Annotated in this window: 62 protein-coding genes; 24 read left to right on the plus strand and 38 right to left on the minus strand. The window is 45.5% G+C overall.

Features of this window, described 5'->3' with window-relative positions; all coding sequences use genetic code 11:
* Positions 1–179 precede the first annotated feature (179 nt).
* The 13 genes from E5S67_RS02995 to E5S67_RS03055 form a co-directional block, all read right to left on the minus strand.
* A complete protein-coding gene (locus E5S67_RS02995) occupies positions 180–5,600 on the minus strand; it encodes a trifunctional serine/threonine-protein kinase/ATP-binding protein/sensor histidine kinase (protein ID WP_216670163.1) in 5,421 nt (1,806 codons plus the stop codon).
* Between the two features lie 59 nt (positions 5,601–5,659).
* Entirely contained in the window at positions 5,660–6,949 is a 1,290-nt protein-coding gene (locus E5S67_RS03000; RefSeq protein ID WP_172185447.1) for a hybrid sensor histidine kinase/response regulator, read from the minus strand.
* Positions 6,950–6,968: 19 nt separating this feature from the next.
* Positions 6,969–9,686, minus strand: coding sequence for a hybrid sensor histidine kinase/response regulator (locus E5S67_RS03005; protein ID WP_172185347.1), 2,718 nt, complete (start codon positions 9,684–9,686; stop codon positions 6,969–6,971).
* Between the two features lie 133 nt (positions 9,687–9,819).
* Positions 9,820–16,113 (minus strand): ATP-binding sensor histidine kinase, encoded by a 6,294-nt coding sequence (locus E5S67_RS03010; protein ID WP_172185349.1) that lies wholly within the window; start codon positions 16,111–16,113, stop codon positions 9,820–9,822.
* Between the two features lie 195 nt (positions 16,114–16,308).
* Positions 16,309–21,699: a trifunctional serine/threonine-protein kinase/ATP-binding protein/sensor histidine kinase gene (locus E5S67_RS03015; RefSeq protein WP_172185351.1), complete on the minus strand. Its 5,391-nt coding sequence runs from the start codon at positions 21,697–21,699 to the stop codon at positions 16,309–16,311.
* A 195-nt stretch (positions 21,700–21,894) separates the two neighbouring features.
* Positions 21,895–27,294 (minus strand): trifunctional serine/threonine-protein kinase/ATP-binding protein/sensor histidine kinase, encoded by a 5,400-nt coding sequence (locus E5S67_RS03020; RefSeq protein ID WP_172185353.1) that lies wholly within the window; start codon positions 27,292–27,294, stop codon positions 21,895–21,897.
* 481 nt (positions 27,295–27,775) lie between these two features.
* Entirely contained in the window at positions 27,776–28,789 is a 1,014-nt protein-coding gene (cydB, locus tag E5S67_RS03025) for a cytochrome d ubiquinol oxidase subunit II (protein WP_172185355.1), read from the minus strand.
* An 8-nt stretch (positions 28,790–28,797) separates the two neighbouring features.
* Positions 28,798–30,240, minus strand: a complete 1,443-nt coding sequence (locus tag E5S67_RS03030) for a cytochrome ubiquinol oxidase subunit I (RefSeq protein WP_172185357.1) — start codon at positions 30,238–30,240, stop codon at positions 28,798–28,800.
* Positions 30,241–30,637: 397 nt separating this feature from the next.
* Positions 30,638–31,111, minus strand: a complete 474-nt coding sequence (locus E5S67_RS03035; RefSeq protein WP_172185359.1) for a hypothetical protein — start codon at positions 31,109–31,111, stop codon at positions 30,638–30,640.
* Positions 31,086–32,291: an urease accessory protein UreH domain-containing protein gene (locus E5S67_RS03040; RefSeq protein ID WP_172185361.1), complete on the minus strand. Its 1,206-nt coding sequence runs from the start codon at positions 32,289–32,291 to the stop codon at positions 31,086–31,088. Before E5S67_RS03040 ends, E5S67_RS03035 begins: the two co-directional genes overlap by 26 nt.
* Positions 32,292–32,472: 181 nt before the next feature.
* Complete coding sequence (locus tag E5S67_RS03045) at positions 32,473–33,540, minus strand: LOG family protein (RefSeq protein ID WP_172185363.1); 1,068 nt, start codon at positions 33,538–33,540, stop codon at positions 32,473–32,475.
* 192 nt (positions 33,541–33,732) lie between these two features.
* Entirely contained in the window at positions 33,733–34,056 is a 324-nt protein-coding gene (gene trxA, locus E5S67_RS03050; RefSeq protein ID WP_006631199.1) for a thioredoxin, read from the minus strand.
* 481 nt (positions 34,057–34,537) lie between these two features.
* The gene (locus E5S67_RS03055; protein ID WP_172185365.1) at positions 34,538–35,701 is read right to left on the minus strand and encodes a GuaB3 family IMP dehydrogenase-related protein; all 1,164 of its coding nucleotides are present in this window, start codon (positions 35,699–35,701) and stop codon (positions 34,538–34,540) included.
* A gap of 122 nt (positions 35,702–35,823) precedes the next feature.
* Between E5S67_RS03055 and E5S67_RS33095 the strand changes: the two genes are divergently transcribed.
* Both E5S67_RS33095 and E5S67_RS33100 read left to right on the plus strand, forming a co-directional pair.
* A complete protein-coding gene (locus tag E5S67_RS33095; RefSeq protein WP_246276603.1) occupies positions 35,824–36,033 on the plus strand; it encodes a hypothetical protein in 210 nt (69 codons plus the stop codon).
* On the plus strand, positions 36,030–36,560 hold the full coding sequence (locus E5S67_RS33100; protein WP_246276604.1) for a hypothetical protein: 531 nt from the start codon (positions 36,030–36,032) through the stop codon (positions 36,558–36,560). The genes E5S67_RS33095 and E5S67_RS33100 overlap by 4 nt, the downstream gene beginning before the upstream one ends.
* Before the next feature lie 92 nt (positions 36,561–36,652).
* On the opposite strand, the gene E5S67_RS03065 is transcribed toward E5S67_RS33100, so the two are convergent.
* From E5S67_RS03065 to E5S67_RS03075, 3 genes are all read right to left on the minus strand, one after another.
* Positions 36,653–36,838: an NfeD family protein gene (locus E5S67_RS03065; protein WP_246276605.1), complete on the minus strand. Its 186-nt coding sequence runs from the start codon at positions 36,836–36,838 to the stop codon at positions 36,653–36,655.
* A gap of 76 nt (positions 36,839–36,914) precedes the next feature.
* Positions 36,915–37,133: an NfeD family protein gene (locus tag E5S67_RS03070; protein WP_246276606.1), complete on the minus strand. Its 219-nt coding sequence runs from the start codon at positions 37,131–37,133 to the stop codon at positions 36,915–36,917.
* Complete coding sequence (locus tag E5S67_RS03075; protein WP_172185369.1) at positions 37,133–37,339, minus strand: NfeD family protein; 207 nt, start codon at positions 37,337–37,339, stop codon at positions 37,133–37,135. The genes E5S67_RS03070 and E5S67_RS03075 overlap by 1 nt, the downstream gene beginning before the upstream one ends.
* 214 nt (positions 37,340–37,553) lie before the next feature.
* On the opposite strand from E5S67_RS03075, the gene E5S67_RS03080 reads away from it, so the two are divergent.
* From E5S67_RS03080 to rodA, 3 genes are all read left to right on the plus strand, one after another.
* Positions 37,554–39,950 carry a tetratricopeptide repeat protein gene (locus tag E5S67_RS03080; protein WP_172185371.1) on the plus strand — a complete coding sequence of 799 codons (2,397 nt, stop codon included), beginning with the start codon at positions 37,554–37,556 and terminating at the stop codon, positions 39,948–39,950.
* Positions 39,951–40,026: 76 nt separating this feature from the next.
* Positions 40,027–40,374, plus strand: a complete 348-nt coding sequence (locus E5S67_RS03085; RefSeq protein WP_172185373.1) for a VOC family protein — start codon at positions 40,027–40,029, stop codon at positions 40,372–40,374.
* 340 nt (positions 40,375–40,714) lie between these two features.
* Positions 40,715–41,974 carry a rod shape-determining protein RodA gene (gene rodA, locus E5S67_RS03090; RefSeq protein WP_172185375.1) on the plus strand — a complete coding sequence of 420 codons (1,260 nt, stop codon included), beginning with the start codon at positions 40,715–40,717 and terminating at the stop codon, positions 41,972–41,974.
* A gap of 426 nt (positions 41,975–42,400) precedes the next feature.
* Here rodA and E5S67_RS03095 read toward each other — a convergent pair whose 3' ends face one another.
* Positions 42,401–43,762 carry a proton extrusion protein PcxA gene (locus E5S67_RS03095; RefSeq protein WP_172185377.1) on the minus strand — a complete coding sequence of 454 codons (1,362 nt, stop codon included), beginning with the start codon at positions 43,760–43,762 and terminating at the stop codon, positions 42,401–42,403.
* Positions 43,763–43,814: 52 nt separating this feature from the next.
* On the opposite strand from E5S67_RS03095, the gene E5S67_RS03100 reads away from it, so the two are divergent.
* From E5S67_RS03100 to E5S67_RS03110, 3 genes are all read left to right on the plus strand, one after another.
* The gene (locus tag E5S67_RS03100) at positions 43,815–46,025 is read left to right on the plus strand and encodes a recombinase family protein (protein WP_172185379.1); all 2,211 of its coding nucleotides are present in this window, start codon (positions 43,815–43,817) and stop codon (positions 46,023–46,025) included.
* A 402-nt stretch (positions 46,026–46,427) separates the two neighbouring features.
* Positions 46,428–49,754: an Ig-like domain-containing protein gene (locus E5S67_RS03105; RefSeq protein WP_172185381.1), complete on the plus strand. Its 3,327-nt coding sequence runs from the start codon at positions 46,428–46,430 to the stop codon at positions 49,752–49,754.
* 34 nt (positions 49,755–49,788) lie between these two features.
* Complete coding sequence (locus tag E5S67_RS03110; protein WP_172185383.1) at positions 49,789–52,689, plus strand: calcium-binding protein; 2,901 nt, start codon at positions 49,789–49,791, stop codon at positions 52,687–52,689.
* An 86-nt stretch (positions 52,690–52,775) separates the two neighbouring features.
* Here the strand turns inward: E5S67_RS03110 and E5S67_RS03115 are convergent, their stop codons facing one another.
* The 8 genes from E5S67_RS03115 to kaiC all read right to left on the minus strand — a co-directional run bounded on the left by E5S67_RS03115 (position 52,776) and on the right by kaiC (position 66,311).
* A complete protein-coding gene (locus tag E5S67_RS03115) occupies positions 52,776–53,480 on the minus strand; it encodes a rhomboid family intramembrane serine protease (RefSeq protein ID WP_172185385.1) in 705 nt (234 codons plus the stop codon).
* Between the two features lie 559 nt (positions 53,481–54,039).
* Positions 54,040–55,137, minus strand: a complete 1,098-nt coding sequence (locus tag E5S67_RS03120; protein ID WP_172185387.1) for a DJ-1/PfpI/YhbO family deglycase/protease — start codon at positions 55,135–55,137, stop codon at positions 54,040–54,042.
* A gap of 182 nt (positions 55,138–55,319) precedes the next feature.
* Entirely contained in the window at positions 55,320–56,078 is a 759-nt protein-coding gene (locus E5S67_RS03125; protein WP_172185389.1) for an SDR family NAD(P)-dependent oxidoreductase, read from the minus strand.
* Between the two features lie 259 nt (positions 56,079–56,337).
* On the minus strand, positions 56,338–61,023 hold the full coding sequence (locus E5S67_RS03130; RefSeq protein WP_172185391.1) for a PAS domain S-box protein: 4,686 nt from the start codon (positions 61,021–61,023) through the stop codon (positions 56,338–56,340).
* Between the two features lie 141 nt (positions 61,024–61,164).
* Positions 61,165–63,867 (minus strand): PAS domain S-box protein, encoded by a 2,703-nt coding sequence (locus E5S67_RS03135; RefSeq protein WP_172185393.1) that lies wholly within the window; start codon positions 63,865–63,867, stop codon positions 61,165–61,167.
* Positions 63,842–64,231 carry a circadian clock KaiB family protein gene (locus tag E5S67_RS03140; RefSeq protein WP_172185395.1) on the minus strand — a complete coding sequence of 130 codons (390 nt, stop codon included), beginning with the start codon at positions 64,229–64,231 and terminating at the stop codon, positions 63,842–63,844. The genes E5S67_RS03135 and E5S67_RS03140 overlap by 26 nt, the downstream gene beginning before the upstream one ends.
* Before the next feature lie 30 nt (positions 64,232–64,261).
* The gene (locus tag E5S67_RS03145) at positions 64,262–64,588 is read right to left on the minus strand and encodes a circadian clock KaiB family protein (protein WP_172185397.1); all 327 of its coding nucleotides are present in this window, start codon (positions 64,586–64,588) and stop codon (positions 64,262–64,264) included.
* A 25-nt stretch (positions 64,589–64,613) separates the two neighbouring features.
* Positions 64,614–66,311, minus strand: coding sequence for a circadian clock protein KaiC (gene kaiC, locus E5S67_RS03150; protein ID WP_216670165.1), 1,698 nt, complete (start codon positions 66,309–66,311; stop codon positions 64,614–64,616).
* A gap of 420 nt (positions 66,312–66,731) precedes the next feature.
* Between kaiC and E5S67_RS03155 the strand changes: the two genes are divergently transcribed.
* The gene (locus E5S67_RS03155) at positions 66,732–68,882 is read left to right on the plus strand and encodes an EAL domain-containing protein (protein ID WP_172185399.1); all 2,151 of its coding nucleotides are present in this window, start codon (positions 66,732–66,734) and stop codon (positions 68,880–68,882) included.
* A 164-nt stretch (positions 68,883–69,046) separates the two neighbouring features.
* Here E5S67_RS03155 and E5S67_RS32210 read toward each other — a convergent pair whose 3' ends face one another.
* Positions 69,047–69,190, minus strand: coding sequence for a hypothetical protein (locus E5S67_RS32210; RefSeq protein ID WP_216670166.1), 144 nt, complete (start codon positions 69,188–69,190; stop codon positions 69,047–69,049).
* 93 nt (positions 69,191–69,283) lie between these two features.
* On the opposite strand from E5S67_RS32210, the gene E5S67_RS03160 reads away from it, so the two are divergent.
* From E5S67_RS03160 to pip, 4 genes are all read left to right on the plus strand, one after another.
* Positions 69,284–70,231, plus strand: coding sequence for an NAD(P)-dependent alcohol dehydrogenase (locus E5S67_RS03160; RefSeq protein ID WP_172185401.1), 948 nt, complete (start codon positions 69,284–69,286; stop codon positions 70,229–70,231).
* Between the two features lie 454 nt (positions 70,232–70,685).
* Complete coding sequence (locus tag E5S67_RS33105) at positions 70,686–70,835, plus strand: hypothetical protein (RefSeq protein WP_246276607.1); 150 nt, start codon at positions 70,686–70,688, stop codon at positions 70,833–70,835.
* Positions 70,836–70,972: 137 nt separating this feature from the next.
* A complete protein-coding gene (tatC, locus tag E5S67_RS03170) occupies positions 70,973–71,818 on the plus strand; it encodes a twin-arginine translocase subunit TatC (RefSeq protein ID WP_172185403.1) in 846 nt (281 codons plus the stop codon).
* Positions 71,819–71,868: 50 nt separating this feature from the next.
* A complete protein-coding gene (gene pip, locus E5S67_RS03175; protein ID WP_172185405.1) occupies positions 71,869–72,816 on the plus strand; it encodes a prolyl aminopeptidase in 948 nt (315 codons plus the stop codon).
* Positions 72,817–73,170: 354 nt separating this feature from the next.
* Here pip and E5S67_RS03180 read toward each other — a convergent pair whose 3' ends face one another.
* Positions 73,171–73,479, minus strand: coding sequence for a carbon dioxide-concentrating mechanism protein CcmK (locus E5S67_RS03180; protein WP_006631236.1), 309 nt, complete (start codon positions 73,477–73,479; stop codon positions 73,171–73,173).
* Between the two features lie 411 nt (positions 73,480–73,890).
* On the minus strand, positions 73,891–74,208 hold the full coding sequence (locus tag E5S67_RS03185) for a DUF3067 family protein (protein ID WP_172185407.1): 318 nt from the start codon (positions 74,206–74,208) through the stop codon (positions 73,891–73,893).
* Between the two features lie 214 nt (positions 74,209–74,422).
* Between E5S67_RS03185 and petC the strand changes: the two genes are divergently transcribed.
* The 6 genes from petC (at position 74,423) to E5S67_RS03215 (ending at position 79,480) form a co-directional block, all read left to right on the plus strand.
* Positions 74,423–74,965, plus strand: coding sequence for a cytochrome b6-f complex iron-sulfur subunit (petC, locus tag E5S67_RS03190; protein ID WP_172185409.1), 543 nt, complete (start codon positions 74,423–74,425; stop codon positions 74,963–74,965).
* A 159-nt stretch (positions 74,966–75,124) separates the two neighbouring features.
* Positions 75,125–76,114, plus strand: coding sequence for a cytochrome f (petA, locus tag E5S67_RS03195; RefSeq protein ID WP_172185411.1), 990 nt, complete (start codon positions 75,125–75,127; stop codon positions 76,112–76,114).
* A gap of 105 nt (positions 76,115–76,219) precedes the next feature.
* Complete coding sequence (locus E5S67_RS03200; RefSeq protein ID WP_172185413.1) at positions 76,220–77,071, plus strand: alpha/beta fold hydrolase; 852 nt, start codon at positions 76,220–76,222, stop codon at positions 77,069–77,071.
* A gap of 111 nt (positions 77,072–77,182) precedes the next feature.
* Positions 77,183–77,626, plus strand: coding sequence for a photosystem II protein PsbQ (gene psbQ / locus E5S67_RS03205; protein WP_172185415.1), 444 nt, complete (start codon positions 77,183–77,185; stop codon positions 77,624–77,626).
* Positions 77,627–77,818: 192 nt separating this feature from the next.
* The gene (locus E5S67_RS03210; RefSeq protein ID WP_172185417.1) at positions 77,819–78,946 is read left to right on the plus strand and encodes an NAD(P)/FAD-dependent oxidoreductase; all 1,128 of its coding nucleotides are present in this window, start codon (positions 77,819–77,821) and stop codon (positions 78,944–78,946) included.
* A 51-nt stretch (positions 78,947–78,997) separates the two neighbouring features.
* Entirely contained in the window at positions 78,998–79,480 is a 483-nt protein-coding gene (locus tag E5S67_RS03215; protein ID WP_172185419.1) for a hypothetical protein, read from the plus strand.
* Between the two features lie 194 nt (positions 79,481–79,674).
* Here E5S67_RS03215 and E5S67_RS03220 read toward each other — a convergent pair whose 3' ends face one another.
* The gene (locus E5S67_RS03220; protein WP_172185421.1) at positions 79,675–80,091 is read right to left on the minus strand and encodes an NUDIX hydrolase; all 417 of its coding nucleotides are present in this window, start codon (positions 80,089–80,091) and stop codon (positions 79,675–79,677) included.
* Between the two features lie 285 nt (positions 80,092–80,376).
* Entirely contained in the window at positions 80,377–83,013 is a 2,637-nt protein-coding gene (locus tag E5S67_RS03225) for a M1 family metallopeptidase (RefSeq protein ID WP_172185423.1), read from the minus strand.
* A gap of 224 nt (positions 83,014–83,237) precedes the next feature.
* On the opposite strand from E5S67_RS03225, the gene E5S67_RS03230 reads away from it, so the two are divergent.
* Positions 83,238–84,320 carry a class I fructose-bisphosphate aldolase gene (locus E5S67_RS03230; protein WP_172185425.1) on the plus strand — a complete coding sequence of 361 codons (1,083 nt, stop codon included), beginning with the start codon at positions 83,238–83,240 and terminating at the stop codon, positions 84,318–84,320.
* Between the two features lie 157 nt (positions 84,321–84,477).
* Positions 84,478–85,359, plus strand: a complete 882-nt coding sequence (gene cas6 / locus E5S67_RS03235) for a CRISPR-associated endoribonuclease Cas6 (RefSeq protein ID WP_172185427.1) — start codon at positions 84,478–84,480, stop codon at positions 85,357–85,359.
* Here cas6 and E5S67_RS03240 read toward each other — a convergent pair whose 3' ends face one another.
* A complete protein-coding gene (locus E5S67_RS03240; protein ID WP_172185429.1) occupies positions 85,360–85,686 on the minus strand; it encodes an antibiotic biosynthesis monooxygenase in 327 nt (108 codons plus the stop codon). It abuts the gene before it with no gap.
* A 429-nt stretch (positions 85,687–86,115) separates the two neighbouring features.
* Between E5S67_RS03240 and E5S67_RS03245 the strand changes: the two genes are divergently transcribed.
* Complete coding sequence (locus E5S67_RS03245) at positions 86,116–86,583, plus strand: response regulator (RefSeq protein ID WP_172185431.1); 468 nt, start codon at positions 86,116–86,118, stop codon at positions 86,581–86,583.
* Between the two features lie 100 nt (positions 86,584–86,683).
* Positions 86,684–86,977 carry a DUF2103 domain-containing protein gene (locus E5S67_RS03250; protein WP_015175787.1) on the plus strand — a complete coding sequence of 98 codons (294 nt, stop codon included), beginning with the start codon at positions 86,684–86,686 and terminating at the stop codon, positions 86,975–86,977.
* On the opposite strand, the gene cpcF is transcribed toward E5S67_RS03250, so the two are convergent.
* Positions 86,966–87,592, minus strand: a complete 627-nt coding sequence (cpcF, locus tag E5S67_RS03255; RefSeq protein ID WP_172185433.1) for a C-phycocyanin alpha-cysteine-84 phycocyanobilin lyase subunit CpcF — start codon at positions 87,590–87,592, stop codon at positions 86,966–86,968. The two genes, E5S67_RS03250 and cpcF, sit on opposite strands and share 12 nt — an antisense overlap.
* 18 nt (positions 87,593–87,610) lie before the next feature.
* Here cpcF and E5S67_RS03260 point away from each other — a divergent pair, with 18 nt between their 5' ends.
* Complete coding sequence (locus E5S67_RS03260) at positions 87,611–87,781, plus strand: hypothetical protein (protein ID WP_172185435.1); 171 nt, start codon at positions 87,611–87,613, stop codon at positions 87,779–87,781.
* A gap of 19 nt (positions 87,782–87,800) precedes the next feature.
* Here E5S67_RS03260 and cpcE read toward each other — a convergent pair whose 3' ends face one another.
* From cpcE to cpcB, 6 genes are all read right to left on the minus strand, one after another.
* Entirely contained in the window at positions 87,801–88,640 is an 840-nt protein-coding gene (cpcE, locus tag E5S67_RS03265; RefSeq protein ID WP_172185437.1) for a C-phycocyanin alpha-cysteine-84 phycocyanobilin lyase subunit CpcE, read from the minus strand.
* 268 nt (positions 88,641–88,908) lie between these two features.
* Positions 88,909–89,193: a rod-capping linker protein CpcD gene (gene cpcD, locus E5S67_RS03270; RefSeq protein ID WP_172185439.1), complete on the minus strand. Its 285-nt coding sequence runs from the start codon at positions 89,191–89,193 to the stop codon at positions 88,909–88,911.
* A 115-nt stretch (positions 89,194–89,308) separates the two neighbouring features.
* Positions 89,309–90,178, minus strand: a complete 870-nt coding sequence (locus E5S67_RS03275; protein WP_172185441.1) for a phycobilisome rod-core linker polypeptide — start codon at positions 90,176–90,178, stop codon at positions 89,309–89,311.
* Positions 90,179–90,398: 220 nt separating this feature from the next.
* Positions 90,399–91,214, minus strand: coding sequence for a phycobilisome linker polypeptide (locus tag E5S67_RS03280; protein WP_172185443.1), 816 nt, complete (start codon positions 91,212–91,214; stop codon positions 90,399–90,401).
* Between the two features lie 148 nt (positions 91,215–91,362).
* Positions 91,363–91,851 (minus strand): C-phycocyanin subunit alpha, encoded by a 489-nt coding sequence (gene cpcA / locus E5S67_RS03285; RefSeq protein ID WP_172185445.1) that lies wholly within the window; start codon positions 91,849–91,851, stop codon positions 91,363–91,365.
* A 102-nt stretch (positions 91,852–91,953) separates the two neighbouring features.
* A complete protein-coding gene (gene cpcB / locus E5S67_RS03290) occupies positions 91,954–92,472 on the minus strand; it encodes a C-phycocyanin subunit beta (RefSeq protein ID WP_015175794.1) in 519 nt (172 codons plus the stop codon).
* Positions 92,473–93,753: the final 1,281 nt, after the last annotated feature.

The raw sequence follows: 93,753 nt of genomic DNA on the forward strand, positions 1-93,753 counted from the left end.
GATATACCAAGGTGCGACTTCCTGAATAAACTGTGGAGATAATTTGATAGTTGGGAATTTGAACATTTGTAGGAGTGTCGCTATTTTTGTCGAATTTATTCATGGTTATTGTTGTTTGATAATTGATGGGTAAGTGGTTGTTAAATGAGTCTGAGGAATAGAGAATCTTAACTTTTTTGTTAGGTGTGAGTGGGTAAGGTGACGATCAATTCAGTTTCTGTTCCCATTATAGAGTTGACGTGAAGGGAACCGCTATGTTTTTCGACGACGATTTGACGAGCGATCGCCAATCCCAAACCCGTCCCTTTCCCGACTGCTTTTGTCGTAAATAAATGGTCAAATATTTTGGCTTTAACTTTTTCATTCATCCCCTGACCATTATCAGCAATACTAATTTTGACCTGGTTATCTACTAAGGAAGTTTGAATGGTAATGCGGTTGGGATTAGCCTTGATTTCGGCAAAGCTGCGATTTGTATTTGATTCTTCCACTGCATCTATCGCATTGGCTATAATGTTCATAAACACCTGGTTAAGCTGTCCGGGGAAGCATTCGAGATCGGGAATATTGCCGTAGTTTTTCACTACTTCAATGGCGGGTCGCAGATCGTTGGCTTTCAATCGATATTTGAGAATTAAGATTGTGCTGTCGAGTCCAGAGTGGATGTTGAAGGGCGCTTTGTAGTCTTTGTCAGCTCTAGAAAACGTGCGGAGTGAAGTGCTGATACCTTTGATGCGATCGCAGCCCAATTGCATCGAGTCAATCATTTTGGGCAAATCTTCGATGATATAGTCTAAATCAATATCTTCGGCATGGTCGGCAATGTTGGCAGCAGATGCTTGGGTGCGATACAAAGCTAGATGTTCTGTTAAGTCTTGAACTGTGCGTTTGGCTTCATTCAAATTGCCAGTTAGGAAGCCGACGGGGTTATTAATTTCATGAGCAACGCCAGCAACTAAGTTTCCCAATGCCGACATCTTTTCGCTTTGAATCATTTGCAATTGGGTTTGCTGCAAGTCATGTAAGGCTTGCTCTAGCTGTTGGGCATAGGTTTGCGATCGCTCATAAAGTCGGGCATTTTCTATAGAAATAGCCGCTTGAGCGCAGAGTAAATTGAGCAGTTCGATGCGATCGCTCGTGAACGCCCCCGTTACTAAATTATTTTCTAGATATAAAATGCCCCGCAACTTCCCTTGATGCAAAATCGGGCTGCACAAAATACTCTTCGGCTGCTGACGCATGATATACGGGTCATTTATTAAGGTCGGCTCGGCTGTCGCATCCAGCAGCACAACAGTCTGCAGATTGTGCTTGACTTTGTAAATTAGTCTGTGGGGAATTTCCTGACTCTCTTCAACCAGAAGGCGCTGCAAGACGACCGGCTCTGACCCCAGGGTAATTGACCCTTTAATTAGTAGGTGTTCGTCTCGCAAGAGCATGAACACGCATTTATCAGCCCCCGCATTTTCGATGACGATCGAAAGCAACGATGAAAGTAGTTTGGACAGTTCGATTTCACCTGAAATAGCATGAGAAGCTTTGAGGATGGCACAGAGGTCGAGGGAATTGGAGACAGTGGAGGAGGAAGTGGTGGAGGTGACGGTTCCTACAGCAAAGACGGTTTCGTTGACCGAGAGGGCAGAGTGAGCTTGCCCGAGGATAGGAGCCAGCAGTTGCGGGTAGCGACGTTCTAGGTCTGCAACTTTGGCTTTGGCTCCCCAGCGAGCATAGCCGTAGTAGGCTTCAATCAGGTATTCCTGAGCGATGCGCTGTTTGCCCCAGTCGAGGTAGAATTTGGCGGCGAGTTCATTGGCTAAGGCTTCGTCTTGGAGGTATGCGTTTTCTTTGGCGAGGGCGATCGCTAGGTCATAGAATTCTATGGCTGCTGTTTTTTGACTGAGAACGCGATTTTTTTCCGCTTCAACTAAATAAAATTTGTGCAGTTGATTCGCTGGTGCAGCATCAGCCCAGCGTTCGATCTTTTCCTGATTCGCAGTCACTCGTTGCAGAATGCTTTGTTGTTCTACCTGAGAAACTTGGGAATAGTTAGCCAGATGTGTCAGAGAATCATAAGTATGGAAGACAGGAATCAGGGACATCCCTGTAGCTCCACCTAAATAACTTTCAAGGGCGCTAGCAGCAGCGATCGCCTGTTCAATCTGACCAAATAGATAACATAGCACCAACTTGCTGACATAGAAATAGCAGGGAGCCGTTTGATTCCCCGATCGCGCAAACATCGGTAGATCTTCTGTTTCACTAAAACTATCCCCATTAAACTGCCACGCTTCTGTCGAATTCCCTAACAAATTCAAGATGGCTTGTTGAAAAATAGCTCCCTGCTTAGCCATTGTTTCTTGCTTAAGTTGAGCAAATTGAGCGCAGAAAGCAGCACCCTCTCGACTCAAATCGCTCAATTCCTTGCCAGCAAACCAAGCGTGCATCAAATACAGGACGGCACAAATTCCACCCCATTCTAAATCCCCAGTTTCTAATCCGATCTGATAGCCCTCTCGAAACAACGGTAAAGTGTTACCAAGAGGCTCTTCCCAATGGGAAATACAGCAGTTAACTTGTCCGTAGGTTTTGGCTTTTAGTTTTCTGGTATCGAGTTGTTCGAGCAACAAGAGTGCCAGTTGACCGAATTGATAGCCATACTCAATATCTCCCACTACCCCGCATAATATGACCCCAAAACCGCAATAGCCATTAGTAGAAAACGAACTATTGCCATATTGCAGCGATACATTCACTTGTTCGAGCAGAACCAACGGCAACAGTGTGGGAGCCGCTACATAAGCAGATGCCGTCACACCTGCGAGAATTTCCATAATGGCTAACTGAGTGCGATCGGTCATCTCCGGCAGCCCGATCAAATCCAGTGGCTGTCTGCCACCCACAAGGGAAAAAGTTTCTTGCAGTGCCTTTCCAATATCCTCTCCGTTAGGTTCCTCTGGAAAACTAACTCCCAACTGCTTGAGAATTTGCAAAGCAATTTGTATAGCCTTTGAAGGTTGAGCTTGTGCTTGAGCAGCTTGAATTTCAACTTGATAAACATTAACCCGATCTAATAGAGTTCTGGTGTGTTCCAAAACGATCGTTGTCAATTGGTTCATCTGCGGAAAATTGCCATTTAGATAAGCAGCTTCAGTGGCGGTTTCGTAAAGTGCTAAGGTCAGTTCATACTGCGTTGTCCATCGCTTTTCAGCCAGCAAGTCGATGCCTGTAATAGCATACTCAAATGCGGCTGTGTATGCTGTGGCAGCTCTGGCTTTCTGTCCTGCCTGGAGATTGAGTTGAGCGAGTTGCGTTTGCTCCGATGGCTCAATAATGAGGCTTTTCCCCATATTCAGTTGGTTGACTATTTCAAATAGTTTTTCCTCCTGTTCGGCGACTGAGGTATGACTGAGCAATAGCTGCCCAATTTTGAGGTGAGTCACCTGTTTTTGCTCGTCGGGAATTAAAGAATAGGCGGCTTGCTGGACGCGATCGTGCAAAAATCGATAGGTCGGATTAACTGTATCTTCTGCCTCAGACTGTCCCGAACCCTGAAAAAACTTGTAAATCTGACTCGTGGGTAAAATCAAGCCTTCCTGCAAGGCTTTCCACAATGCTGTTGCGGCATCGGTTGGCGATTTTTCTGAAACGATCGCCAATGTTTCGAGATCGAACTGTGCCCCTACACAAGCAGCTAGCTTCAGTATCTCTTGAGTGGCTTCTGGCAACTTTTGTAATTGCAGTGCCATGAACTCCACCACATTATCGGTGAGGGAGAGCGATCGCACTGCTACCATATCGCACTGCCAGTGTCCGACTTGCAGATTGTAGGCAATGTAGCCCTCCTGATGCAGGGTTTTGAGAAACTGCGTGGCAAAAAAAGGGTTGCCTTTGGTTTTTTGATAGATTAACTCTGTCAGCGGTTGCGCTAGAACTGTAGAACAACTGAGGGTGTCGGCAACCAAACGATTGATGTGAGATTGACTTAACGCGGTGAGGGTTAGGGTGCTGATGGTTGCTGAGTCTTTCTTCATCTCTTCCAATGTCAGCATTAGTGGATGAGCGGGGAAGACTTCATTATCTCGGTATGCCCCAATAGTCAGCAGATAGCCCACTTCGCTTTGACTCATCAGCACTTGCATCAAGCTCAATGAGGCTGAATCTGCCCACTGCAAGTCATCGAGGAACATCACTAAAGGATGTTCTGCTTTAGCGAATACGGCAATGAATTTCTGGAATAGCAAGTTGAAGCGGTTCTGGGCAGCAGTACCTGAGAGTTCTGGAGCAGCAGGTTGTTTGCCGATAATCTGTTCGAGTTCGGGAATGACTTGAATTAGGACTTGCCCGTTCTCACCCAAAGCTGAGAGGATTTTGTCTTTCCACTGCGCCACCTGAGTATCGCTTTCACTCAATAGTTGTTCCATCAAGTCCTGTAAGGTTTGCACAAAGGCACTCAACGGGATGTTGCGGTTGAACTGGTCGTATTTACCTTTGATGAAGTAGCCCCGTTGTCTGACAATTGGCTTGTGGACTTCATTCACCACTGCGGTTTTGCCAATTCCAGAAAAACCTGCCACTAGCATCATTTCTGTTGCGCCTAAGCTGACTCTTTCAAAGGCTTGGAGCAGGGTTGCTGCGTCGGTTTCTCGTCCGTAGAGTTTGTCGGGGATGAGGAAGCGATCGCACAGATCCCGTCGCCCAATCTCAAAGCCCTCAATCTTACCAGTTTCTTGAAGTTGATGTAAACAATTTTCTAAATCAGCTTTCAGTCCCAAGGCACTTTGATATCTATCTTCCGCATTTTTCGCTATTAACTTTATGACAATATCACAGAAAACTTGCGGGATATCTTTTCCATTTTTCTCCCTTAAGTCCGGTGGATTTTTGGCAATATGAGAATGTACTAACTCCATCGGTTCTTTTGATTCAAAAGGCAATTTTCCTGTCAGTAATTGGTAGAAAGTCACACCTAAAGAATAAAAATCAGTCCGGTAGTCAATCCCCCGATTCATTCGTCCTGTTTGTTCTGGAGAAATATAAGCAAGTGTTCCTTCTAATACATTGGGATTGATGAGGGCTTGGGTTTCTCGCGGTAACAAGGATGCAATACTAAAGTCAATTAATTTAATTTGTTTAGTTTCGGGATTAATTAAGATATTACTGGGTTTGATGTCTTTATGAATAATGCGATGACCGTACAATATATCTAAGGTATTGCAGAGGGCGATTGCAATTTCCAAAAACTCTCTCAAAGAGAGGAGTTTTTTCCTTTTCACCCCCCATTCGTGAAGAGAAATTCCCCCGAAATCTTCCATCACTAACGCATAGCCATTTTGATAGGGTGACAAGCTATAGGTTTGGACGATTAGCGGTGAGTTGAGATTTTTGGCAATAGTATATTGATTGCGAAACTGTACCAATTCGCTAAAGGTGGGATAGTCATTTTTCAGCAGTTTGATGACCACAGGTAATTGGTCATTGGTACGGATAGCCCGATATACCAAGGTTCGACTTCCTGAATAAACTGTGGAGATAATTTGATAGTTGGGAATTTGAATGATTGTGGGAGGATTACTGTTTTGGTCGGAGGGATTCATGTTCATTGTTGTTTGAGATTTTATGAGTTAGTAATTGATTGAATTAGTTGAAATGTCAGGGAAAATTAACTTTTGTGTTCGGCTTGAGTTGGTAAGGTAATGATAAACTCTGTTCCTTTTCCCAGTATAGAAGTACAGTTCAATTTTCCACCGTGAGTTTCTTCCACAATTTGACGCGCGATCGCTAATCCCAAACCCGTTCCTTGACCCACACTCTTAGTCGTAAATAAATTATCAAAAACTTTCTCCCGCACCGCTTCACTCATGCCAATACCATTGTCTTTAATCCGAATTACTACCTGTTGTCTATCGCCCGATAATTCTGTAGTGACGATAATTTGATTGGGATTGGCTTTGATCTCTGCATAAGTACGTCCAATATTTGATTCATTCACAGCATCGATTGCATTCCCCAAGATATTCATAAATACCTGATTTAATTGTCCGGCATAGCATTCAATTTTTGGTAAATCACCACAGTCATTAATAACTTGAATTTCTGGGCGGGAGTCATTGGCTTTGAGGCGATGCTTGAGGATCATAATTGTACTATCAATGCCTTCGTGAATATTACAGGCCACGGGGCGATCGCTATCCGCACGAGAAAATGTCCGCAAGCTGATGCTAATGTCTTTAATCCGGTTTACTCCTTCTTGCATCGAGCCAACTAACTTAGGTAAGTCTTCACGGATGTAGTCGAGGTCAATCGCTTCAATTTCCTCTTGAATTGCCACACTGAAATTAGCAGATTCTTGCTGAACTAAATCCAGCAATCCAAACAAATCTTTGATGTAGTCTAAAGCGGGCTGAATATTGCCAGAAATAAAGCCAACTGGGTTATTAATTTCGTGGGCAACACCAGCCACCAAATTGCCCAGAGCTGACAATTTTTCGCGTTGAATGATTTGGAGCTGAGCTGCTTGTAATTCAGCAGTTTTTTGCGCCACTTGCTGTTCTAAATTTTGAGTCAATAGACGTAACTGTAAATGAGTTTTCACCCGGGCTAACACTTCTTGTTCTTGAAAGGGCTTGGTAACGTAGTCTACTGCACCAAGTTTAAGCCCTTTAACTTTGTTGTCTACATCAGCCAGAGCAGTCATAAATATAATCGGAATATCACAAGTTTTGACATTAGCTTTAAGGCGTTTGCAGGTTTCAAATCCATCAATTCCCGGCATCATCACATCCAGTAAAATCAGATCGGGAGGTCGTCGCTCAACTTGTTGCAGGGCGCGTTCGCCGCTGGTAGCGATCGCCACCTTATACCCCGCATTACTCAACGCTTCCGAGATGACATCCAAATTGGTGGGAATATCATCAACAATTAAAATTAAGCCAGTTAAACCTGTGGTCATAGTCATAGCCATCCAACTTTTAAATATTATTAGTGAGATGTTGTTGAATTAATTCCTCGATTTTCTCAGTTTGGAATTGCTTAGCTAATTGTATTACTTGCTGAATAAAGGGCTGATAGCACTCATCCTTTTGCCCAATTTGAGCGGCGGTTTCTGCCAATTCTCTGACAAAGCCATCCTGTGCCAGTTCTAGTAAAATTTGCAAGTCCGCCGCCGATGGGGGAATTAGTTCTTTGGTAGATACTTCATTATTGCTTGTTGTTAACTCAGTTACATCATATTTCCAGATGAGTTGTAAATGTTGGGCAAGCAAAGTCAACAACTTCTCTGCATCAACGGGTTTGGCCAGAAAGTCCTCTCCACCCATCTCTAAGCTTTTCTGCTGGTCTATTTCTGCCACCGATGCCGAAGATACTATCACCCGTAAATGATTGAGAACCTCCGATTTTCGTAACTGTTTGAGCATTTCAAAGCCATCCATTACTGGCATCGCTAAGTCAGTTATAACTAAATCTGGCAGTTTTTCTATAGCTTTTTCTAAGCCTTTTTGACCATTCTCTGCTTCAGTAAATGTGAACCCTAGAGGCTCTAGCAGGTTCGCCAATACTGACCGATTTTCCCAACGGTCATCCACGATCAATATGTGGCGTGGTGGCCCTTCATAGCCGATAATTGTGCGCCCGTCTCTGACTGAACTTTTTTGTGCCCAGTCGGTGGCGATCGGCAGTGCTACTTCAAAGTAGAAGTTACTGCCAATTCCCAGATGGCTTTCAACTTGAATTTTTCCGCCCATCAATTCCACAATTCTTTGACTGATGACTAAACCTAAGCCTGTGCCTTCCGCCTGGCGTTTGCGATCGCCTACTTGTTCAAATGCTTGGAATAGTTTATGTACTTGGTCAGATGCGATGCCAACTCCTGTATCTATAACTTGAAATTTAAGTTGAGGCAAGGGAATATTGGCATTTGGCTCTAACACTTCTACTTTAAGGGTGACGCTACCTTTATCGGTGAATTTAATCGCATTTCCTAAGAGATTGAGTAGCACTTGGCGGAGTCGTTTTTCGTCAGTTACAATTCCTGTGGGTAAGTTTGTATCTGGTTGATAAATGAACTCGATACCTTTTTGGTCTGAACGCACTCGACAGATTTCTACTACTCCTTGCAGGAAAAATGGCAAGTGAATGGCTTTGGAGGTAAGTTCTAGTTTGCGGGCTTCGATTTTGGAAAGGTCTAAAATATCGTTGATTAATGTTAGTAGATGAGAGCCGCATTGGTGGATGATTTTTACACCATGACGTTCTTTTTCGGGTATAGTTTTGGTACGTTCGAGAATTTGGGCATAGCCGAGAATCCCGTTGAGAGGTGTGCGAAGTTCGTGGCTCATGTTGGCGAGGAAATCGCTCTTGGCTTGGTTGGCATTATCGGCAGCTTCTTTGGCAATAGTGAGTTCGGCGGTGCGTTCTTCTACACGAGTTTCTAGTTCTGTAAAGGAAGTTCGTAATTGTCCTGCCATTTGGTTAAAGGAACCAGCCAGGGCTTCTAATTCATCAATGCCTTTAACTGCCACTGTTTGGTCAAGAGCGCCAGATGCGATTGCCTCACTTGCCTTTTGTAATTTCAGAATCGGACTGGTAATCCAGCCAGAAGTATAGATGCCTAGAATAGTTGCCAAACCTAACGCACCCAAACAGAGCATAATAGTGGTGCGGGTGTTGGCATCAATTTGTGCCATAAAGTCTGATTCAGGTACGACAACCACGCTCAACCAGTCGATTCCTCGTCCATCTCGAATGGCTGAAACTTGTACAAACTGTCGCCGATTTGCCAGCATAAAATCAAGCTGTTGACTCTGTGTAATGGCGTTAAAGTTACCAAATCGATCGAGGATTGCTTGCGCGGTGGCACTAATTACAGAACTTTCAGAGTTGACGGCGGGAATTTGTTGCAAATCCTTTTTTTTAGGATCAATAATGTAAGGATTTTCGATTGTTGAACTGGCAATCAAGTTGCCCGAGCGATCGATGATAAACGTTTGTCCTGTTTGACCCACCTTTAGCTGACTGAGAAAGGTATGAATCTTGCTAATCCGAAAGTTACTGTTTTGAATTCCCAACAATACTCGATTCTTGTCGTAGATTGGCTGAGATAGAGAAATTGTCACCAATTTAAGCGAGTAACTTAAGTAGGGCTGAGATGTCCAGATTGGTTTTCTAGCTTTCTGTGCAGTTTTATACCAGGGTCGAGTTCGGGGGTCAAAATTTGCTTGAGTTTCTATCAGGGCGCTCCGTTGACCTCGATCGTCCAGCCTGTAGATTTCGCGCTGCGGAAAAATCTCTTTGCTCCCGACACGAGAATTGATGCCCTCATCGGGTGTATAGTCAACGGTGATACCCGTACCGTCAGCCACGCCAATTTGCATATATTCGATCGTACCTTGGCTAACTAACCGCCAGAAAGTCCCTTCTAGTTTGGTGACATCTGTTAAATCTAACTGCCCCTCTTGAGCAGCCGCGACGAGCGCTTGTCCAGCAATATAAGGTCTTTCCAAATAGTTCAGGACTTGCTGGTTAATGCGATCGCCGATCTCTTCACGCAACTGACTAGAAACATCATTGACGGCTATCTGTCCATTTCGCAGGGACAGATAGCCAGTCAGTCCGACGGCAGCAAAGACTTGCAATACAAACGGAACTACGAGCACAAGTCTTAAAGGTATGGTTTTATTTGGATTCATATTAGACCTAGATAATGGTTCACTTGGAGATTTACCGAAATAAGGTGAGCAAGCCTGATGTTTTGCAATAATGATCGTTAATTTGGTAGTGTTTCAAATGTGTTGATATAATCTTCAACGCTATTCTATTCCCTTAGATGACAGGGATAGTGATCGAAAACACAGTCCCCTCGCTAGGGACAGAATCAACTTTAATTTGTCCGTGATGTTTTTCTACTACAATTTGACGCGCGATCGCTAATCCCAATCCTGTTCCTTTTCCTACACTTTTGGTAGTAAATAAATTATCAAAAACTTTCTCACGCACCGCTTCACTCATGCCAATACCATTGTCTTTAATCCGAATTACTACCTTTTGTCTATCGTCCGATAATTCTGTAGTGACGATAATTTGATTGGGATTGGCTTTAATCTCTGCATAAGTACGTCCAATATTTAATTCATTCAAAGCATCGATTGCATTCCCCAAAATATTCATAAATACCTGATTTAATTGTCCGGCATAGCATTCGATCTTTGGGATATTGCCATAGTCCTTAATGACTTGGATTTCGGGGCGGGAGTCATTGGCTTTCAGACGATGTTTAAGGATCATAATTGTGCTATCAATGCCATCGTGAATATTACAGGCCACGGGGCGATCGCTATCCGCACGCGAGAATGTCCGCAGACTAATACTAATGTCTTGAATTCGCTTCACGCCTTCTTGCATCGAACCTATTAACTTGGGTAAGTCTTCCCGGATGTAGTCAAGCTCAATGGTTTCGATTTCTTCTTCAATCTCTGGCTCTAGTTGGGGATATTTTTGTTGCACTAGATCGATCAACCCAAACAAATCGTTAATGTAATCTAAGGCTGGGGTAATATTGCCAGTCAGGAAGCCGACAGGGTTGTTGATTTCGTGAGCGACACCAGCGACTAAGTTACCCAAAGCTGACATTTTTTCACCTTGGATAAGTTGGATTTGAGCTTGTTGAAGTTCTCGTAAAGTCTTTTCTAAAGCTTCTGACTTTTGTTGACGTTCATTTTCGGCGCGTTTGCGATCGCTAATATCCAGCACATTACCAAGAATTACTGCTTTGCTATCGAGGATGATGCGGTTGAGGGTGACATCAACCTCAAAGACTGTATTAGAATCAATTTTTCTGACATTCCACTCAAATTGAATCGTTTCCCCAGCTAATACCCTTCTCCACCAGTCTTCTACCAGATGGAACGGATTATCCGGTGTAGAGTAGTCATCCAAGATCGAGCATTGCAGTGCTTGCTCTCGCTCCACACCAAACATTTCTAGCACTCGGTTATTAACATCCAGCACATTGCCATGCAGATCGTGAATTATGATGGCACTACTGACGTTGTTGAAGATAGTGCGGAGGTTCTGCTCGGAAATTTGCAGGGCAGTTTCCGTAGCTTTGTATTCAGCTTCGCTGCGTTTACGATCGCTCACATCAAAGACAACACCATCCCATACAGTTGACTCATCGGCTCGTCGTTCTGGTTGAGATATTGCTTGCACCCATTTTATCGTGCCGGACGAGGTGACACTGCGCCATTCATGATTAAATGGGGTCAGGGTTTGGGCAGATTTGGTAATTGCTTGTTCAAGATCAGCAAGATCGCCGGCATAAACTGCATCAAAGACATTAATGATTCCTGCCATCACCATTTCTGGCTCAGCTTCATACAGATCGATGCAACCAGAACTTGCGTAGGGCATTGACTTAGCACCATCAGCAGCCAACTGGAATTGAAAGACCATCCCTGGAATATTGTCAGCCATTTTATGGAAGCGCGCTTCGCTGGCACGGAGTTCTGTCAAAGCTTGTTGTGACTGTTGATAGAGGCGGGCATTTTCAAGGGAAATTGCTGCTTGGGAGCAGAGCAGATTGAGCAGTTCGACGCGATCGCTTGTAAAGGCTCCTATTGTCAGATTATTTTCCAAATATAAAATCCCAATCAACTTACCTTGATTGAGAATTGGACTGCAAAGCACACTTTTAGGTTGGTGTTTTTCAATGTAACTATCTCCAGAAAACTCAGTATATAACCTAGCATCTACCAGTACCAGAGGCTTCAAACTCCGCTTAACAGTATTCACCAAAGCGATCGCCACATTCTGACTTGATTCTAGTGGCATGGGCGGTAATAGCTGCGGTTCTTGTCCCTCTTCCACAAAGGCTGCTACCTGTAACTCAATATCTTGTTTTAGCAGTAAGACACACTTACTTGCCCCAGCATTTGTCATCACTATTTGTAACAGAGCAGTCAAGAGTTGATCGAGTTCAATTTCCCCTGAAATCGCTTGAGATACCTTGAGCAGAGTTGCCAAATCTAGAACTTCCGAGGCTGTGCTAGAAGAGCGGTTATAAGCCATCGTTTCCAGGGTAAGAGTTTCCTTGAAAGAGGTAGACGATTGGGGTGGCTGAAGGACAGGATCGAGGAGTTGAGGATAACGTTGTTCTAAATCTGCAACTTTGGCTTGGGCTCCCCATCGGGCATAACAGTAATAGGCCTCAATCATGTAGGCTTGAGCGACTTTTTCTTTGTTCCATTCCCAGTAAAATTTAGCTGCTAGTTCGTTGGCGAGAGCTTCTTCTTGTATCAAGGCGTTTTGACTGGCGGCTGCTATCGCGCGATCGTACAGTTCAATTGCCGATAGTTTATCTCCAGAAATACGCGCCATTTCTGCTGAAACTAGCTCGGAGGCAGCGCTAAAATTCTCCGAACAGTTTTGCGCCCAAACAGCTAATTGCTGTTTATACTCTATCAATTTTTGCCACAGATCGGATTGTTTTGCCTGTGGTATTCGATCGTAACGTTGGCATAACAATAGAGCATAGATAAAGCGATGTCTGGCATAGGGAAGTAAGCCTTGGGGAGCAACATTAACAATCTCAGCTTCAGCTTTCTCGGCAGATTCTAAAGCTGACTCTGGGCAATCGCAGAGGTAGAGTATTTGGCTTTTAAGAATAGTATAAATACAGATAACTTGCCAGTTTTTATGTTTTCGGCAGCGTTCTAGATACTCATTTTCTATAGTTTCCGACCAAGTTTGTGTTCCTCTCAACTTGGCTGCAAGCATTTGACCACCAGTTAGTAAATCGATAGACCATTGATTTTTTTGCTGTTGCGCAAAAGCCAGCGATTGATTAATTTCTGCCTCTAATTCCTTCAGTTCTAGTCCCTGGTAAAAACGACAGTACATATTGTGTCCAAAAGCATAAGCAGCATATTGTAAATTGCTTGATTCCCAACCAATTTGATAGGAGTTTTGGTAATCTTGGCTGGCTACCTTAAGAGGGTGAGACCAATGACGGAGAGAACTACCAATCATTAAATAGGCTACACTTTCAGCCGAACTATTATTAAAATTGGGCATTAATTGCAGCGTTAAATCGATTAACTCACTTGTATTTTGATAGTTATTTAAAGCATAACCACGTAAGCCACCGTAGGCTGGGTAAATATAGCCTATTTCAGGCGTATTACCATACTGCAAACACAAATTAACAGCCTTGGCACAAATGACTGACCACAGACGCTGATGCGATCGATAGGTGGGCGGGCCCATAGCAATAGCTAACTTTGTAGCCATTTTTTTCTCAGGATCGGTCATCATGGGTAAATCACTGAGAGAAGCAATCCCTCGGCTTTCTAAGATGGCTTGAGCAGTCGCAATTTCGCGATCGCGTACCACCTCAAAATCCTCATCGGTAATATCAATACCAAACAAGGATAAAGCTTTAATCCCCGCAGCAATAGCTTCTGGATACTCAGCTCGTAGGGTATATTGAATAATTGCTAAGTTGTAAATTTCTGCCTTTTCTATGGCAGTTTTTGCCCGTTTGAGAGTGCGATCGATCCAGATTTGTGATGCTTCAATATTGCCATTCAAATATTCAACTTCAACCCGTTCTTTGTGGAGCGCAAAGCATAATTCATATTGAATATCCCAGCAGTCTTTTCTCAATAATTCCATGCCAGTAGTTATATACTCACAGGCAACAGTATATGCCGTAGAAGTTTTAGATTTTCGTCCTGCCAATAAGTTTAATTGGCTCAATCTTTCCTTTTCTTCTGGATCGTTTAATAAGTAGCGACCGCGATTTAGTTGATTGGCTATATCGAATAAGATTTCCTCACGCTCTGCCAAAACAGTATTTCTTAAAAGTAGTTGACCGATCTGTAGATGTGTTGCTTGCTTGCGCTCGTTCGGAATCAGAGAATAGGCAGCTTGCTGGACGCGATCGTGCAAAAACCGATAAGTTGGATTAGCCGCGGCACTAGAAACCGACTCATTATCAGATTGAGTAAAGAACTTATAAGCTTCCGTAGTCGGAATAATCAAACCTTCTTGCAAAGATTTCCATAAAGCACTAGCAGCAACTTCCGCCGACTTTTCACTGACGATTGCCAAAGTAGCTAAATCAAACTGCGACCCAATACAAGCGGCTAATTTAAGCATTTCCTGAGTAGGAAACGGCATTTTCTGCAATTGCAGTGCCATAAACTCTACCACATCATCAGTAATTGCCAAGGCTTTCACTTGAGCAATATCGCACTGCCACCCCCCTTGTACCCCCGTCTGTCCCGCCTTGGTAAGGGGGGATGAAAGGGGGGTGGAGGACACAGGGGGGTCAAAAGTAATCAGCCCATCGTCATGTAAAGCCTTCAGGAATTGCGTAGCAAAAAAGGGATTACCTTGAGTTTTTTGATACACCAGTTTTTTCAGAGGTTTGGCAATCTCTGATCCGCAACTAAGAGTATCTGAAATCAATTGATTAATGTCATCTTTTTGCAACGGAGCCAAAGTAATTGTATTCACCGTTGCCCCGGATTTAATAATCTCATCCACCGTCAAAATAAATGGATGAGTAGGAGACACTTCATTATCTCGATAAGCACCTAACACCAATAAATGTCCCGTATCTTCCATCAACAGTTGCAACAATTTCAAGGATGCCGAATCTGCCCACTGTAAATCATCTAAAAACATTACTAAAGGATGTTCGGCTTGCGTAAATACTTGCACAAATTTTTGTATCAGCAGATTAAAGCGATTTTGGGCGGCACTTCCCGATAGTTCAGGTGTTCTTTGCTGTTTACCAATGATGCGTTCTAGCTCAGGAATTACATCAATCAAGACTTGTCCGTTGTCGCCAACTGCTGTCAAAAGTTTGCTTTTCCATATTTGTAACTGAGCATCTGATTCTGATATTAATTGCCCCATTAAATCCCTGAAGGCTAGCACAAATGCGCTGAATGGAATATTGCGCTGGAACTGGTCATATTTGCCTTTAATAAAATAGCCCCGTTGTCTGACAATTGGCTTGTGAACTTCATTCACGACTGCGGTTTTGCCAATTCCAGAAAAACCTGCTACTAGCATCATTTCTACCCCCCTTAGTCCCCCCTTACCAAGGGGGGATTTAGGGGGGTTAGCTACTCTTTCAAAAGCAGCTAATAGACGATCGACTTCTTTTTCTCTACCGTACAGTTTTTCTGGTATCAGAAATCGGTCTGTAATATCTTCCTGTCCTAAATCAAAAACCTCAATCTTACCAGTTTTTTCTAATTGAGCTAAACAAATTTCTAAATCATGTTTTAATCCTAATGCACTTTGATAGCGGTTTTCAGCATTTTTTGCCATCAATTTACTGACAATATGCGATAAAACTATGGGGATTTTTGGATGGATTTGATGTATCGGTATTGACTGTTTGGCGAGATGACAATGCACCAGTTCCATCGAGTCATCAGAGATAAATGGTAAATGTCCTGTCAATAATTCATAAAAAGTGACACCGAGGGCATAAAAGTCGCTACGATAGTCAATACCGCGATTCATTCGTCCGGTTTGTTCGGGAGAGAGATAGGCTAATGTCCCTTCAAGGATGTGGGGATTCTGAATTTCTTGAGTTTCTCGTGGTAGCAGAGATGCAATACTGAAATCAATTAGTTTTATTTGTTTGGTGTCGGGATTAATCAGAATATTAGCGGGTTTAATATCTTTGTGAATGACTCGGTTCTGGTAGAGATAGTGGAGAATGTCTGTTAGTTGCAGTGCCAGATTGAGAAATTCTGTTAAAGATAAAGATTTAGCAGGTTGGTTTTTATCAGTTGCTATATGGAGGTAATTAGATAGGGAAATCCCTCCAAAGTCCTCCATCACTAAGGCATAGCTATTTTGGTAAACTTCTAGAGTCAGAGGTTTAACAATACTGGGGAAGTTAAGATTTTTAGCAATGGTGTACTGATTGCGAAACCCGACGAGTTCGTTGAAATTAGGGTATTCGTTTCGTAGTAGTTTGATGATGACAGGAGTGCGATCGCTATCTCGAATACCCCGATAAACGAGGGTGCGAGAGCCTGCATAGATTTGTTCTGTGAGCCGATACCCAGCTAGGGGAATGATGACATTCATTTTTTAGTCCTCAAAAAAATTGATAAGCTATAACTCTAGGGTATAGTTTACCAACCAGATCGGAAAACGTCCCCAATTAATACTAATGTTTTTAACTTTATTGGCTAATGGTCTATATTGTTTTAATATCAACCTTTCCCAGCACGATATCTGCGGACGAACCACAGGAGGATGTCATTCATTGCTGCATCACAACTATCTTGATTCTATTGTCTTGACGGGAATTGTAATCAAAAACTCTGCACCTTGACCTAACGCTGAATTTACTTCTAAAATACCAGAGTGTTTCTCAACAACAATCTGCCGTGCGATCGCCAATCCTAATCCCGTTCCTTTCCCAACCGCTTTTGTTGTAAATAACTCATCAAAAATATTCTCTCGCACTGCCTCACTCATTCCCACACCGTTATCTTTAATGCGAATAATCGCTTGGTTTTTGTTTTCATCAATTTCGGTTTTAATAGTAATTTGATTGGCGATTCCTGCATAAGATCTTCCTTGATTTGATTCATCTAAAGCATCGATCGCATTAGCTAATAAATTCATAAATACTTGATTCAACTGTCCGGCATAACACTCCACTTGTGGTAAGTTACCGTATTCCCTAATCACTTTGATTTCTGGACGAGTTTCGTTAGCCTTGAGGCGATGTTTCAGGATCATAATGGTGCTATCGATGCCATCGTGAATATTGCAAGCTACGGGATAGTTAGTATCGGCACGGGAGAATGTCCGTAGACTCGTACTAATATTCCGAATCCGCTTCACGCCTTCCCGCATCGAACCTACTAATTTCGGTAAATCTTCCCGGATGTAGTCCAGATCGATGTCCTCGATTTCCTCTTGAATCTCTGGATCGAGTTGGGGATATTTTTGTTGATACAAATCGAGCAATCCAAACAAATCTTTGATATGCTCTAAGGCTGGTTGAATATTACCAACCAGAAAACCAACTGGATTATTAATTTCGTGGGCGACACCCGCTATTAAATTCCCCAATGCCGACATTTTTTCGCTTTGAACTATTTTTATTTGAGCTTGTTTGAGATCTGTAAATGCTTGTTGAGATTCTTGATACAAACGGGCATTTTCTAAGGAAATGGCGGCTTGAGAGCAGAGCAAATTCAGAACCTCAACCCGATCGCTCGTGAATGCTCCAACCGTCACGTTATTTTCCAGATATAAAATTCCAATTAACTTACCTTGGCTAAGAATTGGACTACAAAGAATACTTTTAGGCTGGTGCTGCTGAATATAGGGATCGCCTGCAAACTGAGGATTTACCCTAGCATCAGCCAGTACCAGAGGTGCCAAACTCCGCTTGACAGTATTCACCAAACTAATTGCTACATCCAAACTTAATTCTAGAGGTATGGATGGTAATAGCTGCGCTTCCTGTTCCTCTTCTACAAGGGCTGTTACCTGTAAATTACTACCTTGTTTGAGTAGCAAGACACACTTACTTGCTCCAGCATTGGCGATCGCTATTTTTAGGAGAGTAGCTAAGAGTTTATCGAGTTCAATCTCCCCAGAAAGGGTTTGAGAAGCTTTGAGTAGACTAGCCAAATCTAGAACTTCAGAAACGCTACTAGAAGAGCGCGTAGAAGCAATAGTTTCCTGGTGGCTGATAGTTCCCTGGAAGGAGGTGGAGGGATGAGATTGCTGAAGGATAGGAGCGATGAGTTGGCTATAACATTTTTCCATATCTTCTACTTTAGCCTTAGCTCCCCAACGACTGTAGGCATAGTAAGCCTCGATCGCATAAAGTTGGGCAATTTTTTCTTTACCCCATTCTAGGTAAAATTTCGCGGCCAGTTCATTAGCTAGTGCTTCTTCGTTGAGGAATTGATGCTCTTTAGCAAGGGAGATGGCGCGATCGTAGAATTCTAATGCCTCTGATTTCTGCCCTAAAACTCGGTAGCGCTCGGCTTCAACTAAATAAAATTTGTGCAGGTAATTTTCGGGAGCATGATCGGCCCACTTTTTCATCTTTTCCTGGTTTTTAGCTACCCGTTCAAGAATGTGTTGCTGTTGTGCCTCGGAAACCTGAGAATAGATTGCCAGATGCGCTAAAGAATCATAGGTGTAGCAGATTGGAACTATGAATAAACCTGTAGCGCCACCTATATATTTTTCGGCTGCGATCGCCGCTTCCACCGCCAACTCAAACTTGCCAAACAGATAACACAGACTCAGTTCGCTGGTATAGAAATAGTAAAGCACAGTCCGATCGCCCGATCGCTCGAGGGCTGGCACAATTTCCTCGCGATCGAAGGCATCTCCACTAAGCTGCCAAGGTTCAGCAGCATCGCCAATCAGATTTAAAATTGCTTGCTGAAACACAGTTAGATGGCTAGTCAGTCCTTCTTGCTTGAGGTGGGCGATCTGAGTTCGGAAGGCAGCACTCTCTCGACTGAGATCGCTTAGTTCTCTGCCCATAAACCAACAGTATGAGATGTAAATAAATCCGCAAATGATAGCTGCTTCTAAATCTCCTGTTTCCAGTCCCACTTGGTAGCCTTCCCGGAGAAAAGGTAAGCTGTTCTTGAGCGGTTCTTTCCAATGCCACACGCTACAGTAAATTCCGACATAGACTCTGGCTTTCATTTCTTTGGCATTAAAATGTTCGAGCAATAAAAGTGCTAGTTTTGCACACTGATAGCCAAATTCAATTTCTCCCGCTATCCCACAAAGTATCAGTCCATAGTAAGCATACCCATTTGCAGAGAATGAGGCATTGCCATATTGAACAGACAAATTTACCTGTTCGAGGACAATAAACGGTAAGAGCGCTGGAGTTGCAACAAAAGCAGAAGAAGAGACAGATTTAAGAATCCGTAAAGCTGCTAACTTGTTAGGATCAGTCATCTGAGGCAGAGTTATTAAGTCCAGGGGTTGTCTTCCAGCCAGGATAGATTTAGTCGCCTCGAATGCCTTTGCAATATCTAATTGACTCGGTTGCTCTGGAAGACTGGTTCCTAGACGCTCCACACTCTTTAAGGCAATCTGCACTGCCTCTAGAAATTGATGTTGAGCTTGGGCAGCTTGAATTTGAACTTCATAGACCTTAATCGTATCCAACAGGTTTTTAGAGTGTTCTGTAATGATTGCTGCCAATTGTTTCATCTGCTCGAATTTGCCGCTCAGATAAGCAGTTTCAGTGGCAGCTTCGTATAGGGCTAAGGTTAGCTCGTACTGGGTTTGCCACCCCTCCTTACCTAACAAGGCGATGCCCGTAGTACAATACTCAAATGCGGCTGTATAGGCAGTTGCAGCTCTGGCTTTTTGTCCGGCTTTCAGGTTGAGTTTTGCAAGTTCTATTTGCCCAGCTTGATAGAGGATCAGGGATTTGCCGATATTAAGTTGGTTAACAATCTCAAACAGTTTTTCTTCTTTTTCAGTAGCAGATGTATGGGTCAGTAAAAGTTGCCCTATTTTTAGGTGAGCGATCTTTTTTTGCTCGTCTGGAATCAGGGAATAAGCGGCTTGTTGGACGCGATCGTGTAGGAATTTATAAGTTTGGTTTGCAGCCGACTGGGTGGCAGTTAGGGAATCTGTTTGAATGAAGAATTTATAAATTTCGGTTGTGGGAAGAATGAAACCTTCTTGTAAAGCTATCCACAAAAATGCTGCTGTTTCTTCCGACGATTTTTCACCGACAATCGCCAGCGTATTCAGATCAAACTGTGCCCCAATACAAGCAGCTAACTTGAGAACTTCCTGAGTTTGTGTCGGTAGCTTCTGCAATTGCACTGCCATAAATTCGACAACATCATCGGTGATAGCTAAAGCTCTAACTTGAGCAATATCGCATTGCCAATGCCGGATATCCCAATCAAAAGTAATCAGCTTATCGTCATGCAATCCTTTAAGAAACTGTGTTGCAAAGAAAGGATTACCTTTGGTTTTTTGAGCAACTAATTTTGTTAAAGGTTCCGCAATATATAACTCGCAATTAAGTGTATCTGCTACCAACCGATTCAGCTCTGGTTCGCTTAACTGTGGCAAAGTAATTGTATTTACCGTTGCCCCTGTTTTGACAATTTCATCCACTGTGAATATCAATGGATGCACAAGAGAAACTTCATTATCCCGATAAGCACCTAATACCAATAAATATCCCGTATCTTCCATCAATAATTGTAGCAACTTCAGGGATGCGGAGTCTGCCCATTGCAAGTCATCTAAAAACATCACTAAAGGATGTTCTTTACTTGTAAAAACTTGCACAAATTTTTGCATCAGCATATTAAAGCGATTTTGGGCGGCACTTCCTGATAGTTCAGCTGCTGGTGGCTGTTTACCGATGATGTTTTCCAATTCAGGAATTACGTCAATCAAAACTTGTCCGTTATCTCCCACTGCTGCTAAAATCTGGGTTTTCCATGTTTGCAGTTGGGTATCCAATTCGGAGATCAATTGCCCCATTAAGTCGCGGAAGGCTTGCACAAAGGCACTAAAGGGAATGTTGCGTTGAAATTGATCGTATTTGCCTTTGATAAAATAACCGCGCTGACGGACAATGGGTTTATGAACTTCATTGACAACGGCGGTTTTACCGATTCCCGAAAAACCTGCCACTAGCATCATTTCCGTTGTTCCCAGGCTGACTCGTTCAAAGGCAGCTAATAATTCAGTAACTTCTTTTTCTCTACCGTAGAGTTTTTCGGGGATAGTAAAGCGATCGCTGATATCTCCGTCTCCCAGTTCAAAAGATTCAATCTGACCAGTTTCTTGAAGTTGAGTTAAACATTTCTCTAAATCATATTTCAGTCCTAATGCACTTTGATAGCGGTTTTCGGCATTTTTTGCCATCAACTTACTGATAATTTCAGATAAAACCAGGGGAATTTCTGGATGAAGATGATGGATGGGTATCGCGTGTTTAGCGAGATGACAATGCACTAATTCCATCGCATCTTCTGAGACAAATGGTAACGAGCCTGTCAACAATTCATAAAAGGTCACACCCAGGGAATAAAAGTCACTACGATAGTCAATGCCTCGATTCATCCGTCCGGTTTGTTCGGGAGAAAGATAGGCTAATGTTCCTTCTAAGATATTGGGATTTTTTATTTCTTGAGTTTCTCGTGGTAGGAGGGATGCGATACTAAAGTCAATTAGTTTAATTTGTTTGGTTTCGGGATTAATTAAAATATTGGCGGGTTTGATATCTTTGTGAATGACTCGGTTTTGGTAGAGATGGTGGAGAATGTTTGTGAGTTGCAGAGCCAGATTGAGAAATTCTGTTAAAGATAAAGATTTAGCAGGGTTTTGAGCGTTAGCAACCCTGAGATAAGTAGATAGAGATACTCCTCCAAAATCCTCCATGACTAAGGCATAGCTATTTTGGTATACTTCTAGAGTCAAGGGGTGAATAATGCTAGGAAAATTAAGATTTTTAGCAATGGTGTACTGATTGCGAAACCCGACAAGTTCGTTGAAATTGGGGTATTCGTTTCGTAGTAGTTTGATGACAACAGGAGTGCGATCGCTATCTCGAACACCCCGATAAACGAGGGTGCGAGAGCCTGCATAGATTTGTTCTGCGAGCCGATACCCAGCTAGGGGAATGATGACATCCATTTTTCAGTCCTCAAAAAAATTGCTCGACTATAACTCTAAGGTATAGTTTATCAACCATATCGGGAAACATCCCCAATTGATACTAATGTTTTTAACTTTATTGGCTAATGGTCTATATTGTTTTAATATCAACCTTTCCCAGCACGATATCTGCGGACGAACCACAGGAGGATGTCATTCATTGCTGCATCACAACTATCTTGATTCTCTTGGCTTGATGGGAATTGTAATTACAAACTCTGCACCTTGACCTAACGCTGAATTTACTTCTAAAATACCAAAGTGTTTCTCAACAACAATCTGCCGTGCGATCGCTAACCCCAACCCCGTCCCTTTACCGACTTCCTTCGTCGTAAATAAATCATCAAAAATCTTGTCTCGCACCCCCTCATTAATGCCAACCCCATTGTCTTCGATCCGAATCACAACTTGTTGCGGCTCGCCCGATAATTTGGTTTCGATAGTAATTTTATTAGGAGCCGCTTTAATCTCTGCAAAGCTCCGTCCAGTATTTGATTCATCCAGAGCATCGATCGCATTACTCAACAGATTCATAAAAACTTGATTTAGCTGACCTGCATAGCACTCTACTTTCGGCAAATCACCGTATTTCTTGATGACTTGAATCTCTGGGCGTGTGTCCGAAGCTTTGAGGCGATGTTTGAGGATCATCAAGGTGCTTTCGAGGCCCTCGTGGATATGGGAGGGGACGGGGCGATCGCTATCGGCACGGGAAAAGATGCGCAGACTGGTGCTAATGCCTTTGATTCGCTTCACGCCTTCGTGCATGGAACCCACTAACTTTGGTAAGTCTTCCCGGATATAATCGAGGTCGATAGCTTCAATTTCATCTTTAATTGCCGCACTGCAATTAGGATATTCTTGCTGATACAAATCGAGCAATCCAAACAAATCATTAATGTAGTCTAAGGCTGGGCTAATGTTGCCAGCAAGGAAGCTAACCGGGTTATTAATTTCGTGGGCGACACCAGCTATTAAATTCCCCAATGCCGACATTTTTTCGCTTTGAACTATTTTTATTTGAGCTTGTTTGAGATCTGTAAATGCTTGTTGAGATTCTTGATACAAACGGGCATTTTCTAAGGAAATGGCGGCTTGAGAGCAAATAAGATTGAGCACTTCAACCCGAGCGCTCGTAAATGCCCCCACTGTCAGGTTATTTTCCAGATATAAAATTCCAATCAACTTGCCTTGATTAAGGATTGGACTACACAGAACGCTTTTAGGCTGGTGCTGTTCAATGTAACTATCTCCAGCAAACTGAGGATTTACTCTCGCATCGGCATATACCAGCGGTTTCAAACTCCGCTTGACAGTATTGACCAAACTAATCGCTACATCCTGACTTGATTCTAGCGGTATTGATGGTAATAGTTGCGGTTCCTGCCCCTCTACGACAAGGGCTACTACCTGTAACTCAATATCTTGTTTAAGCAATAACACACACCGGCTTGCCCCAGCATTTGTAATCACTATTTTTAGGAGAGTAGTCAGGAGTTTATCTACTTCAATCTCCCCAGAAATGGCTTGAGAGGCTTGGATCAGAGTAGGCAAATCTAGAAATTCAGAGTTGCTGCTAGAAGAGTGAGTAGAAGTAATCGTTCCCCGCGTAATAGTTTCCTTGAAGGAAGCATAGGAGCTAGCTTGTTGAAGAATGGGAAGCAGGAATTGAGGATAACGTTGTTCTAAATCAATAGCTTTAGCTTTGGCTCCCCAACGACTGTAGGCATAGTAAGCCTCCAGTGCATAAATTTTGGCAAATTTTTCTTGACCCCACTCTAGATAAAATTTTGCTGCCAGTTCATTAGCTAATGCTTCTTCGTTCAAAAATTGATTTTCTTTAGCGAGGGATATAGCCCGGTCATAGTGTTCAATCGCCTCAGCTTTATTACCCAAAACTCGATGCTTTTCTGCTTCAACCAAATACCACTTATGCAGATGATTCATAGGAGCATTTTTCGCCCACTGTTGCAGAGTGGTTTGATGGGTTTCTACAGAGGCGAGAATTTCAGCTTGTTCAATTTCTGACAGGGTGGGGAAGAGCGCCAGGTGCGTCAGAGCTACATAGAAATGGAAAATGGGAACAACAATCACTCCTGATACTGCCATAAAATACTGTTCGGCTTGCGCAATGTGGTCTAGGGCCGCCGGATAATTGCCAAACAAGTAGGCAAGCAGCAGTTTGTAGATGTAAGCAAAAGCGCTCAACGAAAGTTCGTTGTCCTGATGATGCTTAGGAAGCATCACCGTTTCATCGTAGGCATCGCCGATTAAGCAATTCGGTTGACTTACAGTTTCCCTCAAGTTCCGCACTATCTGCAGCATCATCCCTAAATAAACTCGGGCAGAATTTTGCTTTGCCTGCACCATGACTGCGCTATAAGCTGCTATTTCGGTTTCTAAAGTGTCTAGTTCTACTCCACTGAAAAAGTTGGCGTAAAAGTGATTGATTATGCTGTAGCCAGCGTGGACAAAATCACCAGTTTCCATGCCTGCTAGATAGCCATCTTTCAGCGTCGGTATCGTTGCTCTGAGAGCTTCCTTGTGATGCTGAATATAGAACCCAAACATAGCCAGAATTATGCACTTAAATTCCCTCACATTGAAGCGCTCAATCAATGAGAATGCCAATTTACCCAAAGCGTAGCCTGTTTCAACTTCTCCCAAAAAGGCACACAGCACCATGCCGTGAATCGCATATCCGACAATTGATGCGGGTGTATTTCCACAGGAGAGCGATAAACTCACCATCGTGGAACTCAGTAGGGGCAGTAAACCTGGTCTTCCCTGGATAATGGGTGCAAATAATATTGCTAACAGTTGCATGGCAGCAGTCGCCTTGGCATCGGTCATCACCGGCAACTCGGCTAGTTCTTCAACCGGTTTGCCCTCAAGTTGGGTGGCCAGGGTTTGTAGCGCTTTGCCAATTAATGCTTCGTCAGCTTCGGTGGGCAATTCAACCCCTAATTGTCCGAGTGCATCTCTGGCTACTGCAATGGCTGCTAACGACTTGCCCTGAGCTATCTGTGCGGCAATCTGAATTTCGTAAATTTTAACTTTGTCTAAAATCGACTGAGCTTTTTGCAATACCAGTCCTGCAATCTCCTCCATTCCGTCAAAGTCACCATTCAAATAGGCAGCTTCGGCGGCTGCAACAGAGAGGTTCAGAGTCAATTCATACTGACTTTGCCAACAATTTACCTGTAGTAGCCCCATCCCCGTTTGCAGATAAACTCTTGCCGCACTGTATGCGGTAGAACTTCTTGCCTTGCGTCCGGCTGCTAAGTTTAGTTGAGCTAATGCTTCCCGTTCGATCGGTTGAGTAATTAACTCAATTCCTCGATTCAAATGCCCAACAATATCAAACAGTTTTTCCTCTTGCTCTATTGCTGAGCAATTTTGCTGAAGTAATTGTCCGACTTTGAGATGAGTTGCTTTTTTCTGTGAATCTGGAATGAGCGAATAGGCGGCTTGCTGGACGCGATCGTGTAAAAATCGATAAGTTGGGTTAGCTGAAGCCTTGAAAACTTCATCGCTATCCGATTCCGTAAAGAACTTATAGATTTTTGTCGTGGGAATCACCAAACCTTCCTGCAATGCTTTCCATAAAGCCGTAGCCGTCATTCCAGCAGATTTCTCACTGACAATTACTAACGTATTCAAATCAAACTGGGCTCCTATACAAGCAGCTAATGTGAGAAAATCCTGAGTTTCTCTGGGCAACTTCTGCAATTGCAATGCCATGAATTCAACGACATCATCAGTGATAGCTAGGGTTTTTACTTGGGCAATATCACACTGCCAATGCCGAATATTCCAATTAAAACTAATTAGCCGATCGTCATGTAATGCCTTGAGAAACTGAGTGGCGAAAAAAGGATTTCCCTGAGTTTTTTGATACACTAATTTTGTCAAAGGTTGGGCCAAGGATGATTCGCAATTCAGCGTATCCGCCACCAACAAATTCATATCTGGTTCGCTTAACGCTGGCAAAGTAGCCGTATTCACTGTTGCCCCTGTTTTAACTACCTCATCCACTGTTAAGATAAATGGATGCACAGGCGAAACTTCATTATCTCGATAGGCTCCCAATACTAATAAATATCCTGTATCCCTCATCAATAATTGTAGCAAATTTAGGGAGGCTGAATCCGCCCATTGCAAGTCATCCAAAAACATCACTAAAGGATGTTCTTTGCTTGTAAAAACTTGCATAAATTTCTGCATGAGCAGATTAAAGCGATTTTGGGCGGCGCTTCCTGACAATTCAGTTGCAGGAAGTTGAGCGCCAATTATGCCTTCTAACTCAGGAATCACGTCAATCAAGACTTGTCCGTTGTCTCCCAATGCTGCTAAAATCTGGGTTTTCCATGTTTGCAGTTGGCTATCCGATTCTGATAGCAATTGACCCATTAAGTCGCGGAAGGCTTGCACAAAGGCACTGAAGGGAATGTTGCGTTGAAATTGATCGTATTTGCCTTTTATAAAATAACCGTGCTGACGGACAATGGGTTTATGAACTTCATTGACAACGGCGGTTTTCCCAATTCCCGAAAAACCTGCTACTAGCATCATTTCCGTTGTTCCCAGGCTGACTCGCTCAAAGGCAGCTAATAGTTGAGCAACTTCTTTTTCTCTACCGTAAAGCTTTTCGGGGATAGTAAAGCGATCGCTAATATCTCGCTTTCCGAGTTCAAAATCTTCAATTTTGGCTATTTTTTGTAACTGAAATAAACAATTTTCTAAATCGTGCTTGAGTCCTAATGCACTTTGATAGCGGTGTTCGGCATTTTTCGCCATCAGCTTACTGACAATTTTCGATAAGATTAGGGGAACTTCTGGATTTATTTGATGGATCGGTTTCGACTTTGTGGCGAGATGACAATGTACCAATTTCATCGGATCATCCGAGATAAATGGCAATTTTCCTGTCAACAATTCATAAAAAGTCACACCCAGGGAATAAAAGTCACTGCGATAGTCAATGCCTCGATTCATCCGTCCTGTTTGTTCGGGAGAGAGATAGGATAATGTTCCTTCTAAGATATTGGGATTCTGTATTTCTTGGGTTTCGCGTGGTAGGAGAGATGCAATACTAAAGTCAATTAGTTGAATTTGTTTGGTGTCTGGATTAATGAGAATATTAGCGGGTTTAATATCTTTGTGAATGACTCGCTTTTGGTAGAGATAGTGGATAATATCTGTTAGTTGTATGGCGAGTTGGAGAAATTCTGCTAAAGGTAAAGCTTGAGATGGTTGGGTTTCATTTGTTGCTGTTTTGAGATAAGTAGATAGGGAGACTCCGCCAAAGTCCTTCATTACTAGGGCATAGCTATTGCGGTATACTTCCAGCGTCAGGGCTTTGACAATGTGAGGGAAGTCGAGATTTTTGGCAATGGTATATTGGTTGCGAAACTGGACGAGCTCGTTGAAGGTGGGGTATTCGTTTCGCAGCAGTTTGATGACGACTGGGTATTGGTCACGGCTACGGATGCCTCGATAGACTAGGGTACGTGTACCTGCATAAAGTTGCTCTGTAATCTGATAACCTGACAAATTGGCGACCGCATCCATAACTTGTTGACTCTATATTATACAAGAGTAAAATTAAAACATTCCATTCCATTGTATTTTATTATTTGCCAAAGATAGCGATCGCAAACTCTGCACCCTCGCTAGGGACAGAATTAACTGTAATTTTTTCCCATGTTTCTCAACTATTATTTGACAGAAAGCAATTTGATACGGCGCCCCCGGATTCATCCGTGTATCTTTAAAAAAAGCTCCCCATCGTGATGAAAATTCCCGGACTCATCCGTGCGAGCAATCTCAAATTTCCAATTTCAAATCGCATGACGTGCGATCGCTAATCCTAAACGAGTTCCTTTCCCTACTCCGAACTATTTGCGCTATGTATAGTATGGTTGCCTAATGTGGTGATGGTATTATAAAACAATTATTTGTATCTTTTAACCGCAAATATACGCAGATCGAACCGGATATTTAGTTGATACAATCTGCGTATATTTGCTTACATATGCGGTGTGATTATGCTTTATTTCCCGTAGTGGCCGCCGACAACCTTACCCCGAAAAACAACATAATTGTAGATGTTGTAAAAAATCATAATCGGGAGAAGAACGCCCATAAACACAATCATAAATACCAGGGCGCTGGGCGAAGCTGCGGCTTGGTAAATTGTGATTTGCGAAGGAATAATGTAGGGAAAAACAATCAATCCCAAGCCGATGAAAGTAAGCAAAAAAATTAGAATCGTCCAGATAAACGGCGTTCGTTCTTCTTTGCTTGCGAGACTTTTCAGCAGCAATCCTACCAACAGCACTCCCAGCAAAGGAATCGTGGCAAAGACATAAACTAGCGGTTTCTCAAACAACCTGGCTCTAGCACTTTCGTAAAAAATCGGAGTGGCGATCGTAATTAAAATCGCTCCGATTAAAGTTGTCACCGCCGCAATTTTAGCCGTGCGATAGTGATTTGTTTGCAGTTCGCCCTCCGTTTTCATAATTAGATAGGTTGAACCGATCAAAACATAGCCTTGAATCAGCGTCAAAGCGACCAAGATCGATCGCCAATCCAGCCAGTCCCAAGTAGTCCCCACAAAGTGACCGGCTTCATCAACCGCAATGCCCTCAAGTACCGCACCGAGGGCAAATCCTTGAGCTAAAGCTGCTAAAAAACTGCCAGCACCAAAGGCATAATTCCAGAGTAATTTGCGCTTAGAATGCTCGCGAAACTCAAAGGCGACAGCCCGAAATATCAAACCAAAAAGCATCATGCAAATCGGTATGTACAGCGCTGTCAAAATCGTGCCGTAAGCGAGGGGAAATGCGCCAAATAAAGCGCCTCCCATTAAAACCAGCCACGTTTCGTTCGCGTCCCAAACGTTGCCCAAACTCGTCATTAAAATGCCCCTGCGTTCCTCGTCGTCAGCAGTCAGAGACAAGATTCCGACTCCCAAGTCAAAACCGTCTAGCATGACGTATAGCAATAGGAACAAAGCCAAAATTACAAACCAAACTTGCGGGAGAAAATGCTCCAAAGCTTGCATACAATCTCCTATTGTTGTGCTTCTACGGGACGTTGATCGGGAATGTGTTCTCCGGCTTCACTTTCGATTGCGGGTTCATTGTCTAATCCCGGTACTGGCAGAGTTAAATTAGGCCCTTGGCGGATAATTCTGCTGCCAAAATACAAGGCACAAACAAACAAAAAGCTGTAAACAACGGCAAAGAAACTGAGAGAAGTTAAAACATTGCTGGCGGGGATGTTTGACACCGCGTCAGCAGTGCGAATTTGCCCGTATAAAGCCCAAGGTTGTCTGCCGACACAGCGGACAATCCAACCCGATTCTACAGCAATATACCCCAGGGGAGCAGCTAATACCCAAGCGCGCATCAGCCAAGGTTGACTGCTAATATTTTCAGCAGCAAGTTTGCCCCGCATCCACTGAATTATACTGAACAGCATCAATCCTAAAAAGAAGAATCCAATCCCGGACATGATGCGGAAACAATAATAGATTAAACCCACCATACGGGGTCTATTTTCTGGCTTCCATTCCTTCAATCCGAGTACGGGTTCGGAGAGTTTTTGTTTGAATTCCAGAATGTATCCTAAGCCATTGGACACGGTAATTTCCCAGTCATTTTTTTGGGCTTTTTCATTAGGCAAAGCTAGCAAAGTCCAATCTGCTGACTCTCCCGCTGGTGAAGTTTCCCACTTAGCTTCGATTGCTGCTAATTTAGTGGGTTGATAGTGATAAACTTGTTCGGCGCTCAAATGTCCGATGTATATCTGCAAAGGTGCAACGGCGATTGCTGTCGCTATGGCAATTTTTAAAGATTTGGAAAAAAAGGCTTGGTTGCGCTTATTGAGAATGTACCAAGCGCTAATGCCGCCAATGACAAACAGCGAAGTTTCTAACGTCGCAAAAAACATATGGAGAATGCTGTTTAATGCGAACGGGTTCATAATTGCTTGAAAGTAATCGCTGACAATAAACTTGCCATTGACCATTTCTCCGCCCGCAGGAGTTTGCAGCCAAGAGTTAGCGACTAAAATCCAGACGGTTGATAGGTTCGCGCCGAAGGCTACCATGATTGTAGCGAAATAATGGACGATCGGGTGAACGCGCTCCCAACCAAACAGCATAATTCCTAAAAAGCCGGCTTCTAACATAAATGCCATTGAAGCTTCAAAGCCTAAAATGCTGCCAAAAAAGTCACCAACAGCTTCAGAAAATGGTGCCCAATTTGTGCCGAATTGAAATTCCATTGGAATTCCAGAAGCTACTCCTATTCCGAAGTTAAGGACGTAAAGTTTAGACCAAAAACGAGCGTGATGGTAGTAGTCTGGATTGCGAGTTTTCAGCCACATTCCTTCAACAATTACCAGATAAATTCCCATTCCCGTAGTCAGAACTGGCCACAGCATATGGAATATGGCGGTTAGCGCAAATTGCATCCGCGATAGCGCCACGGTGTTAGATAAGATATCCATTGTTATATCCTTTGTCAGTTCAAGAGAGGTTAGCTTGCAAAAATTCCAGAATTGACATTGATAATGTAACCCAGAAATTTACTTAGTGCAGAATTAACCCAATTATCTTTATTAAAAATTAAGATTTGCTATTTGAAGTAAGGAGGAAGAAGGAAGAGGAAAGAATCCCGACGGAAAGGGCAATTAAATTGAGGGTTTCAGCTATTAAGCACGTCATAACCGTCGTGGCACTTGCTATAATAGTAATTTAACTAAATTATCGACCTTGTGCCAAAATCAACTTAAAATAAAAAACTTGCTCTCAATCTTCCTCTTCTTTCCTGTCCTTTGTAGTCTCTGCAATTAATTAACAGAAAATCTCTCGATCAGTCATTAAGATATAAAATCTACAATGGTATTACCTAACCGTGACACTGTAACTAAGTTTAAACGGTTTAAAAGTAGCTTTATTTTTGGCTGTTCCGCTCAATTCAAGTTCGTAAATGCCAACCTTCGGAAATACAATGTCTGCTCCTGGTATTCCTTGATATTTTTCCGCAGATATGGCTTTTAAAGGCGGCTGCATCAGTGGCTTATCCCCTTCTTTGCGCTCTTTCGGATAAACCGCTAATTTGCAATTGCACTGCTCTAGTGGGATGATTTGACCGCCCCTGCGAGTCAGCGCAAACCACACTTTCGCAGGCTGTCCGGCGCGGGGGTTGTGGTTGGGTTCTAGGTGAAAGGTAGCTGCTACATCTCCCGATACTTCGACTTCGTGCGCCAAAACGGAAATCGAGTTTAACTGCGGCGCATTGGGAATTGCTGCTTCAATTAGCAATCCCAAAAAAACTAACAATCCCAAACTTTTACTTTTGTTTGACAGGCGAAACATAGAACTTCTCCAATGATAAAACAGACCAAAACAAACGCGATCGCACTAGCAAGACGCCCAGGGTAATTATACCCAAAAGCAGCGCCCGCAATTGATTAACCGCCGTCCATTCAAAGCCGCCGAGATAGTGGGAACCGATGAGTGCCGCGTGTACAGCGCACAGCAAGAAAGCTGGAACGCTTAACAGGTGAAGCATTCGCCACAGCTTGCCTAAAAAATTTTGAATGCGATCGACACTTGTAACTGCCGCCGGCAACATCAACAGCAGGGACAGCATCCCAGCAGCCATTCCCAACTGATGCTGCGGCAACATGAAAGACACAGCATCAAAATTCCATCGCAGCGTATGATCCAGCATATGAAACGTGTGGGCGACGGCTAGGACAAACGCGCCCACACCTAAGGCGCGGCGATAGCGCAGCAGTTGCGGCAAAAACTTGCTAACCGGACGCGCCAACAGTGCTAGCATCAAGCACAGCAGCGCTGCGTGGCCCGTAAAATCTACCATTTCATCGGTTCGCAGCAAGGTAAGAATCCCGATCGCCACCGTCACCCAACCACCCGCACGAAAAAGTTGACTCCGCCTGTTAGCGCTCAATCTGCCAGCAAAAAAACCCACTCCCAGCATAGTTGGCAGCGTACCGAGTCCGAAGGCCAGCATCGTCGCCGCACCCAAAACCGGGTTTCCCGTTTCCGTCGCCTTAATCTGCGCCGCGTAGAGGAAACCGCAGGGAATCAAACCCCAAAGCAAACCCAAAGCAATCGGCACCCACCATTTTTTTTGTGCCGAAAGCTTGTTCATTGCTTGTCCGACTCGATCGTGCGACATTGGGTGCAGCAGCGGCAATCCGGGCAGCAAACCCGGTTTAATTTGCACTACTCCGAACCAAATCAGCATCGTGCCCGTGAGAATGGCGATCGCCCGCCGCAATTCGCTACCCGTACCTGCCAAAAGTCCGCCTGCAATTAACACCGAACCCAGTCCGCCAATTCCAGCACCAACGAAAGCGTAAGCAGCAATTCTCCCCAAATTGAGCAGTAGGTGAAAGCGCAAAGTAGCTAATTTATCCTTGCCGGTACTAGAGAGCGAAAACGCCATTGCCAGCGGGCCGCACATCCCCGTGCAGTGACCGAAACTGCCGAGAAACCCCAAAGCGCTAATTAGCAGCAGGTCTAGCATTTTGCTGGTTTTTCCCAAATAATTTCATCAAGATATTGACAAGATTTTCTTTTGTTATTGCCCGCTTTTTTCTTAACTTTGTACAAATATTTATCTTAATCTATTTTGTCAAAACAAAAGTTGTCAAACTTCTCTCCGACCTCACCAATATCAAAAATGACTGAAGACTGATGACTAATAACTACTTTTTTTCTGGATGCGTCGCTTCCGGCGAAGCTGCACCCATTTGATTTATAGCAGCAATTAGCTGATAAAGTCGCCCCAAATCCCGCTGGTTGAAATGCAAAGTCAGGCGCGGCAGATCGAAAGTTGCATCTCCTATTTCCGGTTCCAAAGCTTGACTTTTTTCAATTTTTCCGGTGACAACAATATCGCTAAAATCAGCATTTAGCCGATCGACATTCTCCTCAGAAAGCTCTGTTTTCAAGCGAATTACCAGTTTTTCGCGCACGTAGCGGCAGGAGTGATAAACCAGATAAAAACTACCGATCGCCTCGCAAGCGACATTTACATCGTCAGTAATTGTATACAGGCTGCGATCGTCGGCTGAAATCAAACCCCGGTCGCGCATTTGTTTTTGCACAAAATAATTCCAATCGTGCCAATAATCTCCTCCCGGTCGATCGATCAATACCACAGGAGCCGGCCCGAACTTGCCAGTTTGAGTCAAAGTCAGACACTCAAAAGCCTCGTCCAGAGTGCCGAAACCGCCCGGAAACAGAGCCAAAGCATCGCTTTCCCGGAGAAAAAATAACTTGCGAGTGAAAAAATATTTAAATTTGAGCAATTTGGGATCGCCGGCAATGAAAGGATTAGAACTCTGCTCGAAAGGTAACTGAATGTTCAGCCCAAAAGAACGTTCAGCAGTCGCCCCCTCGTTCCCCGCCTGCATAATTCCCCCGCCGCCGCCAGTAATCACCATAAACCCCTGCTGGGCGATGGCGCGCGCAAACTCTCTGGCCATCAAATACTCCGCAGATTGCGGTGACACCCTTGCCGAACCAAAAATCACAATTTTGCGAACGTGGCGGTAAGGATAAAACATCTCAAAAGCCTTTTCCATATCTCGCAGAGACGACGAGATAATTTTCCAGTCTAGGCGATCGATCTCCTCTCCGGCCATTTGCACTATAGTAGAGAGCGATCGTTCGATCCACTCAGAGTGCTTCAACATTGGGAAGCGATCGATCAAATCGATCAATTCAGCTTGGAGGGACTCAAGACCTTGACCAGACCCAGAAGGAATCATGAATTTTTCCGAAACGGTAACAATTTGTCGCTAATAAAAATTAAGGGGCAAGCCAAATTTAGAAGCCAATAGCCACCAGCAAATTGCCCTGCTGGCAACTAATAACTTTTCCAGTAGCTTTGCCCCGGTTCTGAAGCGAGTTAGCTTTCGCGGCCCAAAAAGAAAGAACAACGCGCACCGCTCGCAGTTGAGTTAAATGTACTTTTCCAGAGTGTTTGCCAGAGTAGTTTTCGGAACTGCCCCAACGACCATGTCCACCCGTTGACCGCCCTTAAATATCATCAGCGTCGGAATGCTGCGGATACCGTATTGGCTCGCCACGTTAGGATTCTCGTCGGTATTAACTTTTACTACCTTGACCTGCCCTTCATATTGCTGGGCAATTTCGTCTACGACGGGTGCCACCATCCGACAGGGCCCGCACCAGGGAGCCCAAAAATCCACTAGAACTGGAACTTCGCTATCGAGCACTTCCTGCTTAAAGGTAGAGTCGGTTACTTGCGCGGCTGCTGACATCCCTAGCCATCCTTGTAAATACTATTTCTCGGATAACAAGTCTAGCAAAAAATGTAACCACTTGCGTCAACGATTTTAACAGAAAGCTTATGAAGAAGAATGAAGAAGGCCTTCGGCTTCCGAAGGCAAAAGGAAGAGGGTTGAAAACAAAAGGCACTTATGTTTCCCAAGGCAGAAGGCCTTCAGCAGAAAAATTCTCCCCCTATTGCCCACTTTCCCACTTTCCCGCTTTCCCACTCTCCCACTCTCCGGAGCTAAGAGCCTCTGCTCTGTACCTAGTAGGCAAGAGCGAAGATTTCCCGGAAAAAAGGAACCGCCCGAACAGTAGTCCGGGCGGAGTGTGGTGTGAGGAGTGAACGGAAACATTCGTCTCCGCTTCTTATATTGTGACATCTCCTTCTCGATAATTCCACAACATTCTGTAAATTTCGAGACTATTGAACAAATTTTGTCAACGTACCCTGGTCTTGGGTCAGTAAATCTACTTACCCATGCCCAACTGCTGAGCTTTTTGATAGACTTTACCCTCAGTCAGTAGAGAAGGAGCAATTACCACTTCCACTTGCTGCATCTCCTTAATATCCTTAGCGCCCAAGGTGCCCATGCTAGTTTTCAGAGCTCCGAGCAAGTTGTGCGTACCGTCATCTAGCAGCGCAGGCCCGCGCAAAATTTGCTCCACAGTACCCGTAGTCCCCACGCGAATGCGAGTGCCGCGCGGCAAAACCGGGCTGGGAGTCGCCATCCCCCAGTGAAAGCCGCGGCCGGGAGCTTCGGCGGCCCTGGCAAAGGGCGAACCAATCATCACTCCATCCGCACCGCAGGCAATGCACTTGCAGATATCGCCGCCGGTAATTAAACCGCCGTCAGCAATCACCGACACGTATTTGCCAGTTTCGCGATAGTAGTCGTCCCGCGCGGCGGCGCAGTCTGCTACCGCTGTGGCTTGGGGAACGCCGACACCCAATACGCCCCTAGACGTGCAAGCAGCCCCCGGCCCTATGCCCACGAGAATGCCCGCAGCGCCAGTTTTCATTAAATTCAGGGCGACTTCGTAGGTCACGCAGTTGCCCAAAATTACTGGTATCGGCATCTCTTGACAGAATTGAGTCAAATCTAAAGATGAGATCTCTTCAGGGGAAAGGAAAGCTGTCGAGACTACAGTTGCTTGCACAAAAAATATATCGGCTCCAGATTCAGCAACCGTCCGGCCGTATTTGCTCGCACCGGCGGGGGTACCGCTGACGGCGGCAATTCCTCCTCCAGCTTTAATTTCTTTAATTCTCAGGTCGATTAATTCTGGCTTGATGGGTTCGGCATAGAGTTGCTGCATCAGGGAAACAAATTCGTGGTTCCCGACACTGGCGATGCGCTCTAATATTGGCTGGGGGTCGGCATAGCGGGTTTGAATCCCTTCTAGGTTGAGCACGCCCATTGCTCCCAATTCCGACAGCAAAATCGCCATGCGGACATCGACTACTCCATCCATTGCGCTGGCGATGATCGGGATTTCTCGATCGATCCCGCCAATCTGCCACTTGGTATCTGCCAAACTCGGATCGAGGGTGCGCTGTCCTGGTACGAGCGCGATTTCATCTATGCCGTAAGCTCGGCGAGCACTTTTGCCCCGCCCAATTTCAATATTCACGCTGTTTCACTTCCACAAGGTATTTAAATTAGAGTAACAAAAAGTTAGCCGGCCCGAGTGTAGCTATCGCACGGCTGTCTTTAAAAAAAGCTCGGCACTGATTCTGATTGTATCCTAATTATATGAAATCGAAGGGGGTGCTTTTCCTCAGCAACGGCCACGGGGAAGACGCAATTAACTGTCAAATTCTCAAAGCTTTGAGAGCATCTGGCGCGGATGTTGATGTTTCGGCGATGACGGTTGTCTGTGACGGGGCTGCTTACAGCCGATCGACCCTGTGCCAATTATTGGGCCTACCAGTCAAATGCCGTCAGGCGGCGTTTTTTACATGAATCCCCTGTTTTTCGCCAAAGATCTTGGAACCCGGTTAATTACTTTGACTTGGCAGCAATTGCAGGCTGTTTGGACGCATTCCCGCCACTGCGATTTGGTGGCGACTGGGGCTGTTGTCGATCGGGCGATCGGTCTATCAACCTCGCGCCCCTATATAATTTTTCTGTCGGATCGTTCTAGTTATTACCAGGGGCGAGTCGATTTGGGTTTTATCTTGTGGCAGTTGCTTTGCTCCGAGAAATGTCTGGCGGTTTTTACTAGAGATGCTTTGACTGCTGCTGACTTAAACCTACAGGGTTTAAAGAAAGCTCAGTTTGTCGGCGCGATCGCAAATTCCGACATTTCAAGCCATACCCTCCAGCAGCAAGGTAATCTTGTCAATTCCCTCCACATAAACCAGCTCCCCCGGTTTAAAAGTTATGCGTTTATCGCACCGAAGCAGGCTATCAACTGCTGTGGAATGCGACGAAGCCGAATTTGTCAGGTCGAATTTCTTCTTCTACGATCGCGTTTTCCAAATGCCTGACAGTCATGATTTTTGGCTACTAATTCCAAGTTGGTCGCAACTTTGAGATTCGATCAACCTATAGCTTGACTCGCTAACTCCTTAATTCCCAACTACGCTTCAACTATCAGAGTAATGTTGTCAAGTCTCACGACGCGAACCAAGTCACCCGGTTTTAAAGTTATTTTTCGATCGCACTTAGCGGGCCACCAACTGCTTTGAAAGCGGACAAGACCGCATTTATTCGGTCGAATTTCTTCTTCTACAATCGCTTTTTCTAAATAGCTAACAGTCATCATTGTTTGCTCCTAATTGCTAATTTTTCGTAATTTTGAGATGCTAAAAACTGATAGTCCGAGTCCCTAAACCATTGATTTATAACGACGCTTCAACTATTAAAGTAATATTGTCAATTCCGACTACGCGAACCTCGTCACCGGGTTCAAAAGTCAGGTCTCGATCGCACTTCGCCGGCCACCAACTGTTTTGGAAACGAACACGACCGCACTCATGAGGTCGAATTTCTTCATCCACGATCGCTTTTTCGGAATTGTCAAAATTCATGATTGCTTGCTCCCGATTGTAGATTTGCATTAACTTTCAGAATTGATGACAAACGACGCTGCAACGATCAAAGTAATATTGTCAATTCCCACGACGCGAACCACCTCACCGGGTTCAAAAGTCATGTCTCGATCGCACTTCGCCGGCCACCAACTGTTTTGGAAACGAACGCGACCGGGCTCATTAGGTCGAATTTCTTCATCCACGATCGCTGTTTCAAGATCGTTAATAGACATAGTTGCTTGCTCCCAAATATAAACTCGACTCGATCGGTGTGTAAGTTAGAAGCTTGTCCGTCAACTTCCCCTCCACACTCAACAGTATCCCTCGCCAACCTCGGCCGTGTCAGTCGGTAAAAGTCTATACAAGTCCACTGTTTGAGGGTGTAAGCGAGTCGGAAAAAGTCTGTTAAAGTTGTGTCAGATGGGTAACGCTAAACCTGGTGACTAAATGGAAGCCGATCGTGCACTGGATTTTACAAACTCGTTACTTGTGGCTCGAAACCTGAAAACTCTCGACAACCTTGACAGCGCTATCTTTCGCGAAGCTTGGCAAGGGGTGCAAGGCAGGACGTACCAACAGGTTGCAGATAGTGAAGGGTATGGAGTAGGGACTGTTAAGGATGCTGCCTCTAATTTGTGGAAGCGACTTTCAGCGCTGTTTGGAGAAGGCGAAAAAATTAAAAGAGACAACCTTCAAGCTGTTGTAGAGCGGTATTGGCGCAGCTACTCGAAACTCGAACCGCAGTCGGGACAAATTGTTCCGGCCCAAGTATCTCTCGGAGTTGATTCGGAGTTGGATATGGAAAACCCGAATTTTTTGGGCCGGTTCGGGGCGATCGAAGATCTAAATACTCTTGTCGCCCAAGGAGCTAAAGTGATTGTCATCCAAAGTGCCGGCGGTATGGGCAAAACGACTTTGGCCAGACAGTATCTCAAATCTCAAGGGTTCGATCGAGTAATTGAACTGTTGATGGCAAAAGAGACAGAGAACATTACAGCCTTGGAAAGCGCGATCGAAGAATGGCTCAAGCAAGACTTTCAGGAAGAACCAGGGCCCGACTTTGGCGTCACCCTGGGGCGGCTGAAGCGGCAGCTTCAGACTCACAAAGTCGGCGTATTGATTGACAATTTGGAAGCCGCACTCGACGGACAAGGTAAGTTTATTGAACCGCACCGGCTTTACGTGGAACTGTTGCGAGTTTTGGCTGACGCGGAGGTGCAGTCGGTAACGCTGATTACCAGTCGCGATCGGCTTTGCGATTCAGACGTAACCGTCGAACACTACCTGCTTCCGGGATTAGAGGTGGAAGTTTGGCAGCAATTTTTTAGCGATCGCAATATTAAGATAGATCCTGTCGCCCTCAAGGAAATGCACAAAGTTTACGGCGGTAATGCCAAAGCAATGGGCATCCTTTGGGGCACAATGCGAGAAGATTTTGACGGAGATATGGCGGCTTACTGGCTGGAAAACAGCGACCATCCGCTCGTTGAAACTGACTTGAAAAATTTAGTTACCAGTCAGTTTAACCGCCTGCAAGAACTCGATTTGGAAGCCTATCAACTCCTCTGTCGCTTGGGCTGTTACCGCTATCAAGACGTGCCGACAGTCCCTACTGACGGACTTTTGTGTTTGCTGTGGGACGTGCCCGAAGCCGGACGCCGACAAATTATTAAATCGCTGTTGCACCGATCGCTAGTCGAGTCTCAGAAGGGCGAATACTGGCTGCATCCAGCAATTCGGGAAGAAGCGGTCGATCGGCTCTCGCCCGGAGACTGGGAGAGTGCCAACCGCAAAGCAGCCGAGTTCTGGACCGAGAGTGTTGAAAATATTGAGACTGTAGAAGATGCGTTGAAAGCTTTTGAAGCTTACTATCATTATGTGGCAATTAGCTGTTTCGAGCAGGCCGCGAGCGTCATCCTCAAAAAAATCAATATCCAGTTTGCCAAAGATTACAAGCTCGGTCGAGCACTCTACACATTAGGTTTCTTGCAGCCAATAATTTCAGCAACTACTCGCATCGTCAACAATGTGACTTCTGATTATTATTTGAGCGGTCTTTACAGTATTTTAGGCGTTTGTTACCGGATATTAGGGGAGATTAATCAAGCCATAGAATGCCACCAAATATCGGAAATAAAAGCAACTAAATCTTTGCAAATTATAGCGAAAAGTAGCGAACCGGAAAACGGCAAACAAGCTAATCTGGAATTCTGGAAAGTTAACGCTGCAATTAATATAGGTTTTTGTCAAATAGAAATGCGGGAATTAGAATCAGCTATGGAGATATTTGTCAAGCTGAAAAATTCGCGGGACGAAATCGGGATTAACAGCTATTCGATCGATGTTGGCTTAGCTTTCCTCAACTCCTGTGTCGGAGCAAAAAAAGAGGCGGAAGAGCTCGCCGAAAAACTTTATACCGATCGGGAAGAGAGTCAGTTGGTGGGTACGGGATACAAATTAGTTTTTCTCGCCGCCACCTATCAAAACTTGGGAGACACAGAGAAAGCTTTGAGCTTGTACCGCCAAGCGATCGCGATCGCCGACCAAAACCAGTACAGCACCATCAAAGCCAAAGCTCTCAGCGGTACAGCCGCGCTGTACCGAGAACGGGGAGAATTTGACCAAGCCATGCAGCACCATGCAGAAGCAATAGAAATACTCGATCGAGCCAGCGCTAAATTAGACCGAGCCGAAGCTTGCTATCAACTAGCACTGACAGAACAAAAACTTGGTAATATCGAGAAAACCCAAGAAAATTTTGACTGCGCCATTCAACTGTTCAGCGAAATGGACGCCAGCAAACAAGTAGAAAAAGTACAGTTAGCCGCAACTAAAAAAATATAAAAAATACCTAATTAATCGAGTAAAAAATCAGAAAATAGATACAATAAACGAAAGAACAACCAGAAATTTTGTTGACATGAAACTAAAACGATTGGGGCACGTAGCCGTCTGCGTGCAAGATATAGAGAAGTCTGCTGAGTTCTACCTAAACTTGGGCATGGAGTTAGTCTGGAAAGATGCAGACTGGGCTTATTTAAAAGCAGGAGAGGACGGATTGGCGCTGTTGAGTCCGAGTTACAGCCAAGCAGGCCCGCATTTTGGGTTTGTATTTGACGATCGTACCGAAATGGAATCCGCCTACCGACAACTCAAAGCCGATGGTGTTTCAGTCACCCACATTCACGAACACCGCGACGGTACAGCATCTTTTTACGGCAGAGACCCCGACGGTAACGGTTTTGAATACCTTTACGAACCAGCCTGACTATTCTAGAACTTGCGGAGCGCGATCGGGCTATTCCGTAATGGGGAACCGCCCGCTGTCACCTCAAACCTGGATTTTTCGTTCCAAATTCGGGTAATGTGCGCACAGTGCAGCCTAGATGGAGATTGGTGCTCCGTGCGCACCCTAGGAGATTGTTGTGCCCGCGCACTCCTAGCCCGTTGCTGAGGGCCCGGAACCTCCCTAGAACTGCCCGAATAATGTGAGATACTCACACCGACGCTCCTACAGTAAGGTGCAGGCTCTGAATCCGAACTATATCCACAACTTCCGAAAATCCGCTCGATAATCTAAAATCTAAAATCTAAAATCTAAAATCCTCATGTTGCAGAGAATACAAGTCAGAAACCGCTGGAAATTCATCTTCAAACCCTGGGAAGAAGCAGACCCTTGGCTGTTTGCCGCTTGCATCGGCCTCACCATCTTCGGGGGAATCATGATCCGCAGCGTCGAAATCAACCAGGGGCTGATCGACTGGTGGCGGCACTGGGTAACTGGGGCAGTCGGTTTGTTCCTCGCCATCATCATTTCCCGCTGCCGCTACCAAGTACTGCTTGAGTGGAAATGGCCGATTTACATATTAATCAATTTGTCGCTGATTGCAGTGCGGTTTATCGGTACTACAGGGCTCGGTGCCCAGCGGTGGATCAACATCGGCGGCTTTTACCTGCAACCGTCAGAATTTGCCAAAGTAGGCATGATTGTCACTTTAGCAGCTCTCCTGCACGACAAGAGTGTCCCCACGGTGGCTAATATGTTGAGGATGCTGGCGATTATGGCTGTACCCTGGGGATTGATATTTGCCGAACCAAATTTAGGTACTTCCTTGGTGTTCGGCGCGATCACAATGGGGATGTTTTACTGGGGTAATGTCAATCCCGGCTGGCTAATATTGCTATTCTCTCCTCTAATCTCAGTTCTTCTCAATAACCTGTCTACACCGATTTGGATAGCCTGGGTAGTTGTTGCGGGTATTATCGCTTGGCGATCGCTACCTTGGCCCTGGTTGGGGACTTTCGGTGCTGTGCTGGTGAACGTTGTTTCGGGACACGTCGGACATCTTTTTTGGAATGTGCTCAAGGATTATCAAAAAATGCGTCTGACAGGGTTTTTAAACCCCGAGAAAGACCCTTTAGGCAGCGGATATCACTTGATTCAATCTCGGATTGCTATTGGGGCTGGGGAACTCAAAGGCAGGGGTTTGTTTCACGGAACGCAAACTCAGCTTAACTTTATTCCCGAACAGCATACGGACTTTATCTTTTCAGCTATTGGCGAAGAATTGGGCTTTATTGGCTGCATTTGCGTACTGTTGGTGTTTTGGATAATTTGTTTCCGGTTGGTGACGATCGCTCAAACTGCTAACGATAATTTTGGTTCTTTGCTGGCGATCGGCGTACTGTCAATGTTGATTTTTCAGGTGTTCGTAAATATTGGAATGAACATTGGCTTGGCTCCGGTTACGGGCATTCCGCTGCCTTTCCTGAGTTACGGGAATGCGTCGCTGCTGAGTAATTTTCTCGGACTGGGACTGGTGGAGTCGGTGGCGAACCAGCGACAGCGCAAGAAGCGTTGGAATTAGGTCATTGCTAATTGGCAATTGCTAATTGCTAATTGCTAATTGCAGGACTTACGCAGAACCTCTATGTTTAGGGCGCACGACACAAGAGCGCCTTACCGTTATAATTTGCCCGTCAAACCAGTTCTTGCGTCTAGGACTATAATTGCTAATTAGGAATTAGCAATTATAGTCCTTTCAAATAGCCCTAATACCTCTGTAGTGAGGACTAAATTTCTCAATATTTCATGAAAAATTTAGTCCTCACTACACACGTGATAACGCTTATTTTATGCGACTAGATATGAGCAGATTATATCGTTTCTTTTCGTACCGAAATAAGAATTTTAGGAGTGCAGCAGTGCGACCTTCCCACTGGCTATTGAGAAGGCCCACCCAAGCGGGAGGCACAGCAAAGCAGGGTATAATTCCGACGTTACCCATTTGATATTATTCGTTCATATTCTTGTATGTAGCAACGGCCGAAGGCGAACTCCGGTTTAAATAGCGGAATATCCAATACTTAAATACCGTATCCAAGATAACTGGAAATGTCGCAATGAACAAAAATATGAACTGCCTATTTTCTGGCAGCCCCAAATGCCTCGATACACCTTCGAGAACTACTTCCCAGCCGTGAGGCGAGTGGAATCCGACAAACACATCGGTAAACAAAATAATTACGAAAGCTTTAGCACTGTCGCTGAGGCCGTAAATCACATCATCCATGAAAGACTTTAAAATCTCAATCTCTTTCTTGTTAGTGACGATAATCGCGGCAAAGGCTATGCAGGAAATCAAATCGGCAAAAATATTTTTAATAGCTCCACCACTTTCAGAGCGGTATTCCTCCGCTAGTTCAACAGCTTTATCGGCAATCTTCTTTTCCGTTTCTTCTAAAGAAAGCGACGGAGCCAAGCCTATTAACCTTTGAAATTTGAGGTGCTGCTCAAATCTCTCTAGTTCTTGCAAGGCTTCTTCTTCCAGGTTAACATTGAGGAATATTGGTGCATTTTGCTGGGATCTAAAATGGTCAACTACCGGCCCGACTATAAAGTTTTTTGAAATTTGATTTGTCAACAGCGGAACTAAAATCAAAAGCAAAATAAATCTCAGAGAAATGACTGTTTTTACTTTGGAATTGCGGAAATTTTTAACTACTTCTTTTTCAGATTCCGGGTCTAACTCTTTAGTAATTCGATTCAAAGTTCCCAAAAGCGAGCGAGGCAATAGATTAACCTCTTCAAAGTTAGTATCAACCTCGCCATCGTGAATTTGAACTGAATTAGCTGAACCTTTATTGGCGTCAGGTTGAGATCTGCTATTTGTAGATTTCACCTGTTGATTTACTGAAGTGGCAACCGGGACAATTGCAGTTGATTTACTATTATTAATATACTTGTCGATGACTCCATCAATAAACTCTAGCTTCTCAAACACAAGAGAGGCTCGATCTTTATTGTCGAGATGTAATCCGTGCTGATAATGATCCGCGCTTTGCCCCGCCTTCGGTTTTGCCCCAACTCGCTCCGGCAGTTCCAAAAAAGAACGGCTAGCATTAAACTCAACCATTCGGGTTTGGATGACCTTGAGGTATTTTTGCAGTTCGGATTTAAAGTAAGACAGGGTGCTGTGTCCGTAATCTCCCGATCGAGCGGAGATTCTTTGGCCGCCAAAATGCTCGTCTTCGATCGCCTTAATTGCTAACGCAGCATCATAAGCCTGTTCTAGGGCCCTGTCAGGCGTTTCTCGATACCATTGGTGAGCGCTGTAGAGATATTTTACAATCCTGTTCCAGGGAGAAGTATTCATAGCTAAAGCTGGTTAGTTGGCTGTAGACATTAGTGATTAAAGTATTCACGGTATGGTAACAAATTTACATAAACTCGGAACCGAAGCCTCGGATTCAATTTGGATTGTCGGAGCCGCCCGCAGTGGCAAAACCGCTCGTTTAGTCGAGCAGTTCTGCATTTGGAGCCAAACTGTCAAGCCTGTGCCACCAAAAGTTTCAGACAGGTGGCGTTCCGGGCGGCGGCGGGCCGGACAAACTGCCCCAGCAATTTTAGTCTTAGCAGCTAACGGAGACAACCGGCTAGAATTGGCCGATCGCATCGCCGTCGCTACCCAAGGAAAATATACCTTTCACTCGACAACACCCTTCGGTTTTTTTGAGCAGGAGGTATTGCTATTTTGGCCGCTGCTAGTTCAGTCCCTGGATTTGAGGGCTCAATTTCCCCTGCGGCTGCAACCTGAAACAGAACTGGAACTTGCCGCCAGACTCTGGCGTCGCGAACTAGACGAAGGCATTTTGCAACAAACAGGGGTAAGTCCAAACCGAATGGTGCGTCGAACACTAGACTTATTACAACTTGCTGCTGTCAGCGGTACGCCGAGAGAAGAGATTCCCAGCATTCTGGAACAGGGATTTGCTGGTGACGGCGGCTCGAACAACCTGTGGACTAGCATGGGAGAGTTGCTGGAAAGGTGGCGGGAATGGTGCTTGACGCGGGGGCTGCTGACTTACGGGATTGTTTGCGAACTCTACTGGCGCTATTTGTTGCCGGATGTCACTTACCAGCAGCATTTGGCCTCTAGATACCAAGCTGTGCTGGCAGACGATGTTGACGATTATCCGGCGATTAGCGGCCATTTGTTCGATCGAATGCTCGACCAAGGTGCGGCGGGGGCGTTCTCCTACAATCGGGATGGAGGAGTGCGTTTGGGCTTGGGGGCTGACACGGAATACCTAGCCCGACTCGAAAACCGCTGTCAAAGCGTGGAAAATTTGGACGCAAAAGCCGGTTTAGCCCCAGAAATTGGGGATGTAGCGGTAAGTTTAGCCGTTAATTCTGAGGGTTTTTATCCTTTAGGCTTGAGTTTGCCCGGATCGGTTCGATCGCTCCAAACCACTTCCCGGGCTCAATTGCTGCGAGAAACCGCCGAAATTATCGTGGATGCGGTGAAGTCAAAAGCCGTGGAACCGCAGGAAATCGCCGTAATTGCTCCCGGGATGGATGCGATCGCGCGTTACAGTTTAACGGAAATTCTCGCCCGAGATGGTATCGCGGCCACCTCCCTCAACGATCAGCGTCCCCTATCGAGTACGCCAGAGATTCGAGCTTTGCTCACTTTGTTAGCGTTAGTTTATCCGGGACTCGGCCGTTTAGTCGATCGAGACGGCGCAGCCGAAATGCTGGTAGTGTTGGGCAGCCAGAAACACCGTTCATTGGAAACAGAAGATTCCAACCCCACGTTCAATCTAAAATCTCAAATCCCAAATCAAAAATCGATCGACCAAGTGAGAGCAGGTTTAATCGCCGATCACTGTTTTTGCCCAGATATCGATCGACCTCAATTGCTGGCAATTAAAGCCTTTCCTCGGTGGGACAGACTGGGACACCGAGCCGCCGCGGCCTACGAGCAGATTGTGGAGTGGATCGAACAACAGCGGTCGCAACAGCAGGAGCGGCTGTTGCCGAGTCCAATTGCCCTGCTCGATCGAGCGATCCAGAAATTTCTCATGAACGACAGATACCTCCCTTACGATCGGCTAGCAGCCCTGCGCGAGTTAATGGAAACCGCCGGCCACTACTGGGAAATACAGGGGCGTCTGCAGCGCGTAGAACCAACAAACGCTGGCGACTCAGAAACGATCGCCCGCTTCATCCAGTTGTTGCGCCAAGGAACCGTCACCGCCAACCCATTTCCAGTCCGTTCAGAAGGCCCAGAAGCCCAAGCCGTCACCCTCGCCAACATCTTCCAGTACCGCAGCAGCCGCCGCGCCCACAAATGGCACTTTTGGCTGGATGCCGGCTCGCCCCTGTGGCTGAGCGGCGGTGCGGCGACATTGTTTGGTGCTCCCTTATTTTTGCGATCGCAACAGGGGCATCCCTGGCAAACCGAAGAGGAAACGGCTGCCGACCAACAGCGGCTGCGGCGAATTCTGCTAGATTTGTTAAGTCGCTGTTCCCTGCTTTACCTTTGCCACAGCGAACTAGCCGTCAACGGACAAGAGCAAACCGGGCCCCTTCTGCCCCTCATTCACAGCTCTGTTTCTTGTCAGCAGTCAGCTTAAGGCATTCGGCTCTTATGTATTTGGCATTCGGCTTCTGAAGGCAAGAGGCACATATGTATTCGGCATTCGGCAGGAGGAAAGAAAAAAATATCAATACGAAGATTTTAATTTTTTTCCTTCTGAACAAATACCCTGGTCTGACTTGAAGTCAGACTTCTACCTTCGATCGAAATGGGGCGATATTAAAGTATACCCAAAATCGGCCTCAAAACGTGCAATCATTAATATTTTGAGATCAAAAGATGCCCGGCTTAAAAAATATCTGTAGCCGTTGCAGTTTTGATTTAGTATGCTAGAAATGATCGGGATTATTAATCAATCTTAAGCCATATTTGTGGCAACAAACTGATACTAATCAGTTCTTAAAGTTAATCGGTATCGTCGTTTAAAGGAGCCAAAATAATGCCAGGCGCAGTACCACCAGGATTTCTCGAACCAGTAGGATTTCTCGAAGGTGAGCCGATATTCAACCTCGGGGGTGATGAAACGATCGGCCCAACTCCGGTGACAGAGCCAACTCCGGCGCCAGAGCCAACTCCGACGCCAACACCAACTCCGACTCCGACGCCAACTCCGACTCCAACACCAACTCCCTCCGGGGACGACACATTTGGCGGCATAGACGACACATTGGGCGGAGGCACAGGTACCCTACCCTCAACGATCGGCGGCGTGCTCCGCGGCACAGAAACCAACGACTCCTTAGTTGCCAGTCCCGGGCCCGACGTGGTTTCCGGGCTGCAAGGCAACGACAACCTTCAAGGAGCCGACGGCGACGATTTAGTGTTTGGCAACGACGATGACGACGTGCTGTTCGGCGCGACTGGCAACGACGTTCTAGACGGTGGTTCAGGACTCGATACCCTGTACGGAGGCAAAGGCAACGACTCCCTCGACGGGGGAAATAACCCTGACCTGCTGTACGGCAATGACGGCAACGACACGGTAATCGGAGGCGAAGGCAGAGACACGGCTTACGGCGGCAAAGGCAGCGACAGCTTGCGCGGCGGTGCTGGCGACGATAGCTTTTTGGGCGATCGAGGCGATGACATCGTTTGGGGCGACCAAGGTAACGACTCGCTCTTCGGCGGCGACGGCGAGGACTTGCTATTTGGCAACGAAGGAGGCGACTGGCTGTACGGAAACGCCGGCGGGGACACATTTTTTAGCGGCGACGGCGACGACATCGTATTCGGCGGCGACGGCGACGACATCGTGGACGGCGGTGCGGGCAACGACGTTATTTGGGGCGAAGCAGGCAAAGACGTAGTGGCAGGAGGCGAAGGCAGAGATGTCTTCGTCATCGGTGCCTTCAGTTCCCCCAGTGGCAGCAGCAACGGCACTAACCCGGCATTTCTCACCACAGGCGGCCCAGATCTCGCCGATGCCGACATTTTCACAGACTTTCGCCAAGGCGAAGATGCGATCGGGTTAAGTGGCGACCTCAAGTTTGAAGATTTGGTAATCTTCCAAAGCACCGAGACCAAAGCCGGCAGTACGATTATTCGCAACGGCGTCAGCGGCGACTTCTTAGCAGTATTGCCCGGAGTAGACAGCAGAACCCTAGGGCGAAGCTCATTTGTAATTGCCCCCACAGTTCCCGGCAGCGCAACTCCGCTTCCCCTGCCGACGCCAACAGACAGTCCGACGCCGACGCCGACAGCAAGTCCGACGCCGACGCCGACAGCAAGTCCGACGCCGACGCCGACAGCAAGTCCGACGCCGACGCCGACAGACGGCCCGCCGCCGACGTTCCCGACGCCGACAGCAAGTCCGACGCCGATTTTCCCGACGCCGACAGCAAGTCCGACACCGACGCCAACGTTCCCGACGCCGACGCCGACGCCCATCCTTAACCAGCCTCCAAGAGCAGTTAACGACAACTTCACTACTGTTGCGGGTCAAGAACTCAGTCTCAACGTTCTGTTGAACGACACTGACGCGGACAAGAACATTCTTACTGTCACGACTTTTACTCCAGCAGGCAAGGGGAGCCTGGTTCCCGTAGGCGGCGGCGTATTCAAATACACCCCGAATCCGGGCTTCTCGGGTACTGACAGCTTCAGCTACTCGATCTCAGACGGTAACGGCGGCACAAGTCAGGCGGTAGCAACCATCCGCGTCAGCAGCCCGCCGCAGCTAGTAATTAACGACGGTGTGGTGGTTGCCAAAAGTAATCCTACCCAGACAATCACGGCTGCGGATTTGTTAGTGACAGATCCCGACAACACGCCGTCGGAAATCTTTTACACGATTACCAAAGCCCCCGACGCTACCAGAGGTTTTGTCCAAAGGGGCACGACCTTTCTCAACGTCGGCGGCAAATTCACGCAAGACGATATCAACAACAACATCGTCAAATACAACTTGCTGGCGACAGGTGGCAGCGACAGTTTCACGTTTACAGCCTCCGACGGATCTGCAACTCTCGAGCCGATATCCTTCAGCATCACGGTTGTAGATAATATTGTCGATCGCAGCGCACTCCCGGCTAGCACATTTACAGGCAGCAACCTTAGCGACTTCATCCTCGGCGGGGCCGGCGACGATACCCTCTCTGGGGGCGATGGCAACGACATCATCGACGGCAGTGGTGGCAACGACCTCGAATTCGGTGAAGCAGGAAACGACTCGGTGGTGGGTGCGATCGGCAACGACTCCCTCGACGGCGGACTCGGCAACGACTCCCTCGACGGCCAAGACGGCATAGACTCGCTGATCGGCGGACTGGGCAACGACCTGATGTTCGGCGGCAATGACAATGACAACCTCTTGGGCGGTGACAACAACGACAGCATTGACGGCGGAACAGGCAATGACTCGATATTGGGAGAATCCGCTGACGACTCGATACTTGGAGGACTCGGCACCGACACCTTACTTGGTGGCATAGGCGACGACTCCCTCGACGGCGGTGCAGGCGACGACATCCTCGACGGCGGACTGGGCAGAAACTTGCTCGACGGCGGTCTCAATAACGATTCCATATCCGGCGGCGACAACGATGACACGATTTTGGGTGGAGGAGGCAACGATACGGGACTCGGAGGTTCGGGCAATGACTACGTGTTGGGCGAGGCCGGCACCGACTCCCTCGACGGCCAAGCGGGCGACGACACTCTCGACGGCGGTGCCGGCAGCGACTGTCTCAGCGGCGCCTTCGGCAATGACTTGGTGTTGGGCGGCGATGACAACGACTCGCTTTCCGGCGGTGCAGGCAATGACATTTTGGGTGGCGGTGCCGGTTCAGACTTGCTCACGGGCGATGCTGGCAATGATTTCTTCTACTACGAAACTCCCAGCGAAGGCGTGGACGTGATTGCTGACTTTAACGCTAACGGCAGCGAGACCGACAGATTCTTGTTCAGGTCGTCAAATTTCGCAGGTTTAACCAACTCAGGAACTACTCTCGATTTCACCAGTTTTATCGTCAGGAATATCGGGTCTAGCGGCGACAACATCAGCAAGCAATCAGTCATTTTGTTTGAATCTAAATTTGATAACGCTCAAGCAGTAAATGCTGTGTTGAAGAATCAAAACGGTTCGAGCAAGACGGGAGCTTTCTTCGTGTACCTGAACAATACTTTTAACAAGTACGTTCTCGGCTTCGACCCGAATGTGGCAGATGACAGTCTCCCAGCTTTCGATTTGGGAGTTTTGAATTCTATTCCTACAGTGCCGGGAGCGCTCAGCACCGTCATTACTGCATCTGACTTTAAGTTTATTTAGTAGTTTTTGAGTAGCGTCGCAAGGAGTCGGAACAATGCCAAGTGCAGTACCAGCAGGTTTTCTCGAAGGGCAGCCACCGTTCGTGTTACTGGATAGGAATGGGAATATTTCGGATATCATCGGCACGCTACCAGACCCGATGACGGGGACGGACGTGATGATGACGGACACGGGGACAACGACAACTACAACGGACACGGGGACAACGACAACTACAACGGACACGGGGACAACGACAACTACAACGGACACGGGGACGGACATTTCGATCACCCCGGTGCCGCGGCCACCTCTGACAGTTCCCACGCCTCCCCCCGAGCCACTTTTTGTCGATGGCTTAGTTGTCGCAAATGACGGCATTAACTATTTAATCGGCAGCTTGTTCAATGACACGATTGCCGGGGGAGGCGGCGACGACACGCTTCTGAGTCGGGACGGAGACGATCTACTCAGGGGCGAAGACGGTAACGATTCTCTCAACGGCGGCGCTGGTAAAGATATCGTTGAGGGCGGGCGCGGCAATGACACGGCGCGGGGTGGCAAAGGCGATGACTTGGTTTCTGGGGACCAGGGCGATGACGTAGGTTTTGGCGACCAGGGCAACGATATTGTCTTCGGTTCTGAAGGCAACGACTCGCTGTACGGCGGTAAAGGCAATGACTGTCTGCGCGGTGGTGGCGAGGACGACCTGATTTTTGGCGACAAGGGCAATGACAGTGTTTTTGGCGACACGGGTAACGACTGCCTGATTGGCGCTGGGGGCAATGATATTTTGTTGGGCCAGGAGGGCGGTGATGTCATCACCGGCGGTGTTGGTAACGATACTGGTGACGGCGGCGAGGGTGATGACCTGGTCTTCGGGGGCGACGGGAATGATTCTCTGTCTGGAGATGCTGGGGATGATATTCTTTCGGGCGATCGCGGATCGGATACTCTGACAGGAGGCGACGGATCGGATATCTTTGTTCTCGGTAGGGTGGGCACGTCGCCTGCTGGCAACGGCTTTCTCACTACTGGCGGTCGCGAAATCGGGGATGCTGATGTAATTAGAGATTTTAATGCGGGAGATTCGATCGGTCTGGCTGGAGGTCTGAACTTTACAGAGTTAGAAATTTTCCAGGGCCAAGGCTCGAATTCTAGCAACACGATTATTACTGACAGGCGAACTGGGGAATTTTTGGCGGTGTTGATTGATGTTCGATCGAACTCGCTAGATGAATCTAGGTTCACTACAGATCAATTACCGCGCGTAGACGACAATCCTTTCACCATTCAGGGGACAAGTGCTTCTCCGACACCAACGACGGGGACAAGTGCTTCTCCGACACCGACAGGGACAACTCCTTCTCCGACACCGACAGGGACAACTCCTTCTCCGACACCGACAGGGACAACTCCTTCTCCGACACCGACGGGGACAACTCCTTCTCCAACTCCGGCGACGACTCCAACTCCGGCGACGACTCCGACTCCGGCACCGACTCCGAGTCCATCACCATCACCGGGGACAACTCCGAGTCCAACTGCGTCGCCGGGAACAACTCCGAGTCCGACTCCGGCACCGGGGACATTGCCGACACAGGTTCCGAGTCCGACTCCGACTCCGACTGCGGGCGGGACAACCCCGAGTCCGAGTCCTTCCATCGTCCCGACTCCAACTGCTACGACCCCAACTCCTCCGCCTTTGGGCGGGGGGCCGACTCCGCCGAGTTTTACATCTCCGACTCCTAACCAGCCGCCGATCGTGGAAGCGGGCAAGACGGTGACTGGTTTGCAGAATTTGCCTCTGTCTCTGAGCATTTCGGCGCCCAGCGACCCGGAGGGCCAGCCGCTGTCGATCGCGGTAGTCGGACTTCCCAATCCTACTTTTGGTCAGGTAATTACGGGTACGAACCCCCTCACCGTGAACCAAAAGTTAACAGTTCAGGATTTACTCGGGCTGACATTTCAACCGGGAACAAACGCGATCGGGCAAGCCGGTTCTTTCAGCTACAGCGTAGCTGACGACCAAGGCGGCACCGCAGCAGCGTCAGTGGCGATTAACATCAATTCTTTCAATACCTCCGTAACTGTTCCAACTACCCTCTCGCCCATTGCTGTCAATGACGGCATCGTATTTACGAGTACGAATAATTTGCTGCCCACTTTCATCGACGTGCTGGCGAACGATTCCAGCCCGCAAAAAGGGCCGCTCAGCATTATCAATGTCAGCACACCGCAACTGGGGATAGCTGTAAATCTTGTCTCTCAAGTGCAATTCATCCCCGGCAACGTAGCGGGTACAACTGCTTTCACCTACAGCGTCAGCGACGGGTTCGGGACAATTCCGGGCGTAGGTACTGTCACCGTTCAAATATTGCCGGCTGATAGCGGGCCTAACAATTTGGTTGGGGGTTCTTTGCCGGACAATTTGAACGGTTTAGCGGGCAGCGATACTATTGACGGTCAAGGCGGCAACGATAGCATGGACGGCGGTTTGGATAACGACGTGCTCGTAGGTGACCTCGGCGCAGATACCATGACGGGGGGCGGCGGCAGCAATCAATTCCGCTATACCAGCCCTGCACAAGGTGGGCCGGCTTTTGATGCGGCTTCTTCGGCGGCGATCGATGCTGCGATCGCGGCGGGCGGATACGATGTGATTACTGATTTTAACGGCCTCGGTGTGCCGATCGCCGATCAGTTTAATTTTGCCCCCGGATTTGCCAATCTCAGCGGTAACACCCAAGTTCTGCTGGAAGTGCAGACAACTGTTTCTGCAAATATTCTGGGAGGAACTGCTTTCTTGTTTGCCTACGATTCCGGCGGCAATACTTACATTATTTATGACGGCAATGGCAATAACGCCACCGGCAGCGATTCTCGCATTTTGGCGAAGTTAAATGGTGTAACAGGAGTTTCTTCTCTTTCGGAATTTGACTTTACTTTTATCTAAAAAGATAAGAGGTTTTTAACCGCAAATTAACGCAGATATTCTTGGCAGTTTATCTGCGTTAATTTGCGTTAGTCTGCGGTTAAAACTTAAATTTCATTATGTTCAGAAAACAATCCCAATAAAGGGCCGAGAATAGCGCCGAAAACAAAGCCGCCGGCGTGGGCCCAGTAAGCAACTCCGCCGGATTCCATGCCGACACTTGCCGGGGCATTTAAGGAAGCCAAGCCGCTCAATGCTTGCTGTGCAAACCAAAACCCTAGAAAGAAGAAAGCGGGGACTCTGACAGTGGTAATAAAGATTCCCAAGGGAAGCAGTGTCAGAACTTTTGCTTGGGGATATCTGAGAATGTAAGCTCCCATGACGCCTGCGATCGCGCCGCTAGCACCCAGGGACGGAATGGGCGATGCTGAGGAAAAATACCACTGAGTTAGTGATGCTAAAACGCCACAAGTAAGGTAAAATATTAAAAATTTGACGTGTCCTAAACGATCTTCTACGTTATTGCCAAAAATCCACAAAAATAACATATTTCCCGCAATGTGGAGAAAGCCTGCGTGCAGGAATTGGGAACTAATTAGTGTCGTCCATTCGGGAAATGGCGAAACTGGCAGAGCAACCCGACACATATTGCTTAACTGGCAAGGAATTACGGCCCAAGAGTAGAAGAATTGGGTTAATTGTCGATCGCCTAAACTGAGTTCGTACAAAAATACTAATATGTTTGCGGCAATCAGCCCGTAGGTGACGTAGGGAGTGATACTAATGGGATTGTCATCGCGTAAGGGAACCACAGCCTTTTTTTCCTCATCAAAATATTGGCAACACAGTAGCGCATTTATAGCCCAGGTGTCTCCTGTCTAAAGGAAGAGGGAACAAGCCAATCGATTTTAGATTTTAGATTTTAGATTTTAGATTTTAGATTTTAGAATTGAAGAATTGAAGAAAGCGACTTGACGGATGTATCCGGGGGCTGGTTAATCGATTTTAGATTTTAGATTTAGATTTTAGATTTTAGATTAAAGAATTGAAGAAAATGACTTGACGGATGTATCAGGGGGCTAGTTATCGGATACTATATTTTTTATTTGTGCACGCATGAATCTGGGGCTTGTACGGCCTGCGGATGCCACAAGCTTCCTTCAAACCCGCCGTATCTCGCTGAAACAAAAATAGAACCCATTGAATAAAACCCTCCACCTTGCAGTTAGTTGAATATCTGCTTTTTAGTGTTGGGTTTTATTTTACCGCAAAAGCGTAGATTGTAGGATTGCAGAGCAAGTTTGTAGTTGCGATATTGGTACGGGTTTTCACCTCTCAACAAAACTACAAACTTATTTATCCGCCTGCTAATTACATTTTTACAGCGGGGCTAGTCGAAGGTTTAGGCGACTTAATTTCCTGGGAAACTGCACGGGCGCGGTAGAGTTTAGCAACGACTTGCTCGCACTTGGACAAATCCGATTCTATCTCTGTTAAAATGGCAGTTGATACGGGATCTGTGAACTTCACCCGCAGGTTGTTGATATCGACAACACCGGTTTGCAAATCACCCAGAGTGCTCCGCAGCAAGAACGTTTCATCGGTTCCTTGCATCGAGGCTTTTAATTTAGCGTATTTGTCAGCAATTTGGGCGGGAATTGAGGGTGTTTCGCCGAAATCGTTGAGGCGTTTTTCGAGAGCGAGGATGTGGTTCTGTTTATTTTGAATGATTTCTCTCAAGAGCGATCGCAAATCGCTGTCTTGAGTTTTTTCCGCATAATTTTGAAAGGCTTCGCAAGCATAGCGTTCCCCTGCGAGGGCGGTATTCAAACCTTTAACAATGTCGCCTTGTGTTGAGCCACCCCAACCATTAGCTAATTTCCACCATTCTGCATTTGTGTCAGTTTCTTCTGGCAAAGCGACTTCTTTTCCGCCGTAACCGAGGCGAGCCAGAATTGCGGTGGTAAATATTGCTAAATCTCCCGGTTGGCGGGAAGTGATCAAGTTGCCGTCAACTACTAAAGCTTCGTTGATGTAGTTAGCTCCGGCATTGATCATGTCTGTTTTAATTGCCAAGAAACCAGTCGCATTTTTGCCTTTCAGCAAGTCTGCTTCAATCAAAACTTGCGGGCCGTGGCAAACAGCAGCGACGATTTTTCCTTGCTCAAATGCTTCACGTACAAAATGTACTGTATTGGGATTAGTCCGCATTGTATCGGGAGCCATACCGCCGGGAATTATCACTGCATCGAATTCTGCAGGGACTGCTTCTGTGGTAGTTCCGTCTGCTTGCATGGCAAGTTTTCCTTGTTTCCCTGCATACTTTTCGTTTGTCCGCGAACCGAGGACAACTACTTCAAATCCTGCTTGTTTTAAGCCATTGTAAGGAACTAGAAATTCCGAATCTTCTACTCCATTTTCGATGAGTATGGCAACTCGTTTGGTTTGGCCATTGTTATCGGCTGTCATAATCTGTTTCCCTTCAGGTAGTCTTTTCTCTAACCTTAATTAATTTGTTGCTGTTTTCGCGTCTGGCTAAAGTGATAAATTGGTTCTAGGAAAAATGTGCTTTCGTGAGTCTTTGGAGGTAGTCGTAAAGTGTCCCATGCGCACCCTACAATTAGATGTTTTGTGCAAGTTGTGCGATCGCATCAATGCACGTAAGAGGCTCCATTAATGTCGATCGTAGTCCCGGTAGCGTGCGCAGCCAAACCCGACGCTAAAAACGCGATAACATTGGCAACATCTTGAGGAGGAGCGATTTTGCCGATCGGGATATCGCGAATAATATCAGCTTCGCCGCACTTTTGAATAAACTGATTAGACATTTCTGTACTGACAAATCCCGGTGCAACTGTAAAAGCCAAAATATTATCAGCCGCAAACCCTCTAGCAATGCTGCGAGTTAAAGCAACAACAGCACCTTTTGACGCAGCGTAGTGCAGATAATTCGGGTCATCTCCGCGAAAAGCAGCGCGACTTGCTATATTAATAATTGTACCTCCACTGCGAGTTTTAAAATAAATAATTGCTTCCCGGCACAAGTCGGCAACGGCAACTAAATTAACTTGTAGAGTTTGCTGCCAAGCTGACGACCAAATATCGAACTCGTCCTCAATACCCGCTGACTGCATAATCCCAGCATTGTTAACTATAATATCAATATGACCGCGCCATTTTAAAGCATCTCGCCACAAAGTCGAGGCCGCGTTTTCCAGCATCAAATCTGCAGCCAATAAATAACATCTATCGCGCGCAACACTTGCTGCTACCGCTTCAGCTTCAGTTTGACTGCGACAGTAATGCAAAATCACCTCAGCCCCAGCATTAACCAGAGTCCGCACCGTCACTGCACCAATCCCCTTCGAGCCGCCAGTTACTAAAATTACCTTGCCTGTTAAATCAATCATTTCTCTATCTCTTTTCTCTTTCTCTGTACCCTCTGCGCCCTCTGCGGTTCATAAAAAAAATAAATCTCCTTCACACATGAAATAGAATTGCTATATGATACAGCACATTCCATCTCAATGTGTATGCCATTGCCTGGTGCTGATGGATATCTGCAATAAACCTGTCCAAAAACTTCCAAATCCTTTCCCATGTTGGTTTCTATTGGAAATATAGCCACTGCTTAGAGCACTATAGCTTCTTTATCCTTAAACTCGGTAACTACAGTGGATTCGGCAGCAGAGGTCGAATTAACTCCAGAATTCTGTCAGAATTAAAATTATTGATATAATCAGTTAGTGCGTTGGACAAACCTGCTTTAGATTCGGGGATTTGTACGATTAATTCGTTCATAACTTCGGTATCGAGATAGTAAGCGGCTTGATACATTTGTTCTAACCACTGAGGGGACATCACGGATATATCTTCTACAGACAGCCTTTCAGCTAATAGTTTGTTTGGAGTTGCTCCTAGGGCTTCGTAAATATATTGCACTCCCAAATATTTAGCGAGTTTGTCAAAAATTTCTTTCTGCTGAAATGGCTTGCTCATAAATTCGTTACAGCCAGCCATGAGAACGTCCTCTCGCTCTTCTTCAAAAACACTGGCAGTTAAAGCAATAATGACAGTTTCTTGGTTGTTAGGGTGTTGTCTAATATATTTAGTAGCTATGTAGCCGTCCATGATTGGCATTCGCAGATCCATGAAAATCAGGTGCGGCAACCAACTCTCCCACAGTGAGATTGCCTCAACTCCCTGTGTTGCTTCTCTCACCTCAAAGCCAATGGAGGTCAGGATCTCGACTAACAAGCGGCGATTTTCTGCTAAATCTTCAACAACAAGGATACGGTAGGTTGGTTGTCCAGGAGCTAAACCAATTACTCTTTGATTAATTGATTCTGGGGGTAAGGATTCTGCTTGAGGTAACTGTACACCAATCTCAAAGGAAAAAGTGCTACCTCGGTTCAAAGTGCTTTTAACCCGAATTTGACCGCCCATGAGTTGGACGAGTTTTTGACTGATCGCTAAACCAAGCCCAGTGCCTTGACTCAAATTATTCCCAGCTTGGGCTTGCACGAAGACCTTAAACAATTTATCAATTTCTGTTGGTGCAATTCCCACACCTGTATCCTCAATTTCAAAACATAGGTGACAGGATGTTTTATCTCTTTTTCCTGCTCTTATTCGTAGGGTGATGCTTCCTTGCTTGGTAAATTTAATGGCATTACCGAGCAGATTGACCAAGACTTGATATAGTTTTTTCTTGTCGGTATGCACAAATTGGGGAAGATCTGGATCGGGTTCGACAATTAGCTGCAATTCTCTAGAATGGGCTTTAACTTGCAGCATTTCTTCAAGAGAAGTCAGCAAATTTGTCAAATCAAAGTCAGAAGGATTGAGTGTCATCCGTCCGCTCTCGATTTTGGATAAATCTAAAATATCGTTAATCAAGTCCAACAAATGTTTACCGCTACGATTGACAATCTGCAAGCGCTCTTGGAGAGAAGGAGTCAGAGCGCTCTCATCGCTCATCAATTGCGTGAATCCTAAAATCGAGTTGAGGGGGGTGCGGAGTTCGTGGCTCATATTCGCGAGGAAGACACTCTTTGCTTGGTTGGCTGCTTCTGCTGCTTCCTTCGCCTGGCGAAGTTCCACCTCAGCTTGTTTGCGATCGCTAATATCAATTAAATATCCCAAAATTTCCACTGGTCTCCCTTCACGATCTCGAATTAGCTTGAGTTGTTGGAGTATCCAGCGATAATTCCCATCTGAGTGCAGAAGACGGAATTCCTGAAAATACAAACCATCGGTGAATAGATTTGTTAGTCCATTAAGCACCTGGTCTACATCATCTGGATGCAGATGATCGATCCAAAATCCAGACTGTTCTAAAAATTCTTTGGTTTCGTAGCCGATTACGTCTTTGATGTTTTCGCTGATGAATGTTGGGCCATACTCGCCATCAACTTTACTGCTAAAAATAACGACGGGACTGTAGTTGAGGAGAAAGTTGAGGCGGTTTGTGGTAGCTTGCAAGGCTTGTTCAGACAGTTTTAGCTTTGTTATATCGTGCTGAACGGCAACATATACAGTTCCGTATTCAGGATGCTCAAACTTAGAGGTATGAACTCTGCACCAAAAGAGTGTGCCATCTTTTTTTTTGTTGTAGACTTCATATTTCGCTTCCCCGTCCCGATCGACTTGAGTGACAATATCTTCAACGGTTGCGTCGGGTGTAATCTGTGTATCGACATAATTTATTACACCAACGGGTTGACCTGTGAGTTCGCCCTCTCGGTAGCCAAACATCTCATCAAATTTAGGATTAGTGTAGAATATCGTCAAGTCTGAGGCTTTGACTAAACACACTCCCCCTGCCATATTATTCATAATAATGCTTTGCAGTTCGAGTGTCTTTTGAACTTCTTTTCGAGCCGTGATGTCTTGAATTTGAGCAATAATATGCAGTGGATTTCCCTGCTCATCTTGTACTGCAGATCCATTCAGCAGAATCCAAACAATATGTCCTTGCTTATGCACATAACGTTTTTCTCGTTGGTAAGTTGAAAGCGTTCCTGCTAATAGATTACGCCTATTATTAAGATCCACTGCTAAATCTTCAGGATAGGTAATGTCTTCAAAAGTTAGTGTTAACAACTCTTCTGGGGAGTAGCCAACAATCTGGCACAGGGCAGGATTGACTTTAAGCCAATGCCCGTCAAGGGAAAGGATCGCCATCCCGATCGAGGCATCTTCAAACGCATGGCGAAACTGCTCTTCACTGTTTCGTAAAGCTGTCTCAATTTGTTTGCGATCGTTTTCAGCTCGTTTGCGATCGGTGATGTCGCGTTTAAATACAGAAGCCCCAATAACTCTGCCTTTTGTGTCCTTCACAGGCGAGATGGTGCAAGAGATGTGGATAAGTTTTCCATCTTTGCGGACGCGCAAGGTTTCATAGTTTTTAATCATTTCTCCTTGTCGAATTCTTTCGAGGATTTGCTGTTCTTCGTTGGTAAGATTGGGTGGAATTAGAATGCCGATCGATTGTCCTATGATTTCTTCAGCCTTGTAGCCAAAGATTTTTTCTGCTGCATTGTTCCAGCTTAAAATGATGCCGTCTAAGGACTTGCTAATAATTGCCTCACCAGAGTATTCCACAATCGCTGCCGTGCGTGCCAGTGATGCTTCTGCTTGCTTGCGAAGGGTAATATCGTTTCCAATGCCGAGAAACCCTGTGATATTGCCTTCTGGGTCATATAAAGCTGTCACCGAGACGACTAACGGAAAGCGACTACCATCTTTGCGGATGTAAGACCATTCGTATTCGTCTGTCTCTCCAAGACGTGCCTTGGCAACAAAAGCCTCAAATCCTGGTTTGATAGAGATTCCCATTTGGACAGATAAATCTTGGGCGCGATGCACGACTTCCTCCTTGTCGTGAAGGATCGCAGGTGTTGCTTTCCCCACAACTTCTTCGGTACTATATCCCAACCATCGCTCGGCAGCTTTGTTAAAGGTAAGAATCGTACCATCTAGGGCGGTGGAAATGATGCTGTAGTTGGCACTATCTAAAATGGCTTTTTGCAGCGTTGTTGTTTGAAGTAATTCTTCCTCAGCCTGTTTGCGATCGCTGATATCGCGCAGAATAACCGTAAATACCGTTTCGTCTCCTATTTCCAGCCTAGAAATTGAGGCTTCAGCAGGAAACTGAGTGCCATCTTGACGGCGACCCCAAATTTCACCTCGTTCTCCCATCCTTCCCGCTATACAAAATTGAGCAAATTGTTGGATATGCTGCTGGTGAGCATTCCTAAACTGTTCTGGCAGTAATAAGCTCAGGGGTTGCCCTAAAACTTCCTCAGTTTTATAGCCGAAAATCTTTTCCGCCCCTTGATTAAACAGGGTAATGCGTTGAGTGCGATCGACTGAAATGATTGCATCGTTGGCGATTTCTAGAATTCCAGCAAAACGAGCCTGTGATTTTCGTACAGCTTCTGTCCGTTCAGTCACAAGGATTTCTAAAGTTTCATTAAGTTTTTGCAGCTCTGCTTGGGTTTGTTGGCGATTGAAATCTATCTGGTTGAGAAATCGAGCCGTCCCCCAAATGAGAATTGAGAACGTGAAAACCAGGATGGCTGACCGCAATGCATAGCCAAATTCAGCGTTATACCAGCCTAGTTTTTGCCCCTGAAGAGAGAACCAGTTCATTACCACTGGAAAGAGCGTGGCCCAAGGCAGCAGCCACCGCAACATCAATCCGCCGACTAGCGGACTTGTGACTTCTTGCATTAACCCTTCCTTGGGTCGGAGCAATAAAATTCCTCCATAGAGGATGAAAAAAGTCAGAATCGTGTTTATGGCTTGAGTTGTTGCAACTACGATCAGTTGGGCGAAAATATTGACCTCAAAGATGTGTCCAAATAAAGCTAGCAGAGAAATTAAAGCTGCAACACTACTGCAAATCTGAGCCAACCAAGTGTCCCGTTGGGAATATTGTCCTAGCAGTAATAGTGCTACTCCCATCAGCACAAAATTTAAGGCAGTATTCACTCCCATTCGCCCCGGATCAGGAGCCACCGAAGACGCGACATCGCGGAAAAGCCACTCATCAATGCCCAGATGCCAACCAAAGAGATACTCGCTCAGCGTCAGCAGCCCAATCACAATTACCAACCCGGCCGTCCCTTGAGCGACTCGATAGTGCAGTCGGGTTAGTCTTTGGTACTGCAACAATCTCAAAGACACTCCAGCCAGCAAAAAGCAAAGTGCCGCGTTTGCTTTCATGGTCGAAGTCATACCGGGAAAACCACTTTTGAGTAGGGAGATGTCAAATTGCCAACCGAGCAGGACGACACACCCGATCGCAATGACGAGTAGACTTGTCAGTTGAGAAATGTGCTTGTTCATAAATAAATCGGCTGCTTGGGTTGAGAAAAGGTTTTCCTGATGTTACAAGAAGCAAAGTGACCTTAATTGTCACGAATCCCGTTTGCCAAAAACACGCTCTCATCTGGACTAAAGTGCATTGAGGCTCCTTGCTTACCTGCTTTAATCGTTCCTTAGCCCTAATTTAGATAAATCAGTTAATTCCATAATGATATCCGTTTTAAAATTTAGCACTAAATCTTTGAGGGCATTCGCGATCGCCCCTTGAGAAGAAGGTATTCGTTCAATTAATTCCAGCAGGATATCTGCATCACAATAGTACGCCGCTTCATACATTGCCTGTAACAATTCGGGGGGCATTGTTGCTAAAGCGTCCCTGGATAATTCAACCCTCGCCAGGGGAGAAAGAACTTGAGAGGTAATGGGCGAGATGCCATCTAGTTTATCCTCGTCTAACGACAGTATCTCCGTTAACATTTGCAATAATTCTCCGATCGTGTACGGTTTCAATAAAAAACTTTTTACATCAGCATCTAATGCCAGTTTTCTATTCTTAATGAGTCCGCTAGTCGCAACGATCTTCACCAGAGGATTGATTTTTTGCAAAGTCTCAATTGTGGTAACACCATCTAGGTTGGGCATCATCATATCCATTAAAACAACACTGATTTCCTGTTGATGTTCGGTATAGAGAGCAAAGGCTTCAATCCCATCACTAGCGAGTATTGTTCTGTAGTTATAGTTTTCGAGAGAGGTTTGTGTTACCTCTTGAATAGAGGCTTCATCATCCACAATTAAAATCAACTCGCCCTTACCTCTGGGCAGTAATTTTTCTCGGGGTATGACACTCACCTCTCCCTCTATAGCAGGTAAAAAAATATTAAATTCGGTCCCCTTGCCCAACTCGCTATCAACCTTGACAAAACCGCCATGAGTTTTGACAATCCCCGCCACGGTTGATAATCCTAGTCCCGTTCCTTTGCCAATATCCTTGGTCGTGAAAAACGGGTCAAAAATTCGGTTTAACAATTCTGGTGGGATGCCGCTTCCTGTATCAGAAACCGTCACCACCACATAAGAACCTACTTTTGCTTCCAAATTTATCAGGGCATCATGTTTACCTAATAGACGATTTTCAGCGCAAATAGTCAAAGTTCCTTCGTCTGGTATCGCATCTCTGGCGTTAATCATCAGATTCATAAATACTTGGTGCATTTGGGTAGAATCTGCCGAGATTCTCCACAGTCCGTTAGTAGGTATTTCCGCTGAAATTGCGATTGATTTAGGAAATGTCTGTTTAGTAATACCGATCACTTCTAGGAGCAGGTCGCCTAGCTGTAATATTACATAATTACCTTCCGTTCCTCTACTGAAAAGAAGAATTTGCTTGACCAAATCTGCCCCACGTCTAGCACTGCTAGAAAGAATCGTAAACAGTCTTTCTGTCTTATCATCCAGGTTAGGAAATTTGAGAGGAAGCATTTGAGTAACGCTCAAAATCGGGGTAAGAATGTTATTAAAATCATGGGCGATTCCACTTGCTAACGTTCCTAAGCTCTCTAATCTCTGGGCATGATAAAATTGTTTTTCAAGTTGTTTTTTTTCTGTAATATCAGTGTTAATTACGAGAATAGATTTTAGCTTTAAAAAATGATTTTCTACCAAAATTCTACGACTTTCTACGATAATATTCTTGCCTGCTTTAGTGTTTTGTTTTATTTCACTTTGCCAAATACCTTGTTCGCTAGTGGTTTTTATAGCCTTAGTCTGAGCAATTGGTTGATTAAATAAGGTTTTAGTTTTTTGCCCGATAATTTCGGTTGCTGTCCAACCATACAAACGTTCAGCTCCTTTATTCCAAAATAAAATTTGGTCGTCTAAATCGTGTACAAAAATGGCATCAGTAGTAAGATCGATTAAGGCTGCTTGTTCGGCAATTTTTTGCTCTGTTTCTTTGCGTTGAGTAATATCCGTAATAATTTCTATGCCCACCCAACAATCTTGTTCTCGATCCCATTCAGCGACATAGTTTGAGGAAAGCCAGCGAATAGTGCGATCGCCATGCAAAAAACGATACTCAACGATCCCCGATCGCCCTCCTTTAATGTTTTGCACCAATGAGACAAGAGCCTTTTCTCGATCTTCAGGTAGTATATTTGCCGTAATTAGGGAAGAATCGGCTTGCACGGCTTCTAAGCTATAGCCAAAAAGCTGTTGGGTCCCTCCTATCCAAGAATCGATTTTAAACGTGCCATCGGTCAAAAGACGAAAATTATTAATAACGGCGATCGCGCTGTTGAGAATTTGACTGAGTTTAGCAGCTTCTTTAATTTTAGATTCTGTAATATCAGTAATAATAATACTATTAACTAAAAGCTCATCTATTTTCAATTGTTTAAGCGATAATTTGACAGGTACTTCCTTATTTCCTGTTGCCGCGATCAAAGATAACTCTCTGGTGAGAGTTTCTTTTTCTTGAACCTCCTGTAAAAGTAGTAAAAACGCTTTTCTATCCTTGGGGGCAATAAAGGTTTCTAACCTAGAGCCAATCAGGTTTTTTAAAGAAAAATCTAAGAGTTCTGAGAGTCGCTTATTACAGTACAAAATCAAGCCTTCAGAAGAGACAGTTGCTGCTCCTTCCCCCATTTGTTCAACTAAACACTGATAAACATAATCTGCCCCCTGAAGCGTAAAAACTCGCTCTCCTTGCTGCGTAGAAACAACAACAGCGTCAACTTCGCCAGAACAAATAGCCTGCAACGTTTCTTCCGTCACATTTAGACGTTCCTGCACTTCAGCCAATTGCTGCTGTAGCGTTTCGACTTCTTGGCGCAACTTTTCAATAGGAGCTTGGGAGTCCTTCACTGCTTTCCTCTTCAATGATATTTTTAGGCACAATATTAAGACCCATTAACACTTTTTCCGTATTCGATAAATTGCCAATAATCTTTTGTAAGGGCGTAGGTAACTGTTTAATCAAGGTGGGAACAGCCAGAATATTCTCGGCAACAGCGGCTTCTGTCTGTTGATAAATATCAATAACTTCTAATTCATAACGTCCTTGGAGATGTTGCTCACAAATTTTTTTGATATTTTGCAACGCCGTCACCGATTGGAGCGTTGTACCTGCAATATAAAGACGTAGGATATAATACTGTTCCTGCGATTGGGACAAAGCCTGTTCAAAAAGTTCTGTGGTTTTTAGGTTAAAATCTTCTGAGTCAATCATCGTTAGTGCCGTTAATGCCTAAATATTGAGTTAGCGTTCATCCATAAGAGGACTTATGTGCAGTCCTACTAAAACTTTTTCAGTATTCGATAAATCACCAATAATTTTTTTAATCGGTTCGGGCAATTTTCTGACGAGGGTTGGTAGAGCAACGATGTTATCTTCTATCGCGAGATGGGGCTGTTTACTTAAGTCAATAATTTCAATGCTATATTGACCGTTAAGGTATTCCTCACAGATTTTCTTCAAATTGGCAAAAGCAACCAGAGATTTAGGGGTTTGTCCCGCCACATATAAGCGCAGTTGCCAAATCTCTGCTCTTTTTGTGTTAGCGGTATCTGATAAATGATCGGTCATGTTTTTTCTCCTTAGAAAACAGATTTTAGAGATTAAGATGGCGTAATCTTCCTATAGAGGTTCGATTATCCAGCACCGTTTTTTGATATTCTTCTTCTTCTTCTATCAGCAAAGTGAATTCCTCATCTCGATTGGTTAATTGCATTTGCAGAGCTTCGATCTGAGCTTGTATGAGATGTTTTTCTCGCTCACACTCGCGTTTTTTGAGTTCAAAGCTCTGTCGCCGTTTTCTAGTGGCAGATTGTTCCTCTAATGATTGATTGATTCGTTGCGTTCCTGTTAATACCTTGCCATCTCCCAAATAAACCTCCACCAAGTTTACCCCTTGATTGGTGAGCACAAATTCTCGTACTTGATTTGAGTGCATCATGCCGCGAGATTTGAGGACATAGAGAATCCGATTGCGCTCCCCATTGACCTTGAGGGTTTGGAGTTCCAACCAAGTATCCATCAGAGAGGAAACACCCATTTCTGTCTGTTCGTAGTCGCGGTCAGTATCACCGGGAGTTAAATCGGTCAAGAAAACGGTGATTTGCTTACTCTTTAAGTAGTCAATTAAGCGCATGAAAAAGCTTTTTGTTTGCATAAAGCTTCCACTCAAAATGAGATTACTCATCGGATCGATTACGATCGTACTTGGTTGAAATTCTTTGACCCAGCGATGGATCTTAAACAAACGCATTTCTAAATTATAGTTAGTGGGACGTACCGCATCAAATTGCAATAATCCCTGCTCTACATAGGGGGCTAAGTCAAGACCAATCGAGTTTAAATTACGGAGAATTTGTTGGGGGGATTCTTCAGTGGCGAGATATAAACACCGTTCGCCCCTCAGGCAGGTTGCTTGGGCAAAATAAGCGGCAAGGGTCGTTTTCCCCGTTCCTGCCCTGCCTGTAACAAGAATACTGCTACCCCGATAGTAGCCCTGCCCGCCAAACATTTCATCAAGTTGCGGGATGCCCGTTGAGATGCGCTCGTTAGAAACCTCATGGTCTAACGTTAAAGAAGTAATTGGTAAGACAGAAATGCCATTTTCTTCAATTAAAAAAGGATACTCATTATTACTATGGCGAGAGCCGCGATATTTGACAACTTGGATAGTTCTTGTGGCGATATCTCCAACGGTTTTTTGATCTAATTTGATCACACAATCCGAAACATATTCTTCTAAACCTTGACGGGTTAAGGTCTGTTCTCCTCTCTCGCCAGTGATTACGGCTGTCACACCTTGGTCTTTTAACCAATGAAATAAACGGCGCAATTCTGCTCGGAGAATGTTGGCATTGGCTAAACCAGCAAACAAGACTTCTATCGTGTCTAAAACTACCCGTTTAGCCCCTATTTTTTGAATCGCATAGCCTAGACGAATAAATAGGGCTTCTAGGTCGTATTCTCCTGTTTCCTCAATTTCGCTGGCTTCAATATAAATATGATCGATTAATATTTTGCCTTCAGCGCTCAATTCAGTTAAATCCCAGCCTAAAGATGTGACATTTTTGGTGATTTCTGCCGCCGTTTCTTCAAAGGTAAGTAAAACTCCAGGTTCCCCGTACAGTGTTGCGCCGCGCACTAGAAACTCCACACCAAATAACGTCTTACCGCAACCCGCTGACCCGCAGATTAAGGTTGGTCGGCCTTGGGGTAAACCTCCATCTGTGATTTCATCAAGCCCCTGAATACCCGTTGGGCATTTGGATAATTGTAGATGTTGATTTTTTTCCATAATAAAATAAAAAATGATTTTTAATAGGACTTACATAAGCCCGCAACTATCCTACCTGTGACAGTCTAGGAATCTGTGCTATTGTCTTTATTACCCGTGTATGATTAACAATATCACTTTTTGTCGATCGAGTATCCATAGCTTTTCGTTTCTTGAGGGAAGCGCCAGCAGGTGGCGGATTACATCGCGGCAATTAAGAGAAGGCGGGGAATAGAGCCTTTCTATAGATCTGGGCGGGTGATAACCCGGCTGAAACCACGATTCAGTAAAGATTGAGCTAACTTATGGTAACAAAAGATAGGCAGCCGAATTGTTACAAGCTAGCCTATCCCAAAATAAATGTTACTAACATTCTATCAGACCCACTTACCAAAACAACTGACCCATACCTAATGGATTGTACTCACAATCTTACTGAAGATGATTAGCGATTCAGTTACCAGCTATCGAGGCAACATTTTAATCGTTGACGATTTACCCGACAACCTGCGTTTGCTGAGGGATACATTGAGCGAACACGGTTATAAGGTTCGCAGTGCGACGACAGGGGCAATGGCGCTCAGAGCCGCCCAATCTCCAGCCACGGAATTAATTTTACTAGACATTAAATTGCCAGATATGGATGGCTATGAAATTTGCAGACAATTAAAATCTGAAGCTCGCACCGCAGACATTCCAGTTGTTTTTTTGAGTGCGCTCAATGACACTTTCAATAAGGTGCAAGGGCTGGCCGCAGGAGGAGTAGATTATATTGCCAAGCCGTTTCAAGTCGAAGAGGTATTGGCGCGTGTGGAAACTCACCTAACTATCCAACGACTCCGCAAAAGCCTTCAAGAACAAAATTTGCGCCTCATTAAAGAGATTGAGGAACATCAACGCCTCGAAAATGCCCTTTTTGCCGAAAAGGAATTGGCTCAGGTGACATTGCAATCGATTGGCGATGGCGTCATTACTACTGATGCTCAAGGTAATATTAGATATTTCAATCCTGTTGCTGAGCGACTAACAGGCTGGACATCGGAGGAAACTGAAGGAATGCCTCTGTCTGAAGTTTTTATAATCGTTAATGAAGTAACGAGAAAGCCAGCAGAGAATCCTATAACTCAAGCTCTGTCAAAGGGGAAAATTGTGGGCTTAGCTAACCATACTATTCTCATTGCTCGCGATGGGACGGAGTACGGCATTGAGGACTCAGCAGCACCAATTCGAGACCGCCAAGGCCAAATTATCGGGGCAGTCATCGTCTTTCATGATGTTACCGAATCGCGCTATCTTGCCAAGCAACTTTATTGGGAAGCCAGTCACGATGCCCTGACGGGTTTAATCAACCGTAGAGGATTTGAACAGCAGCTAATTGAGGCGATCGCCTCTGTTCAAGTTAGCAATCAGCAGCACGCTCTCTGTTATTTAGATTTAGATCAGTTCAAAGTAGTTAACGATACCGCAGGTCATATTGCTGGCGATGAGCTGCTGCGCCAAATCACTACACTGTTACAAAAGGGAGTGCGCGCTAATGACACGCTGGCTCGCTTGGGAGGTGATGAATTTGGTCTTTTGCTCACTCAATGTCCACTATCTCAAGCAGCTCTGATTGCGGAAAAACTCAAAGATCTAGTGCATCAGTTTCGGTTTATTTGGAATAACAAAACCTTTATCATCGGGGTCAGCATTGGAGTTGTTGCCATTGACCAAACCAGCCAAGATTTAATGCCTGTTCTAGGAGCGGCTGATGCAGCTTGTTATGCCGCCAAAGCCAAAGGTCGCAACTGTATTCATGTTTATAGCCTAGATGATGGCGAACTAATTAGACAACGTGGTGAGAGACTGGTGGTTTCCAAAATCAGCCGAGCGTTGGAAACCAATCATTTTCGTCTCTACTTCCAAAAGATTGTCTCTATTAGCTCTAGCCCATCATTAGAGCATTATGAAATTTTGCTAAGAATGCTAGACGAAAATGGAGAAATAGTCGCTCCCAATGAGTTTATTCCCGCCGCCGAGCGTTATGGCTTGATAACTAAGATCGATTGTTGGGTAATCGAAACTTTTTTCTCTAATTATCATAATTTATCTGGGCAACAGGTTCTTACTGATGGCTTATATACGATCAATATTTCTGGCGCTAGCATTAGTAACAATCAATTTATGATGTTTTTAATCGACCAATTTCCTCGCTACCAAATTCCTCCTCAGAGCATTTGTTTTGAAATCACGGAAACCGCCGCGATCGCGAATTTTGAGCAAGCCAGATATTTCATGAGCGAACTCAAAAAGATTGGGTGTCGCTTTGCTTTAGATGATTTTGGCAGTGGGTTGAGTTCCTTTGCGTATCTGATCAATTTACCAGTTGATTATCTAAAAATTGATGGTACTTTTGTCAAGAATATTAGTCATAATTTGATTTCTCAAGCAATCGTTGAAGGATTTAATGGTATTGCCCATGCGATGAATCTTAAAACTATAGCTGAGTTTGTCGAAGACGAGACTATCTTAGAAAAATTGCAGGAGATTGGAGTAGATTATGCTCAGGGGTATGGGATCGGGCATCCCGTCCCTATTAACTTTAATCGCTAGCCGTCCCATTATCTCTCTTGTGTCACTCTGGGATAAAACCTTGATAATGAGATAATGAGCAAGGCATGGGTATTTTGGGCAGAAAGAATATCCTGATATTTTGCTAAAGCCTTGAGAAAAATTCGTTGCGGGCGTGAGTTAAATCTGATTCATTGAACAGGTAATTACCAATAAACAAGGTAAGAAATCCGATCGCCAGCCTGTAAAATGACGTACAGCCGATCGATCGCGCTCAGCCAGCGGGCTGATTGCCTGACCCCTGCGCCCTGTCTGGAGGTTTCAAGAAAGTCGATCGCCCGCTGCAACAAGCCTGACTCAATTTACTGTGTCACCTTGATATGGAATGTGCTGTAATTGTACAGGATTGAGTGTTCTATTAGAAATAAACCGGAAAATTTGCCATGAAAGCAGTTGCGTTCGATCGCTACGGTTCAGCCGAGGAATTGCAGTACCGAGAGTTGGAAAAGCCGATCGCTAAATCCAATGAATTGTTAGTGCGAGTTCGCGCTAGCAGCGTCAATCCAGTAGACTGGAAAATCCGGAAAGGACACCTGCAACTATTAACAGGATATAACTTTCCTCGAATAGTCGGTTCTGACATCTCTGGAGTTGTCGTGGAAGTCGGCCGGGAAGTCACCAAATTTCAACCCGGAGATGAAGTTTATACTTTCTTAAATCCCATCAATGGGGGTGCTTGCGCCGAATACGCGGCCGCGCCAGAATCCGATGCAGCAATTAAACCGAAAAACATCACTCATGCAGAAGCAGCAGCAGTACCTATCACAGGTTTAACAGCTTTGCAATCACTACGGGATTTGGGTCAAATTCAAGCAGGAAATAAAGTATTGATTAACGGCGCTTCCGGTGGAGTCGGAACTTTTGCCGTGCAAATCGCAAAAGCAATGAACGCGGAAGTAACAGGAGTTTGCAGCGCTAAAAACAGAGAATTTGTCAACAGTTTGGGAGCAGATTTTGTCCTGGATTACGCGGAAGTTGACTTTACTCAACAGCCGGGTAAATATGATATAATCTTGGATGCTGTCGGGACAAGAACATTTGCTGAGTGCGAAAAAGTGCTGCAACCCGAGGGAGTTTATATCTCGACTTTGCCAAGTTTTGACAACCTCGCACCAATTTTAACGAGCTGGTTTGTATCGGGTAAAAAAGCTAAATTAATTGTTGCCAATGCCAACACCAGCGATTTAGGGGTTTTGCGGGAATTAATAGAATCCGGTAAAGTTGAGCCGATTGTCGATCGCACTTACAGCTTACAAGAAGTAGCAGCAGCCCACATTTACAGCGAAACTGGCCGCGCTGTCGGCAAAATTGCGATCGGCATTGACAGTTAAAAAAATCATGCTTAACCAAAAAAAATTAGAAATACAACTCTCTGATTGGAACCTGATAATCCAATCGCGACCGGAAAAAACTCAAGCTTACATTCGGCAGGGATGGTTAAATTTAAACTAGGACAAATTGCCGAGTCTATCGCCTATTTCGACACCGCAGAAAAACTAGACTGGCGCATTATACCTTAGCTGTGGCAGCGCGGACTTTCCTACTACGCCGCCATATTTTCCGAGGGATAAAAACAGTTTGAAATCGACTTAAGAGTCAACGGTAAAGACGTAGAGGAAACCGTGCTTGCCGTTAAAAATGACGCCTGATTGGTGAGACGGCAAGTTTACGAAGTTTTTGCCGGAAACTGCAAGCCAGACCCTGTTTTAGCGACAGAGAAAAAAGAAGGCAAGCGCGGCAGTTTCTACAGCCACTTATACTTAGGATTGTACTGGGAAGCGGAAAATGACAGAAGAGCGATCGCAAACCTGCATTCTCAAAGCAGTGTCAGAATCCCAGCCCGATGACTATATGTGGTACGTGGCAAAAGTCCACCAAAAAATGCGCGGTTGGAGTTACAGTAAAAGAGCGATCGCCCGCAGTTTGCATAAATAGGACGCTTGCTCAAAAAACCCGGTTTCTAGGTAAAATATTCGTTGTGAGCGAGGTAAATTCACCCATAAACCTGGTTTTTGAATCAATCTGCGTCCATGACTAATAAACCTAAAACCTAAATAAGATCAAAAATTCCTATGACTGTTCCCTCAAACTTGGAGACATCCGAACAAGGTTCCGACAACAATCTCGAAGCAATTAGCCCGGAAAACAGCATTGCACCAATCGCAGGCGCTGCGATGGGTTCCCGCAACTTAGAAAACGAATTTCTCGACGAACTTCCCGACGAAGTTGAGATGTCTTTGTTCGACCATTTAGAAGAATTGCGGCAGCGACTTTTCTACTCGCTAATTGCAGTAGCAATCGCTGTAATTGGTTGCTTTTTCACAGTTAAACCCATCGTGCAACTGCTAGAAGTACCGGCCGGGCCCGTCAAGTTTCTGCAACTAGCTCCCGGCGAGTATTTCTTTGTTTCTATCGAAGTAGCCGGATACAGCGGTTTGCTCCTCGCCAGTCCGTTTATTTTTTACCAGATAGCGCTGTTTGTTCTCCCCGGCTTGACGCGCAAAGAACGCAGGTTGCTCGGGCCTGTTTTTTTCGGTTCGAGTTTCCTATTTTTGGGCGGGTTAGTATTTGCTTACATCGCTCTGATTCCGGCGGCGCTTAATTTCTTTGTTAGCTATGGGGCGGATGTTGTAGAGCAGTTGTGGTCGATCGACAAATACTTTAAATTTGTGCTGCTGTTAATGTTCAGCACCGGTTTAGCTTTTCAAATCCCAATTCTCCAAGTATTGCTCGGAGTTTTGGGCATAGTTTCTTCCAACCAAATGCTCTCCGGCTGGCGGTATGTAGTCTTGGGAGCGGCCGTTTTGGGAGCGGTTTTAACGCCTTCTACTGACCCTTTAACGCAAAGTCTTTTAGGAGGTGCGGTGCTCGGCTTGTATTTTGGCGGGGTTGGTTTGGTGAAGCTTTTAGGACGGTGATTTCTTAATGATGTAAAATAAACACGATCGAGTTATAAATCCTTGAAAAAATGCGAGAACTTTACCCGCCTAGACACCCTTATAACGAAGGAGAACTCAAAGTTTCTGACCTCCATACCATTCATTTTGAAGAATCTGGCAACCCAGAGGGAAAACCTATTGTATTGCTACACGGGGGACCAGGAGGTGGATGTCCGCCTTTTTATCGACAATATTTTGACCCGGAAAAGTGGCGTTTGGTGATGTTTGACCAACGCGGATGCGGTCAAAGTAAACCTCATGCAGAATTGCAAGAAAATACCACTTGGGATTTAGTCAACGATATTGAGAAACTTCGAGAATATTTAAATATTCATCAATGGGTTGTTTTTGGTGGTAGTTGGGGAAGCACTCTATCTTTAGCTTACAGTCAAACCCATCCCGACCGTTGCAAGGGTTTAATCTTGCGGGGCATTTTTATGTTGAGACAAAAAGAAATTCGCTGGTTTTATCAAGAAGGAGCAAGTTATATTTTCCCGGATGCTTGGGAGGAATATGTTAAACCTATCCCCATAAATGAAAGGGATGATCTGCTAACAGCTTATTACCAACGCTTGACGAGTCCAGATGCTCAGATTAGATTAGAAGCGGCTCGTGCTTGGTCAATTTGGGAAGGGAGTACGAGTAGATTATTTCCAGATTTAGATTTAAAGCAAAGGTTTGGAATTGATGCTTTCGCGGAGGCGTTTGCCAGAATTGAGTGCCATTATTTTATCAATAAGGGATTTATCGATCCAGAAGATAAATTGCTTTTAAATATAGATCGCATCCGCAAGATTCCGGCGGTTATCGTTCAGGGAAGATATGATGTTGTTTGCCCGATGATGTCGGCGTGGGAACTGCATCGTGCTTGGCCTGAAGCTGAGTTCATTGTAGTTGCCGATGCCGGACATTCGATGAGCGAACCGGGAATTCGCACCTGTTTAATGGAGGCAACAGATAAGTTCGCAGACTGGTAGTCAATCGATTTTAGATTTTAGATTTTAGATTTTAGATTGAAGCATTGACCCTACGGATAAATTCGTGGGCAAGTTTCATCGGATACAGGTTTTTTATTTCTGGGTCCTGAGTCTGCTTTCGGAATGAATCCGGGGGCTTGTATCCTGGATGCTTTCGGTCATCCAAATTGCTAATGGTTAATTGCTAATTTAAAATTAGTCCTATAAATATTTTCCGCGTGATGGTAATTTATTGCTGAGTATTGGGCGATCGCTCAATTTTAAGGTCGATCAAAAATATAGAGACGCGATCGCCCGCGCCTCTATAATTACTAAAAGTTAAAATTCAACACCAAAGTTTGATCAAAACTTTGACTACATTCGGAACTGTTCTACTTCGGGAGTATAGCCGATCGGCAAAACGTAATCCAGATTCTCGTGGGGACGAGCAATTATGTGATACGATAGCAACTTTCCACCATCGACCTTTTTAACTGATTCAATTCCAGCAGCAACGGCTGCTTGCACTTCAGAAACATCTCCTCGCACTATAATTGTCCAGTAGGCGCGGGTTATTTTCTCATAGCGAACTAAAGTAACACGGGCTGCTTTCACCATAGAGTCTGCAACTTCTACGGCAGCGGGAAATCCTAAGACTTCAACCATTCCCAGTGCAACACCCATTACAACATTCTCCTAAGTTTCACAAGATATCTGACCTTCATTGTATGTGAAATTGTTGACAGAAATTGGTTCGGATGATTTTGGTAAGAATGAAGGACGATCGCCCAAAATTAAAAAAGCCCCTAAAAAGCCCCACAAGCTGTTGCGGCATTTAAATCCCACAGCAGGGGGCGCGCAGCAAAGCCCGCCACACAAGACTTTGAATCAAAACACCTGTGCAAATTAGATGCGCGACATCTTAGTTTCTCACCAGCGGCAAGTCGTATGACAAGCTCGCCGATCGATTTTCGGGACTTTGGACTCAACTAATCCAGTCGCGGCGCGACACAAAACTTTAGGGAACTCCCCCAGATCCCGGCTGTGGAGTCAATCTAAAATCTAAAATCTAAAATCTAAAATCGACTGAGTGATTCAAAACTCGTCTAGCAACCACTCCGAGGCTCTTTCACCCAAATCTAGGGGAACGCTGACAGCTTTGCCCAAGCGCGGGCGATCGCGAGTAGTTACGATAAATTCTCTCACCTGTGCCGTGCTGCCCCAGCCGTTGAGGTAATTGGCCACCGCATCCAAATGCTCGATATAATCAGCCTCCGTCATCGGAAAAGATGCCTGTTCTAGATATTTCCACATAACTTGCACAAAAATCTTGCCCCGCGTCCGCCGCAATCTGATATCGTAAGACTTTCCCCATTTTTCTAGCAGTAGCTGGTGTAAATCCTTGCCCGTCATGGTTGCTCCTGAGTTAATCCATTAAACAATAAAAGACAAAGTTCAAAAAATGTAATAATACTCTAATAAAGGCTGGAAGGCGCATTCTTAAAAGGAATTTTTGCGACCTAAAATTTGTGCGAGCAGATTAACGGCAATTATCCTCCTTCCTCTGCACGTACAGGTTCGCTAACAGCTAACAAACAAACGTAACTTAAAACCGTAAAGGCAGGTCATGGCTCAATCTTCTGCTGGAAATCCCGATGTCCCCGATATGGGGCGTCGCCAATTTATGAATTTGCTGACGTTCGGTACAGTCACAGGTGTTGCACTGGGCGCACTCTATCCCGTTGTCCAATATTTTGTTCCTCCGTCGAGTGGGGCAGTTGGCGGCGGAGTGACAGCTAAAGATGCCTTGGGCAACGACATCCTCGTTAGCGAATATTTGGCTTCGCACCCTGCAGGCGATCGCACTTTAGCCCAAGGTCTCAAAGGCGACCCCACTTATCTTGTGGTGGAAAAAGACCAATCTCTCGCCGACTACGGCATCAATGCAGTTTGCACTCACTTGGGTTGCGTCGTGCCTTGGAATGTTAGCGAAAACAAGTTTATCTGTCCTTGCCACGGTTCTCAATACAACAATGAGGGCAAAGTGGTGCGCGGCCCAGCGCCTTTGTCTCTGGCCCTGGCCCACGCCACTGTCGCAGATGACAAGATCGCTTTTACCCCTTGGAAAGAAACTGATTTCCGCACCGGCGAAGCACCTTGGTGGTCTTAAACTATTTTGGATTTTAGATTTTAGATTTTAGATTGGGGATCGGCGGTGAAAATTACAGATAATTGCATCCCTAAAACAGTCTAATCATCCAAAATCCAAAATTCCAAATTCCAAATCTAAAATTCACGCATTGTCTGACCTTTGAGATTGAATACTCTGATGCCACAAACTAATTTATCTGCGATATTTCGCCGCAGTGCCAGGACGATCGCGAAAACAGCCTTAATTGCGATCGCAGCAGCAGGATTTTTCCTCACCAGCGACATCGCACTTCCCCAAGCAGCATTTGCTTACCCTTTCTGGGCCCAGCAAACAGCACCCGCTACTCCCCGCGAAGCAACAGGCCGCATTGTTTGCGCTAACTGTCACCTCGGTGCAAAAGTGACTGAAGTTGAAGTGCCGCAATCTGTTTTGCCTGACACAGTGTTTGAAGCTATTGTCAAGGTTCCCTACGATACTAACGTTCAACAAGTTGTCGGCGACGGCACCAAAGGCGGCTTGAATATCGGCGCAGTTGTGATGTTGCCCGAAGGTTTCAAGATTGCTCCCGCTGACAGAATTCCCGAAGAAATGAAGGAAAAAGTCGGCGATCTTTACTTCCAACCTTACAGCGAAACCCAAGAAAATATTGTTTTAGTGGGCCCCGTGCCGGGAGAACAGTACAAAGAATTGGTATTCCCCGTTTTGTCGCCGAATCCGGAAACAGACAAGTCGGTTCACTACGGCAAATACCAAATTTTTGTCGGAGGCAACCGCGGTCGCGGTCAGGTTTATCCTACTGGCGAAAAGAGCAATAATAGTGTTTATAATGCTTCGGTAGCTGGCACCATTTCTAAGATTGCTAAACCTGAAGATGGCGGTTATCAAGTGACAATTCAACCTGCCGAAGGTGCAGCCGTTGTTGATACGATTCCCGCCGGCCCTGAACTGATTGTTACCGAAGGACAAACAGTTGCAGCAGGCGAACTTTTGACGAGCAATCCTAATGTGGGCGGCTTCGGTCAAAAAGACGTGGAGATTGTGCTGCAAAGTGCCGATCGAGTTAAAGGATTGATGGCTTTCGTGGCTTTGACCATGCTGGCTCAAATTATGCTGGTTCTCAAGAAGAAACAGGTCGAAAAAGTTCAAGCTGCTGAAATGAATTTCTAAGTGCGGCTGTAATTAGTTGGGTAAGGTACTCTGTGCACACCCAACTATTATGTAAATAGGGCGGGTATTCCCCGCCTTATTGTTTAATAAATAACCAGTAAAATAATGTCAATTGATGAGAAAATAGTTGAAGTAGGCCCGCTGCAATGGTTTTATCGGGAAACAAATCCGGTTAACGAAACTGGTAAATTACCGGTACTGCTGCTGCACGGTTTGCCGTCCCAGAGTTTTACCTGGACTGTAATAATGCCGGATTTGGCTGCCCAGGGATTTAGATCGATCGCCCCAGATTGGGTGGGCTACGGGCGATCGACAAAACCAGACAAACGCGACTTTTCCTATACTCCCGATGCTTTTGTTGACGCCCTCACAGGCTTTATTCAAGCTATAGAATTAGACCGATTTTACCTCGTTGTCCAAGGATTTTTAGCTTCAGCAGGCATTCAATACGCTTTGCGAAATCCCGATAAAATTGAGCGTTTAGCTATCATCAATACACCAGTTTCAGCAGATATAAAATTGCCTTGGAAAATGCAGCAGTTGGGACTGCCTTTTATTGGCGACATGATGACGCAAGACCCGCTTTTGGTTGACAGAACTCTCGAAGGTGGCAGCCGCCAGACGATATCAGACAAAGATTTAGATGTTTACCGCCGCCCGTTTTTGAAGAGTTCGGATGCCGGTCGATCGCTCATGAATACAGTCCGCAATATTCAATTGTCGCAGTCAATGGCAGAAATTGAATCCGGCTGGAAAGCCTGGACTCGACCAACTTTATTTGTATGGGGTTTGACAGACCCTTGGCTGAGTGTTGAACCAGCTCAAAAGCTAGTCGGTTCCCTGCAAAATGCAGAGTTAGTCACACTGGAACAAGCGGGGCATTATCCTCAAGAACATTGGTCAGAAAAAGTTGGCGATGCTCTGATAACTTTTCTGCGCCGCCAGGAGGTAAAATAATATTTTGTACATAACTCTCGGTGCTAGGTCAGTGAACCAGCTCCTCGCCGAGCTGCATTCCTAGGCAGAGCCTGAGAACTAGAAATCTAAAATCTAAAATCTAAAATCGATATGACTCGTCCCCGTTCAATTTTTGCCTTGATGATGGCGTTTTTGATGGCATTTCTGGTTAGTTGCAGTAGTGTCGAAGCAAAAGTTCCAACGACTTACACAGCAGCCCAAATCCAGCAAATTCAGCGCTCTGTTCCTACCCTGACAGAGTTGCGATCGCGCATGGACAAATTGGGAACCCTAATTCAAAAGCGAAATTGGGTTGATACCAGAACTTACATTCACGGGCCTCTCGGCGAATTGCGCAGCGCCATGAGAACCGTGTCTGGTAGTTTGTTGCCGAAAGCTCAAGAACAAGCTGTTGATTTGACTAAAAGTTTGTTTGCTGATTTGGTAGAGATTGACAACGCTGCTAAAGCGGCTGACTATGCGAAAATCACGGCTAGTTATCGAAAAGCCGTGAATGATTTCGATACCTTCTTGCAGCTAATTCCTAAAGCCTAATAACTTTGGGTTTGTAGGGTGCGCACGGATCGCCAAGATAATGCACCAAGGTAGGGTGCGCACGGATCAGCGAGATAATTTGATCCGTGCGCACCCTACTAATCTTTAGTAGGGTACTCCGTGCACACCCTACGAAAAACTACGATAAATTTCTATAAAATCTAAAATCTAAAATCTAAAATCTAAAATTGAATGATTCGTGTTGCAATTCTTGGTTGCGGTATTGTTGGGGCTTCTATCGCCTTTGAACTAAGTCAATTTCCCGAACTGAAAGTTACTGTGTTCGACAAACAGCCGCCGGCACAAGGTTCTACTGGCGCTGCCCTCGGTGTTTTGATGGGAGTTATCAGCCACAAAACTAAGGGCAGAAATTGGCAGTTGAGGGAAACCAGCCTTCAGCGCTACGAAACTTTGATTCCTGAATTGGAAGCAGTTACGGGGCGAAAAATTCCTTTTAACAAACAAGGAATTTTAATGCTTTGTTCGGAGGGAGAGGATTTAAGTAAGTGGGAAAAGTTGGTAGCAACTCGCGAGTCTCAAGGTTGGAAATTAGAAATTTGGGATGTGGAGCGAGTGCGCGAACTCTGCCCTCATCTCTACTTAAATGATAAGATTATTGCTGCAATTTATTCGCCTCAAGACCGGCAAGTCGATCCGACGGCGCTAACTTTGGCTTTGGTTGATGCTGCTGAACGAAATGGGGCGATTTTTGAGTTTGGGGTGGAAGTTGAAGGAATTACTCAGTTGAATTCTCAGGTGTCTCAGATTCAACTCCCATCTTCCATTACTGTCAATATGTCTAGTGGAACAGGCATCTTGCCTGTTATTGAAAATTTCGATCGACTAATTGTGGCGGCTGGTTTGGGTTCTGCTGCTGTGACTGCATCGTTAAATCAGTTGGTTGACATTCGCCCGGTGTTGGGACAAGCGCTGCATTTGCGATCGCCCAATCCTTTAGGAAACCCAGATTTTAAGCCAGTAATTACGTGCGATGACGTTCACATTGTGCCTTTGGAAAATCAGGAATATTGGGTGGGGGCGACGGTTGAGTTTTCAGAAAATGGCGGGGAAATTCAGGCAAATGCTGATATGTTGGGGCAAGTGATGGCAAGGGCGATATCCCTTTGTCCAGGCTTAGCAGAAGCTGAAATCATCAGGAAATGGTCGGGATTGCGCCCGCGGCCGGAAGGGCGACCGGCCCCAATTATCGAGACGCTTCCCGGTAACGATCGCGTTCTCATCGCCAGCGGCCACTATCGCAACGGTGTTCTGCTGGCCCCTGCAACAGCGCGATCGATTCGAGAAATGATTTTGCAATAATTAACAAATGTTAATACAATCAAAATAGCGATTCATATCTTACATCAAAAAATGTCCGACAAATATTTAGGTAAACCCCGGTCTTTGTGGCGAGTAATTTGGCTGTCCGCAGTCAGCTTGCTGCTATATTACGGATGGTACAAATGGATTATTCAAGAAGAATTGCGTCGCTATAAAGGCAGCGGTTGGTCGGGAACCCTTTGCTTGCTTCCCTTTGTTTTAGGAGTAGCCGTTCCCCAGGCTTTGCGGATATTCGACCCTGACGTTCCCGGATGGTTTGGTTGGTTTTCCTTGCTTGGTATTGCTTGGATTTACATCGTGCAGTTCAAACTTTACAACACAGTGAACGAATTGTACCGCCAAGAAGGAATCAAAGAACCGCTAACAGTTTGGTGGATTTTTGTACCCGGTTTAAATTTAGTTGTCGGCTTGCGGCAAATTCACTTTTTGAGCCAGTTTTGGGCGAAAAAACAGGGAATTGAAGTTAAGGATAACTTAGCCGAAAGTATTCCTTTTCTGTCAGCTAACGCTTAAGGGGAAACTTTTTACACTGATATCATAAGTTTGTAGGGTGCGTCAGTAATCATAGCTCGATTTTCAAATAATGTAGCTGACAGACGCACCCTAGAAGTTTATACTAAGACCAAAAAGTGGTTTGACGCGCTACTTATGGCGGTAAGGTGCGCACTGCGAACTCTACATAATTAGGTTTTGCATCCAGGACTGAATCACCAGAACCTATTCTGCAAATCCGCCAAAATGAGTTTGAGTTCCGGTTCATTAACCCGCTTAATTGCTTTAGGAATACTTACCCACTGCCGCTTTCTCTTGCTAGCTTCCGGCCAAATTTCCAGAACTGCTTGCACTTGCATTAAAAATACCCCTACCTGCCAAGTACAGCCGGACTTTTGATACTCGTAAGTTCCAAGCAAATCCGGGAACACTTTACCCAACAAACCTGCTTCTTCCCAAGCTTCCTTGGCGGCGGAATCTTGGGGAGTCATGTCAGATTCAATTAATCCTTTGGGAATAACCCAGCGCTTGCTAGCCGAAGAAGTAATCAGCATTACTTCAATTTCTCCGTCTTCAATACGATAGGGAATTACCCCGGATTGTTCTACCAATACAGCGGTTCTTATACTCATGATTTCTGCAATATTTCTGGGTGCAAAAGCTGCTGCTAGTTCATCAAAGGTTTACAACTAAAAAATAAAAATTGCCTCCAGATTCTCAATAATTCCCCAGTTGAGACAACAAAGTCGAGAATAGAGATAGTTGGCTTTTCCCCTCTGTGGAAAATAGGAAATTCCCCTGCACTCCCACTGAACAATAATATTATTATAATAACCGGGCGCAATCCTCTACCGACAAGCAGATAAAAGCCGATCGACAATATCTGCCTTTAGCTGCGCCGGTATGCGGTTTTACGCCTAATCTTTCTTCGCCTTAGCCTCCAAATTTTCCATACGACTCTTCAAATCTTGATTCTCCTTTTTCACCTGGTCTAATTCCTCCCGCAACTGCTTTACCGCTGCATCAGAACCAGCATTTTTCTGCACTCTTTGCACAGCTTCATCAGCCATGCGGCGGACGCGGCCGTCGGGAGTTTGGTCAGCTAAAGAACCCAAAATGCGAATTGCTTTGCGAGTTTGCATTTGTCCTAATCCCGCTACTACAGAGACTTGAGTCAAGAAAAACGTCTCTTTAGATAATTCTGCCAATCGCTGCAAAATCCGTTCTAAATTGACCTTCGTTTGACCAGTCGAAATTGTGCCCAAAGAGCGAATTGCAGCCAAGCGCAAAGCTTGCGGAGTACCCGCAGCAGTGTATTTCAAAATTAGATTCAGCGCATCTTCAGAAGTTTTCATCTGTGCCAAACCGACGATCGCACCCGATCGCACGATCTCATTCCAGCCCTGACGTTCTTTGAGTACCAATTTTAACTCTTTTAGTACCTGTTCGTCGGTCGGTTTTTCGTCGGGGTTAGCTGCTGATATTCCGCCAATAGCACTCGCTGCGGCTGCTTCTACGTAATAGCTGGCGTCGCCTTTTTCTAAGATCGATCTTAGCGCTTTATAAGTTTCGTGAGTTTTGATTTTACTCAGCGCCGCCACCACAGCACGGCGAACACGAGCATCTTTATCTCTCAAACCAGTTACTAAACCTTCAAAAGCTTGGTCAAGTTTAATTTCTACTAACTGGCTGGCAACTTCCGCCCGCACAGCCCAGAACGGCTCTTTCTTGAGAACTTCTGACAGCGTTTTCACCGCTTCCAGTCCTCCCTTTTTCGCCAAAGCGTGGGCAGCGTAAATCCGAGAAACCGGGTCGGGATCGAATTGCAACTGAGCTTTTAGTTCCGCAACTCCATATTCTAAAACAACTGTTTTTAAGTATTTATTGCCGACATCAAAACTGATAAATGCAGGCTTCTCCTCTAGGGGAAAATAGAAGCTTTGCTCGCGTTCGTAGACTCGCACTGTAAAAGTTTTTAGGTTCGGGGTTGAAGGTGCAGAACTGTCATCGTATGCCTCTTTTTCCGGCTTGTAACCGAAGCCGATCGGAATTTTCAGATCGAATACATCTTTGCTGTTGCCGTTCCCGTTGCCATTTTTGCTGTCTTTTACCTGAGTTTGTGTTACAGTCACTTTTGCTAATTTGCTGTCGCCATCCCAGGAATAAGCAACTTTGTAATCTGGATGACCGCCGCGATAAACGTACTGGTCAAACAAAAACATGAGATTGCGACCGGTAGCCTTTTCTATCGCCCTGAGCAAATCGATCGTTTCTACAGTTTTGTGAGCGTTATCCCGCACAAAAGTGTGAATGGCTTTGTAAAATAATTCGTCGCCCAACTCGGCGCGAATCATGTGATAAACGCAAGCGCCTTTTTCGTACAAATGGCGATCGTACAATTCGATTGCTTCGCGGTAAACGTGAGTAACGATCGGGCGGCGGTAGCGAGAACTATCTTCAGCTAAATAATTGCGGGCTTCATTTAACATATAGTAAGCCGCGTCTTCTTTGCCATATTCTTTGTCAGTCCACAGCACCTCGGAATAAGAAGCCATGCCTTCTTTCAGCCAAGCGTGAGACCAATGTTTAATTACTACTAAATCGCCGAACCACTGGTGAGCTAATTCGTGGGCGACTAAGCTTTCAGTACCTCGATTGTCGAGGGTGGCGCGTTCGTCTAGCAAGCACCTATCTGTTAGCAAAGTTGTCGAAGTATTTTCCATACCGCCAAAGATGAAATCATCGACGCAGACTTGAGCGTATTTGGGAAAAGGGTAAGGATAGCCAAATGCTTCAGAGAAGAATTCAATCATTTGAGGCGTTTTGCCCATGCTGCGCCTAGCGTCTGCTTCGCGGCTTTTTTCAACGTAATAATTAACTGGTTTGCCGTTCCATTCGTCTTTGATTTCGGCGAAATCTCCGACTGCTAAAGTCATTAAATAGGTCGGGTGTACCTGGGTTTGCGACCAGTGATAAATCTTATCGTCGCCATCGTTTTTTGTGCTAATTAATTCGCCGTTGGAAATGGCAAAAAATTGTCTGGGAACTTGCACTCTAATTTCGGAAGTTGCCAACTGTCCGGGATAGTCGAAACAGGGAAACCAGAAGCGGGAATCTTCGTCTTCGCCTTGAGTCCAAACTTGTGTTGGTTTGTCTGGATAATTTTTGTCGGGGCCGACGAAATAGAGACCGCGCTGGGGTTTTTCGACCCAGTATTCGATCGCAATAGTAATTGGTTGGTAAGCTTCTGTTGGTTCGTGCAGTTGAATTTGCAGCACTTCGCCGTCGCTCTCGAAATTTTGCTTGGTTTCACCAACTTTTACCGATTCAATGTTCAGGTTTACCGCATCTAAGGTTAATTTGTCAATGCCGCTGCGGACTGGATTGATGCGGATGCTGCAAGTGCCGCGAAAGCTTTGTTTGGGAATATTCAGCACTAAGTCGAGAAAAATATGCTCTACTTGACCGGGGCGATCTGGATTGTAATGCGGTCGAGCACCGGGCATCTCGAAGGATTTGTGACTGTTTTCAGAATCAAAGTAAGTATTTGACATTGTGATGGCAAAGTTGTGAATCGATCGGCGATCGCTGGCAGCGCAGATCCGGCTGAATTGCCAGCTTATTATAGAGTAGCGCGTCCTAGTTGCTGTTGTCGCTAACTTGTTAAAAACTGGGTCGATCGTTGCCGGGATGGAAAATAAGATTTTTTCGCTACAATATCAGCAAGGCTAATGTCTGCAATCATCAGCCTGCAATTGAAATAGAGAGGGAAATCTGCATGACAGCTACACTATCAGTTCCCAGTTCGCTCGAATCTTGGCTGGGCGACGAAGCCGAAGACTTGCTCACCCATCAAGCGAAAGTTTCTAAAGATTTGTTGCACCTGCCGGGCCCGGATTGGGTCGATCGCATTTTTGCTCAAACCGATCGATCTCCTCAAGTTTTGCGATCGCTTCAGCAACTCTATTCTAGCGGACGCTTGGCAAATACCGGCTATTTATCCATCCTGCCGGTAGACCAAGGAATCGAACACTCGGCGGCCGCTTCTTTTGCACCGAATCCCATCTATTTTGACAGCGAAAACATCATCAAACTAGCAATTTCTGCAGGCTGCAATGCTGTCGCGACAACGCTAGGAGTTTTGGGAAGCGTATCTCGCAAATACGCGCACAAAATCCCTTTTATTGTCAAGCTCAATCACAACGAATTGCTGACTTATCCCAATCAATACGACCAAATAATGTTTGCTTCTGTCGAGCAAGCTTGGAATTTAGGAGCAGTTGCAGTGGGAGCAACAATTTATTTTGGTTCCCCGGAATCGACGCGACAAATCCAAGAAGTCAGTCAAGCTTTTGCCCACGCTCACGAATACGGAATGGCGACAATTTTGTGGTGCTACCTCCGCAACGATATCTTTAAACAAGACAAAGATTATCACGTTGCAGCGGATTTAACCGGACAAGCAAATCACTTGGGAGTGACAATTCAAGCTGACATTATCAAGCAGAAATTGCCCGAATGCAACAACGGCTATGAAGCAGTTGCTAAAGCTAGCGGTCACAGTTACGGCAAAACCGACAAGCGCGTTTACTCTGATTTAACAACGGATCACCCGATCGATCTAACTCGGTATCAAGTGCTCAACTGTTATGCGGGAAGGATGGGTTTAATTAACTCCGGCGGTGCTTCCGGGAAAAGCGATTTTGCTGAAGCAATTCGCACGGCGGTAATCAACAAACGCGCTGGTGGCTGCGGCTTAATTTCCGGTCGCAAAACTTTTCAGCGTCCTTTTGAAGAAGGTGTAAAATTATTTAACGCAATCCAAGACGTTTATTTGTCGCCAGAAATCTCGATCGCCTAAAAAATCATAGTGCAGAGATTTGCTTCAATATCACAACCTAAACGTAGGGTGCGCACTGCGCACCTTACCTGATTAAAATTCCTTAATATAAGTTGCAACTTAGCTGTAATATTAATACTAGCTGAACACATATAGAGACACAGTATTTAATTTTAAAATGCCCCACAGCGTTATTTTAAACCTGCTGCCAGTTGCACCAATTCCATCTCAGTTTTTAACGGGACGGCATCTCCACGCTTTATTTTTGAACCTTGTGAGTGCTGTAGACAGCGATTTGAGCGCGTACCTGCACGATCAATCTCATGAAAAAGCTTTCACTTTAAGCCCTTTCCAAGTAAGCAGAAAAGAGGCTTACAAAAGCAGCACGCCGCAGCCACAAAAGAGAGTTTTGCCTCCTGCTTCCCGCACAAGTTCGCAGGCTGTACAGTGGGATTACAAGCAAGCTATTCAGGAAAATACGCCGATTTGGTGGCGAATTTCTCTGCTGGATGACGGTTTGTTCGATCGCCTAACTCAACTTTGGCAGCAACTCAATTTCGCTCGCCCTTGGCATCTTGGCCCGACAAATATATACATTACTAATATTTTGAGCGAACCGCAATCAAACCAGCCGTGGGTCAACTTTTGTACTTACGCCGAATTGTTCGATAGAGCTTCGGAAACTGAGCGCCAAATTGCTTTTACTTTTTGCACTCCTACTAATTTTCGGCAAGGTGTGTACGATAGTGCTATGCCCACTCGTGAAAGTATTTTTGGCAGTTTAGTTAATCGCTGGAACAAGTACAGCAAAATTGCGATCGAGCCTACTTTCACCGAAGCTATTTTCCCCAGTTTCTTCGATATCCGAACAGAAGTTAGTACGGATTCTCGAAGTAAATTTATTGGCTGCGTCGGCGATATTAGTTATCGAATTATGGGATATCTAGCTCCTGATACTATCAAGCAAATTAACACTTTAGCAGATTTTGCGCTTTACAGCGGAGTCGGGCGAAAGACGCCGATGGGAATGGGAATGACGCGCAGGTTGCAGGATTTTTAATCATTTACTTTTAGGCTGAATTTCACTGACGATTTCATAAACATCTGTGTCGGGAATTTTCGCAAACAAAGGCGTCATCTGTTTCAATATTTCCTGATAAGCTTGGCTTTGATTGGCGGCCATCTCTTCTACGCTTTCCCAAAAAATGATGGCAATACCTTTGTCTGTATTGGGCAATTGCAGCAGGTATGCTCCCTTAAAACCTGTCGCATAAGTTGCAACAGCTTTTTCAAAAAGTTCTTCTGCTTCTTTAAATTTTCCTGGTTTAAATTCGCCAATGGCAACGTAAGCAAACTGATGTCTGAGAAAGTCTAGAAATTCTGACATATCCTTTTCCTCAACAAATCGCGATACAGCAAGGTATATTTTACCCGATCGCCAGAAATTTGTGAAATTCACAGTTTGTAGTTTCGCGCTCAGCTCATCGGCGGATTTATTAATTACACGTAGCTGCGATCGCAACTCAAATAGAAGCTTTTTGAGTTGGCCGGCTGCAATCTCTATTAAATAAACTGTTGAACTTAAGATTTTAGACCTTCACAATGCTAGGTACGCCGGAGCTATTTCGAGCGCTAGTACAAAAGGTAAAGCTGGTGATAGATCGAATAAGCGTGCGTAGCTGCGATCGCAGGCTTTGAAGTAAAAAGTAGCCCGTAAAAAGTGGGTTTTTGCAATAACCCTATTGAAGTTTTTCAAACTCAAATGCCAGAATCATAACATACAAATATAAACAAAGTAAAGAGGAAAGTAAAACAAATGAAAAAAATATTAGTCATAGAAGACGACGACTTAATCCGAGAAACCGTATTAGAACTTCTGAAATCGCGAGGTTTTGAAGCTGTCGGCGCCGAAAACGGAGAAGTCGGTATCGAGTTAGCTGCCCAAATTCCCGATTTAATTTTGTCTGATGTCATGATGCCCGAAGTAGACGGTTTAGAAGTTTTCGCGGTTTTGCGATCGCAACCTACAACCGCCAGCATTCCGTTTATTTTTATGACTGGTTCAGAAATGGAAGGGGTTCTAGAACTTAAAGCAGACGGCTATATCAAGAAACCTTGCAGCGCCGCAAAAATACTCGGGGCGATCGCCGCTCAACTAGAAAAACCGACAATTACCAACCCACAACATCAAAAAGTACAGGACAATTTTGCACCATCAAATCTCAGCTTGCGGGGCTGGAATCAAAAATTTCGATTTGAGATTGCGTGGCTTTGCTCGCAGTAACACGCACAGTAACGTTATTGATACACAAGTTGAGGGAATTTCAAACTGCTTCCAGCCAGAGGTGGCTTAGACTGGGTATGTTGAATTTGGTTAAAAATTTATGAACGCACAACCCAAAGGTCGCCTAGTTTGGAATCACTCTACCCACCTTCCCGGTTTGATACCAATTTTAGAGCGCCTCACCCTAAAAATGGGCATTCAAACAGTCACTCCGGGCGTCATCAACAAAGTTAAAGGACACATCCCCCGCATGACATTAAGAGTGTCAGTACCGATTCGCGGGGGATTTAAAATCATCGCCAGACAGGGCAAAACCGTACAAGAAGTCTTTATATTAACCACTCTCAGTCAAGGGGACTTGGAAGAGACCATCGCCCAAACCCTAGCCAAGTGACAATTTTTGCTTAGCAAGCAAAGCCCTAGCCCTAACTGAAGCTGTTTCATCGGTTTGGGCGATTTCCTCAAGCCTGGCCGAAACTTCCGCTAACCAATCGGATTTAACAGCCGCAGCACCCGCCAAAGCTTGCAAACCCCCCGCTGCTGCGTAGCGAACCACCCATTCAGGGTCTCGGGACGCTTGCTGCAGCGTTTTCACCGCGCGAAGTTGAGCATCGGCAATTTGTTCTGCCGGCATCAGTTCCCAGCAAATCGTCCCCAAACCCCTAGCCGCCGCCCGCCGCACGCTCAAAGCAAAGTCATTCGCCGCTGCATCGAGCAAAATCTCCAAACCCCTGGGGTCGCCAATTCCCGCCAAAGCCCGAACAGCCCAAGCTCTCGCCCCGTAATTGTAGCCGTCAAGCTGTTCTAGAAGCGGCAGCACCGCAGCTTCCCCGAGTTGAATCAGCCCGTCAACGGCGGCAACAGCAGCGCCTGGGTTGTTGTAACCGAGCACTGTAATTAAGGTAGGAATTGCTTGTTGTGAGGAAGCCGCCGCCAGTGCTTTGACTGAGTTTAACAAGCCCTCGGAAGAATCTGCTTGTTCGACAGCCTGAATTAGTTCTAATGCCATTTATTTGTAAGCTTTACCGTGACCATTTTAATTGTAAGTTGGGTCGATCGCGCGATCGAACTTTTTGCACCCTCACCCACCAAGATTCCCATCAAAATATGTAGGGAAACAGCACTGCTTTGTCCTGAAATGTGCTGTCTCCTGAATGTACGGCAGACAATTGAGAATCGCTACAGCAACCCTATTTGAGCTGTGAACTAATTTTTTTTTAAAGTAAACTATCCATTAAATCCATAACGCGGATAGCATCATCTGATAAAGATAGGGATGCTTGTTGATTGAGGTGATGCTCCAAAACTCCTTTGAGCGCAATCAATTTCAGGCTATTTTCTGCTAAAGTTTCAGAAATAGCTTGTGCTCCCGGCAAATAGCCGATCGCCCCCAAGTCCATCAAAGCCGATCGCCTCAACTGCAAATTATCCCCATTCAAAGCGCTTACCAACCGCTCTCCGTAAATCCGCTCACCAGTTAACTGATACATTGCCCGCGCCGCTGCGTACTGCACCCGCTCCACAGAATGTTCTAAAAAAGGTGAAATTAGCGGTATTGCTTCTGTCGCTTGCAGCGTTCCCAAAGCTTCAATTACCGAGTCGTAAGGTTGCACGAGGTGCGATTTTCCTGGCACTCGCACAGCAACAACTACGCCCCCATCTAATAACTTCATTAGCGGCCCAATAGAATCCCGATCGCCCAGCATTTCTAGAGCTTGAGCCGCCGCTTCCCGCACGTAATAATCGGCGCATTCTAAACAGCGAATCAGGGCCGGCAAGGCCTGTTTGTCGCCCAATTTACCCAGGGCCCGCGCCGCATTTCGCAATAGGGAATAGTCGCCGATTTTTGTTTGTTCTGATTCTTCTTGCAATGCGGCAATTAATGCTGCAATAGCTGCCGGTTCCTTGACTCGAAATCTGCCAATCCACCAAGCAGCATAATACCGGAGACTGTAATCTTGGGAGTGCAAATTTGCGATCGCCTGTTCCACAGTTAAAGACTCGCCCTCAGCTACACCCGCCGGCGGTGAGTCGGATTCGTAATAATCCATAGTCATTAGTTATTAGTTATTCGTTATTCGGCAATTGAAATCGCTGTTATACAGACAAAACCTGCAAGGCAAGGGTTGGGAAAACTCGGCGATTAAAATCGCTAGTAAACAGACAAAACCCGCCTGCGCGGGTTGCATTAACTCTTAGTCCGTTTGGAGTGGACTTTGTTTGTGTAGCAGCGATTTCAATCGCCAGTTCTAGCTTGTGTAGAAGCGATTTTAATCGGCAGTTCTAGCTTGTGTAGGAGCGATTTTAATCGCCCCTGCAACCAAACTATTGGCGATCGCCCGATGATTCATGCGATGATTCATGCGATGATTCTGCGATCGCGCTTAAAGGATGAATGCTGACAATTTTCCCGCCCATGCGAGTAATCCGCTGCATTTCGTGATTCATCCGATTGTAAGGCACGGTGATAAATGTACTCGCGCTCGATCGGATCGAATAATCCACATTATTTGTTTCATCGCTTTGGCGCAAGCCAACAACTTCATACCGAAAGCAGCGACCTGCGGAAGCTGTATTACCACTTTTTCCAGCTACAATTTGACCGAACATAAGCTTCTTGGTAATTGGTAATTCTGACTGTTGACTGTTGACTGTTGACTGTTGACTGTTGACTAAAAGCTAGTAACTGCCAACTGCCAACTGCCAACTGCCAACTGCCAACTGACTAAATTGGAGTAATACTGGCGATTTTCGCGCCCATGCGTTGAAATTTCTGCATTTGCGAGGACAACTCCTCAACAGGTACGATGAAAGCTTTGCTGCTGCGACGCACGCTGGGATAGCCGCCCGTGCGAATGCCCGAAACTTCCACGCGCACCAGCCGCCCTTCTTTGCCGTAAGCTGCCGCGCCGCCGAAAGTGCTGCTGGGAGTTACGTTTCTGGCAGAAGGCCGATATGCCCAACCTTCGTTACCGCCAGAAGGCCCAACTACAGCAGTAGCGGTGTTAGTGCCGAGTTCGACAGCTAAGCGAGAGTTATTGCCTTCTAGTTGAGATGTATCGCTGTTTGCATAGCCGCGATACAGCCGGAACATCCGGGTAAAACCGACGGTTTTTTGCCCCCGCTGCGTGTTAAAGCCGCGGTAGTAAGGCACGATACTTTCGCCGAAGCTTTCTTGATACTCTACTGAATCGATGTAAGAATCAATATCAGCGTCGTAGCCTTTTGTTTGGTACAAATCTAAGTGCTCAATTACTTCAGATTCGTCGTAGGTAGCGCGACCGAGCAAGTGTTTGTAGTTTAGTTCGATCGTCCGAGTTTGGAAACTGTTGTAGAAAAACTTGGTTTTGTACAGTTCTGACTTAGCTACAGCGCGTACAAATTCTCGTACCGTCAAACTGCCGTCCCGCAGCAAAGACTCGGAACTTGTAAGTCGCTCGGATTTCATTAAATAGTCGTTGCCCAGCACCTGACGGTAAACGGCACGAATCACCGTTTCAACGTCGTCTTTGGTGTAGTTCGGACGCAATTCTACCTTCGGCGCATCGCTCAATGCGGATGTTCCCAGTCTGGACGCTGCTGTTGTAATCGCCACCAGATTTTCTCCTAAATTAATGACAAAAGTTTAAAGCTTTGTTGCACTTGAGATTTTTAGGGCTAAGGCTAATATGTATCAAAGTAGGGCGCGCAGTGCGCACCTGAATCAAAGTAGGGTGCGCAGCGCGCACCTTACCTATACACATAAAATTGAAGAATTTTTTAGCCTTAGTCCTAATTTGCTAAAGACGTTTCAAAAAAACGTCAATACACAAACTTTAAGCTGTGGTAATACTTACCACTTTGCCGCCACGTTTGTTGATTTGCTGCAAGCGGCTCGAAAGTTGCTCGTAAGCCACGAGGTATTCGGTAGTAGTCCGCCGCACTTGGGGCGAAAACTTAGCCGAACCTTGCATTGCGGTGACTCGGTAGAGTTGGTCGCGAGAACCGCCGGAGGTGCCGCCAAGGGCTTTTCCGGTAGAGGCCGTGTATATCGGCGAAGCCATATTTCTCGCTACTTCCCAAGTCAGCCGGGCTTGGGTTTGGTTTTGCGAGCGATCGCTAGAAGCAAAACCCCGGTACAGTTGAAACATCCGGTTAAAACCGACGGTTTTTTGACCTCTTTGAGTCGCGAAACCCCGATAGTAAGGCACTACACTTTCGCCAAAATTTTCTTCATACTCAACTGAGTCAATGTAAGAATTAATTTCAGCTTCGTAGCCTTCTGCATTGTACAAATCAACGTGGAAAGCAATTTCCGACTCGTCGTAAGGAGCGCGGCCCAACAAATGCTTGTAATTAAGCTCAATTAACCGCGTTTGCGAGTTCGGATAAAAAAACTTTTTCCGATAGGTTTCGGAATGTGCAATTGACCGCACAAAATCTTTCACTGAAATCTGCCCTTGCAGCAGCAGAGATTCAGCACTGGTAAGTCGTTCGCTCGACATTAAATACTCGTTGCCGAAAACTTGGCTGTAAGCAGCGCGAATTACTGCTTTCGCATCCTCTTGCGTCCAGTGGGGGCGCAGTTCTACCCGTCCCGCTTCTTCAAATGCTTTTATTCCCAACCGTTCTGCTGCACCTAATCCCGCCATCTTCGCTTCTTCCTTTTTTGGTTTAAAAATTGAAAACTGCTTAAAAAAGTATTTGCAAAACTAGGCTTCGATCGCAGATGCCCGGAATTCTAAACAACCGCTAACACTTAAGCTAACAGCAGCTTACAATCCCGGGCATCACGCAAATCTAGCTCAGGGCGTTGATTGCGTAGTCGATGTAGGAAGTCGCTTCAGTTGCAGCGTCGCCACTCAGACCGTGGTTGGCTTTGATGTACTTGAGAGCTTCAACGTACCAGCTAGGAGACAATTCAAATGTCCGGTTGATTTCGTCAACACCTGCAATCAGGTACTCGTCCATCGGACCGGTGCCGCCTGCAACTAAGCAGTAGGTTACCATCCGCAGGTAGTAGCCGATGTCGCGAGCGCACTTGGCTTTACCGGTTGGGGTAGAAGCGTAGTTCGGGCCTTGCATTTGTTGCGTGTACGGGAATTTGTTGTACACAGCTTGAGCTGCACCGTCGATCAAGCGCTGAGAGTTGGCGGTCAACGCTTTGGCTGCTTCCAAACCTGCTGCTGCTTGGCGGAAACGGCCGAAGGCGACTTGCAGTTCTGTGCTGCTCAGGAAACGGCCTTGAGAATCGGCTGCGGTTACTGCTTCAGTCAAAGGGGTTTTCATTGTTCTGGTTTCTCCCTAATGTTGTGTTGTTTTTGTACAAAAATGATTGTTTGCAAAAATGCGATGCTCGCTTCTTTACAAGAAAGGTTCGCTTGGCTATTTTTAGCCGACTGCATTGGCAGCGCGGTCGAAGTAGCTGCCGATTTCAGACATCAGCGAGCTGCAATCACCACGGGTAACGCCGTTGGGGTCGTTAGCGATCGCGATTGCTGCTTCCTTCATTTTTTGCACGCCGGCTGCAACTGAGCCACCGGGAACTCCCAGAGCTTGGTATGTTTCACGCAGACCGTTCAAGCAGCGGTCGTCCAAAACGCTGGCGTCGCCTGCAAATGTTGCGTAGGTCACGTAGCGCAAGATGATTTCCATATCGCGCAAGCAAGCTGCCATGCGGCGGTTGGTGTACGCATTGCCACCAGGAGCGATCAGTTGAGGCTGTTCGGCGAACAAGGTGCGAGCTGCATTGGCCACGATGGTGGATGCGCTGCCGGTGATGCGGTTTACTGCGTCAATCCGCTTGTTGGCGTCGGAAACCATGCTGCTGAGAGCATCTAGTTGACCCTGAGCTAGAAATTCGCCCCGAGCGTCAGATTGGGAAACCACTTTTGTAAATGCGTCAAACATGAAAGAACTCTCCTACTTGAGTTAATTGAGTTTGGTTGCGGTATAAAACCGTTAAGTTAAATTTGTTCAGGCTACGAGTGCCTGTAAGGGTTGAAATTGGATGCCAGCTAATCTGCTGCTTCCATCGAGTTCTCCCTTTCCGCTACCTGCACTATTGTTACATCGTAACGGACGTTTAAGAAACCTTAGAATTTTTTACATCTTTTATGAGATGCGACAAACCTTGTCAATCAGTGTTTTGTTAACTTTGGCCTGTCGTTTCAACCCTCTGATAATCTTTATACAACGCTCGCCCGCCTTTGTTTATTACAAATTATTACAGAAACTTATCTCTCTAAGAATGTAAACATCTCCGGGGCAAGTGCGGGCAAATCTCCTTCTGAGGGTAGATGCGCGAGGGGCTCCATAAACGAAGAGTTTGCTTTTATAGGCCTGCAGTGGGGGTGGAACCGACCCGAACAGTCCCGTTGGCCGATCGCCTTTGTGGGCTTTCTCTGGAAAAGCCCAATTGTTAAGAAGTATTAAGTAAATTAAAGTTTTGGTAAAAGAAGGCTGGGGGAATAGGGAAAAAACCAAAAATTCTGCCCAATGTCAGGATGGCGGCAGAATTGGGTGTGGGCAAAATCCAAAAGATTGTGAACCCGCTCGCCACAGCCTCAGCTTTTGCCGGAAATATCAGCATTTAGTGACCAAACTCAGCGGTTGGAAGTTGAAAGACCCGGCCCGGTCTTTCATAACGCGGAGATTCTCTTGTATCATGGGGAGTCCTTGGACTTGACCCAAGACCAAGCATCTACTCTGTGCCCTGCAGCGGTTGCAAAAAAACTTTCTTCATCTATCTGTTATATGTTCTGCTTCCCACAGAATAGTCCCGCGCAAGCGTGTGGCAAGCTGAGCATTGTGGAGGGTGAGAAAACCAACATAGGCGATCGAGACCTGTCAACGCAGCGCTATTTTTCTGTTAACAATGGGAATAGATGGGTTCGGATACGAGGGTTTGATTAAGTTTTTTTTAAGGTAGGTTTTGACCTGCGGCGCAGGCTGGCATCCCCGGACTAAAATCACTCTTGCTCTCGGCTTCTTTTCTGTTTAATAGTCGAAGGAATTGCTAATTTTTAGTATAGACATCTCCGAAAACAATCAAAGCCTCTGTGTAGTTAAGCTCCTTGACGTAAATGTAATCATCCTAAATTAGCTAGTGTGCACGATAAAACAAGACTTTGAGATATTTATTGTTGATAATTATCTCGAAATATAGAGCGAGTTGTGTTAATTTTAATC

This window comes from Microcoleus asticus IPMA8, assembly GCF_013179805.1.
Classification (GTDB): domain Bacteria; phylum Cyanobacteriota; class Cyanobacteriia; order Cyanobacteriales; family Microcoleaceae; genus Microcoleus; species Microcoleus asticus.

Excerpts from the sequence above, each read along its gene's own strand:
- E5S67_RS03015 (WP_172185351.1), bottom strand. The coding sequence starts at position 21,699 with ATGGATGTCATCATTCCCCTAGCTGGGTATCGGCTCGCAGAACAAATC.
- E5S67_RS03155 (WP_172185399.1), top strand. The coding sequence starts at position 66,732 with ATGATTAGCGATTCAGTTACCAGCTATCGAGGCAACATTTTAATCGTT.
- E5S67_RS03080 (WP_172185371.1), top strand. The coding sequence starts at position 37,554 with ATGGAAGCCGATCGTGCACTGGATTTTACAAACTCGTTACTTGTGGCT.
- cydB (WP_172185355.1), bottom strand. The coding sequence starts at position 28,789 with ATGCAAGCTTTGGAGCATTTTCTCCCGCAAGTTTGGTTTGTAATTTTG.
- E5S67_RS03040 (WP_172185361.1), bottom strand. The coding sequence starts at position 32,291 with ATGCTAGACCTGCTGCTAATTAGCGCTTTGGGGTTTCTCGGCAGTTTC.
- E5S67_RS03240 (WP_172185429.1), bottom strand. The coding sequence starts at position 85,686 with ATGTCAGAATTTCTAGACTTTCTCAGACATCAGTTTGCTTACGTTGCC.
- E5S67_RS03185 (WP_172185407.1), bottom strand. The coding sequence starts at position 74,208 with ATGACGGGCAAGGATTTACACCAGCTACTGCTAGAAAAATGGGGAAAG.
- E5S67_RS03130 (WP_172185391.1), bottom strand. The coding sequence starts at position 61,023 with ATGAACAAGCACATTTCTCAACTGACAAGTCTACTCGTCATTGCGATC.
- cpcB (WP_015175794.1), bottom strand. The coding sequence starts at position 92,472 with ATGTTTGACGCATTTACAAAAGTGGTTTCCCAATCTGACGCTCGGGGC.
- E5S67_RS03215 (WP_172185419.1), top strand. The coding sequence starts at position 78,998 with ATGTCCGACAAATATTTAGGTAAACCCCGGTCTTTGTGGCGAGTAATT.
- rodA (WP_172185375.1), top strand. The coding sequence starts at position 40,715 with ATGTTGCAGAGAATACAAGTCAGAAACCGCTGGAAATTCATCTTCAAA.
- psbQ (WP_172185415.1), top strand. The coding sequence starts at position 77,183 with ATGACTCGTCCCCGTTCAATTTTTGCCTTGATGATGGCGTTTTTGATG.
- kaiC (WP_216670165.1), bottom strand. The coding sequence starts at position 66,311 with ATGGAAAAAAATCAACATCTACAATTATCCAAATGCCCAACGGGTATT.
- cpcE (WP_172185437.1), bottom strand. The coding sequence starts at position 88,640 with ATGACTATGGATTATTACGAATCCGACTCACCGCCGGCGGGTGTAGCT.
- E5S67_RS03065 (WP_246276605.1), bottom strand. The coding sequence starts at position 36,838 with ATGATGACTGTTAGCTATTTAGAAAAAGCGATTGTAGAAGAAGAAATT.
- E5S67_RS03160 (WP_172185401.1), top strand. The coding sequence starts at position 69,284 with ATGAAAGCAGTTGCGTTCGATCGCTACGGTTCAGCCGAGGAATTGCAG.
- E5S67_RS03180 (WP_006631236.1), bottom strand. The coding sequence starts at position 73,479 with ATGGGTGTTGCACTGGGAATGGTTGAAGTCTTAGGATTTCCCGCTGCC.
- E5S67_RS03210 (WP_172185417.1), top strand. The coding sequence starts at position 77,819 with ATGATTCGTGTTGCAATTCTTGGTTGCGGTATTGTTGGGGCTTCTATC.
- cas6 (WP_172185427.1), top strand. The coding sequence starts at position 84,478 with ATGCCCCACAGCGTTATTTTAAACCTGCTGCCAGTTGCACCAATTCCA.
- E5S67_RS03120 (WP_172185387.1), bottom strand. The coding sequence starts at position 55,137 with ATGACAGCCGATAACAATGGCCAAACCAAACGAGTTGCCATACTCATC.
- E5S67_RS03000 (WP_172185447.1), bottom strand. The coding sequence starts at position 6,949 with ATGACCACAGGTTTAACTGGCTTAATTTTAATTGTTGATGATATTCCC.
- E5S67_RS03045 (WP_172185363.1), bottom strand. The coding sequence starts at position 33,540 with ATGATTCCTTCTGGGTCTGGTCAAGGTCTTGAGTCCCTCCAAGCTGAA.
- E5S67_RS03075 (WP_172185369.1), bottom strand. The coding sequence starts at position 37,339 with ATGTCTATTAACGATCTTGAAACAGCGATCGTGGATGAAGAAATTCGA.
- pip (WP_172185405.1), top strand. The coding sequence starts at position 71,869 with ATGCGAGAACTTTACCCGCCTAGACACCCTTATAACGAAGGAGAACTC.
- E5S67_RS03110 (WP_172185383.1), top strand. The coding sequence starts at position 49,789 with ATGCCAAGTGCAGTACCAGCAGGTTTTCTCGAAGGGCAGCCACCGTTC.
- E5S67_RS03145 (WP_172185397.1), bottom strand. The coding sequence starts at position 64,588 with ATGACCGATCATTTATCAGATACCGCTAACACAAAAAGAGCAGAGATT.
- E5S67_RS03220 (WP_172185421.1), bottom strand. The coding sequence starts at position 80,091 with ATGAGTATAAGAACCGCTGTATTGGTAGAACAATCCGGGGTAATTCCC.
- E5S67_RS03140 (WP_172185395.1), bottom strand. The coding sequence starts at position 64,231 with ATGATTGACTCAGAAGATTTTAACCTAAAAACCACAGAACTTTTTGAA.
- E5S67_RS03030 (WP_172185357.1), bottom strand. The coding sequence starts at position 30,240 with ATGGATATCTTATCTAACACCGTGGCGCTATCGCGGATGCAATTTGCG.
- E5S67_RS03280 (WP_172185443.1), bottom strand. The coding sequence starts at position 91,214 with ATGGCGGGATTAGGTGCAGCAGAACGGTTGGGAATAAAAGCATTTGAA.
- E5S67_RS03105 (WP_172185381.1), top strand. The coding sequence starts at position 46,428 with ATGCCAGGCGCAGTACCACCAGGATTTCTCGAACCAGTAGGATTTCTC.
- petA (WP_172185411.1), top strand. The coding sequence starts at position 75,125 with ATGCCACAAACTAATTTATCTGCGATATTTCGCCGCAGTGCCAGGACG.
- E5S67_RS33095 (WP_246276603.1), top strand. The coding sequence starts at position 35,824 with ATGAAATCGAAGGGGGTGCTTTTCCTCAGCAACGGCCACGGGGAAGAC.
- E5S67_RS03225 (WP_172185423.1), bottom strand. The coding sequence starts at position 83,013 with ATGTCAAATACTTACTTTGATTCTGAAAACAGTCACAAATCCTTCGAG.
- E5S67_RS03070 (WP_246276606.1), bottom strand. The coding sequence starts at position 37,133 with ATGCAAATCTACAATCGGGAGCAAGCAATCATGAATTTTGACAATTCC.
- E5S67_RS03100 (WP_172185379.1), top strand. The coding sequence starts at position 43,815 with ATGGTAACAAATTTACATAAACTCGGAACCGAAGCCTCGGATTCAATT.
- petC (WP_172185409.1), top strand. The coding sequence starts at position 74,423 with ATGGCTCAATCTTCTGCTGGAAATCCCGATGTCCCCGATATGGGGCGT.
- E5S67_RS03005 (WP_172185347.1), bottom strand. The coding sequence starts at position 9,686 with ATGAATCCAAATAAAACCATACCTTTAAGACTTGTGCTCGTAGTTCCG.
- E5S67_RS03125 (WP_172185389.1), bottom strand. The coding sequence starts at position 56,078 with ATGATTGATTTAACAGGCAAGGTAATTTTAGTAACTGGCGGCTCGAAG.
- E5S67_RS03095 (WP_172185377.1), bottom strand. The coding sequence starts at position 43,762 with ATGAATACTTCTCCCTGGAACAGGATTGTAAAATATCTCTACAGCGCT.
- E5S67_RS02995 (WP_216670163.1), bottom strand. The coding sequence starts at position 5,600 with ATGAACATGAATCCCTCCGACCAAAACAGTAATCCTCCCACAATCATT.
- E5S67_RS03085 (WP_172185373.1), top strand. The coding sequence starts at position 40,027 with ATGAAACTAAAACGATTGGGGCACGTAGCCGTCTGCGTGCAAGATATA.
- E5S67_RS33100 (WP_246276604.1), top strand. The coding sequence starts at position 36,030 with ATGAATCCCCTGTTTTTCGCCAAAGATCTTGGAACCCGGTTAATTACT.
- cpcD (WP_172185439.1), bottom strand. The coding sequence starts at position 89,193 with ATGTTCGGTCAAATTGTAGCTGGAAAAAGTGGTAATACAGCTTCCGCA.
- tatC (WP_172185403.1), top strand. The coding sequence starts at position 70,973 with ATGACTGTTCCCTCAAACTTGGAGACATCCGAACAAGGTTCCGACAAC.
- E5S67_RS03010 (WP_172185349.1), bottom strand. The coding sequence starts at position 16,113 with ATGAATGTCATCATTCCCCTAGCTGGGTATCGGCTCACAGAACAAATC.
- E5S67_RS03200 (WP_172185413.1), top strand. The coding sequence starts at position 76,220 with ATGTCAATTGATGAGAAAATAGTTGAAGTAGGCCCGCTGCAATGGTTT.
- E5S67_RS03245 (WP_172185431.1), top strand. The coding sequence starts at position 86,116 with ATGAAAAAAATATTAGTCATAGAAGACGACGACTTAATCCGAGAAACC.
- E5S67_RS03230 (WP_172185425.1), top strand. The coding sequence starts at position 83,238 with ATGACAGCTACACTATCAGTTCCCAGTTCGCTCGAATCTTGGCTGGGC.
- E5S67_RS03035 (WP_172185359.1), bottom strand. The coding sequence starts at position 31,111 with ATGTTTCGCCTGTCAAACAAAAGTAAAAGTTTGGGATTGTTAGTTTTT.
- cpcA (WP_172185445.1), bottom strand. The coding sequence starts at position 91,851 with ATGAAAACCCCTTTGACTGAAGCAGTAACCGCAGCCGATTCTCAAGGC.
- E5S67_RS33105 (WP_246276607.1), top strand. The coding sequence starts at position 70,686 with ATGACAGAAGAGCGATCGCAAACCTGCATTCTCAAAGCAGTGTCAGAA.
- E5S67_RS03020 (WP_172185353.1), bottom strand. The coding sequence starts at position 27,294 with ATGGATGCGGTCGCCAATTTGTCAGGTTATCAGATTACAGAGCAACTT.
- trxA (WP_006631199.1), bottom strand. The coding sequence starts at position 34,056 with ATGTCAGCAGCCGCGCAAGTAACCGACTCTACCTTTAAGCAGGAAGTG.
- E5S67_RS03250 (WP_015175787.1), top strand. The coding sequence starts at position 86,684 with ATGAACGCACAACCCAAAGGTCGCCTAGTTTGGAATCACTCTACCCAC.
- cpcF (WP_172185433.1), bottom strand. The coding sequence starts at position 87,592 with ATGGCATTAGAACTAATTCAGGCTGTCGAACAAGCAGATTCTTCCGAG.